At 59.8% G+C, this 113,759-nt stretch carries 105 protein-coding genes and 5 pseudogenes (1 of these 110 only partly in view); 68 read left to right on the top strand and 42 right to left on the bottom strand.

Annotated features, from left to right (window positions below):
- On the top strand, positions 1-376 hold the 3' portion of the coding sequence (locus AB4P97_RS07545) for an ABC transporter substrate-binding protein (RefSeq protein ID WP_395602337.1). The gene continues 551 nt to the left of window position 1, outside the view; 376 of the gene's 927 nt are visible here — the last part of the coding sequence; its start codon lies beyond the left edge, outside the window; it ends in the stop codon at positions 374-376.
- Positions 377-424: 48 nt separating this feature from the next.
- Positions 425-640, top strand: coding sequence for a PLDc N-terminal domain-containing protein (locus AB4P97_RS07540; protein ID WP_042558859.1), 216 nt, complete (start codon positions 425-427; stop codon positions 638-640).
- Here the strand turns inward: AB4P97_RS07540 and AB4P97_RS07535 are convergent.
- Positions 637-778: pseudogene (locus AB4P97_RS07535) on the bottom strand (DNA methylase); the annotation flags it as partial. The gene AB4P97_RS07540 and the pseudogene AB4P97_RS07535 overlap by 4 nt on opposite strands.
- Before the next feature lie 45 nt (positions 779-823).
- Here AB4P97_RS07535 and AB4P97_RS07530 point away from each other — a divergent pair.
- The 7 genes from AB4P97_RS07530 (at position 824) to AB4P97_RS07500 (ending at position 4,286) form a co-directional block, all read left to right on the top strand.
- A complete protein-coding gene (locus tag AB4P97_RS07530; protein ID WP_115146884.1) occupies positions 824-1,201 on the top strand; it encodes a low affinity iron permease family protein in 378 nt (125 codons plus the stop codon).
- Positions 1,202-1,547: 346 nt separating this feature from the next.
- Positions 1,548-2,114, top strand: coding sequence for an AAA family ATPase (locus tag AB4P97_RS07525; RefSeq protein ID WP_395602336.1), 567 nt, complete (start codon positions 1,548-1,550; stop codon positions 2,112-2,114).
- Positions 2,114-2,401, top strand: a complete 288-nt coding sequence (locus tag AB4P97_RS07520) for a barstar family protein (RefSeq protein ID WP_042562038.1) — start codon at positions 2,114-2,116, stop codon at positions 2,399-2,401. The genes AB4P97_RS07525 and AB4P97_RS07520 overlap by 1 nt, the downstream gene beginning before the upstream one ends.
- Positions 2,402-2,443: 42 nt before the next feature.
- The gene (locus AB4P97_RS07515; RefSeq protein ID WP_042558856.1) at positions 2,444-2,875 is read left to right on the top strand and encodes a VOC family protein; all 432 of its coding nucleotides are present in this window, start codon (positions 2,444-2,446) and stop codon (positions 2,873-2,875) included.
- 67 nt (positions 2,876-2,942) lie between these two features.
- Positions 2,943-3,428: a GNAT family N-acetyltransferase gene (locus AB4P97_RS07510; RefSeq protein ID WP_395602335.1), complete on the top strand. Its 486-nt coding sequence runs from the start codon at positions 2,943-2,945 to the stop codon at positions 3,426-3,428.
- Positions 3,425-3,853 (top strand): hypothetical protein, encoded by a 429-nt coding sequence (locus AB4P97_RS07505; protein WP_395602334.1) that lies wholly within the window; start codon positions 3,425-3,427, stop codon positions 3,851-3,853. The genes AB4P97_RS07510 and AB4P97_RS07505 overlap by 4 nt, the downstream gene beginning before the upstream one ends.
- Before the next feature lie 274 nt (positions 3,854-4,127).
- Positions 4,128-4,286: a DUF2986 domain-containing protein gene (locus tag AB4P97_RS07500; RefSeq protein ID WP_080896012.1), complete on the top strand. Its 159-nt coding sequence runs from the start codon at positions 4,128-4,130 to the stop codon at positions 4,284-4,286.
- 18 nt (positions 4,287-4,304) lie between these two features.
- Here the strand turns inward: AB4P97_RS07500 and AB4P97_RS07495 are convergent.
- From AB4P97_RS07495 to AB4P97_RS07475, 5 genes and pseudogenes are all read right to left on the bottom strand, one after another.
- Positions 4,305-4,421, bottom strand: a pseudogene (locus tag AB4P97_RS07495) (zinc-binding dehydrogenase); the annotation flags it as partial.
- A gap of 48 nt (positions 4,422-4,469) precedes the next feature.
- Positions 4,470-4,631 (bottom strand): annotated as a pseudogene (locus AB4P97_RS07490) (TetR/AcrR family transcriptional regulator); the annotation flags it as partial.
- A 165-nt stretch (positions 4,632-4,796) separates the two neighbouring features.
- Entirely contained in the window at positions 4,797-5,825 is a 1,029-nt protein-coding gene (locus AB4P97_RS07485; RefSeq protein WP_042558853.1) for an alpha/beta hydrolase, read from the bottom strand.
- Positions 5,826-5,850: 25 nt separating this feature from the next.
- Complete coding sequence (locus AB4P97_RS07480; RefSeq protein WP_042558852.1) at positions 5,851-6,300, bottom strand: cyclophilin-like fold protein; 450 nt, start codon at positions 6,298-6,300, stop codon at positions 5,851-5,853.
- A 27-nt stretch (positions 6,301-6,327) separates the two neighbouring features.
- Positions 6,328-7,515, bottom strand: coding sequence for an MFS transporter (locus AB4P97_RS07475; protein WP_047300804.1), 1,188 nt, complete (start codon positions 7,513-7,515; stop codon positions 6,328-6,330).
- Positions 7,516-7,642: 127 nt separating this feature from the next.
- Between AB4P97_RS07475 and AB4P97_RS07470 the strand changes: the two genes are divergently transcribed.
- From AB4P97_RS07470 to AB4P97_RS07445, 6 genes are all read left to right on the top strand, one after another.
- Positions 7,643-8,536 (top strand): LysR family transcriptional regulator, encoded by an 894-nt coding sequence (locus tag AB4P97_RS07470; protein WP_042558850.1) that lies wholly within the window; start codon positions 7,643-7,645, stop codon positions 8,534-8,536.
- Between the two features lie 404 nt (positions 8,537-8,940).
- Complete coding sequence (locus tag AB4P97_RS07465) at positions 8,941-9,303, top strand: DUF6124 family protein (RefSeq protein ID WP_042558849.1); 363 nt, start codon at positions 8,941-8,943, stop codon at positions 9,301-9,303.
- Positions 9,304-9,521: 218 nt separating this feature from the next.
- The gene (locus AB4P97_RS07460; protein WP_042558848.1) at positions 9,522-10,286 is read left to right on the top strand and encodes a hypothetical protein; all 765 of its coding nucleotides are present in this window, start codon (positions 9,522-9,524) and stop codon (positions 10,284-10,286) included.
- A gap of 258 nt (positions 10,287-10,544) precedes the next feature.
- Positions 10,545-11,003 (top strand): metallophosphoesterase family protein, encoded by a 459-nt coding sequence (locus tag AB4P97_RS07455; RefSeq protein ID WP_395602333.1) that lies wholly within the window; start codon positions 10,545-10,547, stop codon positions 11,001-11,003.
- A 72-nt stretch (positions 11,004-11,075) separates the two neighbouring features.
- The gene (locus tag AB4P97_RS07450) at positions 11,076-13,457 is read left to right on the top strand and encodes a DUF3772 domain-containing protein (RefSeq protein WP_395602332.1); all 2,382 of its coding nucleotides are present in this window, start codon (positions 11,076-11,078) and stop codon (positions 13,455-13,457) included.
- A 236-nt stretch (positions 13,458-13,693) separates the two neighbouring features.
- Positions 13,694-15,238: a class I SAM-dependent methyltransferase gene (locus AB4P97_RS07445; RefSeq protein WP_395602331.1), complete on the top strand. Its 1,545-nt coding sequence runs from the start codon at positions 13,694-13,696 to the stop codon at positions 15,236-15,238.
- 118 nt (positions 15,239-15,356) lie between these two features.
- Here AB4P97_RS07445 and AB4P97_RS07440 read toward each other — a convergent pair whose 3' ends face one another.
- Together AB4P97_RS07440 and AB4P97_RS07435 are read right to left on the bottom strand one after the other, a co-directional pair.
- Entirely contained in the window at positions 15,357-15,644 is a 288-nt protein-coding gene (locus AB4P97_RS07440) for a hypothetical protein (RefSeq protein WP_042558844.1), read from the bottom strand.
- 121 nt (positions 15,645-15,765) lie between these two features.
- Positions 15,766-16,539, bottom strand: a complete 774-nt coding sequence (locus AB4P97_RS07435) for a helix-turn-helix domain-containing protein (RefSeq protein ID WP_395602330.1) — start codon at positions 16,537-16,539, stop codon at positions 15,766-15,768.
- A gap of 220 nt (positions 16,540-16,759) precedes the next feature.
- On the opposite strand from AB4P97_RS07435, the gene AB4P97_RS07430 reads away from it, so the two are divergent.
- The 6 genes from AB4P97_RS07430 (at position 16,760) to AB4P97_RS07405 (ending at position 23,993) form a co-directional block, all read left to right on the top strand.
- Positions 16,760-18,385 carry an APC family permease gene (locus tag AB4P97_RS07430; protein ID WP_042558842.1) on the top strand — a complete coding sequence of 542 codons (1,626 nt, stop codon included), beginning with the start codon at positions 16,760-16,762 and terminating at the stop codon, positions 18,383-18,385.
- A 23-nt stretch (positions 18,386-18,408) separates the two neighbouring features.
- Complete coding sequence (locus AB4P97_RS07425; RefSeq protein ID WP_395602329.1) at positions 18,409-19,335, top strand: 4-hydroxyproline epimerase; 927 nt, start codon at positions 18,409-18,411, stop codon at positions 19,333-19,335.
- 55 nt (positions 19,336-19,390) lie between these two features.
- On the top strand, positions 19,391-20,338 hold the full coding sequence (locus AB4P97_RS07420) for a dihydrodipicolinate synthase family protein (RefSeq protein ID WP_042558840.1): 948 nt from the start codon (positions 19,391-19,393) through the stop codon (positions 20,336-20,338).
- Positions 20,339-20,404: 66 nt separating this feature from the next.
- Positions 20,405-21,997, top strand: a complete 1,593-nt coding sequence (locus AB4P97_RS07415) for an aldehyde dehydrogenase (NADP(+)) (RefSeq protein ID WP_395602328.1) — start codon at positions 20,405-20,407, stop codon at positions 21,995-21,997.
- On the top strand, positions 21,987-23,252 hold the full coding sequence (locus AB4P97_RS07410; protein WP_395602327.1) for an NAD(P)/FAD-dependent oxidoreductase: 1,266 nt from the start codon (positions 21,987-21,989) through the stop codon (positions 23,250-23,252). Before AB4P97_RS07415 ends, AB4P97_RS07410 begins: the two co-directional genes overlap by 11 nt.
- 381 nt (positions 23,253-23,633) lie before the next feature.
- A complete protein-coding gene (locus AB4P97_RS07405; protein ID WP_395602326.1) occupies positions 23,634-23,993 on the top strand; it encodes a DUF6124 family protein in 360 nt (119 codons plus the stop codon).
- Between the two features lie 202 nt (positions 23,994-24,195).
- On the opposite strand, the gene AB4P97_RS07400 is transcribed toward AB4P97_RS07405, so the two are convergent.
- The gene (locus tag AB4P97_RS07400) at positions 24,196-25,125 is read right to left on the bottom strand and encodes a Gfo/Idh/MocA family protein (RefSeq protein WP_047300783.1); all 930 of its coding nucleotides are present in this window, start codon (positions 25,123-25,125) and stop codon (positions 24,196-24,198) included.
- A 189-nt stretch (positions 25,126-25,314) separates the two neighbouring features.
- Between AB4P97_RS07400 and AB4P97_RS07395 the strand changes: the two genes are divergently transcribed.
- From AB4P97_RS07395 to AB4P97_RS07370, 6 genes are all read left to right on the top strand, one after another.
- The gene (locus AB4P97_RS07395) at positions 25,315-26,364 is read left to right on the top strand and encodes an NAD(P)-dependent alcohol dehydrogenase (RefSeq protein ID WP_047300781.1); all 1,050 of its coding nucleotides are present in this window, start codon (positions 25,315-25,317) and stop codon (positions 26,362-26,364) included.
- 158 nt (positions 26,365-26,522) lie between these two features.
- A complete protein-coding gene (locus AB4P97_RS07390; protein ID WP_047300850.1) occupies positions 26,523-27,218 on the top strand; it encodes a class I SAM-dependent methyltransferase in 696 nt (231 codons plus the stop codon).
- Between the two features lie 253 nt (positions 27,219-27,471).
- Positions 27,472-27,687 (top strand): 4-oxalocrotonate tautomerase family protein, encoded by a 216-nt coding sequence (locus tag AB4P97_RS07385; RefSeq protein ID WP_042558834.1) that lies wholly within the window; start codon positions 27,472-27,474, stop codon positions 27,685-27,687.
- The gene (locus AB4P97_RS07380) at positions 27,684-28,340 is read left to right on the top strand and encodes a DsbA family oxidoreductase (protein ID WP_047300779.1); all 657 of its coding nucleotides are present in this window, start codon (positions 27,684-27,686) and stop codon (positions 28,338-28,340) included. The genes AB4P97_RS07385 and AB4P97_RS07380 overlap by 4 nt, the downstream gene beginning before the upstream one ends.
- Positions 28,341-28,389: 49 nt before the next feature.
- Positions 28,390-29,100 carry an SDR family NAD(P)-dependent oxidoreductase gene (locus AB4P97_RS07375; RefSeq protein ID WP_047300848.1) on the top strand — a complete coding sequence of 237 codons (711 nt, stop codon included), beginning with the start codon at positions 28,390-28,392 and terminating at the stop codon, positions 29,098-29,100.
- A gap of 112 nt (positions 29,101-29,212) precedes the next feature.
- Positions 29,213-30,136, top strand: coding sequence for a LysR family transcriptional regulator (locus tag AB4P97_RS07370; protein ID WP_047300777.1), 924 nt, complete (start codon positions 29,213-29,215; stop codon positions 30,134-30,136).
- Positions 30,137-30,149: 13 nt separating this feature from the next.
- Here AB4P97_RS07370 and AB4P97_RS07365 read toward each other — a convergent pair whose 3' ends face one another.
- A complete protein-coding gene (locus tag AB4P97_RS07365) occupies positions 30,150-30,734 on the bottom strand; it encodes a TetR/AcrR family transcriptional regulator (RefSeq protein ID WP_047300775.1) in 585 nt (194 codons plus the stop codon).
- A 209-nt stretch (positions 30,735-30,943) separates the two neighbouring features.
- Here AB4P97_RS07365 and AB4P97_RS07360 point away from each other — a divergent pair, with 209 nt between their 5' ends.
- The 5 genes from AB4P97_RS07360 (at position 30,944) to AB4P97_RS07340 (ending at position 38,038) form a co-directional block, all read left to right on the top strand.
- The gene (locus AB4P97_RS07360; RefSeq protein ID WP_042558830.1) at positions 30,944-31,621 is read left to right on the top strand and encodes a type 1 glutamine amidotransferase domain-containing protein; all 678 of its coding nucleotides are present in this window, start codon (positions 30,944-30,946) and stop codon (positions 31,619-31,621) included.
- Between the two features lie 121 nt (positions 31,622-31,742).
- Positions 31,743-32,867: an alkene reductase gene (locus tag AB4P97_RS07355; RefSeq protein ID WP_395602325.1), complete on the top strand. Its 1,125-nt coding sequence runs from the start codon at positions 31,743-31,745 to the stop codon at positions 32,865-32,867.
- 103 nt (positions 32,868-32,970) lie between these two features.
- Positions 32,971-34,509 carry a cryptochrome/photolyase family protein gene (locus tag AB4P97_RS07350; RefSeq protein ID WP_395602324.1) on the top strand — a complete coding sequence of 513 codons (1,539 nt, stop codon included), beginning with the start codon at positions 32,971-32,973 and terminating at the stop codon, positions 34,507-34,509.
- Between the two features lie 174 nt (positions 34,510-34,683).
- On the top strand, positions 34,684-37,599 hold the full coding sequence (locus AB4P97_RS07345) for a PAS domain S-box protein (protein ID WP_395602915.1): 2,916 nt from the start codon (positions 34,684-34,686) through the stop codon (positions 37,597-37,599).
- 115 nt (positions 37,600-37,714) lie between these two features.
- Positions 37,715-38,038 (top strand): hypothetical protein, encoded by a 324-nt coding sequence (locus AB4P97_RS07340; RefSeq protein ID WP_395602323.1) that lies wholly within the window; start codon positions 37,715-37,717, stop codon positions 38,036-38,038.
- 133 nt (positions 38,039-38,171) lie between these two features.
- Here AB4P97_RS07340 and ycaC read toward each other — a convergent pair whose 3' ends face one another.
- Entirely contained in the window at positions 38,172-38,804 is a 633-nt protein-coding gene (gene ycaC, locus AB4P97_RS07335) for an isochorismate family cysteine hydrolase YcaC (protein WP_042558826.1), read from the bottom strand.
- Between the two features lie 265 nt (positions 38,805-39,069).
- On the opposite strand from ycaC, the pseudogene AB4P97_RS07330 reads away from it, so the two are divergent.
- The 3 genes and pseudogenes from AB4P97_RS07330 to AB4P97_RS07320 form a co-directional block, all read left to right on the top strand.
- Positions 39,070-39,872, top strand: a pseudogene (locus AB4P97_RS07330) (GGDEF domain-containing protein); the annotation flags it as partial.
- A 180-nt stretch (positions 39,873-40,052) separates the two neighbouring features.
- On the top strand, positions 40,053-40,658 hold the full coding sequence (locus tag AB4P97_RS07325) for an SCO family protein (RefSeq protein WP_042558825.1): 606 nt from the start codon (positions 40,053-40,055) through the stop codon (positions 40,656-40,658).
- Positions 40,658-41,137: a copper chaperone PCu(A)C gene (locus AB4P97_RS07320; protein WP_042558824.1), complete on the top strand. Its 480-nt coding sequence runs from the start codon at positions 40,658-40,660 to the stop codon at positions 41,135-41,137. Before AB4P97_RS07325 ends, AB4P97_RS07320 begins: the two co-directional genes overlap by 1 nt.
- Before the next feature lie 80 nt (positions 41,138-41,217).
- On the opposite strand, the gene AB4P97_RS07315 is transcribed toward AB4P97_RS07320, so the two are convergent.
- On the bottom strand, positions 41,218-41,709 hold the full coding sequence (locus AB4P97_RS07315; RefSeq protein ID WP_042558823.1) for a hypothetical protein: 492 nt from the start codon (positions 41,707-41,709) through the stop codon (positions 41,218-41,220).
- Between the two features lie 590 nt (positions 41,710-42,299).
- Between AB4P97_RS07315 and AB4P97_RS07310 the strand changes: the two genes are divergently transcribed.
- Positions 42,300-44,510, top strand: coding sequence for an LTA synthase family protein (locus AB4P97_RS07310; protein WP_395602322.1), 2,211 nt, complete (start codon positions 42,300-42,302; stop codon positions 44,508-44,510).
- A 270-nt stretch (positions 44,511-44,780) separates the two neighbouring features.
- On the top strand, positions 44,781-47,051 hold the full coding sequence (katG, locus tag AB4P97_RS07305; RefSeq protein WP_047300763.1) for a catalase/peroxidase HPI: 2,271 nt from the start codon (positions 44,781-44,783) through the stop codon (positions 47,049-47,051).
- Positions 47,052-47,192: 141 nt separating this feature from the next.
- Here the strand turns inward: katG and pepN are convergent, their stop codons facing one another.
- The 6 genes from pepN to AB4P97_RS07275 are packed head-to-tail and all read right to left on the bottom strand — an operon-like array spanning position 47,193 to position 53,710.
- A complete protein-coding gene (gene pepN / locus AB4P97_RS07300) occupies positions 47,193-49,850 on the bottom strand; it encodes an aminopeptidase N (RefSeq protein WP_395602321.1) in 2,658 nt (885 codons plus the stop codon).
- Between the two features lie 10 nt (positions 49,851-49,860).
- Positions 49,861-50,691: a DUF2797 domain-containing protein gene (locus AB4P97_RS07295; RefSeq protein ID WP_395602320.1), complete on the bottom strand. Its 831-nt coding sequence runs from the start codon at positions 50,689-50,691 to the stop codon at positions 49,861-49,863.
- A complete protein-coding gene (locus tag AB4P97_RS07290; protein ID WP_003224178.1) occupies positions 50,688-50,948 on the bottom strand; it encodes a YeaC family protein in 261 nt (86 codons plus the stop codon). Before AB4P97_RS07290 ends, AB4P97_RS07295 begins: the two co-directional genes overlap by 4 nt.
- A 34-nt stretch (positions 50,949-50,982) precedes the next feature.
- Complete coding sequence (locus AB4P97_RS07285) at positions 50,983-51,852, bottom strand: rhomboid family intramembrane serine protease (protein ID WP_200615902.1); 870 nt, start codon at positions 51,850-51,852, stop codon at positions 50,983-50,985.
- Positions 51,849-52,823: a metallophosphoesterase gene (locus AB4P97_RS07280; RefSeq protein ID WP_390896401.1), complete on the bottom strand. Its 975-nt coding sequence runs from the start codon at positions 52,821-52,823 to the stop codon at positions 51,849-51,851. The genes AB4P97_RS07285 and AB4P97_RS07280 overlap by 4 nt, the downstream gene beginning before the upstream one ends.
- The gene (locus AB4P97_RS07275) at positions 52,820-53,710 is read right to left on the bottom strand and encodes an NAD(+) kinase (protein WP_042558815.1); all 891 of its coding nucleotides are present in this window, start codon (positions 53,708-53,710) and stop codon (positions 52,820-52,822) included. The genes AB4P97_RS07280 and AB4P97_RS07275 overlap by 4 nt, the downstream gene beginning before the upstream one ends.
- 115 nt (positions 53,711-53,825) lie before the next feature.
- On the opposite strand from AB4P97_RS07275, the gene AB4P97_RS07270 reads away from it, so the two are divergent.
- Positions 53,826-54,776, top strand: coding sequence for a DUF1853 family protein (locus AB4P97_RS07270; protein WP_395598863.1), 951 nt, complete (start codon positions 53,826-53,828; stop codon positions 54,774-54,776).
- Positions 54,777-54,883: 107 nt separating this feature from the next.
- Here the strand turns inward: AB4P97_RS07270 and AB4P97_RS07265 are convergent, their stop codons facing one another.
- A complete protein-coding gene (locus tag AB4P97_RS07265; protein ID WP_042558813.1) occupies positions 54,884-56,167 on the bottom strand; it encodes an arsenic transporter in 1,284 nt (427 codons plus the stop codon).
- A 153-nt stretch (positions 56,168-56,320) separates the two neighbouring features.
- Complete coding sequence (locus AB4P97_RS07260) at positions 56,321-56,878, bottom strand: NADPH-dependent FMN reductase (RefSeq protein ID WP_042558812.1); 558 nt, start codon at positions 56,876-56,878, stop codon at positions 56,321-56,323.
- A gap of 181 nt (positions 56,879-57,059) precedes the next feature.
- On the opposite strand from AB4P97_RS07260, the gene AB4P97_RS07255 reads away from it, so the two are divergent.
- Both AB4P97_RS07255 and AB4P97_RS07250 read left to right on the top strand, forming a co-directional pair.
- Positions 57,060-57,296 (top strand): hypothetical protein, encoded by a 237-nt coding sequence (locus AB4P97_RS07255; RefSeq protein WP_042558811.1) that lies wholly within the window; start codon positions 57,060-57,062, stop codon positions 57,294-57,296.
- An 85-nt stretch (positions 57,297-57,381) separates the two neighbouring features.
- Entirely contained in the window at positions 57,382-58,275 is an 894-nt protein-coding gene (locus tag AB4P97_RS07250; protein WP_395602319.1) for a LysR family transcriptional regulator, read from the top strand.
- Here AB4P97_RS07250 and AB4P97_RS07245 read toward each other — a convergent pair.
- The 5 genes from AB4P97_RS07245 to AB4P97_RS07225 form a co-directional block, all read right to left on the bottom strand.
- Positions 58,241-58,855: a GNAT family N-acetyltransferase gene (locus tag AB4P97_RS07245; RefSeq protein WP_042558809.1), complete on the bottom strand. Its 615-nt coding sequence runs from the start codon at positions 58,853-58,855 to the stop codon at positions 58,241-58,243. The genes AB4P97_RS07250 and AB4P97_RS07245 overlap by 35 nt on opposite strands.
- Positions 58,856-58,869: 14 nt before the next feature.
- Positions 58,870-61,125, bottom strand: a complete 2,256-nt coding sequence (locus tag AB4P97_RS07240) for an Orn/Lys/Arg decarboxylase N-terminal domain-containing protein (RefSeq protein WP_047300752.1) — start codon at positions 61,123-61,125, stop codon at positions 58,870-58,872.
- Positions 61,126-61,237: 112 nt separating this feature from the next.
- Entirely contained in the window at positions 61,238-61,996 is a 759-nt protein-coding gene (dnaQ, locus tag AB4P97_RS07235) for a DNA polymerase III subunit epsilon (RefSeq protein WP_047300751.1), read from the bottom strand.
- 191 nt (positions 61,997-62,187) lie between these two features.
- Positions 62,188-62,649, bottom strand: a complete 462-nt coding sequence (gene rnhA, locus AB4P97_RS07230; RefSeq protein ID WP_042558800.1) for a ribonuclease HI — start codon at positions 62,647-62,649, stop codon at positions 62,188-62,190.
- Positions 62,650-62,741: 92 nt separating this feature from the next.
- Complete coding sequence (locus AB4P97_RS07225; RefSeq protein ID WP_042558799.1) at positions 62,742-63,500, bottom strand: class I SAM-dependent methyltransferase; 759 nt, start codon at positions 63,498-63,500, stop codon at positions 62,742-62,744.
- Between the two features lie 66 nt (positions 63,501-63,566).
- On the opposite strand from AB4P97_RS07225, the gene gloB reads away from it, so the two are divergent.
- The 10 genes from gloB (at position 63,567) to AB4P97_RS07175 (ending at position 77,593) form a co-directional block, all read left to right on the top strand.
- The gene (gene gloB, locus AB4P97_RS07220) at positions 63,567-64,334 is read left to right on the top strand and encodes a hydroxyacylglutathione hydrolase (protein WP_042562028.1); all 768 of its coding nucleotides are present in this window, start codon (positions 63,567-63,569) and stop codon (positions 64,332-64,334) included.
- A 99-nt stretch (positions 64,335-64,433) separates the two neighbouring features.
- Positions 64,434-65,897, top strand: a complete 1,464-nt coding sequence (locus AB4P97_RS07215) for a transglycosylase SLT domain-containing protein (protein WP_395602318.1) — start codon at positions 64,434-64,436, stop codon at positions 65,895-65,897.
- Between the two features lie 224 nt (positions 65,898-66,121).
- A complete protein-coding gene (locus AB4P97_RS07210) occupies positions 66,122-67,954 on the top strand; it encodes an extracellular solute-binding protein (protein WP_395602317.1) in 1,833 nt (610 codons plus the stop codon).
- Entirely contained in the window at positions 67,951-69,792 is a 1,842-nt protein-coding gene (locus tag AB4P97_RS07205; protein WP_042558796.1) for an extracellular solute-binding protein, read from the top strand. Before AB4P97_RS07210 ends, AB4P97_RS07205 begins: the two co-directional genes overlap by 4 nt.
- Before the next feature lie 4 nt (positions 69,793-69,796).
- The gene (locus AB4P97_RS07200) at positions 69,797-70,870 is read left to right on the top strand and encodes a microcin C ABC transporter permease YejB (protein ID WP_042558795.1); all 1,074 of its coding nucleotides are present in this window, start codon (positions 69,797-69,799) and stop codon (positions 70,868-70,870) included.
- Between the two features lies 1 nt (position 70,871).
- Positions 70,872-71,891 carry an ABC transporter permease gene (locus AB4P97_RS07195; protein WP_042558794.1) on the top strand — a complete coding sequence of 340 codons (1,020 nt, stop codon included), beginning with the start codon at positions 70,872-70,874 and terminating at the stop codon, positions 71,889-71,891.
- Between the two features lies 1 nt (position 71,892).
- Complete coding sequence (locus AB4P97_RS07190) at positions 71,893-73,503, top strand: ABC transporter ATP-binding protein (RefSeq protein WP_047300747.1); 1,611 nt, start codon at positions 71,893-71,895, stop codon at positions 73,501-73,503.
- Positions 73,504-73,522: 19 nt separating this feature from the next.
- Positions 73,523-74,317 carry an enoyl-ACP reductase FabI gene (fabI, locus tag AB4P97_RS07185; RefSeq protein ID WP_007910591.1) on the top strand — a complete coding sequence of 265 codons (795 nt, stop codon included), beginning with the start codon at positions 73,523-73,525 and terminating at the stop codon, positions 74,315-74,317.
- Positions 74,318-74,467: 150 nt separating this feature from the next.
- Positions 74,468-76,918, top strand: a complete 2,451-nt coding sequence (locus tag AB4P97_RS07180; protein WP_395602316.1) for a hypothetical protein — start codon at positions 74,468-74,470, stop codon at positions 76,916-76,918.
- 18 nt (positions 76,919-76,936) lie between these two features.
- Positions 76,937-77,593 (top strand): hypothetical protein, encoded by a 657-nt coding sequence (locus AB4P97_RS07175; RefSeq protein ID WP_395602315.1) that lies wholly within the window; start codon positions 76,937-76,939, stop codon positions 77,591-77,593.
- Positions 77,594-77,702: 109 nt separating this feature from the next.
- Here AB4P97_RS07175 and AB4P97_RS07170 read toward each other — a convergent pair whose 3' ends face one another.
- From AB4P97_RS07170 to AB4P97_RS07155, 4 genes are all read right to left on the bottom strand, one after another.
- The gene (locus AB4P97_RS07170; protein WP_395602314.1) at positions 77,703-78,671 is read right to left on the bottom strand and encodes a diguanylate cyclase domain-containing protein; all 969 of its coding nucleotides are present in this window, start codon (positions 78,669-78,671) and stop codon (positions 77,703-77,705) included.
- Positions 78,672-78,733: 62 nt separating this feature from the next.
- Complete coding sequence (locus tag AB4P97_RS07165) at positions 78,734-79,312, bottom strand: hypothetical protein (protein ID WP_395602313.1); 579 nt, start codon at positions 79,310-79,312, stop codon at positions 78,734-78,736.
- A 1-nt stretch (position 79,313) separates the two neighbouring features.
- Positions 79,314-81,476: a molybdopterin cofactor-binding domain-containing protein gene (locus AB4P97_RS07160; protein WP_395602312.1), complete on the bottom strand. Its 2,163-nt coding sequence runs from the start codon at positions 81,474-81,476 to the stop codon at positions 79,314-79,316.
- 20 nt (positions 81,477-81,496) lie between these two features.
- Complete coding sequence (locus AB4P97_RS07155) at positions 81,497-81,952, bottom strand: (2Fe-2S)-binding protein (RefSeq protein WP_007965305.1); 456 nt, start codon at positions 81,950-81,952, stop codon at positions 81,497-81,499.
- A 261-nt stretch (positions 81,953-82,213) separates the two neighbouring features.
- Between AB4P97_RS07155 and AB4P97_RS07150 the strand changes: the two genes are divergently transcribed.
- Positions 82,214-83,044 (top strand): alpha/beta fold hydrolase, encoded by an 831-nt coding sequence (locus AB4P97_RS07150; protein WP_042558788.1) that lies wholly within the window; start codon positions 82,214-82,216, stop codon positions 83,042-83,044.
- Between the two features lie 409 nt (positions 83,045-83,453).
- On the opposite strand, the gene AB4P97_RS07145 is transcribed toward AB4P97_RS07150, so the two are convergent.
- Positions 83,454-83,846, bottom strand: coding sequence for a GFA family protein (locus AB4P97_RS07145; protein WP_395602311.1), 393 nt, complete (start codon positions 83,844-83,846; stop codon positions 83,454-83,456).
- A gap of 110 nt (positions 83,847-83,956) precedes the next feature.
- Here AB4P97_RS07145 and AB4P97_RS07140 point away from each other — a divergent pair.
- A pseudogene (locus AB4P97_RS07140) lies at positions 83,957-84,100 on the top strand (VOC family protein); the annotation flags it as partial.
- 70 nt (positions 84,101-84,170) lie between these two features.
- Positions 84,171-85,004: a helix-turn-helix domain-containing protein gene (locus AB4P97_RS07135; RefSeq protein ID WP_395602914.1), complete on the top strand. Its 834-nt coding sequence runs from the start codon at positions 84,171-84,173 to the stop codon at positions 85,002-85,004.
- Between the two features lie 98 nt (positions 85,005-85,102).
- Here the strand turns inward: AB4P97_RS07135 and AB4P97_RS07130 are convergent, their stop codons facing one another.
- The 4 genes from AB4P97_RS07130 to AB4P97_RS07115 form a co-directional block, all read right to left on the bottom strand.
- Entirely contained in the window at positions 85,103-85,690 is a 588-nt protein-coding gene (locus AB4P97_RS07130) for a LysE family translocator (RefSeq protein WP_395602310.1), read from the bottom strand.
- Between the two features lie 208 nt (positions 85,691-85,898).
- Positions 85,899-88,136, bottom strand: coding sequence for an ATP-binding protein (locus tag AB4P97_RS07125; protein ID WP_395602309.1), 2,238 nt, complete (start codon positions 88,134-88,136; stop codon positions 85,899-85,901).
- The gene (locus AB4P97_RS07120; protein WP_042558784.1) at positions 88,133-88,747 is read right to left on the bottom strand and encodes a biliverdin-producing heme oxygenase; all 615 of its coding nucleotides are present in this window, start codon (positions 88,745-88,747) and stop codon (positions 88,133-88,135) included. Before AB4P97_RS07120 ends, AB4P97_RS07125 begins: the two co-directional genes overlap by 4 nt.
- A gap of 232 nt (positions 88,748-88,979) precedes the next feature.
- The gene (locus AB4P97_RS07115) at positions 88,980-89,393 is read right to left on the bottom strand and encodes a VOC family protein (protein WP_042558783.1); all 414 of its coding nucleotides are present in this window, start codon (positions 89,391-89,393) and stop codon (positions 88,980-88,982) included.
- A 180-nt stretch (positions 89,394-89,573) separates the two neighbouring features.
- On the opposite strand from AB4P97_RS07115, the gene AB4P97_RS07110 reads away from it, so the two are divergent.
- From AB4P97_RS07110 to AB4P97_RS07100, 3 genes are all read left to right on the top strand, one after another.
- Positions 89,574-90,656 carry a bifunctional transcriptional activator/DNA repair enzyme AdaA gene (locus AB4P97_RS07110; RefSeq protein ID WP_395602308.1) on the top strand — a complete coding sequence of 361 codons (1,083 nt, stop codon included), beginning with the start codon at positions 89,574-89,576 and terminating at the stop codon, positions 90,654-90,656.
- A 93-nt stretch (positions 90,657-90,749) separates the two neighbouring features.
- A complete protein-coding gene (locus AB4P97_RS07105; protein WP_395602307.1) occupies positions 90,750-91,367 on the top strand; it encodes a DNA-3-methyladenine glycosylase family protein in 618 nt (205 codons plus the stop codon).
- A gap of 388 nt (positions 91,368-91,755) precedes the next feature.
- Positions 91,756-92,271, top strand: coding sequence for a DoxX family protein (locus AB4P97_RS07100; protein WP_395602306.1), 516 nt, complete (start codon positions 91,756-91,758; stop codon positions 92,269-92,271).
- 3 nt (positions 92,272-92,274) lie between these two features.
- Here the strand turns inward: AB4P97_RS07100 and AB4P97_RS07095 are convergent, their stop codons facing one another.
- A complete protein-coding gene (locus tag AB4P97_RS07095; protein WP_395602305.1) occupies positions 92,275-93,891 on the bottom strand; it encodes a murein L,D-transpeptidase in 1,617 nt (538 codons plus the stop codon).
- Between the two features lie 150 nt (positions 93,892-94,041).
- Between AB4P97_RS07095 and AB4P97_RS07090 the strand changes: the two genes are divergently transcribed.
- Complete coding sequence (locus AB4P97_RS07090) at positions 94,042-94,755, top strand: murein L,D-transpeptidase catalytic domain family protein (protein ID WP_261736852.1); 714 nt, start codon at positions 94,042-94,044, stop codon at positions 94,753-94,755.
- Between the two features lie 186 nt (positions 94,756-94,941).
- Here the strand turns inward: AB4P97_RS07090 and AB4P97_RS07085 are convergent, their stop codons facing one another.
- Positions 94,942-96,354 carry an MFS transporter gene (locus AB4P97_RS07085; RefSeq protein ID WP_395602304.1) on the bottom strand — a complete coding sequence of 471 codons (1,413 nt, stop codon included), beginning with the start codon at positions 96,352-96,354 and terminating at the stop codon, positions 94,942-94,944.
- A gap of 103 nt (positions 96,355-96,457) precedes the next feature.
- Here AB4P97_RS07085 and AB4P97_RS07080 point away from each other — a divergent pair, with 103 nt between their 5' ends.
- Positions 96,458-97,345, top strand: a complete 888-nt coding sequence (locus tag AB4P97_RS07080; RefSeq protein ID WP_395602303.1) for a LysR family transcriptional regulator — start codon at positions 96,458-96,460, stop codon at positions 97,343-97,345.
- Here AB4P97_RS07080 and AB4P97_RS07075 read toward each other — a convergent pair.
- The gene (locus AB4P97_RS07075) at positions 97,342-97,962 is read right to left on the bottom strand and encodes a cell wall hydrolase (protein ID WP_395602302.1); all 621 of its coding nucleotides are present in this window, start codon (positions 97,960-97,962) and stop codon (positions 97,342-97,344) included. The genes AB4P97_RS07080 and AB4P97_RS07075 overlap by 4 nt on opposite strands.
- A 198-nt stretch (positions 97,963-98,160) precedes the next feature.
- Between AB4P97_RS07075 and AB4P97_RS07070 the strand changes: the two genes are divergently transcribed.
- The 5 genes from AB4P97_RS07070 to AB4P97_RS07050 all read left to right on the top strand — a co-directional run bounded on the left by AB4P97_RS07070 (position 98,161) and on the right by AB4P97_RS07050 (position 104,497).
- Positions 98,161-99,012: a CAP domain-containing protein gene (locus tag AB4P97_RS07070; RefSeq protein WP_042558774.1), complete on the top strand. Its 852-nt coding sequence runs from the start codon at positions 98,161-98,163 to the stop codon at positions 99,010-99,012.
- 316 nt (positions 99,013-99,328) lie between these two features.
- Positions 99,329-100,327 (top strand): GTP 3',8-cyclase MoaA, encoded by a 999-nt coding sequence (gene moaA / locus AB4P97_RS07065; protein WP_047300730.1) that lies wholly within the window; start codon positions 99,329-99,331, stop codon positions 100,325-100,327.
- A 35-nt stretch (positions 100,328-100,362) separates the two neighbouring features.
- Positions 100,363-101,262, top strand: a complete 900-nt coding sequence (locus tag AB4P97_RS07060) for a bestrophin family protein (protein ID WP_047300729.1) — start codon at positions 100,363-100,365, stop codon at positions 101,260-101,262.
- Positions 101,263-101,763: 501 nt separating this feature from the next.
- Positions 101,764-103,128 carry a glutamine synthetase family protein gene (locus AB4P97_RS07055; RefSeq protein ID WP_047300728.1) on the top strand — a complete coding sequence of 455 codons (1,365 nt, stop codon included), beginning with the start codon at positions 101,764-101,766 and terminating at the stop codon, positions 103,126-103,128.
- Between the two features lie 85 nt (positions 103,129-103,213).
- Positions 103,214-104,497 carry an NAD(P)/FAD-dependent oxidoreductase gene (locus tag AB4P97_RS07050; RefSeq protein ID WP_395602301.1) on the top strand — a complete coding sequence of 428 codons (1,284 nt, stop codon included), beginning with the start codon at positions 103,214-103,216 and terminating at the stop codon, positions 104,495-104,497.
- A gap of 130 nt (positions 104,498-104,627) precedes the next feature.
- On the opposite strand, the gene AB4P97_RS07045 is transcribed toward AB4P97_RS07050, so the two are convergent.
- Positions 104,628-105,413, bottom strand: a complete 786-nt coding sequence (locus AB4P97_RS07045; RefSeq protein WP_042558769.1) for a DeoR/GlpR family DNA-binding transcription regulator — start codon at positions 105,411-105,413, stop codon at positions 104,628-104,630.
- 327 nt (positions 105,414-105,740) lie between these two features.
- On the bottom strand, positions 105,741-106,259 hold the full coding sequence (locus AB4P97_RS07040; RefSeq protein ID WP_042558768.1) for a transporter suffix domain-containing protein: 519 nt from the start codon (positions 106,257-106,259) through the stop codon (positions 105,741-105,743).
- Between the two features lie 119 nt (positions 106,260-106,378).
- On the opposite strand from AB4P97_RS07040, the gene AB4P97_RS07035 reads away from it, so the two are divergent.
- Genes AB4P97_RS07035 through AB4P97_RS07025 form a run of 3 tightly spaced genes read left to right on the top strand, consistent with a single transcriptional unit; the run spans position 106,379 to position 110,064 of the window.
- On the top strand, positions 106,379-107,932 hold the full coding sequence (locus AB4P97_RS07035) for an efflux transporter outer membrane subunit (RefSeq protein ID WP_395602300.1): 1,554 nt from the start codon (positions 106,379-106,381) through the stop codon (positions 107,930-107,932).
- Entirely contained in the window at positions 107,925-109,049 is a 1,125-nt protein-coding gene (locus AB4P97_RS07030) for an HlyD family secretion protein (protein ID WP_395602299.1), read from the top strand. Before AB4P97_RS07035 ends, AB4P97_RS07030 begins: the two co-directional genes overlap by 8 nt.
- Positions 109,039-110,064 carry a DUF2955 domain-containing protein gene (locus AB4P97_RS07025; RefSeq protein ID WP_047300725.1) on the top strand — a complete coding sequence of 342 codons (1,026 nt, stop codon included), beginning with the start codon at positions 109,039-109,041 and terminating at the stop codon, positions 110,062-110,064. Before AB4P97_RS07030 ends, AB4P97_RS07025 begins: the two co-directional genes overlap by 11 nt.
- Here AB4P97_RS07025 and AB4P97_RS07020 read toward each other — a convergent pair.
- The 3 genes from AB4P97_RS07020 to AB4P97_RS07010 all read right to left on the bottom strand — a co-directional run bounded on the left by AB4P97_RS07020 (position 110,049) and on the right by AB4P97_RS07010 (position 112,161).
- Complete coding sequence (locus AB4P97_RS07020; RefSeq protein ID WP_047300724.1) at positions 110,049-110,495, bottom strand: YMGG-like glycine zipper-containing protein; 447 nt, start codon at positions 110,493-110,495, stop codon at positions 110,049-110,051. The genes AB4P97_RS07025 and AB4P97_RS07020 overlap by 16 nt on opposite strands.
- 86 nt (positions 110,496-110,581) lie before the next feature.
- Positions 110,582-111,598 (bottom strand): AbrB family transcriptional regulator, encoded by a 1,017-nt coding sequence (locus AB4P97_RS07015; RefSeq protein WP_395602298.1) that lies wholly within the window; start codon positions 111,596-111,598, stop codon positions 110,582-110,584.
- A gap of 140 nt (positions 111,599-111,738) precedes the next feature.
- Positions 111,739-112,161, bottom strand: coding sequence for an HD domain-containing protein (locus AB4P97_RS07010; RefSeq protein WP_200615814.1), 423 nt, complete (start codon positions 112,159-112,161; stop codon positions 111,739-111,741).
- A 222-nt stretch (positions 112,162-112,383) separates the two neighbouring features.
- On the opposite strand from AB4P97_RS07010, the gene AB4P97_RS07005 reads away from it, so the two are divergent.
- Complete coding sequence (locus tag AB4P97_RS07005) at positions 112,384-112,815, top strand: hypothetical protein (RefSeq protein ID WP_042558760.1); 432 nt, start codon at positions 112,384-112,386, stop codon at positions 112,813-112,815.
- A gap of 507 nt (positions 112,816-113,322) precedes the next feature.
- Positions 113,323-113,613 carry a hypothetical protein gene (locus AB4P97_RS07000; protein ID WP_047300721.1) on the top strand — a complete coding sequence of 97 codons (291 nt, stop codon included), beginning with the start codon at positions 113,323-113,325 and terminating at the stop codon, positions 113,611-113,613.
- Positions 113,614-113,759: the final 146 nt, after the last annotated feature.

Below are 113,759 nucleotides of genomic sequence, written 5' to 3'. Positions count from 1 at the left end.
GCTGTCGGTGTTCTATCTGGACAGCGAGGTCAACGGTCTGGATTCAGAGGGCGGACGCGGTTTCGTGACCACCCTGCTCGCTGCTGCCGGGGGGCGCAATCTATTCGCCGACATCAACCAGTATCGCGTGACGATAGATCGCGAGACCCTGCTGATCAGCGATCCCGACGTCATCTTGCTGGCCGATGCCGAGTGGTCGCCGGCCTGGCGCAAACGTCAGCTGCTGGAGAATGATCCGGTGTTATCGCGCTTGCGCGCCGTGCGTGAGCATCGCCTGATCGACATCCCCTTCACTCACCTGCTGCCGACGGTGGGCAGCGGCCGTGTCGCACTTCATCTGGCGCAGCAACTCAAGGCGCTGCAGAAAAATAAATGAACCCGCCGAACCTCAAGCCACCTAAGAAAGACCATCAGGAGGTAGCCAATGCATATCGAAACCGTGTGGATCGTACTGGCGGCAGTTCTTCTATTGATAGAACTGTGGGCCATCAATCGGGTGCGCAAGAGTGAGGGGAAATCGAACAACAAGGGAGTCTGGATCGTGTTGATCGTGTTTGTGCCGTTGTTCGGGCTGATCGCCTGGGCAATCGCGGGTCCTAAACACATCAGCCCGAGCACGGCCGCGCGTCCTGGCCGTTAACCAAAAAGTACCGGCCCTGCTTCACGCCTGAAAATCTCGACGGTCTTGGGACCGATCCCGTCAAATTGCGCCAGGCGTTTCTCGAACGCCTGGCACGTCGGCACTGGCTGCCACTATACGGCAGACCTTCCCCGCAAAATGGCCGAGGCCTACGCCTTACCTTTCTCAAGAGCTTGCACAAATATGAAATTCGCGTCTTTCTGCCAAGCCCTGTCCAATTGGGCCGGCAGCTCCAAAACCTTTATCGCCGCCATTGTTCTGATCATCATCTGGGCGCTCACCGGCCCGTTCTTTCATTACAACGACACCTGGCAACTGATCATCAACACCTCGACCACGATCATCACGTTTCTGATGGTGTTCCTGATTCAAAACACGCAAAACCGCGACAACGATATCTTGCACCTGAAGATCGACGAACTGATTCGCGCCACCAAGGACGCGCAAAACGCCACGTTGGGGCTGGACAAAATGGGCACACGTGAACTGCGAAAATTGCGCAAGCACTACAGATCGCTCGGTGAAGCCGATGAGATTGATGTCGAGTCGACTGCACAGTAAACACAAGCGGTGATCTGCAATGCTTGCCCGACGCTGTTCATGTAGGGTGCACCAAGGCTTTTTTCCCCATTCCTCGCAGGCCATCGATCCAGCGTGGTCAAGGGTCGCGTCACGAGTTGGCACAGCTAATGCGAGCCTGGGCCAAGCCAAACTCGATGAACCCGGCGCGCAAATGGAACCCATGAGGGCCAGCTACAGGAAAGACATCGCGGCCGGCAGTATGGCTGCGTAATGCTCTGAAGCTGTTCCGGGCCCGGCATTTTACCGGGCTTTTTTTTGCGGTCGATGGCCTGCCCCAGGTCTTGGTGGCTTAGAATTGCCGACTTTTGCCGCAAGGGATTTGCATATGCAACGCATCGTCATTCTGGGCAACTCCGGCAGTGGAAAGTCCACCTTGGCCCGGAAAATCGGCCAGCGTCTGGACGTGCCCGTTGTTCACCTTGATCCGCTGTTCTGGGAACCCGGCTGGATCGAACCGGATGACGAGGCTTTCCGTGAGCGGGTACGACAAGCCATCGCCGGTGATGCCTGGGTATGCGAGGGCAATTATTCCCGACGCTCCTTCGATCTGCGCCTGCCCCGTGCAGACCTGATTATCTGGCTCGAAACACCGCGCCTGACCTGCTTGCGACGGGTCATCACGCGCAGCGCAATGAACCGGCCACGCCCGGATCTTCCGGCAGGATGCACCGAACGAATGGATAAAGCCTTTCTGGTCCTTCTTAAATATGTCTGGCACTTTGGCCGAGTCAATCGCCCAGCCAGCGAGGCCAGGCGAATGGCGATAGCACCGCAGATTCCGGTTGTTCACCTGAGCGGGACGCGGCAGATTTCGGTGTTTGTGGCGGGCCTGAACAAATCAGCACCTGGCCACAGGATCGACAGCGATATCGTTACTGGTGAGGCTGAATGATGTCGCGACTTGAGCTTGTGAGTATTGATCTAAGTGAAGTGCAAAGTAGCCAGGCACTCCATGGCATGTTGAAAGAAGCCCTCGGATTCCCCGACTGGTACGGCTGCAACTGGGATGCTTTTTGGGACGCCATCACAGGGCTCGTCGAAATGCCCATGCATTTGAACATTTGCGGGTGGGATACTTTTTCCAGCCGCCTGCCCAGAGAGGCGGCACTGCTGAAAAAATGTCTGGCAAACATGGCGAGCGAGTATCCAGAATCAGCGCCCGCTGTGGCATTCGACTGAAGATTCAATTCATGGGCTACAGCTCGAAAAGGAAGTCATCTCATGTTTGAACGCAACAAACTGGTTCCCGAGCTCATGGTTACCCACCTGGATAACAGCTTGGCTTTCTGGGTGTCATGCCTTGGTTTCAGCATTGCTTATCAGCGTGCGGAAGATGGCTTCGCTTATCTGGATCTGAACGGCGCTCAAGTCATGCTGGAGCAGATTGATCCGAACGCTCGTCAATGGCTGACCGCTGCGCTGAGCAAGCCATTTGGCAGAGGCATCAACCTGCAGATTGATGTCGAGGCTGTGGGGCCCGTCATCCGCAAACTTGGCGAAGCAGGCTTTGCACTTTATCGGGAATGCCGGGACACCTGGTATCGGGCTGATACGGTAGAAGTGGGTCAACGCGAATTCATCGTTCAGGATCCGGATGGTTATCTGGTAAGGCTGGTAGAGCGCCTGGGTGAACGGCGAATCAGTTCAGCCTGAAATCTCATCATTACTCCGTCTCGCGCACTCCTGCGCGCCCTTCAAAACTCAAGGAACGAGACTCACCATGGACGACACCATCACCTACCGCCTCGCAACCGCTGAAGACGCACTGACCATGTGCGAGTTGGGTCAGTTGCTCAACGCCGTACACCACGCTGCCCGTCCCGATATTTATGCTGCCGCCACCGAAGACTTCTCCCGCGACCTGCCGCACTGGTCGGGCATTTTCGAGAAGGCGGATCAGATAGCTTTTCTCGCGAACGTCGGCGATCAGGCCGCCGCATTCATTACGGCCAGCCTGTCGGCCAGTTCGCCACCGCTGATGCAGCCGCAAAAGGTTGTGCGCATCGGCTCGGTGTGTGTCGCCGAGCGGTTTTCCGGCAAAGGCATTGGTCGGGCGCTGATGCAACTCGTCAGGGATTGGGCGATTGAACATGACGCACAGGATTTGCGCCTGACAGTCTGGCCGTTCAATGAACGTGCGGCGCGCATGTATGCGGAGTTCGGTTTCGAGAAGCGCGCAGTCGAAATGGGCATGCGTCTGGTATGAGCAGGCAACGCCGACTCTTGATGATCGTCCTCGGTTTAGTGGTGTTTTACATTGGACTGTGGGCGGCGTCTCAGTGGTGGGAAAAAGCGTTGGCCACCCCTTACGGCGACGCTGACATCAGCCCCGATGGCTGCGTCCGGGTCCAGGCGTTCAGGCCTTATTGGTTGCTGCCAAACTCCTTTCATCCTCAGTTCCATCCTGACGACCCGCAAGATCTGTCCTGGTTCATCCGTTGGGAGAGCCCGGCGTTTTTCCGCTTATACGATAATCGTGACGGGCAATTGCTCGGTGAGAGCGAGATCTACGACCTGACGGCGCATGGCGCGCCAGTGTCCTGGGGCTCCAGAGGCCACCCTACCGTAATGGTCGGTCTGATCCAGATTGGTGATCTCCCGCCCGACTGCGCGCGTAACCGGCCGTATTGATCGACGCTCAAATGCAGATGCCAAAACGCGTCTACCCTCACTTGATTCCGGGCGCGGGGCATTCGTCCATGGAAGAAACGCCGGCCCGATGATCAAGGCTGTTCGGGACTTTATTGTGAGGTAAGGAATTGATGTTGCCTGCACCCCGGCCATGCGTCAGGATGCCTGCCCTTTCGGGCCAGAGACAGCGACACTTGCTTATGCGACTCTCTGGTCAATGCGCTCGAGAAGCCCTTCGATCGCCGATATCCAACAGACAAACCGAGTCGTCAACATGAACCGTCAGAAAAAACTGAAGCAGTTGTTCAGGGAAAAAGCCAAAAAGGCCAGCGCGAAACTGGCCCCGAAAAAGGAAAAGTACATCAGCAAGGCTGACCGCCTGAAGATGGCTGAGGAAACTGCCGCCGAGCCAGTCGTTTCTACCGATAGCTGAGGTATAGCCCCAACGGCCTCAATCGATCTTGATCACCACCTTGCCGAACGCCCCTTTCGCGAGATGCTCGTGCGCTTGGCGGGCTTGCTCGAACGGATACACCTGATCGATAACCGGGCGGATCTTGTGTTCGTTTGATCGCGGCAATCGGCAGCGTTGCCGCTTCTTCGTCGCTCATGTTGGCGGGCGCGCCGACGGCGCTGTCGGGTATTTTTCGCCCAGCGTCTGCAACGTACGCTCGATGCCTTCAGCGAAGGCCGACTTCAAATCGCCCGACTGACGCGCCGTATCACCGCATAACGCCGCCAGGGTGCAAGCCGTGGAGCGCCCATCGCGATGATCCCTGGGTTTTGCACACGATCTGCGCGATTTCGACGTGGTATTGAACAGCCTCGCAGATCAAAAGGCAAAGTCACCATTCAATAGGCGTACTGAAAAGAATGTCACTCGAACTCTCGCGAAAGCCTCAAGATTTTGAGGCTTTCGCGGCAGGCAATCCCTGCGTGTTGGTTACTTCAGATTGTTCTCAAAGAAGGCAGCCAACTTGTCGAAAGGAATTAGATTGACACGATCATAGAGGTCAACATGCCCGGCACCCGGGATGATAACCAGCTCCTTGGGTTGTCCGGCGAGCTTGTAGGCCTCCTCGCTGAACTCCCTTGAGTGCGCATCAGCGCCGGCAATGAACAACATCGGGCGCGGAGAAATCGTCTCGATATCATTGAACGGGTAGAAGTTCATGAACTTGATGTTGCTCGTCAGAGTCGGGTGCGTCGTCAACTCTTTAGAGGAACTGGACGGTGTGTACTCGCCGCGGGGTGTGCGGTAGAAGTCATAGAACTCGCGTTGAATGGGATGAGTGTTTTCATCCAGTTGATGTACCGTGCCGCTGGTGTAAGCGGTTTTACCGCCAGCGAACTCGACATCACGCTGCTGTGCCGCTTGCGCAATGATCGCCTTGCGTTGCTCAAGCGTTTGCGAGTGCTTCAAACCATTGCGATTGGCTGCGCCCATGTCATACATGCTGACCGTTGCGATAGCTTTCATACGCGGGTCGATCTTGGCCGCGCTGATGACGAAACTGCCGCTGCCACAGATGCCGATTGCGCCAATGCGCTCCTTGTTGACGAATGGCTGTGCACCGAGAAAGTCCACCGCCGCACTGAAGTCTTCGGCATAGATATCCGGCGAAACAGCATTGCGCGTACGCCCCTCGCTTTCACCCCAGAACGACAGATCCAGTGACAGAGTCACGAAGCCCTTCTCGGCCATTTTCGTGGCATAGAGGTTAGCGCTCTGCTCCTTGACCGCGCCCATCGGGTGGCCGATAACAATCGCCGGGGTCTTCGATTTTGCGTCGAGGTTTTTCGGGATGAACAGATTCCCCGCCACATTCATTTGATATTGGTTTTTGAAAGTAACCTTCTGCACCGTCACTTTTTCGCTGGTGTAAAAATTATCTGCGCCGTTGGACATATCGGCTCCTGTTGCTGAGAGTGAACTGACAAGAAGCGTTAATAGAACAATGAGCTTTTTCATTGGAATCCCTGTTGATTCGGATTGATCAGTCTTTAGAGAACATCACGCGCACATCCCCTCGCCCTAGCGTCTGAGCCAAGTCAGCGATGTCATCCACACGCCCGACCCGGGTGTAGGCGTACGTTGAGTTAAACGTTGAATAAAAAACCACCAGCGTATCCGCGCCATACAACATCAAGTCACCGCTGTGGATTGTTCCTGGTTTGCTCGCGTTGGCAGGTAAAGTTTCTGGAAGGCTGGCGTGCTTCTCATTGCCGTTGAGATCACTCATCTCGATTGTTAACGGCAGTAGCCTGGCAAACGCGCCAGCGGCGGCGTTGTCGGCCAAAGTGATGGCGAAGCGTTGTTCCCCAACTGTCATCCACATGCGAGATCTCTCCGGTTTTAAAGACGCCGACGCGGCATCACCTACAGCGACGTAACCGCCCAGCACGAGCATTGCAGACAGCAATCCAAGCCAGCGAAGTGCTCTCATTGCCCATCTCCCGTAAAGTTGTATGTCTCAAGCGGATTGCGATATTGGGGAGCGTGATGTCAGCAACGTCACGAATGCGGCAAGCAGCAGCACGCCTGCGCTAAACACGAAAGTGCTCTGATAGCCGCCATGATCGAAAAGCAGCCCGCCGATGTTTGAGCCCAGGGCGATGGCCAGTTGAATCACCGCCACCATCAAACCTCCCCCGGCCTCGGCATTGTTGGGTAAGGCCTGCGCGATCCAGCTCCACCATCCGACTGGCGCCGCGGTGGCCAACAACCCCCAAAAGCCAAGTAGTGCGGCAACGACTACGACCGAGGCGCCAAACGGAATCAGTGCCAAAGCAATCAACGCCATCAGCACCGGTATGGCTATCAATGTCCGGAAGAGGCCGCGTTTTAAAAACCGCCCAATGATCAGAGTGCCGATAAAGCCTGCTACTCCGATCACCAACAGGATCAGCGACAGTGTGGATACATCGACACGCGTCACCGTTTCGAGGAAAGGTCGCAGGTAGGTAAACAGGGCGAACTGCCCCATGAAAAAGGCGCCGCACCCGGCCATGCCGATTGCGACAGATCGATTCTTCAACAGCTTCAAGGCATTGCCCGTTCCCGACGTGCGCGGCGCTACCTTCATGGTCGGCAGGCTGATCCACAGCCAGATGAAGGCAATCGTCGCTACCGGCACCAGACAAAAAAACGCGCCGCGCCAACCGATGATCGAGCCCAGATAGCTGCCCAGCGGTGCGGCGATCACGGTAGCCAACGCATTGCCGCCATTGAAGATGGCCAAGGCTTGGGGCACCTGCGAGGCGGGTACCAGTCGCATCGCGGTCGCAGCGGACATCGACCAAAAACCACCAATGACCACACCGATCAAGGCACGACCGACCATGTAAGTCAGATAGTCAGGGGCCAGTGCGACGATCGCGCCGGAAGCGGCCATCAACGCTGCCAATGCCATCAGCAAAATCTTGCGGTTGAGGGTCCCGGCCATCCAGGAGAGGGTCAGGCTGCTTAAAACGGCAAATGCTCCGGAGATCGCAATGCCCTGCCCGACCATCCCTTGCGTCACCTGAAGATCATCGGCCATCGGCGTCAGCAGACTGACCGGCATGAACTCCGATGCGATCAGCGCAAAGACACAAAGCGTCATTGCAAAGACGCCGCTCCAATGAGCAGGCGCATTCTGGGGAGCGGAGACAGCGACCATTGGGGCCTCATTAGCATTCATATTCATGCCGACAATGGTGACGAGTGAACGCGAGCGCGACTAGCTAATGAATACTTAACAAGGTTATAAGCTCAGCTAATCAATCGACTGTGACGGCGTTTACAAAATGGTCAGAAGAAATCTCAACGATCTGCTGTCGTTCGTAACGGTGGCGCGCGAAGGCAGTTTTACGCGCGCGGCAGGCGTACTGGGCGTCACGCAGTCTGCCCTGAGTCAGGCCGTCAGCGGTCTGGAAGCACGTCTGCAAATCAGGTTGTTGACGCGAACCACACGCAGCGTTTCGCCGACCGCTGCCGGCGAAAGGCTGTTGCAGGCGATCGGCCACCGCTTCGATGAAATCGAAACGGAACTGGATATCCTGACGGACCTGCGCGACAAGCCGGCCGGCACGGTACGCATCACCTGCGGTGATCACGTTTTGCGGACAACACTCCTTCCAAAACTCACCGCATTGCTACACGAATACCCCGATATCAATGTCGAATTCGACGTCAATTACGGGTTCAGAGACATCGTGGCGGATCGTTTTGATGCGGGTGTGCGTCTTGGGGATACCATCGACAAAGACATGGTCGCCGTTCCGATAGGGCCGCCCTTACGCATGGCCGTCGTAGCCTCGCCAGCGTACTTCACCGCGCACGAGCGCCCGAAAAATCCACGAGATCTGATGAACCACAACTGCATCAATCAGCGTATGCAGACATCAGGCGGGCTCTATGTGTGGGATTTCGAGCGGCGCGGTAAACAAGTGAACGTGCGCGTAGACGGCCAGCTCATTTTCAACACGTCCACCCACATCGTCTATGCCGCTTTGGCCGGGCTAGGCATTGCCTACCTCCCCGAAGAGGAGTTTGAACCGCATCTTCAGGAAGGCCGGCTCGTGCGGGTTCTGGAAGACTGGTGCTTACCATTTTCTGGATATTACTTGTACTACCCCAACCGTCGGCAACCTTCGCCGGCATTTACATTGGTTGCGAATGCGCTGCGCGAAGGGGTTTAGTGGGGGGCAGGCTTGTTGTCTTAACCTGGATCAGGAGGTCGCGTTTAACAGCAATTGCACCATTGTTTAAAAGACACTCAACGTTACGCCATCAAGGCTACAACACCTTGCGCCGTTGCCTACGACTGCGCCAGAATCCGCCGGCTTGTGCGCCTGGAGGGCCAGCGGTAACTTGGTCCGCGTCACTGATTCCCAGTGATCGGGTTTAGTAGCCCGTGGTAAATGAAAGTGCACGAGCGTCCCTCAGACAGGTATTTACGTACCTGCATTTGACGGTGGCTGTGCGTAGGGCGCCCCCGGGCGCGCCGGCTTTCTTCTTTTCCCCGGTCTACTAACCTGCGTACAGCTGCCACCCCCTGTTTAGTAGCTCGGAGTGGCCGCCACATAACAGGAAAAAGAAGAACATGTGCAAAATAACGCCTAACCCGCCAGAAACAGATCCTGCCTCCCCCTACGAGTCAAACGATTCCAAGAAATTCCACCACGCCGCTGAACGCGCACTCGACCATTACCTCAAGCCTGCGACGGCGATCATGGCTGCGCCGTATAAACCCAGCACGATGTTTTTGATTAACCCAGAGACTGACTCTGAATCCCTATTGGCCAATGCCTGCGAATCATTAGCCTCGGCGAGTGTCATGCTGGGTGATGTTGCCGGGCTTGTAGATGGGCCGATTCGCAAGACTTTGCTCGGCATTGCACAGGTGGTAATGCTTGGGGAGTTGGCGGTGAATCGGGCTTTGGATAAGGTTGAGATAGCCGGATAGCCGCTGATAATCAGTGGTGACCGACACACTTGTCGCCACTGATTCGATCTGCTTATTCATTGTTTTACGGCCGGAAGCTTTCGGCCAAAATCGGACAGTGATAGAAAATAAATCTGTCGCCTTTCGATCGTCTTTTTTGGCCGTGGGCTGTGAGCAGTGGCAATTGCGGGCAACGTTGTACCGCTCGGTTATCACGACTTTAAAAATAAGGATGGGTCATGAAACTCAAGGAATGGGCTCAACTCGAGGCCCTTTATAAATTCAGTCGTAAACAACCCAATAAACACATATTCAAGCTCCACAATGCTCGCAAGTTGTGGCCAATGTGGTCAGCTGTAGGGTCAACCGCATTGCTTTTTGTGTTCGCAATGTTCGGCATCAAGAACCCTACGCTAATTCCTTACACCTACATGGCACTGGCTCCTTGGGCTCTTCTGCTCTATGTCACGCGCCTTAAGGCATTGCGCATGGTTTACCCGCAGCAGTTTGCAGATCACGCGATTGACCAGCAGCCGAGCCTGGAACGGGAAAACACCCTTTGTTATGCCTTCTTTCTGGAGGGATTGCGCAAGGAGGGCTACACGGTAGAGAAACTACGCGAGTTGTCAGCTTATGCGGGCCTGACCGGAAAACCCGCCAGGCCTGCTTTATCCCAGAACCTGAGTTTCGCCTCTCTGATCGCCCTGATGATCGCGTTGTGCACGGAAATTATTAAAGCCACGCCTTTGTTCACATGGGGCAAGGGCTCGGTGATCGTGGTGCTGGGTATGGGCGCACTGTTCTTGAACTGGCTGGTACTGGACGGTATTCGCAGCGTTTCCTATGAGCGGATGTGCATAAAACGCTATGTCGAAATGGCCGTTTTCGACTTGGGTGAACTTCTTGAGAAGACCGCCGAGGTACCTGTGGAGCAGCAGATACCGGTGGTGTTGAGCATCGCAGAACGAGACAGTAGCGTCAGCCCTGTCGCTGATTTGTCCTAGCTTTTTGGCTACGAGGTAGATGCAGCCCTTTCAAGGTATTTAGGTAGAACAGGCAATAAGTAACCTGTGGCGAGCGGGCTTGTCCCGCGTTGGGTTGCGAAGCAGCCCCAAAACCAGCAGTCGAAGAGTGCCTGACTCACCGCATTCTTTCTTTTGGGGTCGCTTCGCAACCCAACGAAAAGGGGACAGATTTATTTACGGCTCCTCAGTCCGCTTCTGGCCGAAACCACCCACCCATTCCCTGCTAATCTCCCCCCCATGAAAACCGCCATCATCTCCGACACCCACGGCCTCCTCCGTCCCGAAGCCCTGACCGCCATCCAAGGCTGCGACCTCATCCTCCACGCTGGCGACATCGGCAGTCCCGAAATCCTCGATCATCTATCCCAAATAGCCCCCGTCCAGGCCGTGCGCGGCAACAACGACCTCGACCTGCCATGGGCTGCCAACATCCCCGACCACCTCAGCCTCGATCTCAACGGCTGGCCAACCCTGTTGATTCACGACATCGCCGACGTCCCTGCCCACCTCGCCCCCCATACCCGGCTCATCATTACCGGCCATTCCCACAAGCCTTTAGTCGAATGGCGCGACAACCGCCTCTACCTGAACCCCGGCAGCGCCGGTCGCCGTCGTTTCAAACTCCCCGTGACGCTGGCCATGCTCAAGGTGCGTGCAGACGCACTGGAACCGCAGCTGATCCACCTACTGCCCTGAAACTTTTCCGCTCCATCCGGCTCGATCACCTAACCTCATAGACTGTGTGTTCCTTTCGAGCCCGTCCTACCCATGCGTAACACGATGAAGTCGTTGTTTCTGGTCGCTTTCATGCTGCTCGTTCCCGGCAGTTTTTCGCTGTGGGCTGCGGATCTGCCGGCGCCTTCCGCGACGGCTGAGGCGCCGTTGCCGGCGATTAATCAAATTGATCTGCAAGCGCTGCAACAACGTCTCGATGCGCTCAAGCAGCAGATCTCGTCGGCGAACAATTTCAATCAGCTCGAAGGGCCGCAGGATCGGGTTCAGGCTTTTATGCTGGATGTTGATCGGCTAACGACGTCGTTGTTGCCGCAGCAGGCACAGTTGGCGGTGCAGTTGGGGGTGTTGGGCGAGGCACCGGATGTCGAGGCGGCGGCGGAGCAGGCAGATATCGTCGCGCAGCGGGCGGCGCTGACGGAGCAGAAAAACAAAGTCGATGGCACGCTGAAGAGTCTGGCGGCACTGAAACAGAGTGCGGCGGATTTGATCACGCAGATCGCCGGTATCCGCCGCACGTTGCTTGAGAGCGAATTGACGCTGCGCACCCTGAGTGTGCTGAATCCGGATTTCTGGGCGCCGCTGGTCAATCCTTCGGGGAGTGATACCCAGCGTTTCAATTATTTCTCCGACCAGATCCGCAAAACCTGGGCGACGGTATGGGCGCCGGGTGAGTACTTTTTCACTCTGGTGCTGATGCTGATCGCATGGCTGGTGTGGACGCTCGGACGGCGGCTGGCCGAGCGAGGGCTGACGTGGGTGTGTATTCACCGCATGCCGGAGGGGCGCTTGCGGCGCAGTGCGCTGGCGTTTGCATCCGCGCTGGCGACCATCGTCACTACCGCCCTCGCCTTGCATTTGCTGTTCTATGCCCTGACTCGGCAAGCGCCGTTGACGCCAATGCTGACAACGTTCTCCGAAGAGTTCGAGAAAGTCGTCTATGCCTGCGTGCTGATCACAGGTTTGAGCCGCGCGCTGTTGGCGACGGAGCATCCGTCGTGGCGTTTGCCAGCGATTGCCGATGAAGTGGCGCTAGCCCTCAAGCCTTATCCGCGCATCTTGTCCTGCACATTGCTGGTGTTGGTGACACTGGTGCAGGTCAGCAATGCGACGGCAATGAGCAGCAAGATTGTGCTGGCCGGCCGTGGCGTGGTCGCCATGGTGGTCATGGCGATCATCGTGACGATGCTGTTGCGTGTTGGCAAAGTGCGCAAGGCGTTGGCTGCGACTCATGACCCGCAGACGAGCAGCACCTTCGCCGGAGTGATTTTCACCGTCGCCAGCATTTCAATGGTTGTTTCGACGGTCGCGCTGCTGACCGGTTACGTGTCGCTGGCACGCTTCGTCACGTATGAACTGGTGTGGGCGTACATCGTGCTTGCAGGGTTCTACCTGTTGATTCAGGTGGTCAAGGACGGTTGCGAGTTCGCGTTTTCGCCCAGGTATTCAAGCGGCAAGGCGCTTGAGCATCTGTTCGGGATTGGTGATCGACGGCTGGATCAGATCGCCATCCTGATATCCGGCATCAGCCGCGCCGTGCTGTTGCTGTGCGCGGTGATCACGCTGTTTGTCGGCGGCATCGGCACCACGCTCGGGCAGTTGACAAGCAACATCCTGGCGATCCTCGGCGGCGCCGGGTTACGCAAGCTGAACATTGTCCCCGCTCATCTGCTCAACGCGGTGTTGGCGCTGCTGATCGGCATCTGGTTGATCCGCGCCCTGCGCCGTTGGCTGGACAACGAGTTCCTGCCCAAGACCGACATGGACCCGGGCATGTGCGCGTCGCTGAGCACGCTGTTTTCCAATATCGGTTACGCGTTGGTGATCTTGCTGACACTGTCGTCGCTCGGCGTGCAGTGGACCAACCTGGCGTGGATCGTCAGTGCACTGTCGGTGGGCATCGGTTTCGGTTTGCAGGAGATTGTGAAGAACTTCGTCTCAGGCCTGATTCTGCTCACCGAGCGCCCGGTGAAGGTCGGCGATCTGATCAGCATCAGCGGCGTCGAGGGCGACATCCGCCGGATCAATGTGCGCGCCACGGAAATCCAGCTCAGCGACCGCTCGATCGTGATCGTGCCCAACTCGCAACTGATCTCGCAGAACCTGCGCAACGTCACCCTCGGCGGCAGTGCCCAGGGCGTGGCGTCGCTGGAGTTGATGTTCCCGCTGGATATCGATCCCGAGGAGGTCAAAGAGCTTCTCCTCAGCACCTACGGCGAGAACGAAAACATCCTCGACAAGCCGGCGCCGTTTGTGCGTTTCAGCCATTTGTCGCCGGACGGGATTACGTTGACGGTGACGGGGTATGTCGGCAGCCCGAGGATTGTCGGGGTGACCAAGAGTGATTTGCTGTTCGAGGTGCTCAAGCGGTTGGGCGCGGCAGGGATTGCTTTGGCGAAGCCGGCGTCGAGTGCTTGATCACAGATTCCCGGATGTTTAAAGAATCTGCGCCAGACGCCGATCACTGTAGGAGTGAGCCTGCTCGCGGTGAGGCCATTTAGCGGCTGGGGCCTGCTCCGCAGTCCATCGGGGGATGAATCCTCGCCACAACGCGGACACGAATAGAAATACTCACGCGCATTTTGACCTTGTGGCAGGTAATCACCACCCCTTATAAAACCAGCCTTTCAGTCACGAAATATTAGGACACGAACATGAGCGACACCTGGAACGAAGGGTATTTCACCGACGAAGGCTACACCTACAGCTATAGCCGGGAAATCAATCCTGTCTTCCAGCGTTATTGCTTGTTGCTGCGCGGCTTTGCCAGCCTGGAATCGAGCGAAAGCTATCATTGCGAACTGGGCTTCGGCCAAGGCGTATCGATCAATATCCATGCCGCCGCCAACCCCGGTTCCTATGTGGGTACAGACTTCACACCGTCCCAGGCCGCCTTTGCCAGTACGCTCGCCAGCGACTGGAACAGCGATGCCCGGCTGTATGACGACAGCTTCGCGCAACTGCTGGCCCGCAATGACTTGCCGCAATTCGACAGCATCAGCCTGCATGGTATCTGGACCTGGGTCAGTCGCGACAACCAGCAACTGATCGTCGAGTTTGCCCGTCGCCATCTGAAACCGGGTGGAATGCTGTACGTCAGCTACAACTGCTTCCCCGGCTGGTCGCCCGCAGCGCCACTGCGCAACCTGTTCAGCCTGCATGATCGCTTCACCAAATCGGCGTCTGCCGGCCCGGATCAGCGTATTGACGCTGCTCTGCAATTCTCTGAAGCGCTGTTGGCCGCTAATCCCAACTACGCCAGCTCAGTGCCGAACCTGGATGCCAAACTTCAGAGCATCAAGGGGCAGAATCGTCAGTACATCGCCCATGAATACTTCAATCGCAGCTGGGATTGCATGTATTTCACTGACGTGGTCGACGCCATGGCTCCCGCCAAACTCGACTACGTCACCACCGCTGTGCCGCTGGACTCGGTCGACCCGCTCAACCTCAGGCCCGAGGGCATGGATTTCCTGGAAGGGATCGAGCATCCGATCATGCGCGAACAAGCGCGTGACTATTTCGTCAATCAAAGTTTCCGACGTGACCTCTACGTGCGCGGCGCCACCCGGCTGTCGACCGCAGAGCAGCGCCAGGCATTGTTCAATACCCGTTTCATCCTGCTGCAAGCGCCAGAGAGCGTACCTGTCCACGTTCGCGGGCCTGCGGGTGAAGCCTCGCTGCAGACGGAGATTTACGGCCCGGTACTTGAAGCGCTGACCGCCAACAACTATGCACCGAAAACCCTGCGCCAGTTGTCAGCCGCCGCGTCCTCGCTGGCATCTGACGATGTGCTGCAGGCGCTCAACGTGCTGATCGGCATGAATGCCGTGGCACCGTGCCAGAGCGAAGCTGCTGAGAAAGGCGTGCAGGCGCGTTGCAACGACCTGAATCTGGAACTGTGCAAACGCTCTCTGCTGAACGACAAGATCCAGGTGTTGGCCAGCCCGGTGACGGGTGGCGGCATCACCGTCAGTCGTTTCGAACAGCTGTTCCTGATAGCGATCAAGCATGGCCAGGAACACCCCGCCGAATGGGCACAACTGGCGTGGGCCATCCTCGGCGAACAAGGCGAAGTCCTCGTTAGGGACGGCCAGCCGCTGGCGAGCGCCGAAGAGAACATCGCTGAGCTGACGCTGAGTGCCCAGGTATTTGCCAGTAACAAACTGGTGATTCTCAGAGCGTTGAACATCGTCTGACAGGCACACGCGCGCAAAAGTATCGCGCATGAAAAAACCGGCTGAAGAGGCCGGTTTTTTTTTCACTACAGGCTCGGTTTCATTCGCGGCAACCGCATTAGCTTCTTCGCAGCTCAAATCATTTGCACTTGGCCAACACCACCTGACAAGTATTCGGCGTGCCGCCTGAGCGACCGGCATAACGAATACAGTTGTTCATGGATTTCTGCCGCGCCATGTTCAGGCTGGAGCCCCAGGCCAGACCGCCCTCGCCGACCGTCGGCAACGCCTTGGCGTAGCAACTGTCGCCTACGCCGGAGGGCGGATAGTGTTTGCGGTTCGAGCAGCCGGCGCTCAGCGTCAGGCTGAAAACGATGAGCGCAGGCAAGAGCCACTGCGAGCATCGGTGCCAAGGTGTTCCGATCATCGCGTTGCTCCTGTCGCATGAGGTTTGTGACTCATTCAGTTTAGCTGCACTGAACACGCACCACTGTAGGAGCTGCCGAAGGCTGCAATCAAAATCTAAAGATCGCAGCCTTCGGCAGCTCCTACAGGGAGGTCGTGGCCTGGCGATACTGGCGCGGGGTGAAACCGGTCGAAGCCTTGAACTGGCGGGTGAAGGCGCTGTGATCGGTGTAGCCACATTGCAGTGCAACCTCGGTGATCGGCAGGTCGGTGTGCAACAGCCGATGCGCATGTTCCAGCCGTACTTTCTGGATCATCTGTCGTGGCGTCAGGTGGAATACCCGTTTGCAGTAGCGCTCCAGTTGCGCCACTGAAATGCCCGCAATGCGAGTGAGTTCGCCCAGCGTGACGCGCCGATTGAAGTGCTTGCGGATGTGCTCGTCGACTGCGGCAAGTCGCTGGAATGCCGGATGCGTTTCACTGGCCGACTGCAAATCGACCGAGATTCCGGCCAGCCCGATGATCGCGCCATCACCGTTGTACAACGGGTGTTTATGGGTCAGGCACCAACCCGGTTCGCGGCTGCCGTACAGATGCAGCTCGAGCTGATCCTCCAGCACGAAGCCCTCCTCCAGCACTTTGCGATCCTGTTCCGTGTAGCCCGGCCCCAGTTGCGCCGGGAAGACCTGCGCGCTGGTTTTCCCCAGCATTGGCCGCAGATCCTTCAAGCCACAACGCTGCACCAGCGTGCGGTTGGCCAGCACATACCGGGCCTTTACATCCTTGATGAAAATCGCCGCATTGGGAATCAGGTCGAGCATCGGTAACAGCGGCGCCGCGCCGGCCAGGAGCGCTTCCAGCGTTTGCGGGCGATTGCCTTGACCGTCCTGGCACAGGATTGAAAGCGCGTTGTACATCGAAGGTTTCTCCCTGTTCGCAGGTCGGCCGTGGGGCAGTCGCCTGCAGATAGCAGCAACGTCTGCGCCGTGTCGAGTGACGCCGTGCATCCGCGCAACTGTGCCGATTTCGTCATCAATCGCACCGCAAAACATCAATCGCGCCAATGCCGATGAGTTCAAAGTCTGCCCGTCCCAGCGACACAACTGCCTATCCAATAACTCACAAGAAGGCAACGCCATGTCTGGTCAAGGCAAGTTCAAAAAACAGCTATCACTGATTGATCTCACGTTTATCGGCCTCGGTGCGATTTTCGGCTCGGGCTGGTTGTTCGCCGCCAGTCATGTGTCCGCCATCGCCGGGCCGGCGGGGATTTTTTCCTGGCTGCTGGGCGGCTTCGCCGTGTTGCTGCTGGGCATCGTCTATTGCGAACTCGGCGCCGCACTGCCACGCGCCGGCGGCGTGGTGCGTTATCCGGTTTACTCCCACGGGCCGCTGCTCGGTTACCTGATGGGCTTCATCACCCTGATCGCGTTTTCCAGTCTGGTGGCAATCGAAGTGGTTGCCTCGCGCCAATACGCGGCGGCGTGGTTTCCCGGCCTGACCAAAAGCGGCAGCAGTGACCCGACCTTGCTCGGCTGGCTGGTGCAGTTTGGCCTGCTCTGCCTGTTCTTCGTGCTCAACTATCGCAGCGTGAAGACATTCGCCAAGGCCAATAATCTGGTGAGCGTTTTCAAGTTCATCGTGCCGCTGCTGGTGATCGGCGTGCTGTTCACTTTCTTCAAACCGGAGAACTTTCAGGTACAGGGTTTTGCGCCTTTCGGCCTGTCGGGTGTGGAGATGGCAGTCTCGGCAGGCGGGATCATCTTTGCCTATCTGGGGCTGACTCCGATCATCTCGGTGGCCAGTGAAGTGAAGAATCCACAGCGCACGATTCCCATCGCACTGATCCTTTCGGTGTTGCTGTCGACCCTGATTTACGTACTGCTGCAAATGGCCTTCCTGGGCAGCATTCCGACAGAAATGCTCGCCAACGGCTGGGCCGGTGTCAGCAAGGAATTTGCCCTGCCGTACCGCGACATCGCACTGGCACTGGGCGTTGGCTGGTTGGCCTACCTGGTGGTGGCCGACGCGGTGATCTCGCCGAGCGGCTGCGGCAACATCTACATGAACGCGACGCCACGGGTGATCTACGGCTGGGCGCAGACCGGCACATTTTTCAAGGTCTTCACCCACATCGATGAAAAGTCCGGTATTCCGCGCCCGGCGCTGTGGCTGACGTTTGCGCTGTCGGTGTTCTGGACCCTGCCGTTCCCGTCGTGGGAAGCGTTGATCAACGTGGTCTCCGCCGCATTGGTGTTGAGCTACGCCGTCGCGCCGGTGACGGTGGCGGCGCTGCGCCGCAATGCACCGGACATGCCACGACCGTTCCGGGTCAAGTACATGGGCGTGCTCGGGCCGGTGTCGTTCATCATTGCTGCGCTGATCGTCTACTGGTCGGGCTGGAACACCGTTTCGTGGCTGCTTGGCCTGCAAATCCTGATGTTTGTCGTGTATCTGCTGTGCGGCCGCTTCGTGCCAACCGCGCACCTGAGCCTGGCCCGCCAGGTCCGTTCTTCTGCGTGGTTGATCGCCTTTTACGCAGTCACCATCGTGCTATCGAAGCTCGGCACCTTCGGCGGCCTGGGCATTCTCGCCCACCCTTTCGACACAATCGTCGTGGCCGCGTGTGCCACCGGTATTTATTACTGGGGCGCCGCCACGGGCGTGCCGGCACACCTGCTGCGTCTTGAAGAAGACGATGAAGAAAGCGAAGTCGCCTCCCCCGCTACCACCGTGAACGCGCGCCCTGCCGGCGCCTACTGAACTCAGCCAACGGGACACCTCTCATGAAACGAGTACACGTCATCGATTCCCACACGGGTGGTGAACCCACGCGTCTGGTGATGAACGGCTTCCCCGAATTGCCCGGCAGCACCATGGTGCAAAAGCGCGATGCCCTGCGCAATCAGCATGATCAGTGGCGCCGCGCCTGCCTGCTGGAACCGCGCGGCAACGATGTGCTGGTCGGTGCGCTGTATTGCGCGCCGGTGTCGGCGGACGCCACCTGCGGCGTGATTTTCTTCAACAACGCCGGTTATCTCGGCATGTGCGGCCACGGCACCATTGGCCTGATCAACTCGTTGCAGTACCTGGGGCAGATCACTGCGGGCGTGCACAAGATCGACACACCCGTCGGTCCGGTCAGCGCGACGTTGCATGAAGACGGCATGGTCACGTTGGGCAACGTGCCGTCTTACCGCTACCGCCAACAGGTGCCGGTGGACGTGCCCGGTTTCGGCCGCGTGTCTGGCGACATCGCCTATGGCGGCAACTGGTTTTTCCTGGTGTCCGAGCACGGTCAAAACCTGTCGATGGACAACGTCGAGCACCTCACCGCCTACACCTGGGCGATGCTCAAGGCCCTCGAAGATCAGGGCATTTATGGTGAAGACGGTGCCGTGATCGACCACATCGAACTGTTCGCCGATGACCCCGACGCCGACAGCCGCAACTTCGTCATGTGCCCCGGCAAAGCCTATGACCGCTCCCCTTGCGGCACCGGCACCAGCGCCAAACTCGCGTGCCTGGCCGCCGACGACAAATTGCAGCCCGGCGAGCGCTGGGTGCAGGCGAGCATCACCGGCAGCCAGTTCGAAGGCCGCTTTGAATGGCAAGGCGAACGCATTCGCCCGTATATCACCGGCCGCGCCTACATGACCGCTGACAGCACACTGTTGATCGACGAAACAGACCCGTTCGCGTGGGGCATCTGAGCCACCGCGCCGACTTTTCAAACCCATCCGAATGATGTGCCAAGGAGTTAAAACAATGAGCGACAACATCTTCACCGGTTGCATGCCGGCCCTGATGACCCCGTGCACCGCCCAGCGCAAACCGGATTTCGACGCACTGGTGGCCAAGGGTCGCGAGCTGATCGATATCGGCATGAGCGCTGTCGTGTACTGCGGATCCATGGGCGACTGGCCGCTGCTGACCGAAGCCGAGCGCCAGGAAGGCGTGGCGCGGCTGGTGGCCGCGGGCATTCCGACGATTGTCGGCACCGGTGCGGTGAATACCCGAGAGGCCGTTGCCCATGCAGCCCACGCGGCAAAAGTCGGCGCGCAGGGCTTGATGGTGATTCCACGCGTGCTGTCGCGAGGCGCTTCGGCCGCCGCGCAAAAGGCTCACTTCGCCGCGATTCTGCAAGCCGCGCCGAACTTGCCGGCGGTGATCTACAACAGCCCTTACTACGGCTTTGCCACCCGTGCCGAGCTGTTCTTCGAACTGCGCCGCGAGTACCCGAACCTGATCGGCTTCAAGGAATTCGGTGGCGGCGCCGACTTGCGTTACGCCGCCGAGAACATCACCTCCAAGGATGACGACGTGACCCTTATGGTCGGCGTCGACACCCAGGTGGTGCATGGCTTCGTCAACTGCAACGCCACCGGCGCGATCACTGGCATCGGCAATGCTCTGCCCCGCGAAGTGCTGCAACTGGTGGCCCTGAGCAAGCAAGCAGCGAAGGGTGATGCCAAGGCGCGGCGTCAGGCGCGGGAGCTGGAATCGGCACTGGCAGTGCTGTCGTCGTTCGACGAGGGCTGCGATCTGGTGCTGTATTACAAACACCTGATGGTGCTCAACGGCGACAAGGAATACACCCTGCATTTCAACGAAACCGATGCGTTGAGCGACTCCCAGCGCCGCTATGCCGAAAACCAGTACGCGCTGTTCCGCCACTGGTACGAAAACTGGTCGGCGGAGCAGAACTTCGCCTGACCCCAGGCTTTGTTTTCTTGCCCGCCGGGTTTGCGGCGGGCGCTTTTTTCTCATCAGGAAGACACCATGACTCTGACGGGCAACATGCTGATCGGGCAGCAACGTATTGCGGGCAATCGTGAAGCCATTCGCGGGATCGACCCGGCCACCCATACCGTGCTGGAACCTGCCTATGCCGGTGGATCGGCCGCGCATGTCGAACAGGCCTGTGCCTTGGCGTGGGCGGCGCTGGACAGCTATCGCGAAACAACGCTGGATGCCCGCAGCGAATTTCTTGAAGCCATTGCCCATGAGATCGAAGCCCTTGGCGACGAACTGATCGACCGCGCCGCCGCAGAAACCGGTCTGCCCCGTGCGCGTCTGCTCGGCGAACGCGGGCGTACTTGTCAGCAACTGCGTCTGTTTGCGCGCACGGTGCGCAACGGTGAATGGCTGGACGTGCGCGTCGATACCGCACAACCGCAGCGTCAGCCGCTGCCGCGTTCGGATTTGCGGCAACGTCAGGTACCGCTGGGCCCGGTGGCAGTGTTTGGCGCGAGCAATTTTCCGCTGGCGTTCTCCGTCGCCGGGGGCGACACGGCATCGGCACTGGCCGCCGGTTGTCCGGTAATCGTCAAGGCGCACAGCGCGCATCCGGGCACCTGTGAGCTGATCGGCCATGCGCTGGCGCGGGCGGTAAAAGCCTGTGGTCTGCCGCCGGGCGTGTTCTCGTTGCTGTACGGTTCCGGGCGCGAAGTGGGCATTGCGCTGGTCACCGATCCACGCATCAAAGCCGTGGGTTTTACCGGTTCGCGCAGCGGTGGTCTGGCGCTGGTTCAAGCGGCGCAGGCAAGGCCGGAGCCGATTCCGGTGTATGCGGAAATGAGCTCGATCAATCCGGTATTGCCGTTTCCGGCGGCGTTGCACAATCGCGCGCAAGCGCTCGCTGAAGGGTTTGTTGCTTCGCTGACGCTAGGGGCCGGGCAATTCTGTACCAATCCCGGGCTGGTGATTGCGCGTAAGGGCCCCGCGCTGAACAGCTTTATCGCGGCCGCTGCCGAACGGTTACGACACAGCCCGGCGCAAACGATGCTGACGCCCGGGATCTTCAATGCCTATGAGGCTGGCGTGACTGCGTTGCTTGAAAACCCGCGCGCGCAACTGTGCGCTGAGGGCCTGAGGAGCACAGGGCCAAATCAGTGTCAGGCCCGGCTGTTCGTCACTCAAGCCGGGGATTTTCTCGCCGATCACAGCCTGCAGGCCGAAGTGTTTGGCGCCGCGTCGCTGATTGTGCAATGCAGCGATGACGATGAAATTCGTCAAGTAATCGAACGCCTGGAAGGCCAACTCACCACCACGTTGCACCTTGACGACGAAGACCTTGAGCAGGCCCGCGCATTGTTGCCGACACTGGAGCGCAAGGCCGGTCGCTTGCTGGTCAATGGCTGGCCTACCGGCGTCGAGGTGTGTGAGGCGATGGTTCACGGCGGACCGTTTCCGGCCACTTCCGACTCGCGCACCACGTCGGTCGGCACCGCAGCGATCCACCGGTTCCTGCGCCCGGTCTGTTATCAGGACTTCCCCGACAGCTTGCTGCCCGGCGCGCTGAAACAGGCAAATCCGCTGCGGTTACGGCGCTTGCTCGACGGGCAAAGGGAAGCGCACAACAATGCCCAATAACGCCTCGCACGATATCGCCGTGGTCGGCGCCGGCATCATCGGCGTTGCCTGCGCATTGCGTCTGGCTCGCCAGGGGTTGCGAGTTGTCGTCATCGACCAACAGGAACCGGGCCACGGCGCATCGTTCGGCAATGCCGGGCATCTGGCGACCGAACAAGTGTTTCCGATTGCCGATCTATCGATACTCAAGCGTCTGCCGGCCATGTTGATGGACCCGATGGGGCCGTTGCGCCTGGACTGGAAATACATGCCCCGCGCCCTGCCCTGGTTCACACGGCTGTTATTGAATCTGCGTTCGGAACCCTTTCAGAAAACCGTCGCCGGACTGCGGGCGCTCAACGAAGGCAGCCTCGAAGCCTGGCATCGCTTGCTCAGCGACATCGAGCGTCCTGACCTGCTGAAAGTCGACGGTTCATTGCTGGTGTTCGAACGTGCGGAATCACTTCAGGCCATCGAAGCGCTTCAGGCACGCTTGCATCAGCAGCAGGTCCCCGTCGATTTCTGGGAGGCAGATACGATTCGCGACACCGCACCGCAACTCAGCGAGCGGATTCGGGGCGGTTTGTTCTTTCCCCGCACCGGGCATTTCATCGATCCTTATCGCGTGGTTTGCGAGTTGGTCAGCGCAGCCAAGGCCAGCGGCGTGCGTTTTGTGAAGCAGCAGGTTCAGGGCGGATATGTTCAGGAGCACGGTGTTTCACTGATCACCGGAAACGGTGGTTTGACCGCGAGCCGCGTCTTGATCGCATGCGGCGCGCACTCGGCCAAACTCACGGCCGCGTTGACCGGTAAAACCGTGCCGCTGGACACCGAACGCGGCTATCACTTGATGCTGCCCCAGGAACACGGCCGCCTGCCCTTCCCCGTCACCTCCATGGAACGCAAGTTCATCATGACGCCGATGTCCGAGGGGCTGCGGCTGGCCGGTACCGTTGAGTTCGCAGGGCTTGAACAGCCGCCGAAGATGGAACGCGCGTGGCAGTTGCATCGGTTGAGCCAGGGGTTGTTCCGCAAAGATCTGAGTGCTGAAGCGGCGACACCGTGGATGGGGTTCAGGCCGTCATTGCCGGATTCACTGCCAGTGATTGATCAGGTGTGCGGTGGCAAGGTGCTGCTTGCGTTTGGGCATCAACATCTGGGACTGACGCAGGCGGCGGTCACCGCAGACATGATCGTGCAGATAGCGGGTACGGCAACCACAAACCCGCCCAAAGAGCTGCCAGGCAGCGAGGCGTATCGACTGGCGCGCTTCTGACCTGGCGTCAAATGCGCTGAAGCGCGTCGCCTTGGTGCAGCGATCTTCGCTTTTAAACCAAGGTGTTTAAATGACACCTGAGGACACGGATCCGAGGCTACGCATCCTTGCGCAATTGCCTACAGCTAAGCCAGAATCCGCCGGCTTGTACGCCTTGAGGGCGGGTTCTATTGTGGTGCGGTCGCTGACGAATCAGTGATCGGGTTTAGCAGCTCGCCAATTTTCAAGGCACGTAACTCCCGCCATTCCCCTATGGCGGCTTTGCGTGGGGCACTTCGGTGCGCCGGGATCCTTGAGCCTGGTCTGCTAACCCGCGCACAGCCGCCACCCTCTTCGTTTAGCAGCGAAGGCTGACGGCTCCATTTCTCAAGGAGCTTCACCATGATAAAACCAACACCAAACCCGCCCGAAACCGACCCCACCTCCCCCTACGAATCCCTCGATTCAAAAAAACTGAACGAAGCTGCCGACCGCGCCCTCGATCACTACCTCTGCCCGCCTGGCTCCACCCCTGCGCCACGCAAAACCCGCAGGATGTACGCCGTTAACGCGGATTTCAAAAACGAGGAACTGTTGGTCGATGCCTGCGAAACGCTCGCCTCGGCGAGAACCATCGCCAATGATTTCGTCGCCTTGGTGCCGGCATCGCAGCGTCGGACGCTGGTGGGGATTGCGCAGTTGATCATACTCGGGGAGCTGGCGGTGAATCGGGTGCTGGATAATCTGGAGTTGCCGGGCTGACAATCGCGGTCAATATCCGCAGCGTTATCCGGGGCCAATTCTGGCCCCTTCGCGAGCAGGCTCGCTCCCACAGTTGACCGCGTTCCAATGTGGGAGCGAGCCTGCTCGCGAAGGCTGACGAATAAGCAAAGCAGTGTCATCAGGCAAAAAAACCGCCGTCCCGATCAACCAGGACGGCGGTTTTTTTGTGACCACATTGGAATTATGCGTCGTAGAACGGGGCGACTGAGACGCGACTGCCGACGAAGAAACTATCCGCCACCAGCCGCAGTGGCTGAAGGTCGAGGTCGCTGGCCTTGTCACCAATCAACTGCTGAAAGTGCCGATAGACCGCCGCATATTCACCCTCCTGCGAAACGGTCTGGCGCACACCGTCGATGCTCAACAACGCGCCACCGTTGTCCAGTCGCAACACCCCTTCGGCGCAACGGATCTCGATGCTCCAGAGTTCGTCGTGGCCGTGGTCGAAGTCAAACTCGGCACGTACATCAAGGTGGCGTGCATCTGACATTTTGATCGACGCGGCAATCGGTGACTGGCAGTTTTCGGGAACGCGCAGTTCGGCGGACTCGACAAACAACGGCAGCGCCAGCAAGTGCGTAACGATCGACAAGGCATTGATGCCCGGATCGAAGACGCCGAGACCGCCCGGCTGCCAGATCCAGGTCTGGCCGGGGTGCCATTTGCGCACGTCTTCCTTCCAGTCGATCTGCACGCTTTGCAGGGTGCGCGTGGCGAGCCAGTCGCGGGCGGCGGCAATGCCGGGGGCGTAGCGCGAATGCCAGGCGAACAACGCGCTGACGCCTTGCTGCCCGGCCAGGCTGACCAACGCCATGGCCTCACCTAATGTGGCGCACGGCGGCTTTTCCACCAGCACATGTTTGCCGGCAGCCAGCGCCTCTTGCACCAAAGCAAAGCGCCCTTGCGGTGGTGTGCAGAACGCGATCGCATCAACCTGCGGGCCGTTGGCGAGCAGTTCGCTCAGGGACTGAAAGTTCTCAACGCCGGCGCAAGGCTTGCCCTGTGTGCCGACAGACACCAACTGGAATGCGGGATTGGCGTTGATCGCCGGGACGTGTTGATCCTGGGCAATCTTGCCGTAGCCCACCAGACCGAGACGGATCGGTTGCATCAATGACTCCTGTTTTTGTCTTGTTTTAGTCAGCGAGCCGGCAGATTACCCGCAATCACCGCGTTCGTCTGTCGGTGCAACGTCACAACGACGCACAGGATCAGGCAAGCATTGCACAGGATTGCACTACTTCACGGCAGCGCGGAGCAGCAAAAATGGAAGTCCGAAAAATTCATTGAGGACGTTCCCATGCTTGTACAAGCCTACGGTGCCCACGCTGGCGACAAACCCCTTGAGCCCATGCAGATCAACCGCCGTGCACCCGCGGCCCATGACATCCAGATTGATATCGCCTTCTGTGGCATCTGCCATTCGGATTTGCATCAGGTGCGCGCCGAGTGGGCAGGCACACAATTCCCTTGCGTGCCGGGCCACGAAATTGTCGGTCGGATTTCGGCGATCGGCGCGCATGTCGCGGATTTCAAGGTCGGTGATCTGGTCGGTGTCGGCTGCATCGTCGACAGCTGCAAACACTGCGACGACTGTGAAACCGGTCTGGAAAACTACTGCGACGGCATGATCGGCACCTACAACTTCCCGACGCCGGACGCACCGGGCTGGACGCTGGGCGGCTACTCGCAAAACATCGTCGTGCATGAACGCTATGTGCTGCGTATTCGTCATCCCGAAGCGCAACTCGCGGCCGTCGCGCCGTTGCTGTGCGCGGGGATCACCACCTACTCGCCGCTGCGTCACTGGAACGCCGGCCCGGGCAAGAAAGTCGGTGTGGTCGGCATCGGTGGCCTCGGTCACATGGGCATCAAACTGGCCCACGCGATGGGCGCGCATGTTGTCGCGTTCACCACCTCTGAATCGAAACGCGAAGCGGCGAAGCAGCTGGGTGCCGATGAGGTCGTGGTATCGCGTAACCCCGAAGAGATGGCGGCGCACGCGAAGAGCTTTGACTTCATCCTCAACACGGTTGCCGCACCCCATGATCTCGATGCTTTCCTGGTGCTGCTCAAGCGTGACGGTGCGTTAACGCTGGTCGGCGCGCCCGCCTCGCCGCATCCATCGCCCAACGTGTTCAACCTGATCATGAAGCGCCGCACAATTGCCGGTTCGATGATCGGCGGCATCCCCGAAACCCAGGAGATGCTGGACTTCTGTGCCGAGCACGGGATTGTTTCCGACATCGAACTGATCCGCGCGGACCAGATCAACGAATCCTACGAGCGCATGCTCAAGGGTGACGTGAAATATCGCTTCGTGATCGACAACGCGACGTTGGCCGGTTAGTGGTTTGACCCGATGGCGGCGCTGGCAAAACCGGCGCTGCCAGCGGATCGCAACGCGGCCCTTATCACCGGGATTTGACAGGCAACGCATAGCTCGACAAAGTCGCACCCCTTTTGCGGCCACCAGTGCCGCAAGTCAGTGTTGAACAGGGGTTGTCGTTGAACGAACACACATTGTCCATGCGCCTGGAGCGCGTGGCGGCGCACGTGCCCGCCGGCGCGCGACTGGCCGATATCGGCTCGGATCACGGCTATCTGCCGGTGGCGCTGATGCGCCGTGGCGTGATTGCAGCGGCAGTGGCTGGCGAAGTGGCGTTGACGCCGTTCCGCTCGGCTGAACGCACGGTGCGCGAAAACGATCTTGAACAGCACATCACCGTGCGTCATGCCAGCGGCCTGGCGGCAATCGAGCCTGGCGACGCAATCACCGCGATCAGCATCTGCGGCATGGGCGGCGAGACGATCCGCGACATTCTTGACAGCGGCAAAGCGCAGCTGAGCGGCGCCGAACGCCTGATCCTGCAGCCCAACGGCGGCGAGCAACCCCTGCGCCAATGGCTGATGGATAACGGCTACTGCATCCGCTGTGAAGAACTGCTGTGGGAGAACCGCTTCTACTACGAAATCATCGTCGCCGAGCGTGCAGATTCCGTCGCCTACACGGGTCCGGAGTTGTACTTCGGGCCACTGCAAATGCAGGCGCGCAGCCCCGCGTTTCTGAGCAAGTGGCAGCGCATCCTTCGCGAGAAACAAAAGACGCTTGGCCAGTTCGCCCGAGCGCGGCAGGCGCTACCCGAAGCCAAAGTGCGAGAGATCACGCAACAAGCGCAATGGATCACCGATTTATTGGCTTGAGCGGCGTACGCCTGATCGTAATGACCGCTTCGCTTCAATCCTCGGCGCATATCCGTTGCGACCTAGGCTCCTGAACAACTCCCCCGCCAGCACCCTCTGTGGAAGGATCCCGCAGGGTTCGCCCCTTTCGATTTGATACACCACATCACAAATGAAGTACCTCAAGGCGTATTTATCAATCGCGCGCCACTTCTTAAAGTTCACTCCAACAGCAGCCCATCATTCCGACAGGCTGGCTAGTGGAGTTACTCCAATGCCTTTCATCAGCGTACGCATCACCCGTGACGGCGTCACTCGCGAGCAAAAAGCCCAGGTGATCAAAGAGATCACCGAAACGATGGAGCGAGTACTCAACAAGGATCCAAAACTCACGCACATCGTGATTGAAGAAGTCGACACGGATAACTGGGGTTACGCCGGTATAACGACCACCGAGTACCGCCAGCAGCTAGCGGACGAACAGTCATGAGCCGCACGGTAAAAATCGACTTTGTCTCGGATGTGGTCTGCCCATGGTGCGCCTTGGGCGCTACGGCACTAGAGCAAGCGATTGCGAATCTGGCCGGTGAGATCGATGTTGAACTGACCTACAAACCGTTCGAGCTGAACCCGGATATGCCAGCCGCAGGTGAGCACGCCGTCGAGCACATGATGCGCAAATATGGCCGTAGCGCTCAGCAAGTGGCGGAACGAAACGCGATGATCATTCAACGCGGAAAAGACATCGGCTTTAGCTTCGACCTGGAAAAACGCAGTCACTTCTTCAACACGTTCAATGCACATCGCCTGTTGTTCTGGGCACACATGGAAGGCCGGCAACGTGAACTGAAGCAAGTCCTGTTACGTGCTTACTTCACCGATGGCAAGAACCCGGATGACGCGCAGACGCTGGTGAATCTGGCGGGCGAAGTCGGCCTCGACACCGGGCGTGCGCAAGAAGTGTTGGCGAACGGCGAGTTCAGTCAGGAGGTCCGCGAGCTTCAGCAGTTTTATCAGGCGCGAGGCATCAACTCGGTCCCGGCGATGGTGCTCAATGACCGAGAACTGATGTCCGGATCTCACTCGGTCGCCGAATACCAGCAAGCGCTTCGGCAGGCGGCACGAGAGACATCTCACGCCTGATTTGCAGATTTTTCTACTCAATCTCTATCGATTCAATGAGGAATTCATCATGAGCACTTCCAATAAAGTCGTAGTGGTCACCGGCGCCTCGCAAGGCATTGGCGCGGGCCTGGTCAAGAGTTTTCGCGATCGCGGGTATCAGGTTGTCGCGACGTCTCGCTCCGTCAAACCGTCGTCAGACCCGGATATTCTGACCGTCGCAGGCGACATCGCTGATCCGCAAACCGCCGAGCGGGTGATCCGTGAAGCCGTTGCACGCTTTGGTCGCATCGACACACTGGTCAACAACGCGGGCATCTTCGTCGCCAAGCCGTTCACCGATTACAGCAAAGAAGATTATGCCCAGGTCGTGGCGACCAACATGAGCGGCTTCTTCTACATCACCCAACTGGCCATTGCCGAGATGGAAAAAAACCGTAGCGGCCACGTCGTCAGCGTAACCACCAGCCTGGTCGACCACGCGATTGACGGCGTGCCTTCGGTGCTGGCTTCGTTGACCAAGGGTGGCATCAACGCGGCAACCAAATCGCTGGCCATCGAGTACGCCAAGCGCGGCATTCGGGTCAACGCGGTTTCGCCGGGCATCATCAAGACGCCAATGCACGGCGTGGAAACCCACGAAGCGCTGGGCAATCTCCACCCGGTTGGCCACATGGGCGAGATTGATGACATCGTGCAAGCGATCCTCTATCTGGATAACGCGAACTTTGTCACGGGCGAGATCCTGCACGTCGACGGTGGCCAGAGCGCGGGTCATTGATCCAGCCGCTGTCCTCGCCACAACAAACGGCACCGTCGGTCTATACCGGCGGTGCCGTTTGTTGTGGTAAATACCGGAATGAAAGATCCGTTGAGCCTCGGTGTAATCGATTATGAAGCGCCACTTTGAAGACTTGCAGCTGGGCAGTATCGAACTCTTTTGCCTCGCCGCCGAAGCGGGCAGCTTCACTGCGGCTGCGCAGCTCGCCGGAGTGACTCCGGCAGCGGTGAGCCGGTCGATTCTGCGTCTGGAACAACGGCTCGGTGCTCGGCTCTTCGCGCGAACCACGCGCAGCATTCGCTTGACCGAGGCCGGTAGCAACTTCTTCGTCCAGTGCAACCAGGCGCTGACCCAACTGGTTGAAGCTCAGCAAGAGGTCATGGGCGCACAGACAAGTGCGTCAGGAAGATTGCGCATCAGTCTGCCCACCACTTACGGGCATCACCGCATCCTGCCGCTGCTGCCAAAATTTCGCGCGCTGTACCCCGACGTCACCGTCGATATCCACTTGGGGAATCGCAACATCGACTTCGTCGCGGAGGGCTACGACCTGGCGATCCGCGTCCGCGCCCAACCGGACTCAACGATGATTGCGCGCCTGCTGGAGGACGCCAAACTGGTGGTGGTCGCCTCGCCCGAGTATCTGCACAAGGCCGGTACGCCGCAGACGCTGGAAGATCTGGTGGAACACGAGTGCATCCAGTTCGAACTGCCCAGCAGCGGACGGCGGATTTCATGGCTATTTCAGGAAAATGGCAGCGATCGAGAGATTATTTCGGACGGCGGTTATTCCTGCTCCGACGATGTGCTCGGTGGCGTGACCCTGGCCAAGCACGGTGCCGGGGTGTTCCAGACCTACAAATTCATTGTCGAACAGGAATTGGCGGACGGCCGCCTCGTCGAGGTCCTGCAGCCCTATAAAGGTCGTTCCCGGCCTTACACCTTGCTGTATCCGCACGGGCGCTACGTGCCGCAACACGTGCGGGCCTTCGTTGATTTTCTGCTGCAATACCGCGATCAATGGGCGGCGCTTTAGCCGACCGCCGAACTCAAACGCTGAGCAGTTGCCGGGTGGTCGCCATCGACGTGTTCAGCGACTGCCCGGTGCGCTGCAACTTGTTAAGAAGACTGGCGCCCAACCACATCTGGTACAGGGTTTCCGCCAATTGGCGAGCATCGCCGTCAGGAAGGCTGTTTTCAGCCTGGCCCTGCTCGATGCACAGGGTAATGCGCGACACCACTTGTTCGGCGCCATCACGCAAGGTGAGGCGCATCGACTCGGACAGGTCGGCGACTTCGGCGCTGAGTTTCACCACCAGACACTCATCGCCATGCCCTTCAAGGGTGCAGCGGTTCTGCCAGCCCAGCCAGTAATCCATCAACCGCTCATAGGCCGTAAGGCCCGGCAGCGTCAGGCGCCGCTCCATGTCGGCGAGATAACCGACAAAGTAATCCTCGAGCAAGGCCTGGCCGTAGAGCTCTTTGGATTTGAAATAGTGATAGAACGAGCCCTTGGGCACGCCAGCGGTTTGCAGGATTTCATTAAGGCCGACACTGGTGAAGCCCTTCTCGGCCATCATCCGGTGGCCGGTATCGAGCAAGTGTTGGCGGGTGTCGTCGTAGGTCGGTTTCATGGGGCGCAAATTACCAGACAATAGACCAGTCGTATATTTCCAGGGAACGGGAGTTTGCCATATCTGTCAGTGAAAAACCTGCGTAGAAAAAACTACTAGACGACTGGTCTAATTGGAATCTATGCTGCGCTCCGACAACTCATCTCCCGGTGTCGGCGTTTCGCAAATCCGTTGCGCAGCGACGCCACCTGATCAACCAAGGGTGCTTTATGAAAATCTTGATGGTTCTGACTTCGCACGATCAACTTGGCGACACCGGCAAGAAAACCGGCTTCTGGCTCGAAGAGTTCGCCGCTCCTTACTACGCCTTCAAGGACGCCGGCGCCGACGTCACGCTGGTGTCCCCGGCCGGTGGCCAGCCACCTCTGGATCCGAAAAGCGACGAGCCAGATGCACAGACCGCCGAGACCGATCGCTTTCGCAATGATCCGGCCGCCCAACAGGCACTGGCCAATACCGGGCGTCTGGCGGATGTTCGGGCGGATGATTTCGATGCGGTGTTCTACCCAGGTGGCCACGGCCCGTTGTGGGATCTGGCCGAAGACAAGCAGTCGATCGCTTTGATCGAAGCCTTCGACCGCAGCAACAAGCCGCACGGTTTCGTTTGCCACGCACCGGGCGTACTGCGCCACGTTTTGAATGCCGAGGGCAAACCGCTGATCCAGCATCGCCAGGTCACCGGTTTCACGAACGCAGAAGAGGCTGCGGTCGGTTTGACTGATGTCGTGCCGTTCCTGATCGAAGACGAGTTCCAGCGTCTTGGCGGTTACTACTCCAAGGTCGCCGACTGGCAAGTGCATGTGGTAGCAGATGGGCAATTGGTCACTGGCCAGAACCCTGCCAGCTCCGCAGCGGTCGCCGAAAAACTGCTGAAGATGCTCGGCTGATTTCTCACGCCAAGCCCCCTCGCGGGGAAAACCACCCGAACGCCGTGCGCGTCATGCACGGCGTTTTTTTACGCTCACTCAATAGTTGACTGGTCTAATAAACCAGTAAAAAAGGTCATTCATGAACAACAGCAGTTTCTTCACTCCCACCCAATTGGGCCTGCACACGCTGAAAAACCGCATCGTCCTGCCGCCTCTCACGCGCCAGCGCAGTACCCAACCGGGCAACATCGCCAATGAATTGATGGCCGAGTATTACCAGCAGCGCGCCGGCGCGGGTTTGCTGGTGACCGAAGGCACGCAGATCGAGCCGCGGGGCCAGGGTTATGCCTGGACGCCGGGCATTCACACCCCTGAGCAAATTGCCGGATGGCGCAAAGTCACCGATGCCGTGCATGCCGTCGACGGGGTGATTTTCGCCCAGCTCTGGCACGTCGGCCGTGTGTCGCACAGCGCGTTGCAACCTGGCGGTGCGGCGCCGGTATCGGCTTCCGCCGTGGCGACCGACCGCGTCAGTGTGTTCATCGAAACCGCGCCAGGCAAAGGTGAGTTGGTGCCGCCGTCCGCACCGCGCGCGTTGAGCACTGATGAAGTTCAGGAGCTGATCCAGCTCTATATCCAGGCAGCACGCAACGCGATGGAGGCCGGTTTCGACGGCATCGAACTGCACTGCGCCAATGGCTATCTGGTCAACCAGTTCATCTCCGCCCACAGCAATCTGCGCACCGATCAATACGGTGGTTCGCTGCACAATCGCCTGCGTTTTCTGCGCGAAGTGGTGGCGGGCGTCGCCGAGTGCATTGGCAAGGAGAAGGTCGGCGTGCGCTTCGCACCGCTGTTCACTACCACCGATGAGGCGCGCACGTACCTGGGCCTGGTCGAGGAAGATCCGCACACCACCTATATAGAAGCGATCAAGCTGCTGGAGGACGTCGGCATTGCTTACCTGTCCATCGCCGAAGCCGATTGGGACGACGCGCCAGCGATGCCGCAAACCTTCCGCCAAGCGGTGCGCGATACCTTCAGCGGCGCGATCATCTATGCCGGGCGCTACAACGCCGAATCCGGTGCGCAGTTGCTCGACTCCGGTCTCGCCGATTTAGTCGCTTTCGGTCGGCCGTTCATGGCCAACCCGGATCTGCCTGCGCGAATCGCCAACGGCTGGCCGCTGAATGCGCTGAACCCGGCCACGGTGTATGGCGGCAGCGCTGAAGGTTATATCGATTACCCGGTGTACCCCGGCTAGCAAAAAAACCTATACAAAACCAACTTTCCGTACAACTATCTGAGCAAGGACTTTCCCACCACTGGCTACCTCTATTGCCTCTCATCAGGCTGATTGCGTTCGAATGAAGACTGTTAACCGCTTGTGCCTGGTCCTCGGTGACCAGTTATCTTTCGATCTCGCCTCGTTGCAAGGGCTTGATCGCGAACGCGACACCGTCCTTTTGGTCGAGGTGATGGAGGAAGCCAGCCATGTTCCTCACCATCCGCAAAAAATCGTTCTGGTGTTCAGCGCCATGCGTCATTTTGCTCAGGCGTTGCAGGAGCAAGGCTTTCAGGTGCAGTACGTCAGGCTCGACGATCCGCAAAACACCGGCGCTGTGCCGAGTGAGTTGCAGCGCTGGCATGCGCTTCTAAAGCCGGACGAGTTGCACCTGACCGAATGCGGCGACTGGCGTTTGGAGCATTCGCTGCGCGATTGTGGTTTGCCCATCCATTGGCACAGTGACAGCCGTTTTCTATGCACCCGCGCCGAGTTCGCCGATTGGGCGGCCGGTAAAAAGCAGCTGCGCATGGAGTACTTCTACCGCGAGATGCGCCGCAAAAGCAGGATGTTGCTCAATGGAGATGGCACTCCGGTGGGTGGCGCTTGGAATTTTGACGCCGACAACCGCAAGTCGCTGCCCAAAGGCGTGAAGCCGCCCTACCCGCTCAACTTCAGCGCGGACCCTGTCACTCAGCAAGTCCTCGCTTTGGTGCGCGAGCGTTTCGCCAGTCACTACGGCGCTGTGGACGACTTCAACTACCCGGTGACCCACGCCGACGCCCAAGCGCTGTGGCAATACTTTCTGGATTTCGGCCTGGCCGGTTTTGGTGATTATCAGGACGCCATGGCCAGCGACGAGCCGTTTCTGTTCCATGCGCGCATCAGTGCCGCGCTCAACATCGGCTTGCTCGATCTGCGGCAACTGTACAACGACGTCGAGTCGGCCTATTGGGCGGGCAGCGTTGCCCTGAACGCCGCCGAAGGCTTCATTCGGCAACTGATCGGCTGGCGTGAATATGTGCGCGGGGTCTACTGGCTGAAAATGCCTGACTACGCCGAAGGCAATTCATTCGGTAACACCAGGCCATTGCCGGAGTTCTACTGGACCGGCGAAACACAGATGAACTGCATGCGCCAGGCCATCGGTCAAAGTCTCAAACATGCCTATGCACACCACATCCAGCGGCTCATGGTCACGGGCAATTTCGCCTTGCTGGCCGGCATCGCGCCGAGCGAGATCTGCGAGTGGTATCTGGCCATTTACATGGACGCGTTCGACTGGGTCGAGTTGCCCAACACCCTGGGCATGGTCATGCACGCCGATGGTGGATACCTGGGCTCCAAGCCTTACTGCGCCAGCGGCCAGTACATCAAGCGGATGTCCGATTACTGTCGCGATTGCGCCTACAAGGTGAGTGAAAGCACCACCGATAATGCCTGCCCGTTCAATTCGTTGTACTGGCATTTTCTGATGCGCCACGGCAACCTGCTGCGCAGCAATCAGCGCATGGGCATGCTCTACAAAAACCTCGACCGCATGCCTGAAGCCAAACAGCAGGCCCTTTGGCAACGCGGGCAAATGCTGCTCGACACGCTGGATAACGGGCAGTCGTTGTAGATCCGCAAGCGCCGTCCTTCAAGGCTGCAACTTATGTAGGTCGCGCCGTGTCAATGGGTGACCCGTAGTGTTCGTTTGCAGCACGCTGAACGAGTCCGGACCACAATAATCAATCAGGCGTGAGTGGTGAAAATCCTGAAACATCTTACCCGCGAAGCGCTTGAGTCAGAGGTCATGCGCCTGCGCCAGGCGCTGGAAACCAGCGCAGGACAAACACTCGTCAACGGCGCACAGCACGATATCGCCGCGCAACTGGCCGCCAGCCGTGCGGCACTCGCCGCCAGTGAAGCGCGCCAGCGGGCGATCTTCGAGTGCGCGATCGATTTCGCCATGGTCGCCACCGATCCGCGAGGCAACATTACCGAATGGAACGCCGGCGCCGTCAATGTCATGGGCTGGAGCGCCGAGGAAATACTCGGCCAAAGCGCCGCGATTTTTTTCACGCCGACGGATCGCGCTTCGGGTCGCGTTGAAATGGAAATGCAGCGCGCTCTGCTTGAAGGGCGCGCCTCCGATGAGCGCTGGCACCTGCGCAAGGACGGCCAATTGTTCTGGGCGTCGGGCGAACTGATGCCGCTCTATGCTGACGATCAATCCCATTTGGGCTTCGTGAAAATCCTTCGTGACCGCACTCAGGAGCATCTCGCTGGCCGTGCACTTTTCGAATCGCAAGAGCGCTATCGCCTGGCGCTCAAGGCCACACGCGATGCGGTCTGGGACTGGGATTTACAGACCCGGCAGATTGTCTGGAACGAAGCCCTGCAACAGGCTTATGGATTCCCGTGTGCGGCCATCGACTCGACGAGTGAATGGCGCTTTGCCCAGATCCATCCGCAGGATCGCGAACGCGTCGAGGAATCGATACGCTCGGCCATCGACGGCAGCGGATCGACCTGGAGCGCCGAGTACCGCTTCCGCTGCCAGGACGGTTCCTACGCCGAAGTGCTCGACCGCGGCCACTTGATCCGCGACGCCGACGGCCGCGCCGAACGCATAATCGGTGCGATGCTTGATCTGACGCGCTCGCGCAGTGCCGAAACGGCGCTGCGCCTGAGCGAAGAACGCTTCAGCACCATTCTGGAAACCATCGAAGCCGCATTCGCCATCGTCAAGGTCAAATTCGACGCCGACGATCGTCCGGTGGATTACTACTTCGTCGAGGCTAATCCGGCGTTCGAACGTCAATGCGGGGTCAATCTGCGGGGTAAATGGGTGACCGAGTTTGCACCCAACCTGGAAAAGTTCTGGTTCGAGACCTACGGGCACGTAGCCAAGACTGGCGAACCGGCGAACTTCGAAAGTTACGCCAACACCTTTGAGCGATGGTTCGACGTACGTGCCGTACGAGTCGGCGATCCTGCCGACCGGCAAATCGCGATCCTCTTTAATGACGTCACCGAACGACGCGACGCCGAAGAACGCCTGCGCGTCAGCGAAGCACTGGCGCGTGAAAACGTCGAGCGTGTACAACTTGCCCTCGCCGCCGGCGCCATTATCGGCACATGGCACTGGGACCTGCCGACCGATAGCTTTACCGTGGATGAAGCCTTCGCCAAGGTGTTCAATCTCGACCCGGCTCTGGGCCGCACCGGTCTGAGCCTGGAACAAGTGGTGACGACCGTTCACCCCGACGACCGGGACGGACTCATCGGTGCGATCAACGAAGCGATTGCCCGCGGCGGCGCCTATTCCCATCAGTATCGGGTGCGCGACGCCGATGGCAAATACAACTGGCTCGAGGCCAACGGGCGCGTCGAGTGCGCCGACGACGGTACGGCGCTGCGCTTCCCCGGCGTGCTGATCGATGTGGAAGAGCGGCGCAGTGTCGAGGCCGAGCGCGATCGGGCCAACGCGGCACTGCGCGCGCTCAACGACACCCTGGAACAACGTGTAATCGCGCGCACTGCCGATCTCATGCAAGCCGAGGAAAAGCTGCGGCAATCTCAGAAAATGGAAGCCGTCGGGCAACTGACCGGCGGCCTCGCCCATGACTTCAACAATCTGCTGGCCGGCATTTCCGCCGCCCTGGAACTGATGCAAAAACGCATCTCTCAGGGCCGCTTCAAGGACGTCGACAAGTATTTGGCCACCGCCCAGGGCGCGACCAAACGTGCGGCGGCGCTCACCCATCGATTGCTGGCGTTCTCCCGACGCCAGACTCTCGATCCGCGGCCAACGGACGTCAACACGCTGATTGTCGGCATGACCGAGTTGATCCAGCGCACCGTCGGCCCGAGCATTCGCCTGAAGACGTTGGTGGCACCCGATCTTTGGCCGGCGCTGGTCGATGCCAGCCAGTTGGAAAACGCTCTGCTGAATCTGTGCATCAACGCTCGCGATGCCATGCCGGATGGCGGCAGCATCACGGTGGAAACCGCCAATCGCGCCGTGGCCGTCGAGTCGGTTCGCACGCTGGACATTCCCGAGGGTGAGTACCTTTGCCTCTGCGTCACCGACACCGGCACCGGCATGAGCACTGAAGTTATCGCCAAGGCCTTCGACCCGTTTTTCACCACCAAACCGCTCGGTCAGGGCACAGGTCTGGGGCTGTCGATGATCTACGGCTTCACCAAACAATCCGGTGGCCATGTGCGTGTGCATTCACAAGTCGGCCAAGGCACCACGATGTGCATCTACCTGCCACGCTATCGCGGCGAAGCCAAACAAAATCACGACGCCACCCGCAGCACGGCAACACCGCTGGTAAAAGCAGGCGAGACCATCCTTATCGTCGACGACGAACCCACGGTGCGCATGCTGCTCAAAGACGTGCTCAGCGAACTCGGCTATACCGTGCTGGATGCGGCTGACAGCATCGAAGGCCTTGAGACGTTGCGCTCCAACGCGCAGATCGACCTGCTCATCACCGATGTCGGCTTACCGGGCGGCATGAACGGCCGGCAAATGGCCGATGCGGGCCGGGAAATCCGCCCGAAACTCAAAACCCTGTTCATCACCGGTTACGCCGAAAACGCCGTCATCGGCAGCGCTCAACTAGGGCCGGGGATGCAAGTGCTGACCAAGCCTTTTGCGGTCGATACCCTGGTGTCGCGAGTCAGTGATTTGCTGTACGAAGCGAAAATGCCGTAACCCTCAACCGACCCGTGCAGGCGCTGCGGCACGGGCTTTGATTCTGCCGTTGAGCGCCCCGTGATCTCGGCTATCAACATGCCAGAAGCGCCTGCATCTTCAGAGGGGTTAGCAGATGTATCCAACCACGCCTGACGGCCGTTATTTCGTGGTCAAAGAACGGCTTTGGCGATGCAGCAACCCGTCTTTGGACCCGCAACAACGCCAGCATCTGGTCGACGACTTGATGACTGCGCGACGCGAAGTCAAAGCGGCGAAGTCGCTGGATGACCCGCAAGAATTGAAAACAGCCAGGGCGCATGTGCAAGCCGCCAAAGTGGCACTGGGCGAACGTGGCCCGGTCTGGTGGGAGGACGGCAGTGCGGATTACAACCGATACAAAGTGAACAACACACCGTATGCCGAGTGGTATCAAACGCTGAAGCCGCAAAGCGATTAAAGCGTTCGGCACCTGCGCAATGCGTGCTGTTTGCCTTCGGCGAAAACAGTGATCAGGCGTTCATGCTGCTCATCGGTATCAGACGAACAAAAGCCTGCTGTTGAGGGCAGGCTTTTAGTCAGTCAGCGTCGACTTATTTTTGCTGCGCCGTCAGCGCCGCATAACCATTCATCAAGTTGCGATAGTTCGGAATCCGCTGCGACAGCAGATTACCCAGTCCTTCGATGTCGTTGCGCCAGTCGCGGTGCAGCTCACAGGCTACCGAGAACCAGTTCATCATTTGTGCGCCGGCTTGGGTCATGCGGCTCCATGCGGCTTGCTGCACAGTGGTGTTGAAGGTGCCGGAGGCATCGGTGACCACGAACACATCAAACCCTTCGGCCAGTGCCGACAATGTCGGGAACGCCACACAAACATCGGTCACCACGCCGGCAATGATGATCTGCTTGCGGCCTGTAGCTTTGATCGCCTTGACGAAGTCTTCGTTGTCCCAGGCGTTGATCTGGCCTGGGCGGGCAATGTACGGCGCGTCCGGAAACATCTCTTTCAGTTCCGGTACCAATGGGCCGTTCGGGCCTTGTTCGAAACTGGTGGTGAGGATGGTCGGCAGTTCGAAGAATTTCGCCAGATCAGCCAACGCCAGAACGTTGTTCTTGAACTCGTTCGGCGAGAAGTCCTGCACCAGAGAAATCAAACCGGTCTGGTGGTCAACCAGCAGTACTACGGCGTCGTCTTTGTTGAGGCGGTTGTAGGTTGGAGTGTTCATCTGTGCAGTCCTTTTGGGTTGGGGAAGTTCTTGTTGCGTTCAAGATGGGCCCAGATTACTGACACTCCAGCGCTGGATAAATCGGCTGAAAAGCGTTTCACCGTCAACCCAAAAAGGACAATCACGCGACACTGATCAAGGATTTCGCTGCGATCCCGACCTTCGCGGCGATCCTTGTCATACTGTTTCCCGCTTCACGTGTGCAATAAACCCAAGGAGATGTTCATGCTCGGACGCCACTCGCCAGAGCGGAACACAGACAACCCCGCATCTCTACTCAGGCATCGCGCAAGTGCGCGCCGTCGTCGACGACACCGAGCGTTTGTATGGCTATCGCGCCCTCACGACCTATCCACTGGTGGTCGAGGCAGGTCTGTCGCGTGATTCAATCATCGAACCCTGGCAGCAGGATTTGCTGAAGAACGGCTTCGTGCCGGTGTTTCTGATTCTGGTGCTGAGCTGTTTAGGGCTCATCGTCCTGCGCCAGTTGCGCCAGCGTATGGCGATGGAACGACAAATCCGCCACGCCCATCAGACCATGCGCGACATGGCATTGACTGACGCCCTGACCGGGCTTGGCAACCGTCGACGCCTGGACAATTCGCTGGCCGATGAAATTCGATTGGCCCGTCGCCAAGGCTCGGCGCTGTCGTTGATCATGCTCGATGTCGACCACTTCAAACGCTACAACGACCAATACGGGCATGCGGCGGGTGATGATTGCCTGAGCGTGGTCGGGCAGGCGATCCAGCAAGCGGTCAAACGTCCGGGTGACCTGGCCGTACGCTATGGCGGCGAAGAGTTCACCGTGTTATTGCCCAATACGATAGCGCTGGGGCGATTCAGGTCACCGAGGACATTTTGCAGAGTATTCGTGCGCTGAAGATGGAACATGCCGGACATCTTTTGGGGAATGTCACAGCCAGTGCCGGCATCACCACGCGTCATCCCGTCGACGACTCGGTCACGTCGGCCTCGTTGTTGAAAGCGGCCGACACTTGTCTCTACGAGGCCAAGCAACAGGGGCGCAACCGTTGGTGTTTGAGCGCAGCGGTTATGAGCCAATAACGCCTTCATCACGCCACCGCTCGCGCTGGTCACTTTTTCTTACACCTTTTGTCGCCCTGCGACACCCTGTCAGCCGATCGAAAACCGACTCGCCGGTTCAGTTTGTTATCATGCGCCGCTTTTACGGTTAACCCACCCCGCCGGTCCTGCCGACTGACGGGCTGCAAAAGGCGGTATTAGATGACGGCTTTGTTGACTCGCCGCAAGGTACTTGCGGGAATGGGCGTACTCGGGCTCGGCCTGCTCGCCGGCTGCGACACCCGCGGCCAACTGTCGTACAAGTACGGCAAGGATCTGAGTAACAAGATCATGGGCCGCACCTTCAAACTGAAGGACACCGACGGCGACACCATGACCCTGTCGAGCTTCCGCGGCCTGATGCCGATGGTGTTCTTCGGCTTCACCCAGTGCCCGGCGATCTGCCCGACCACCCTGGCCCGCGCGGCAAAAATCAAAAAACTGATGGGCAAGGACGGCGATCGCTTGCAGGTGATCTTCATCACCCTCGACCCCGAGCGCGACACGCCGCAAATCCTCGACGCCTACGTCAAAGCCTTCGACCCGACGTTCGTCGCGCTGTACGGCACGCTTGAGGAAACCAAGGCCACGGCCAAGGAATTCGACGTGTTTTTCGAGAAGGTGCCGGCCGGCGACACCTACACCATCTCGCACACTTCCACCAGTTACGTCTTCGACTCGCGCGGCGAGCTGCGCCTGGGTCTGTCCACCTCGCTTTCGGCAGAAGAATGCACGGAAGATTTGCTTACTGTTATGGAGGTTTGCTAATGCAACCGGTTCTGAACAACATCAAACGTGCGGTACTCGGTCTGTCCCTGCTGGGCCTGGCCTTTCAGGTTTCGGCGCAGACCAAGGTCGACGATGCGTGGGTGCGTGCAACCGTGCCGTCCCAGTCCGCCAGCGGCGCGTTCATGACTCTCACCGCCGACAGCGACAGCAAGCTGCTCAGCGTCGCGACCCCAGTGGCCAAGGACGTGCAGATCCACGAAATGAGCATGAAGAACGACGTCATGAGCATGGGCCCGGTCAAATCGGTCGACCTGCCGGCTGGTAAAGCCGTCAAGCTTGATCCGAACGGTTACCACGTCATGCTGATGGGCCTGACCGGTCAGTTGAAAGAAGGCGAATCCGTGCCGCTGACCCTGACCGTGGAAAACGCCAAAGGCGAAAAAGAAACCGTTGAAGTGAAGGCCAGCGTGCGTTCGCTGACCAACATGGAAGGTCACGATCACAGCAAAATGCATTGATCTGACTAAGCGGTAACAAAAAAGGGGCGGCCTGATCGTTGATCAGTCCGCCCCTTTTTTAGCTTTAGCTGTGCACCGCATCAACGCTTGCGGGCCAATGCGTTGCGCACGCTCTCTCGTGACATACCCGATCCGGAACGGGGCACGGCTGGAGCTGCGGTTACCTGAGCCAGCTGTTCCTTGCGCTTTGCCACCTGGCGCCACTGGTAACCGAAATATCCGGCTGCAACGAAAAACCCCAGCCAACCGAAAACCGAACCGACGAAGAACCACAGCCCGAGGGTGATCAGCACGGTTTTCCAGGTGAACAACTTCAAGCTGTCATCGGCAGGCACGGGTTCAACCGGCGTCTGGTGCGCCACCGGTATTTTTTGCACTTCGTTCAGATCAAAGCGCAGCGCGAAGTCCGCGCCGGGAACCTGGACGTCTAGTCGATCGCCGACAGCGGAATGCACACGCACCTCGCCATTGACGATCGACACCGAGCTGAAACTGATCTGGCTTTCGTAGTGAATCTCGCCGTTGACCAGCGTCACGACCGTCCGTTGTTCGGCCTTTGGGGTTTCGCGCATGTCGATTCCTTGAGAATTGCACGTCGAAGGATGTGCACAGGGAAAGTCCGTTGAGCGCAAATGCTACTGAGTGGCCCTTACCCTGTCCAGAAAGCAAGACGTTAAATGCCAGGGATGAAGGGCTGTTGCCAAGCTGATCGAAAGCGCTGGGCTTCGCGGTTGCCGCTTCAGCGCTGCTGACCTTCAGCAACGGCTTTTTGGAAAACGTCGGCGCGCCGCACATCGCGTGGACTTGCGTGTGGCCAGTTATGGGCTTGATGTGGATCCTCAGCCTTCCAGATTGCCCGGGCGTTCGAGATGCCGATTGAAAGCATTTTTGATGACGGCGTGAACTGAGCAAAAGTCGGTGCAGGCGGATCCCAGTTTCGGTTAAACAGCCTGAAACAAAAAAACGCCTGCACCGATTCGCCTGCCGTATTCCGGTTAAATGTCAGACACCCGCCCCTGACTGGGCTCCAGCTCGGTGCCCACGCTTACAAGTGCTCCCGACACCGGATCACCTTCAAGTTTTAAAAGGCGATCAGACAGCTCACCCTTGGTATCATCACCCACACTTTTTTGACGATTTAATGACTGGAAGGTCTTTTTTTGTGAGCGCTCTTTTTCGCTGGTTACGGCAGCCGCATGCCCGCCTGTTCTCTCTAATTCTGCTGGTACTGATCGTGCCAGTGTGCCTGCGCGCGACGCTGGGCTGGTCGACACCGCTTGGATATTTATCGGATTTGGCCATTGGCAGTCTGTTGGTGGTTCTGCTGCATCGCCGGGCATGGTGGCTGGCGATGCCGGTGCTGGTGTTCTGGGCGCTGCTGGCGGTGGCAACGGCCGAGTTGGTCAGCGCTGTTGGCCGTTTGCCGAATCCTTCCGATCTGCATTACCTGATTGATCCGCAATTTGTCGAAAACTCCACCGGCGGTGGTTTGGCGCATCCGGCGCTGGGCATCACATTGCTGCTGGCCTTGGCGTTCTGGCTGCTGACGCAGTTCACCGGTCGCGGCATTGTCCGCCCACCCCTGCCCCGCGCGGTCTGGAGCGCGCCGCTGGTATTGTTCGCCGCGCACTGGGGCGCGCAGAATCTGTGGCCGAGTGAGGACGATCCGTGGCGCGCGTACAACCTGCCGCATCAATTGCTCGCCACTCAGGTCGCCGATATTCAGATTCAGGCCGAGGAATGGCTTGACGGTGATGTCGAAGAAGCCACACCGGCGATGGCCGGGCTCACCGACGTCGACCTCAACGGTCAAAAACTGCTGGCCGCGCCGGGGCAAGCACGCAACGTCTTGATCATTGCACTGGAAGGCATTCCCGGGGCTTACATCCGCGCCAATCGCGAAGCCATCGGCAGCCATTATCAGGAAGACCTTATGCCCAACCTCAGCCGCTGGGCCGAGCGCGGCATGAACACTCCGGATTACGTTCTGCACACGCACCAGACCATTCGCGGTCTGTACGCGATGCTCTGTGGCGATTACGACAAACTCAACAACGGCACGCCCAAAGGCGTGGAAATGCTCACTCAGAAGGAACGCAATCAGGCCTGCCTGCCGGCGCAGCTGCGCGAACATGGCTTCAGCACTCACTACCTGCAAGGCGCCGGGCTGCGCTTCATGGCCAAAGACAAGATCATGCCGCACATCGGTTTCGATGCGACTCATGGCCTGGAATGGTTCACCAATGCCAACTACCTGGAGTTTCCGTGGGGCAAGGATGACAAAGCGTTCTTCGAGGGTGCGCTGGATTACGTCGGCCAACTGAACAAGCAGAAACAGCCGTGGATGCTGACGTTGTTGACGGTCGGCACGCATCAGCCCTACTCCGCGCCGGACGAATACCTGGAGCGCTACGAGACACCCAAGCAGGCCGCCGTCGGTTATCTGGACGATGCGCTGGACCAGTTCCTCGCAGGGCTTGAGCGCCAAGGTGTGCTCAAAGACACGCTGGTGGTGATCACCTCCGATGAATCCCACGGCATCGACGGCGTACGTCTGGCCTCGTCGTGGGGCTTCAATCTGACGCTGGCGCCGGAGCAACCACAACTGCCGCGACTAAATGCCGGGGTCTATGGTCATGTGGATCTGAGCACGTCGATCCTCGACTACTTCGACCTGCCCGTGCCCTCCGCGCTAAGTGGCCGTTCGCTGTTTCGCGACTACGATTCCGGTCGTGAAATCATGTCGTACACCAACGGCAAACTGCGCTATCACGACGGTCAGGGCATCTTTTCCGAATGTGACATGCCGCGCCGCTGCCGCTACTACGAAAGCGCCGGCTTCATCGCCGAGAGCGCCACGTTCAAGGGCAGCTACAGCGGCCAGCGCGCCCGGCAAGTCGCCGCCCGCGCCTCGGCACTCGACCTGTCGCTGCTGCGCACCCCACTCAACCATCGCTATCAGTTCGGCAGCACCAACGTCATTGCGCTGCAAGCACAAATCAACGACGACTGGGCCGACAACCTGATCGGCGCGCAATACCTGGAAATGCCCAAGGGCTCGCACACTCGCGTGCGCCTGACCGTGCGCTCTGTCGATCCGCAACAGGCGGCGTACATCCAGCTCAAGGCCAAGGAGTTCGAGCAGGACGTGCAACTGGGCTTGCCAGCAGAAATGGTCGCCACGGCGGATCAACCACTGGAGATGGATTTCAGCTTTGAGAACCCGCAGCAGCGCAAGGCGTTCTCGTTCCATTTGCTGGGTTATGGACTGGGCGCGGTGGAGGTTACGGATTTCAGTGTGATTACTGAAATACCGGGGCAAGAGGACATTCTCGACGACGTGCTTGAGGACGAGGCCGCGCAGTCGAGTTGACTGCGCAATCCCGTGTAGGAGCTGCCGCAGGCTGCGATCTTTTGATCTTGCTTTTTAAAGGCCTACGTCAAAAGATCGCAGCCTTCGGCAGCTCCTACAGGGGGGTATGCGCTATGCCGAGTGAGGGTTTTGCAGCAACATCTACGGTAAAAGACTCTGCCTATCAGCGTCCAATAGTCGGGCTATTAGCCGACTCGCCAACTCGGGTCTAGCCTTACAAGTCCGAAGTCGGCACGAGCCGGCCGTCGCAGACCTGATAAGGACCCGAACATGGCAAATGAATCGAAATGCCCGTTCAACCACGCCGCCGGTGGTGGTACGACGAACCGTGACTGGTGGCCGAATCAACTCAACCTGAAGATCCTGAGTCAGCACTCGCCCAAGTCCGATCCGCTGGGCAAGGACTTCGAATACGCCAAAGCCTTCAAAAGCCTGGACTTCCAGGCGCTGAAACAAGACCTGCGCGCACTGATGACCGACTCCCAGGACTGGTGGCCGGCAGACTTTGGCCACTATGGCCCGCTCTTCGTGCGCATGGCCTGGCACAGCGCCGGCACCTATCGCACCGCGGATGGCCGCGGTGGTGCCGGCTCCGGCCAGCAACGTTTTGCCCCGCTCAATAGCTGGCCGGACAACGTCAGTCTCGACAAGGCCCGCCGCCTGCTGTGGCCTATCAAACAGAAATATGGTCGCAATATTTCCTGGGCTGACCTGATTGTTCTCACCGGTAACGTCGCGCTGGAATCCATGGGCTTCAAGACCTTCGGCTTCTCCGGTGGTCGTGCGGATGTCTGGGAACCGGATGAAGACGTGTACTGGGGCTCGGAAAACGAATGGCTGGGCGGCGACAGCCGTTACGGCAAAAGCAAGGAGCCGATGCAGGAGCCCGGTGACGGTACGCTGGTCGCCGAGCCGGATTTGCATGGCAAAGAAGAAAGCCGCACCGACCAGGGTGAGCGCAATCTCGAAAACCCGCTGGCTGCGGTGCAGATGGGTCTGATTTATGTGAACCCGGAAGGCCCCGAGGGCAATCCGGACCCGGTAGCGTCGGCCCACGACATTCGCGAAACCTTCGGCCGCATGGCCATGAACGATGAGGAAACCGTGGCGCTGATCGCCGGCGGCCACGCTTTCGGCAAAACCCACGGCGCCGGCCCTGCCGATAACGTCGGTGCTGAACCGGAAGCCGCCGGGCTGGAAGAACAAGGTCTGGGCTGGAGAAACAGCTTTGGCACCGGTAAGGGCGCTGACACCATCACCAGTGGCCTCGAAGTGACCTGGACCACCACGCCAACCCAGTGGAGCAACAACTACCTGGAAAACCTGTTCGGCTTCGAGTGGGAGCTGACCAAAAGCCCGGCCGGCGCGCACCAATGGAAACCGAAAAATGGCGCGGGCGCCGGCACCATTCCCCATGCCCATGACCCGAACAAACGTGTCGACCCGACCATGCTGACGTCTGACCTGGCGCTGCGCTTCGATCCGGCTTACGAGCAGATCTCCCGGCGTTTCCTGGCCAATCCCGACCAGTTGGCCGATGCATTTGCCCGCGCCTGGTACAAGTTGATCCACCGCGACATGGGCCCGCTGTCACGCTACCTCGGCCCGGAACTGCCGAACGAGGAGCTGCTGTGGCAAGACCCGATTCCCGAGGTCACTCATCCGCTGATCGACGATAACGATGTGGCCACGCTGAAAAGCAAAGTGCTGGCATCGGGGCTTTCCGTCTCGCAACTGGTTTCGACCGCATGGGCGGCGGCGTCGACGTTCCGTGGTTCGGACAAACGCGGTGGCGCCAACGGTGGTCGCCTGCGTCTGGCACCGCAGAAGTTCTGGCAGGCCAACCAGCCTGAGCAATTGGCCAAGGTCCTGCAAACCCTCGAAGGGATTCAGAACGAGTTCAATGGCGGCGCAACCGGCAAGAAAGTTTCGCTGGCCGACCTGATCGTGCTGGCGGGCAATGCCGGGGTCGAGCAAGCGGCGAAAAATGCCGGCCACGCGGTCACTGTGCCATTTTCGCCGGGACGTACGGATGCGACTCAGGAGCAGACCGACGTCGAGTCATTCGGTTTTCTCGAGCCGATTGCCGATGGCTTCCGCAATTACAGCAAGGGGAAATACACCGTAGCGGCCGAGGCGCTGCTGATCGACAAGGCGCAATTGCTCACCCTGACCGCGCCGGAAATGACCGTGTTGCTCGGTGGTCTGCGGGTGCTGAACACTAACGTCGGGCAAACCCGCCATGGCGTGTTCACCAGTCAGACCGAAGCGCTGACCAACGACTTCTTCACCAACCTGCTGGACATGGGCGTGGAGTGGAAGCCGACCTCACCGGACGCGGACGAGTTTGAAGGCCGCGACCGTAAAAACGGTAGCGTGAAATGGACGGCGACGCGGGTTGATCTGGTGTTTGGTTCCAACGCGATATTGCGGGCGGTCGCGGAGGTGTATGCGAGTGCGGATGCGAAGGAACAGTTTGTTAAGGACTTCGTCGCAGCGTGGACGAAGGTGATGAATCTGGATCGGTTTGATTTGAAGTAACTGACAAAACGCAAACCCCCTGTAGGAGCTGCGGCACGCTGCGATCTTTTGATGTTGATTTAAAGATCATATCAAAAGATCGCAGCGTGCCGCAGCTCCTACAGGGTTTTGTGTTTGCCGAAGATATTGATTAGGCGAGCATTACGCCAGGCTCTTGCTCACCACCTCATACACATCACTCGACAGCTCACCCGAAGCCAGAATCCGCTCCAGTTCGCCTTTCATCAACGCCTGACGGGCGCTGTCGTATTTGCGCCAGCGCGTTAGCGGTGCCAGTTGGCGCGAAGCGATTTGTGGGTTGAAGCCATTCAACTCGATCACCAGATCCGCGAGGAAGCGATAACCGGAGCCATCCGCCGCGTGGAAGTTGATCAGGTTCTGCCCGGCAAAAGCCCCCACCAGCGCACGCACCTTGTTCGGGTTCTTGATGTTGAACGCCGGGTGCTGCATCAGCGCTTTTACCCGCGCAAGACCGCCCGGCAACGTGCTGCCGGCCTGCACGCTGAACCACTGATCCATGACCAGCGGATTGTCCTTGAAGTGCTCGGCGAAACTCGCCAGCGCCAGGTCCTTCTGCTCATCAAACGGCGAGTTGACCAACACTGCCAGCGCGGTCAGGCGCTCGGTCATGTTGTCGGCCGTTTCGAACTGCTCCAGCGCCGCTGCCAGCACTTCCGGCTTGCCGCTGAGCATCAGGTACGACAGCGCGATGTTCTGCAGCGCACGACGGGCAAAGTGTTCGGCCTCGGCCACGTACGGGGTTTTCTTCGACAGGTCGCGGTTGGCCTGATAACGCAGCCACAGCGCCTCGAACAACCCTTCAGCCAGTTGCTTACGGGCAAACTCACGCGCGATATGGATGGCATCAACGTCTGCGACTTCGCTGATTTCGGTGAGGTACGCCTCACCCGGCAGCGAGAGCATCTCGGCAACCATCGCCTGATCCAGCGATTCATCGGACAGCACCGTGCGCAGTGCCGACACCAGACGCGGGTCGAGCTTCAGGCTTTCGCCCTTCTGCTGCTGGCCGATCAGTTCTTGCAGCACCTGTACCGACAGTTGCTGACCGGCATCCCAGCGGTTGAAACCGTCGCTGTCGTGCTGCATCAGGAACATCAGTTGATCGCGGTTGTACGGGAAGCTCAGTTTCACCGGCGCCGAGAAACCGCGCAGCAAGGATGGCAGCGGCTGTTCAGCGATATCGACGAAGGTGAACGTCTGCTCAGCCTCGGTCACCGAGATCACGCGGGTGGTGCCTTGGGCCGACGCTTCGCCGCTCAGACGCAGGGCAATCTCATTGCCTTTGCTGTCGAGCAGGCCCAATTCAACCGGGATCACGAACGGCAGTTTTTCCACCTTGTCCGGGGTTTCCGGGCAGCTTTGGCGGAAGGTCAGGCTGTAGGTTTTCGCCGCAGCATCGTAAGACTCGCTCACTGCCAGACGCGGCGTGCCGGCCTGGCTGTACCAGCGTTTGAACTGGGTAAGATCAACACCGTTGGCGTCCTCCATGGCCTTGATGAAGTCATCGCAGGTCACGGCTTGGCCATCGTGACGGTCGAAGTACAGATCGCTGCCTTTGCGGAAGCCTTCGGCACCCAACAGGGTGTGGATCATGCCGACCACTTCCGAACCTTTTTCGTACACGGTCAGGGTGTAGAAGTTGGAAATCTCGATGAAGCTGTCCGGGCGCACGGCGTGGGCCATCGGGCCGGCGTCTTCGGCAAACTGGTGGGTGCGCAGGTAGGCGACATCCTGAATGCGCTTGACCGTGGCCGAGTTCATGTCGGCGGAGAAGCCCGAATCGCGGAATACGGTGAAGCCTTCCTTGAGCGACAGCTGGAACCAGTCGCGGCAGGTCACGCGGTTGCCCGACCAGTTGTGGAAGTATTCGTGGGCGACGATCGCTTCGACCCGCTGGTGTGCGGCATCGGTGGCGGTTTCGGCGCGGGCCAGCACGGCGCTGGAGTTGAAGATGTTGAGACCCTTGTTCTCCATGGCGCCCATGTTGAAGTCATTCACGGCAACGATCATGAAGATGTCCAGATCGTACTCGCGACCGTAGACCTCTTCGTCCCAGCGCATCGACTTCTTCAGGCTGTTCATGGCGTGCTGGCACTTGTCGATGTTTTCCGGTTCGACGTAGATGCGCAGCGCGACTTCGCGCTCGGTCATGGTGGTGAAGGTGTCTTCAACGCACCACAAGTCACCGGCCACCAGCGCGAACAGGTACGCCGGTTTCATGAACGGATCTTCCCACGTTGCCCAGTGCCGGCCGTCTTCGCCTGGCCCCGAGGCAATCGGGTTGCCGTTGGACAGCAGCACCGGATAGCTGTGCTGTTCGGCCACCACGGTGGTGGTGAACTTGCTCATCACGTCCGGGCGGTCGAGGTAATAGGTGATTTTGCGGAAGCCTTCGGCCTCGCATTGGGTGCAGAACATCGTGCCGGACTTGTACAGGCCTTCCAGCGCAGTGTTGGTTTCCGGGTGGATCCTGACGCTGGTGTCGACCGTGAAGGTTTCGCTGGTCGGCTGCAGGATCAGGTTGTTTTCGCTGAGCTGATAAGCGTCGGCACTCAGTTCCTGATCGGACAGCGTCACCGACAGCAGTTCCAGTTGCTGGCCATCAAGCACCAGCGGCGGCAGGCCCGCGCCACGCGCCGGGTTGCGGCGCATCACCAGTTGCGCATGGACCAGGCTGTGGTCCTCGAACAACTCGAAGGTCAGGTGCGTTTCGTCGATCAGGTACTCGGGCGCCTGATAGTCCTTGAGGTAAATCATCTTCGGTTGTTCGGTGCGCATGCTGGAATCCTTATTGATGCACGGCGAGCTGATAAGCCGTGTACTTGCGAATATTGATCACGCCGGTGTCGAAGATCAGGTACTGGCCCTTGATTCCCAGCAGCGTGCCTTCGGCAATGGGGTTCTTGTCCAGGTTGAAGCTGACGATTTTGGCCGGGTATTGCTCGACCGGATAGCGGATTTCGAGAGGTTCTACATCGGCAATCGTCTGAATGGCTTGTAGGCCGAATCGCTCTTGCAAGCCTTGCAGACCTTCGGCGCAGCTTTCAAACAACTGATCACGCACCTGCGCCAGATCCACAGACACCGCATCGCCCTTGAGCAGCGCACGCCAGTTGGTTTTGTCCGCCACCTGACTGCGGAACAAGTCTTCAACGAAGCCCGACTGCTGCCGCGTGGACACACGCATGATGGGCAATGCCTGACTGGCGCCCTGATCAAGCCAGCGCGTCGGCAATTGGGTTGCACGGGTAATGCCGACCTTGATGCCCGAGGAATTGGCCAGATAGACCACGTGGTCGGTCATGCAAAACTGCTGGCCCCACACCGGATCACGGCAGGTGCCCGCATCAAAGTGGCAACGCTCCGGGCTCATGATGCACAGATCGCACTGCGCCAGTTTGGTCATGCACGGGTAGCAATACCCCTGGCTGAAACTGGTTTTGGTCTTGCGCCCGCAATGGGTGCAGTGGATCGCCCCCAGATACTCCAGACGCAGCGTCGTGCCGATCAACGGATTGACCGGCACCTCTACGTCATCCAGACGAAACGCATATTGCACGTTCGGCCCGTCAAGGCGCGCCGACATTTTGCTGATTGCACCGCGGCCAATCTCGATCAATGGATGGCATCCGACTTGAACAGGATGTTCGGCACTTCGATCGACTTCGACGCACATTCTTGCGGGCCCATGTAACCGGTGCGCTGATCTTCAGGCAGGTTCTGGATTTCCCAGGCGATCATTGCCTGCAACGACAACTCGCGCTGTTCGGCGGTGAGCTTGCCACCGTCCGACCACTTACCGATTTCCACGGCCAGTTTCAGGCTCTCGTAGATGTCCGGGGTGATGTTCTTGATCATGTCGTTAAAAGAGGACATCTGGGTCTCCGTGCTCTTTATCTACAAACTAAAATTAGATGGCCAGTTTACGGCGGTTATACAAACCACCCAACAAACCGGTGAAGCATCCGATGAGTAACCCGCTGACATGCGCGGCGTTGGCGATTTCGCCGAAACCGATCATCGAGATCAGCCCGGACATGCACACCACCAGCCACACCAGCATCATCACCAACACGCCGCGCGGCAGGCGATAAGCCGGGTTCGGCGCCAGCAACTGAAAGATCCAGCAATGCCCGAGCAAGCCGTAAAGCACGCCGGACAGGCCGCCGAACAGGGTCGCGCCGCTCCAGACAAATTGCGCGTAGTTGGAAACGAGGCTGAACAATAAGGTCAGGCCGATCAGGTTGATGCTGCCCTGACGCGACTCAATGCGCCGCCCCAGCTCCCAGTACCACATGCCATTCATGGCCAGGTGCAGGATGCCAAAGTGAATCAGCATCGGCGTGACCAGACGCCACCACTGCCCCGCCGCGAGGCTGTCGGCCAATGGTGTGAAGTGGATGTACTCGCCTATCACGCGAAAATCGAGAAAGGTCAGCCAGCGAAGGGTTTCAAGATTTTCGCCGAGGAAGGTCAGGCCGCCGACGATCAGGCTCAGCAGCAGGATGAACCCGGTAGCCTTGGCATGCTTCAGTTGCTCGACAAACCCGGGGCGCTTGAAAGTCTGCGCAACCGGGATATCCATCTGCTGATCGGGATCGCCCGCCGGAAAACGCTCGTACAGCGAACGCACGTCGTCGCTGATCTCCGCAGGCGCCCACAGCACCTGCTCGCCCGCCTCTTCACTGACTCGATGGGGCACTTGCATGCGTTGCAACAGCGTGACGAAACCGCTCAGATCCACCGCCAGGGGCAGACGCAATACCGCTACCGAACTCATTGCAGCACCTCCGGCCGCTCGACATCGACCCAGACAAATTTATGCGGATCCAGACGCGTTTCCTGATCCAGACGATAGGCGACGAGTTTGCCGTAGAGCACCGCGCTGTAATCCAGACACGCGAGGTTCGGGCGGATCGGCGCCGGTTTGCCGCTGCGCCAGTAGTGGCCGACGAACAGCAATGGCTCATCGACACCGTAGCGCAGCAGGGAATTCTTTTCGGTTGATGTCAGCGGGGTTTGCGCCACCGGCTCCGGCAGTGCATCGGGCTGGAAGACAATGTCGCCGTAGGTTTTCGGATCGTCTTCCCAGAACTTGGTGCGGAAGAACGAACGCACCAGACCATCGCCACTGGTCATGGTCTGGCCGTCGGGCAGGCGCATGTCGGTACCCCGCAGCAAGCGGTCGAACACGGTGCAGGCGAAACTGCCCGGCACTGCCGAAGCCTGGAGGAAGTGTTCATCGATGCAGCCGTCGGGGAACAACGCGCGCAACGGCTCGATCAGGCCGGCATCCCAACAGGCATGCACCACGCGAAAACGTCCGGCATCGACGAACAGCGGCAGTTGATAGAACCACTGCTGGAAGTCATGCCAGTCGCCCGGATGATCTTCGAATTGCGTCAGGGTTTCATGCAGCAGGCGCGCATGGCGCGGCGTGTGTTCGCGCACAAACTGCTTGCCGCTGCCCGGTGGCGCCGGGGTGCTCCAGCCCAGAGCGTTGAATTCGTGGTTGCCCATGATGCACAAGGCCTGACCGGCCTCGACCATGTCGTGGACGATGTGCAGCGCCTCGCGAATCCGCGGGCCACGGTCGATGATGTCGCCGACGAACACGGCCATGCGCGATGGATGCCGCCAGACCCCGCCCTGCTTGTGATAGCCGAGGCGATCAAGCAAGTGTTCGAGGGTCAGCGCGCATCCGTGCACGTCACCAATCAAGTCATAACTGCGCGCGGGATCGAGCATCAGTCGCCTCCACCACCCAACTTGCTGCCCCAGCCGAGCTTGGTCCGGCAGACTTCGTAGTAGTTGTGGTCGAGCGGGTGAATCAGCCGCAGCTTTTGCGCTTTTTTGCTGACGGTGATGGTGTCGCCCGGCGCGCAGGTGAAGTGGTTCTGCCCGTCGCAGGAGACTTGCGGGTAGATCTGCATATCTTTGGACACGACGATTTTCAGCTCACTGTTGCCATCGACCACAATTGGCCTGCTGGACAACATATGGGGATACATCGGCACGATCACAATGGCGTCGAGCTTGGGATGCATGATCGGGCCACCGGCAGACAGCGCATACGCGGTGGAGCCGGTCGGTGTGGCGACGATCAGGCCGTCGGCCTTCTGGCTGCAGACGAACTGGCCATCGATGTACAGCTCGAACTCGATCATTCGCGTCGACTTGCCGGGGTGCAGCACCACATCGTTGAGCGCGTCGCCCTGTCCGATGGCCTCGCCGTGGCGGCGAACTTCGGCTTGCAGCAGAAACCGGTTTTCCACCAGGTAATGGCCGTCGAGTACTTTGGCGACTTCGACTTCCAGCTCATCCGGGCGAATGTCAGTGAGAAACCCGAGGCTGCCACGGTTGATCCCGAGCACCGGCGTATTGTGTTTGGCCAGCGCTCGGGCGGCGCCGAGCAGGCTGCCGTCGCCGCCGACAACGATGACCATGTCGCAGACTTCACCGAGCATCTTGCGCGACGAGGTTTGCAGGCCATGCCCTGGCAGGACTTCGGCGATGGTGTCTTCGAGGATCACATGCAGGTGACGATCGAGCAGAAACCGTTTCAGTCGGCGGACGGTATCCAGCACCTGAGAACTGCCCAGGCGACCGATGATGCCGATATTACGAAATTGCTCCATGGGACCTCTGCGGACAATCGAAAACGCGAAAAACCCGATTATGGGCGAAAGCCGCCGTTAGACAAAATCCTTTCAGCCTCAAGGGCGGGCGCGTGTTTAAGGCTATGCTCGCAAGATGATCCTATTTCCCGACCTGCTGCAGCTACCCCACCGATTACGCCATCCGCACGTGCGCGATCTGGCGTGGGTGATCCTCGCCCCGCCGATGCTCGCGACCACGCCGTGGCCGCAGCGCCATCCGCTGGCGGGCAGCGACTGGGTCAGCGATCCTGGGCGACTGGAGCAATGGCTGCGTCAGCTCGATCACGACAGCAGCGGTTTGCTGCACTGGTTGTCCCAGGCACGCACGCGGCGCCTGGGTTTGTATTACGAGCGACTGTGGCAGTTTGCCGTGCAGCACGCGCCAGGCATTGAGTTGATCGCGGCCAATCTGCCGATCCGCCGCCAGGGGCACACCCTTGGCGAGCTGGACATGCTGCTGCGTGATCGCGACGGCGTGCATCACCTGGAACTGGCGATCAAACTCTACCTCGGCCCGCAAAACGGCGACGGCCAGGATCCGGCGCAGTGGCTGGGGCCGGGGTGCCATGATCGACTGGATCGTAAACTGGCGCATCTGGCCGAACATCAACTGCCCATTTCGGCGCGCCCGGAAAGTCGTGAAACCCTGGCGGCACTGGATATCGAGGCCTTCAGTGCACAACTGTGGCTGGGCGGATATCTGCTGTACCCGTGGCCCGGCAAGTCGCAATCACCGAATGGCGCGCATCCGCAGCATTTGCGTGGCAGTTGGTTGCATCAGAAAGACTGGCCGGCATTCCTGGCGCAGCGTCCGCCGGGACGTTGGCAACCCCTGCCCCGCCATGCCTGGCTGGCGCCAGCGCATTACCCGGCGGATCAGACCTGGAGCCGTGAGCATTTGCAGATGTGGCTCGAGGCGCTGGAACCCTTGGCGCCAGCGCAACTGATGGTGCGCCTGACCGAGAATGCGGGAGGGGAATGGGAAGAGGCGGAGCGGCTGTTTCTGGTGTCCGACCTTTGGCCGAATGTCCCCGGGCAACCCTGAGATCTGTGGTGTTCATACCGGCCCGTCGCTGGCAAGCCAGCCCCCTCGGGTTCTTTGTGCACCGCGAATCCTGTGGGAGCCGGCTTGACAGCGATCGGGTCAACCGGTCAAAGGGATAAGCGCAATGCCAACGCCGCCAACGTCACCAACAACACCGGCACTGTCAGCACAATCCCCACCCGGAAGTAATACCCCCAGCCAATCCGGATCCCCTTGCGCTCCAGCACATGCAGCCACAGCAAAGTGGCCAGACTGCCAATCGGCGTGATCTTCGGCCCCAGGTCGCTGCCGATCACGTTGGCGTAGATCATCGCCTCCTTGACCACCCCGCTCGCCTGACTGGCATCAATCGACAAGAGCCCGATCAGCACCGTCGGCAGGTTGTTCATGATCGATGACAACAGCGCCGTCAGCACGCCGGTTCCGAACGCCGCGCCCCACACGCCATATCCGGCGAAACCATCGAGCCAGCCGGCCAGATACCCGGTCAACCCGGCATTGCGCAGGCCGTAGACCACCAGATACATGCCCAGCGAGAAAATTACGATCTGCCACGGCGCCTCTTTCATCACTTTGCGCGTGGAAATCTTGTGGCCACGGGCGGCGATCGCCAGCAGCAGCGCCGCGCAGACAGCGGAAATCGCACTGATCGGAATGCCCAGCGGTTCCAGCGCGAAACAGCCGATCAGCAAAATCACCAACACCGCCCAACCGGCATAGAACGTGGCTTTGTCGTGGATCGCGGTTTCTGGACGCTCGAGCTGTTCGGGGTCGTAAGCCGCCGGAATATCGCGACGGAAAAACCACATCAGCATGCCCAGCGTCGCGGCCACACTGACGAAGTTCACCGGCACCATCACCGCCGCATAGCGGTTGAAGCCGATGTTGAAGAAGTCCGCCGAGACGATGTTGACCAGGTTCGACACCACCAGCGGCAGGCTTGCGGTGTCGGCGATAAACCCTGCACCCATGACGAACGCCAGGGTCGCTGCGGGCGAAAAACGCAGCGCCAGCAGCATGGAAATGACAATCGGCGTAAGAATCAACGCCGCTCCATCATTGGCGAACAGCGCCGACACCAGCGCACCGAGCAGCACCATGAAGGCAAACAGCTTGCGCCCGCTGCCCCGCCCCCAGCGCGCCACGTGCAATGCGGCCCAATTGAAAAAACCGGCTTCGTCGAGCAGCAGACTGATAATGATCAGCGCGACAAAAGTGCCGGTGGCGTTCCAGATGATTTGCCACACCAGCGGGATATCACTGAGGTGCACCACCCCAAAGATCAGCGCCAGCACCGCGCCCAACGTCGCACTCCAGCCGACACCTAGGCCTTTGGGTTGCCAGATCACAAGGGTAATGGTCAGTAAAAAAATCAGTGACGCAAAGAGCATTCGTAACAACCTTCAATGGGGGAAATAAGCCAATCCACAAAACCTGTGGGAGCGAGCATGCTCGCGAAGAGGCCTTCAGCCACACATTATTGGTGATTGAAGGTCAGCCTTCGCGAGCAAGCTCGCTCCCACAGGGCTTCGGTTAAGAGGTCTTTACTTTTTGTGTTGCTCGACGAACTGGCCGTAGGCATCAATAAACTTTTGCAAGAACGGCTTCACCGACTCGCTTAATTTACCCGCTTCATCAAATGCCGAGCCCGCGCCACCCAAATAGGCTTCCGGTTGCTGCATGCAGTGAACATCAAGAAACACAAACGACTGGCGCAGATGCTGGTTCGCGCCAAAACCACCGATTGCCCCCGGCGATACGCTCATCACCGCGCCCGGTTTGCCGCTCCAGGCGCTCTTGCCGTAAGGCCGCGAGCCGACATCGATGGCGTTCTTCAGCGGTGCCGGCACGGAACGGTTGTACTCCGGCGTCACAAACAACAACGCGTCGGATGAACCCACTTTTTCACGGAAAGTGCTGTAGGCTGCGGGCGGTGAATCACCGTCGATGTCTTCGTTGTACAGAGGCAGGTCGCCAATCTCGACAATCTCAAGCTTCAGGTTCGCTGGCGCCAGCTCAGCCAGTGCCAAAGCGACCTTGCGATTGATCGAAGCTTTACGCAGGCTACCAACCACTACTGCGACGTTGTAGACATTGCTCATGGAAACTCTCGACTGTCAGTGGGGGAGCCACTAGTTATAGATGATCCGATGACGATTTCACCAGCAGAGGAGGGAAATTCCCGCCTGCTGATTATTTTTTTCCTGTAGGAAAACTTACAGCACTTGATGACGGTCTACCAAGCCGCAAATCAAGCGTTTTATCTCCAGAGGTTCTAAGCAGATGGCAGCAGTACTCGTCGGTCAGTTCCATGCAAGAGATGCGGAAGGCCGCGTTTATTCCGTGCATGAGTTCCAGGAATCCACTCCGTCGGCGGACGGAATCACCGGCAAGGAGCCCGTCACCACTTACAAACTGGCGATTGGCGATCGCATCGAGAAACTTGATGACGCTGAATTCAAGCTGGTTCAGTCAGGCATTATCCTGACGCGCGAACCTGAGCCAATCGTCGCTTCATAAGCGTGCGTTATGAGCAGAAGTCATATGCGCAGACTTGGGGTAGGATTCGGCCTCTGACCCCACCTGCTGAACATGGACTTCACGCATGCGTTTACGCCATATCGAAGTGATTCAGGCGCTCTTGCAGACTGGTCACATGGGCACCGCCGCCGAATGGCTGCAGTTGCCGGTGACCGAAGTCGAAGAGCGTTTGCGTGAAGCCGAGAGTCAGTTGGGGTTCATGCTGTTCGCCAGCGTTCGCGGGCGCCTGCAATCGACACCCGAGGCGCGGGCGTTGCAGGTGGAAATCGCGCACGTTTACGAAGCGCTGGAGCCGGTGCAACGCCTGGCCAGCAGCCTCAAGCAATACCTCGCACCGCCGCTGCGCATCATCGGCACACCGCCGCTGGCGCAACAATTACTCCCGCACAGCCTCGCCGCCCTGCGTCGACGCCTGCCAGATGCACCGTGCAGCCTGCTCAGCGCGCCGACCCGCGACATCGTCCGCAGCTTGCTGCTGCGCGAAAGCGATCTCGGCTTGAGCCTGCATGATCCCGAACACCCCGACATTCATTGCCAGCCACTGGCCCAGAGCAAGTTGCAACTGCTCGCGCCGCATGGCTGGCTGCAACCCAGACAAAAGTACATTTCCCTACAGGATCTGGCGGGCCAGGCGATGGTCGGACTCGAGGGTCAGGACCCGCTGAGCCCGGCGCTGGATAACAAACTCCAGGCCGTGCGTCCGGCGCCGAGTATCCAGACCCGCGTGCAAACCCACCAGATGATGCGCAGCATGGTCGAGGCTGGTGAAGGGCTGGCCATCGTCGACCCGTTTACCGCGCTCGGAGCGCGTGCGGCCGGGCTGGATGTCTGCCCGCTGTCGCCCGCCGTGCCGATCAGCCTCTACGCCCTGACCTTCAAACACGCCGCACCCTCATCGGCGATTCAGACGTTACTGGCGATTATCACGGAACAAGCCGAGGCGATGTTGTCGAACTGAGCGGATTTTCCAGCGGGTTATCGAACAATCGATACCAGAACAGCGCCTCTTCGGCGGTGTTCGGATCAATACCGCGATAACGCAACTTGTCGACGCCGCCAATCACATACCCGCATCGCTCATACAGCCGACAGGCACCGAGGTTGTTGTTCTGGGTTTCGAGCATGATGCCCGGCAGTTTCTTCTTGCGACTCCAGAACTGCGCCACATCCAGCAATGCCTTGGCCACGCCATGGCGACGGGCCGGCGCGTGCACCGCCAGTTCATCGATATGGGCAAAGCCGTTCCAGTTGGTGCTGATCACCAGATGGCCCACTGGCTCATCATCGAGGTAGGCCATAAATATCGCGCTATCGGCAGCTTTGTGAAAGCTGCTGAATTCCTCGGGATCAATGCCATAGCACTTGCGGTACGGCACGATGGGCGTCACCCGCCACTGGTCGACGGGTTTGCCGATAACAGCGACACCATATGCCGCGACTTCAAAACTGAAGTCACTGCCCCAGATATAAGGCGCAAAACCTTCATCGGCAACCCGCACCGACAGCCCTGGGTATTTTGGATTCATGACCGGTTGCATGCTCGCAAAGCTCCTCATTCCTTGACGCAATCGACGGTGTAATGCCGCCCATTGCCTTCGTCTTCATGTTGCAGTCCATGTACATCGGCAACGAAACCCTGGAAGCTGCTATCGAACGTGCGGGCAAATTTCAGGTAATCGATGATCGAGCGAGTCGACTCGGTAAAGCGCTCACCCGGCATGATCAACGGAATGCCCGGCGGGTACGGCACCAGCATCACGGCGGCAATCCGCCCTTCCAGCTCGTCGATCGGCACCGCCTCGACTTCACCGCGCACCAGATGATCGTATGCGTGGGCCGGCTTCATGGCGATTTCCGGCAGCACCGTGTACATGCGCTTGAGATGCCTGGCGGTGGCATTGCTGCGATAACAGGCGTGCAATTGATCGCACAAATCCCGCAGGCCCATGCCGCGATAGCGTGCGGCATCTTGCTGGGCGACACACGGCAGACACGTCGCCAGACTTACATTAGCGTCGTAACTGCGCTTGAACTCCAGCAACTCGGTGAGCAACGTGCTCCATTTGCCTTTGGTGATGCCCATGGAGAACAACACCAGAAACGAATACAGCCCGGTCTTCTCCACCACCAGCCCACGCTCCCAGAGGAACTTGCTGACCACCGCCGCCGGGATGCCCTTCTCGCTCAACGCGCCACCGGCGTTCAGGCCCGGCATCACCAGCGTGACCTTGATCGGATCGAGCAGAACGTAATCGTCGCTGACCTCGCCGAAACCATGCCAGTCGGCGTCGGGCTTTAGCAACCAGTCCTCGGTGTGGACGCGGTCGATGCCTTCGACACCCGGCGGCTGCCAGATCGAAAACCACCAGTCATCCGCCGCGATGTGCTGACGCAGATTGGCCAGCGCACGGCGAAAACTCAGGGCTTCGTCGAAGGTTTCCTGCAACAGCGAGCGCCCCGCCGGGCCTTCCATCATCGCCGAAGCCACGTCCAGCGAGGCGATGATGCTGTACTGCGGCGAGGTCGAGATGTGCATCATGAATGCTTCATTGAAACGATCACGATCCAGTTGCCGCGCGCCGCCGTCCTGCACATGAATCATCGAGGCCTGACTGAACGCCGCCAGCATCTTGTGAGTGGAATGGGTGGTAAACACCAGAGGGCTGTCTTCGCTGCGCGAAGTGTCCATGCCATAGCGCCCGGCGAAGAACTCGTGAAACGCCGCATAGGCGTACCAGGCCTCGTCGAAATGCAGTACTTCGACGCTATTGCCCAGGCTTTGTTTGATCAGTTCGGCGTTGTAACAGAGCCCGTCGTAGGTCGAGTTGGTGACCACCGCCAGTTTCACTTTCGGCGCGCGCCCCTTGGTCAGCGGACTGGCGTCGATCTTGGCCTGGATCGATTCGCGGCTGAATTCGCTCAGCGGTATCGGGCCGATAATCCCCAGTTCATTACGCTCCGGGCACAGGTACAGCGGGATCGCGCCGGTCATGATGATCGCGTGCAACACCGACTTGTGGCAGTTGCGATCCACCAACACCAGATCATCGCGAGCGACCATCGAATGCCAGACGATCTTGTTGGCGGTCGAAGTGCCGTTGATCACGAAAAAAGTGTGGTCGGCTCCGAAGTTGCGTGCTGCACGGGCTTCCGCCTCGGCGAGCGGGCCGGTGTGATCGAGCAGCGAACCGAGTTCGGGCACCGACACTGACAAGTCGGAGCGCAGAGTGTTTTCACCGAAAAACTGATGAAACGCCTGCCCCACCGGACTCTTGTGATACGCCACGCCGCCGCCATGGCCGGGGGTGTGCCAGGAATAATTGGAGTCGGCGGTGTGTTGCACCAGCGCCTTGAAAAACGGCGGCAGCAAACCGTCGAGATACTTGCGCGCCGCCCGCGCCACTTGCCGGGCGAGAAACGGTACGGTGTCTTCGAACAGGTAAAGGATGCCGCGCAGTTGATTGAGCTCGGCCATGGCGTCGGCGGGGGCATTTTCCAGGGTGACTTGCTCGCCCAAGGCGAAGATCGGCAGATCCGGCGCCCGCACCCGTGCGAGGCTGATCAGTTCGGCCATGTTCTGCAAAAGATGCGAGTCGGTGCTGGCGTCCTCGGCGGCAATCAACACGCATGCCAGACCATGATGGGTCGAAGCCACCAGACGCCCTTCCGCGTAGTCGGTGGCCGAAACGATACTGAAACCTTCCTGCTCCAACTCCCGGGCAATGCCTCGGACACGATCGCCGGCGACCGTGTCGGCCCTGATATCACGATGGACAATCAACACCGGAAATTTCAAGTCTTTGTACATGAGGCTCAGTGTCCTGAGGCGGCGGATTCGAATCCGCCAATGCATTCAGGGTAGAGGGTTGCAGCGAAAGTGGCGAGGGTGGCCAGTTGTCAGCAACGCGATCTTTTGATCTTCAAGCCTGCGCGTCAGCCTCGGCAATCTGCGTCCACAATGCCGGTCCACCGGCCGACTTGGCAATGATCTCCAGCCGCACCAGATGCGCAGCCAGTTCATCTTCAGTTGCACGAATGATCCGTGCTGGCTGGCGATCAGCCGGCAAGCGACGAATCTCGGTAGCGGAGTTGTCCGAACCATCGCCGGTGCCATTGCCGTCGGAGGCGTTGCCGGCCAGCGACAGACTGGTCTGGCCACCGGTCATGGTCAGGTAGACGTCGGCGAGGATCTCGGAGTCGAGCAAGGCGCCGTGCAGTTCACGGCCGGAGTTGTCGACGCCATAACGTTTGCACAATGCATCGAGGCTGTTGCGCTGACCCGGGTGACGTTCCCGGGCCATCATCAGGGTGTCGAGGATCGAGCAGTGTTGCGTGATGTCTGCGAGATCCTGTCGCCCCATCAAGGCGAATTCGTTGTTGATGAAGCCAACGTCGAACGCCGCGTTGTGGATGATCAGCTGCGCGCCTTTGATGAACTCGAAGAACTCATCGGCGACTTCGGCAAAGCGCGGCTTGCCGACGAGGAATTCGTTGGTGATGCCGTGGACGCCGATGGCGCCTTCGTCACTCTCGCGATCCGGTTGCAGGTAGACGTGGAAATGCCGGCCCGTGAGGCGCCGACCGATCAGTTCGACACAACCGATTTCGATAATCCGGTGACCATCGGTCACCGGCATGCCGGTGGTTTCGGTATCGAGTACAACGGATCTGGTGGCCATCAGTGCTCAGCTCTCAACGGGTCAATCGGGCAAAAACGCGGATCTTAACACGCTCACGGGGTGTATCTGCCTTGGCGCGTTATCGTTCTTCGCCAGCAGGCTCACTCCTGCAGGGGGATTTGTGAACTGCACAAATCCAATGTGGGAGCGAGCCTGCTCGCGAATGGGCGCCACGGTGGAACTGGAAAAAATCAGCTCTGCTTGTAACCGCGCACTTCATCAACGCCACGGTTCGCCAACTGGTCAGCGCGCTCGTTACCGTGATGACCAATGTGCCCGCGCACCCACTTCCAGGTGACCTTGTGGCGGTTGACCTGCTCGTCCAGCTCTTTCCACAGATCAGCGTTCTTCACTGGCTCTTTGGCAGCTGTCTTCCAGCCGCGCTTCTTCCAGTTGACCATCCACTCGTTGATGCCCTTCATCACGTATTGCGAGTCGGTCACCAGCAGCACTTCACACGGGCGCTTCAAGGCTTCGAGGCCGCGGATCGCGCCGAGCAGTTCCATGCGATTGTTGGTGGTGTTGGCCTCGCCGCCCCACAGTTCCTTTTCGACGCCCTTGCACACCAGCAAGGCGCCCCAGCCGCCCGGGCCGGGATTGCCCTTGCAGGCGCCATCGGTGAACAGTTCTACGCTTTCGACGGTTTCGCTCATGCCAATCTATCCAGAAAAAATGCGTGCCTCGCCAATCGCGGATCGACGATGACCGCGGCCGAAGCAAGTCCGGCCACTATAAAAAGAAGGGTTTACGGTTCGATGCGGCGGCGGTTGACCTTGGCCATCGGCAGCGGAATCAGCTTGCCCATCGGCTCGCGTCGCTCCTGGCGCAGTGGGCGTAGCCCGACAACAATCTTGCGCGCCACCAATAAGTAGAAGCCGCCTCCCGACAGTTGCCAGTCACCGGCCTTGCGTTCCCAGCCGGCCAGACGGGCCTGCCACTTGGGCGACGCGAGCGGCGGACGATAGCACCCGAAGCGGCGTTTCTCCAGCGCAAAGCCCAGCAGATTGAGCCAGTCGGCAACCCGCGATGGCGAGATGCAGCGTGCCTTGCGCAAGGCGTCGTGAGCAAATGCATGGCGCAGGCCCCAGGTGCTCCAGGGGTTGATGCCGATAATCAGTAAATGCCCGCCAGGGCGCACGCTGCTCGCCGCTTCGCGCAACAGACCGTGAGGTGACAGACAGAAATCCAGACCATGCTGCATCACCACCACGTCGGCGGCGTGCTCGCTCAATGGCCAGGCCTGCTCTTCGCAGACAATCTCGACCCCCGGCAACGGCGCACCGAGTCGCACGTTGCGCTGCACTTGCGGCGCTGACGGCGGGGTTTCGGCCGAGGGGCCGTAGTGCACCAGATAGCCACCGAAGAACCGGGCCAGCTCGTCTTCGAGCATGCGCCGCTCTTCATCCAGCAGAAATTGCCCGAGCGGGCCCGACAGCCATTCACGGGCGGCGCTGATCAAAGCCAGCCAGTCGGGATCTGCCTGAGCGAACGCTTTATCGGTCATGTCATTCTCCAACGCGCCAGGAACTACTAAGATGCGCCAATGTTTTCCGCTTGGCGAATTCCGACGATGATACAGATCAGTGCCCTGCCCGCGTTCACCGATAACTACATCTGGTTGTTACAGGATCACCGTACCCAACGCTGCGTGGTGGTCGATCCAGGCGATGCAGCGCCCGTGCTGGCGTGGCTCGACGCCCATCCTGGCTGGGTGCTGAGCGATATCCTGATCACCCACCATCATCACGATCATGTCGGCGGCGTCGAGCGCCTGAAGCAGCTCAGCGGCGCCACCGTGTACGGCCCGGCCAGCGAAAACATTCCGGCACGAGACGTGGCGCTCAAGGACAACGACAGCGTCAGCGTGCTCGGCTGGGACTTCGATGTCTACGCGGTGCCCGGTCACACATTGGGACACATTGCCTATTATCACCACGGCTTGCTGTTTTGCGGCGATACGCTGTTTGCCGCCGGTTGTGGCCGCTTGTTCGAGGGCACGCCTGAGCAGATGCACCACTCGCTCAGCCGGCTCGCCGCGCTGCCTGAAGATACGCTGGTCTATTGCACCCACGAATACACCCTGAGCAACCTCAAGTTTGCCGCAGCGGTTGAACCGGGCAACCCGGACATTGCCGCCCGTCTGGAAAAAGTCACCCGCCAACGGCAAAACGGTGTCATGACCCTGCCCTCGACCCTGGCGCTTGAAAAGCTCACAAATCCGTTTTTGCGCACCACTGAAACATTGGTTACACAAAAAGTGGACGAACGGGACGGCGCTCAAAACCGGGCCCCGAGTGAGGTTTTTGCGGCTCTGCGGGCATGGAAAGATACGTTCTAAGTGCCCCATGGCCTGATACAAAAATTCTGAATGGTTGACCGCGAGGGGTGCACTTTCTAGAATCGCCCGACATTTTTGCCCGGAACTTACTTCCAGCCAATGTCGTCATCCATACGTAAGTCCGTCAATTCAGATGCGTTGACCCGCCTGGCGCAAGCCATCGCGGTGGCGGTGTCTGCCACGCTGGCGGGCTGTTCCAGCCATGCCCCGCAGCCTGAAGCGACCCATACGCCGAACATTGCTGCGCGAGCGAAGCAGAAGCCGATCTGGCTGACCGAGAAGCCCAGCCCACAGGTTCCCCAGGATGTCTGGGAGCGCATGCGCCAGGGTTTCCAGTTGCAGGAAGGCCTGGGCGTGAACCCGCGCATCGAGCAGCAGCGCCTGTGGTTTGCCAGCAACCCCTCTTTTCTCGAGAACGCCGGCGAACGCGGCAGTCTCTATATTCATTACATCGTCGAACGCCTCGAAGAACGCAACATGCCGCTGGAACTGGCCCTGCTGCCAGTTATTGAAAGCTCCTACAACCCTATGGCCTATTCCCGGGCCAATGCGGTAGGTCTCTGGCAATTCATTCCTTCCACCGGTCGTTACTTCAACCTGCGTCAGACCCGTTTCTACGATGGCCGTCGCGATATCACTGCCTCGACCACCGCAGCAATGGATTACCTGACCCGTCTGCACGATATGTTCAACGGTGACTGGCTGCTGGCGCTGGCGGCCTACAACGCCGGTGAAGGCACAGTGAGCCGCGCGATCGAGCGTAACGAAAGGCTCGGCCTGCCAACCGACTACTGGAACCTGCCACTGCCAGCGGAAACCCAGGCCTATGTGCCAAAGTTGCTGGCCCTGTCACAAGTGGTCCTGGCGCCGGAAGCCTACGGCGTCAATCTCAATCCGATCGCCAACGAACCGTACTTCCAGGTCGTCGAAATCAACCAGCGCATGGACTTGTCGAAAGTCGCTGCGGTGGCCAACATCGACGAAGACGAACTGTTCCAGCTCAACCCGGCGTTCAAGCAGCGCACGACCATCGACGGGCCTCAGCATTTGCTGGTGCCGACGTCCAAGGCGCAACTGCTGACCGCCAGCCTGCAAACCATACGCCCTGACGAGTTGATCAGCCCGCGCTCACTGAAACCGGTGTTCGAAGGTGCCGATCCTGCCGAAGTGGCGCAGCTCAAGCGCGCCTACCGCGTGAAACGCGGCGACAACCTTGGCACCATCGCCAAGGCCAACAAGGTTGAAGTCAAGGATCTGCAACGCTGGAACAAACTGACCGGCAAGAACCTCAAGGTCGGTCAGACCCTGGTGATGCAGGACAACACCAAGCGCAGCCCTTCGCGCAAGAGTGGCCGGGTCAACACTGTAATTGCGGCCAACAGCAAGACCAAAGGCAAGGCCGAGAGCGCCCAGCAGACCCAGTACAAGGTCAAGCGCGGCGACACCTTGTATGTAGTGGCCAAGCGTTTCAACGTTGAGATGCAACATCTCAAGCGCTGGAATCCGGGCGCAGGCAAGGCATTGAAGCCAGGGCAGATGCTCACGGTTTATTCGCCGCATTGATTGATAAAACAGCCCCTGAAATTCAGGGGCTTTTTTTTCGACGGTTGTCTGGCTTGAACGCGGGGTGACTGGTAGATCCATCCCCTCTTCCTTCTGGAAAGGGTCAGGGTGAGGGGTTCTTCGGCAAGAGGATTAACAGCCCATTAACCCGCTATCTTTTTCCTGTCCAGACAAGCTGTTACTGTACGGCCCACAAAGCCCAAGCCGCCTGGATCAGATCTGACTTGAAGCGTCCCCTCCTCCTGCTCCTGATCAGCCTGGCCTTGAGCTCATCCGCAAGTGCGACGATTACCGAAAGTCACGGTTATGCGCAATTCGGCACGCTCAAGTACCCGGCCAGATTTACCCACTTCGACTGGGTCAACCCGCAAGCGCCCAAGGGCGGTACGTTGCGGGTAATGGCGTTCGGCACTTTCGATACGGTCAATCCGTATACCTTCAAGGGCACCAGCCCGGTTTCCACAGGGAATTTCCTTCAGTACGGCATCAACGAGCTGAACGAACCACTGATGGTCGGCACCGGCCAGTATTCGCCGTCCGGTGACGAACCGGCATCCAGCTACGGCTTGATCGCGCAATCGGTGGAGTACAGCGAAGATCGCAGCTGGGTGGTGTTCAATCTGCGCCCGGAAGCACGCTTCCACGACGGAACCCCCATCACCGCCTACGACGTGGCGTTCTCCTACCGATTGCTGCTCAAGGAAGGTCACCCGCTGTATCGCACCGCGCTGCAGGAAGTGCTGCGGGTCGACATCCTCAACAAGCAGCGCATTCGTTTCGTGATGAAGCGCTCAGGTAACCCGCTGTTGATTCTGCGCCTGGGCGAATTACCCGTGCTGCCGCAACACTACTGGAAAGACCGCGACTTCAAGGCCACCACCTTCGAACCGCCGCTGGGCAGCGGCCCGTACCGCATCACTTCGGTGACGCCGGGGCGCCAGTTGATCTTCGAGCGGGTCAAGGATTACTGGGGCAAGGACCTGGCGGTCAATCGCGGCAAGTACAATTTCGATCGCATGGAAGTCGAGTTCTACCGCGACAGCGACGTCGCTTTCGAAGCCTTCAAGGCCGGCGAGTTCGACATCTACATCGAGCATCAGGCGAAGAACTGGGCCAACGGCTACAACTTCCCGGCCGTGCGCCGTGGCGAGGTGATCAAGGCGCAGATTGCGCATCAGATCCCGACCCAGAGTCAGGGCCTGTTCATGAACACCCGGCGAGCGACCTTCGCTGACACCAGAGTTCGCGAAGCGCTGGGCCTGATGTTCGACTTCGAATGGACCAACCGCGCGCTGTTCAGCAATGCGTACAAGCGCACCACCAGTTACTACCCCAACAGCGAATTTTCCGCCAGCGGCCTGCCGGTCGGGCACGAATGGCTGATGCTCAAGCCGTACAGGGAGCAACTGCCGGCGAAGCTGTTTACCGAGCCGTTCACCCTGCCGCAGACCGACGGGCGCGGCGTTCCTCGGGACACCATGCGCAAGGCGCTGGCGTTGCTTGCCGAGGCTGGCTGGAAACTTAATGGCCAACGCCTGCAGAACGCCGCTGGCCAGCCATTTCGCTTCGAGCTGTTGCTGGTCAATCCGAACCTGGAACGCCTCCTCCAGCCGTATATCGAGAATCTCAAAAGTATCGGCATCGACGCGCACCTGCGCACCGTGGATCGCGCCCAGTACAAACAACGCCTCGATCAATTCGACTTCGACATGATCCTGATGACGCTCAGCCAGACCCTCAGCCCGGGCCTTGAGCAATGGCAGTACTTCCATTCCAGCCAGGTCGGGATCAAGGGCAGCAAGAATTACGCGGGCATCGCCAATCCGGTGGTCGATCACCTGCTCGAACAATTGCTCGCCGCGCGCACCCGCGACGAGCAGGTTGCCGCCGGCAAGGCCCTCGACCGCGTACTGCTCTGGCAGCACTACAGCATTCCCAACTGGTACCTCAATTATCATCGCCTGGCCTACCGCAACCGGTTGGCCTTTGTCACCACGCCGCCCTACACCCTGGGCCTGAGCGCATGGTGGCTGAAGTCTTCGGAGAAAGATCAATGAAACCGATCCGCGCCCTGCTCGTGCAGGCCAGCGGCCTGCTGTTCGCCGGGCTGGCGTTTGCCGCCCCGCAGCATGCCTTGACCCTATACAACGAGCCGCCGAAATACCCGGCCGACTTCAAGCATTTCGACTATGTGAACCCCGACGCGCCCAAAGGCGGGACTTTTCGCCAGGCCGGGTCCGGCGGCTTCGACAGCCTCAACCCGTTCATCAGCAAGGGCGTACCTGCAGAAGACATCAGCCAGATCTACGACACCCTGACCAAGCACAGCCTTGACGAGCCCTTCACCGAATACGGCCTGATCGCCGGCAAGATCGAAAAGGCCCCGGACAACAGTTGGGTGCGTTTTTACCTGCGCCCCGAAGCGCGTTTCAACGACGGCCACCCGGTACGCGCCGACGACGTCGTGTTCAGTTTCGAGACGCTGACCAAGGAAGGCTCACCGCTGTTTCGCGGCTACTACAATGACGTTGCCGAAGTCATCGCAGAAGATCCGTTGAAAGTACTGTTCAAATTCAAGCACGCCAACAACCGCGAACTGCCGCTGATCCTCGGCCAACTGCCGGTACTGCCGAAACACTGGTGGGCCAGCCGTGACTTCAACAAGGGCAACCTGGAAATTCCGCTCGGCAGCGGCCCCTATAAGGTCACCGAAGTGAAAGCCGGGCGTTCGGTGCGCTACGAGCGGGTCAGGGATTACTGGGGCAAGGACCTTCCGGTCAATCGCGGTTTCTACAACTTCGACACGATGACCACCGATTACTACCGCGACAACACCGTCGCCCTCGAAGCACTGAAGGCCGGCCAATTCGATTTCTGGCTGGAAATGACCGCCAAGAGTTGGGCCAACGCCTACAACATCCCGGCCGTCACCGAAGGTCGGTTGATCAAGGAACAGATCGCCAACGGCAACCCGACCGGCATGCAGGGCTTCATTTACAACTTGCGTCGCCCGGTGTTCCAGGACATGCGCGTGCGACGGGCCTTGAGCCTGCTGTTCGATTTCGAATGGACCAACAAGCAACTGTTCAACGGCGCCTATGTGCGCACCCGCAGTTATTTCGAAAACTCGGAAATGGCCGCCACCGGCCTGCCCGACGCCGATGAGCGGGCCATTCTCGAACCCTTTCGCAGCAAACTGCCGGCGCAGGTGTTCAGCGAAGCCTTCGAGAATCCGAAGACCGACGCCAGCGGCATGATTCGCACCCAGCAACGCGAAGCCTATCAACTGCTGCAAGAGGCCGGCTGGAAGATCGTCGACGACAAAATGGTCGACGCCAGCGGTAAACCGGTGGTCATCGAGTTTCTGCTGACGCAGACCGATTTCGAACGCGTGCTGCTGCCGCTCAAGCGCAACCTCAGCGACCTCGGCATCGATCTGGTGATCCGCCGTGTCGATGTCTCGCAGTACATCAACCGCGTGCGTTCGCGGGATTTCGACATGATTGTCGGCAGTTTCCCGCAGTCCAATTCGCCGGGTAACGAGCAGCGCGAATTCTGGATGAGTGCCGCCGCCGACAAGCCGAGCAGCCGCAATACCATGGGTTTGAAAGATCCGATCGTCGATCAACTGGTCGAGAGCCTGATCAACGCTGATACGCGCAAAAGTCTCGTGGCCCATGCCCGCGCGCTCGACCGCGTGTTGCAGTGGGGCTATTACGTCATCCCCAACTGGCACATCAAGACCTGGCGCGTCGCCTACTGGAACCACATCGGCCACCCGAAAGTCTCGCCCAAGTACGACATCGGGATTAATACCTGGTGGGTCAAACCCGACGCGAAACCGGCGATAGAAGTCGAAACCAAACTGCAAGCCGACCCTGCGGGCACGGAGTAATCAGATGCTGGCGTATATTTTTCGGCGACTGTTGCTGATCATCCCGACCCTGTTCGGCATTTTGCTGATCAACTTCGTGATCATTCAGGCTGCGCCCGGCGGGCCGGTCGAGCAGATGATCGCCAAGCTCGAAGGCTTCGAAGGCGCCACCAGCCGCATTGCCGGCGGCGGTGCCGAAGTGTCGGTGGCCGGTTCCGCCTATCGCGGTGCGCAGGGCCTCGACCCGGCGCTGATCAAGGAAATCGAGCACATGTACGGGTTCGACAAATCGGCCCCGGAACGTCTGTGGATCATGGTCAAGAACTACGCGTCGCTGGATTTTGGCGACAGCTTCTTTCGCGACGCCAAGGTCATCGACCTGATCAAGGAAAAGCTGCCGGTATCGATTTCGCTGGGGCTGTGGAGCACGCTGATCATGTACCTGGTGTCGATCCCGCTGGGGATCGCCAAAGCCACGCGGCACGGCAGTCACTTCGATGTCTGGACCAGTTCGGCGATCATCGTCGGCTACGCGATCCCGGCGTTCCTCTTCGCGATCCTGCTGATCGTGGTGTTTGCCGGCGGCAGTTATCTGGACTGGTTTCCGTTACGCGGCCTGACCTCGAACAACTTTGACGAATTAAGCCTTGGCGGCAAGGTCCTTGATTACTTCTGGCACCTGGCGCTGCCGGTGACGGCATTGGTGATCGGCAATTTCGCGACGATGACCCTGCTGACCAAAAACAGCTTCCTCGACGAGATCAACAAGCAGTACGTGGTCACCGCCAAGGCCAAGGGCCTGACCCGTCACCGCGTGCTCTACGGTCATGTCTTCCGCAACGCCATGCTGCTGGTGATCGCCGGGTTTCCGTCAGCGTTCATCGGTATCTTCTTCACCGGCTCGTTGCTGGTGGAAGTGATTTTCTCGCTCGACGGCCTCGGTCTGATGAGTTTCGAAGCGGCGATCAACCGCGATTACCCGGTGGTGTTCGGCACCCTGTTCATTTTCACCCTCCTGGGACTGGTAGTGAAACTGATTGGCGACCTCACCTACACACTGGTCGATCCGCGCATCGACTTCGAAAGCCGGGAGCATTGAGATGAATCTGTCCCCTCTCAACCGCCGCCGCTTCGAACTGTTCAAGGCCAACAAGCGCGGCTGGTGGTCGCTGTGGCTGTTTCTGATCCTGTTCGGGCTGAGCCTGGGCGCCGAATTGATCGCCAACGACAAACCGCTGGTGGTGCACTACGACAACAACTGGTACTTCCCGGCGATCAAGCGCTACCCGGAAACCACCTTCGGCGGTGAGTTTCCGCTGGAAGCCAACTACAAGAGCCCGTACATCCGTGAACTGCTCAAGGCCAAGGATGCGTGGGTGCTGTGGGCGCCGATTCCGTACAACTATCAAAGCATCAACTACGACCTGAAGGTCCCGGCCCCTGCCCCTCCGTCGGCGGACAACCTGCTGGGCACCGATGATCAAGGTCGCGATGTGCTGGCACGGGTGATTTACGGCTTCCGCATTTCGGTACTGTTTGCCCTGACGCTGACCATTCTGAGTTCGATCATCGGCGTGATCGCCGGGGCCCTGCAGGGCTTCTATGGTGGTTGGGTGGACTTGGCCGGACAGCGTTTTCTGGAGATCTGGTCAGGGTTGCCGGTCCTGTACCTGCTGATCATTCTGGCCAGTTTCGTCCAGCCGAATTTCTGGTGGCTGCTGGGGATCATGTTGCTGTTTTCGTGGATGAGTCTGGTTGATGTGGTGCGCGCCGAGTTCCTCCGTGGCCGTAACCTCGAGTACGTACGCGCAGCGCGGGCGCTGGGCATGCAGAACGGGGCGATCATGTTCCGCCACATTCTGCCCAACGCCATGGTCTCGACCATGACCTTCATGCCGTTCATCCTCACCGGCGCCATCGGTACGCTCACCGCGCTGGACTTCCTCGGTTTCGGCTTGCCGGCCGGCAGTCCGTCGCTGGGCGAGCTGGTGGCCCAGGGCAAATCCAACCTGCAAGCGCCATGGTTGGGCATGAGTGCGTTTGCGGTGCTGGCGCTGATGCTGAGTTTGCTGGTGTTTATCGGCGAGTCCGCTCGCGATGCCTTCGACCCGAGGAAGTGAAATGAATCAGGACAATCTGATCGAAGTGCGCGACCTCGCCGTCGAATTCGGTGTCGGCGAGCGCCTGCACCGGGTGGTAGAGGGCGTGAGCTTCGACATCAAACGCGGCGAAACCCTGGCGCTGGTCGGCGAATCCGGCTCGGGCAAATCGGTGACCGCCCACTCCATCCTGCGTTTGCTGCCGTACCCGATGGCGCGGCATCCGGCCGGCAGCATCAATTACGGCGGGCAAAACCTGTTGGGCCTGAGCGAGAAAACCATCCGTCACATCCGCGGCAACCGCATCGCGATGATTTTTCAGGAGCCGATGACCTCGCTCAACCCGCTGCACTCGATCGAGAAGCAGATCAACGAGGTGCTCGGCATCCACAAGGGGCTGACCGGCAAAGTCGCGACCAGGCGCACGCTGGAGCTTTTGGAGATGGTGGGCATCCCCGAGCCGCACAAGCGCCTCAAGGCTCTGCCCCACGAATTGTCCGGCGGCCAGCGCCAGCGGGTGATGATCGCCATGGCCCTGGCCAACGAGCCGGAATTGCTGATTGCCGATGAACCAACCACGGCGCTGGACGTGACCGTTCAGCTGAAAATCCTCGATTTGCTCAAGGAACTTCAGGCCCGATTGGGCATGTCGCTGCTACTGATCAGTCACGATTTGAACCTGGTGCGAAGAATTGCGCATCGCGTATGTGTCATGCAGCGCGGTTGCATCGTCGAACAGGCATCGTGCGCAGAGCTGTTCCGTTCGCCGCAGCATCCGTACACTCGGGAATTGCTCGGCGCGGAGCCCAGCGGAGGCCCGGCGACCAATAAAATCGGGGCGCCGCTGCTTGAGGTCGAGGACTTGAAAGTCTGGTTCCCGATCAAGAAAGGCTTGCTCAAGCGCACGGTGGATTACGTCAAGGCAGTGGACGGCATCAATTTCAGCCTGCCTCAAGGTCAGACTTTGGGCATTGTGGGCGAAAGCGGTTCCGGTAAATCCACGCTGGGTCTGGCGATTTTGCGGCTGATCGCCAGCAAAGGCGCGATCCGTTTTGAAGGCAAGCAGCTAGACTGCCTGACGCAGAACGAGATTCGCCCGTTGCGACGGGAGATGCAGGTGGTGTTTCAGGACCCGTTCGGCAGCCTGAGCCCGCGGATGTGCGTCAGCGACATCGTTGGTGAAGGCCTGCGGATTCACAAGATGGGTACCGCCGCCGAACAGGAAGCGGCAATTATTGCGGCATTGAAGGAGGTAGGTCTGGATCCGGAAACCCGGCACCGCTACCCCCACGAATTTTCCGGTGGGCAACGGCAACGCATCGCCATTGCTCGAGCGTTAGTGCTCAAACCGGCGCTGATCCTGCTGGACGAGCCGACTTCAGCGCTCGACCGGACGGTGCAGCGGCAAGTGGTGGAGCTGTTGCGTTCACTGCAAGCCAAGTACAACCTGACGTATTTGTTCATCAGCCATGATCTGGCTGTCGTCAAAGCGCTGAGCCACCAGTTGATGGTGGTCAAGCATGGCCAAGTGGTCGAACAGGGAGACGCGCAAGAAATCTTTGCAGCCCCTGAACATCCGTATACACAGCAGTTGCTGGAAGCCGCTTTTTTGGCACCAGCCACTGCGCAATAACCTGAAAGAGGAGCAACACATGGGTTTTCTCGCCGGTAAGCGCGTACTGATCGTCGGTGTCGCCAGCAAGCTGTCCATCGCATCCGGCATCGCTGCCGCCATGCATCGCGAGGGCGCTGAGCTTGCCTTCACTTATCAGAACGACAAACTGAAAGGTCGTGTTGAAGAATTCGCCCAAGGCTGGGGTTCGAGCCCTGAGCTGTGCTTCCCGTGCGACGTGGCCAGCGATGAAGAAATCGCCAAGGTCTTCGAAGCACTGAGCAAGAAGTGGGACGGCCTGGACTGCATCGTGCACTCCGTTGGCTTCGCCCCGGGCGACCAACTGGACGGCGACTTCACCGAAGCCACCACCCGTGACGGTTTCCGCATCGCTCACGACATCAGCGCCTACAGCTTCGTGGCCCTGGCCAAAGCCGGCCGCGAAATGATGAAAGGCCGCAACGGCAGCCTGCTGACCCTGTCGTACCTGGGCGCCGAGCGCACCATGCCTAACTACAACGTAATGGGCATGGCCAAGGCTTCGCTGGAAGCTGGCGTACGTTACCTGGCCGGTTCCCTGGGCCCGGACGGCACCCGCGTCAACTGCGTATCGGCTGGCCCGATCCGTACGCTGGCCGCTTCCGGCATCAAGAACTTCCGCAAGATGCTGGCCGCCAACGAAGCGCAGACCCCACTGCGTCGCAACGTCACCATCGACGAAGTCGGCAACGCCGGCGCGTTCCTGTGCTCTGACCTGGCGTCGGGCATCAGCGGTGAAATCATGTACGTGGACGGCGGCTTCAACACCACCGCCATGGGCAACATCGAAGAGTGATCTCGATGTAGAAAAAACCGCCTTTCGAGGCGGTTTTTTTTCGCCTGCGCAAAACTCGCGTACGAGCGATAACTATGTACCACCGGAGGTTCTCCCCGTCGTTCGACAATCGACGCTCAGCGGTTTTCAACCGCCTACAGGAGAACACTGATGGACGAAACCGAACAGCAACCGCAACGCGACCGGCGCGAACAGGCGCTGATCCGATGCCTCATCGATGAATTGACCGCCGTGCCGGTCGCCAGCCCCGACGCCCCGCTGCGCACCCTCGAGATTCCGCGCGAGTGCCTGCTGCATGAGTGGACAGAGCTTTATTGGTCTGCACTGGAGCGCCCGGAATTTCTCGACTGGGCCAGCCGGTTCCACATCGACCTCGACACCCTCAATCTCAAGGACGACACGTTACAGGTCCTGACTGCCCCGAACGGCACGCGCACCCTGCGCACATTCACCCTGGAGGACGACTCCGGCTGGTGGCAAATGGCACCGATCCTGTGGTCGATCTCCCAACGCATCGATACGGCCGGATTCGGCCTGCCGTATGTCGGCGGCAAGTCAGCCAACCCGCGGCATCGCTTTCCGCGCCGCGTGGTGCTGGCGTTTTACGGTTATCCGGAACCACAAAACGTGCAGCAGGCTCGCGCATTGATCAATGAGCTGAAACACAGCGGCCTCGCACGCATCAACGCCGACGGCCACACGACGTCCGCGCTGGTCGTAGAGCGCAGCACTCAGCTCCAGGATCTTCGCGACATTGCGACGACACTCGAACAGGCCCTTGCGGACGACGAGCAACGGCAGCGGCCGTTTGACCGTGCGAGCATTGCCGGCCTGCCGATTACCCTCACGTCAGGCTCGCTGCTGTCCAACGCCGCTTTGGTCCTCGACCTCGACCACGTTTTGAGCCGGTACGGCTACCCATTGCCGCAAAACAGCCAGCAAGCCCGCACGCTGGTCTCGCGTTTACGCCAGCAGACCTGGCCGCCCCTGCCCTACGTCAGTGAGTATGTTCAGACCGCGCTGCCCATTCTGCGTTACCAACAGGCGTTCGGCGACGTCGAGAACTGCCAGCACATCATTCGGCGGCTGGAGGCGTTGAGCCGTAACAAAGACGCCACGGCGCCAATTGATCTGACGGAACAGAGCCAACCGATGCCGGTTTCTTCATTGGGGTACCGGGTAGCCGCCGACAAGGTGACCCTGGCGGCGTTCAGGGCCAATGCTGCGTTTCAAGCGATTCTCAGGCGCGAAAACCTGCGGGCGAACAGCCCATTGTTGGTAAGCGAAAGGGGTCACGTGGGGACGCCAGGCAGTAACGACAGCTGGGTCAACCTGACGGCACAGGTGAAAAAAAACAGAGAGCTGAATGCCATGCTCGAGCGGCTTAAATCACTGGCAGCCGAGGCCGGTGGCGCCATGCGCAGCAACGGCAAGGTCAGCCTGAGGCAAATGATGCGTTTCTATGAAATGAATCTGCCCGACAACGTCGAATCGGCGCGACGCATCGCGCAGTGGGAAAAAAATCTGCTGGCCCTGCATCCCTCTTACATGGATCACTGGTACCTGTTAGGCCACCCCGGCAAAAACGCCGAGCGATTTACCGTGGAGCAACGCCGACTGATCATCGACACCACCCAGGCATTCGTCCCCCCTGACAGCGCCCCCCTGATCGACTACCTGAGCGAAGGCGTCGACACCGACCTGCCCCGCGCAACACTGCTGGCCAAAGCGGATTACCGGATCAGCCAGATCCTCATCACGCCCCGTTCGCATGCGCTGGGCAACCAATTGTTGAGTGCGTTCAAGCAGGCGTACAAAGAGAAGGCATTGATTGCCGTCAACCGCGAACGTCTGATAATGGCGGCGCTGATCCTCAGTCTTGATGCGAACATCGGCGAGCAGCTCGACCGGGTCGTGGGCCAACCGTTGAACGACCGCTTTTTCTGGGGTGAAAGTCTGAGCGAGGTGCGTCGCTTCATCGAGCATCAATCCGGTCTGGCCGCGATCACAAACAAAACCCTGGCCACCCACTTGCTGTTGTCGGGCATTGCGCCGGAGTTTCTGATTCGCGGCATCCCGGACTCCGTCACGTACATCAGCTCCATTGACTGGGTCAAACTGAAACAGACGGTGTTGCATGTCGAGCATCTCAAGTCAGGCCTGAGCCGACTGATGTCGTTCGACCAACTGATGACCCTGGCCAGCATCCCGATCGCGCTGACTGCACAGACGTACGAGAGCAAGTACGCGAGCGCTGCGCTGGTCGCCGACTGGGCCATCGCCCGAGGCCTGATCCAGCGTGATCCCGAGCTTGCCGGCAACACCTATGACGCAGCAACGCTGGGACAGGCTGCCGCCCGGTTCAGCGCGCACACGCAAGCGTTGGACCGGCTGCGCCAGGAAGCTTTCGACTCAGGGTTCGCCACGCCTTACACCGTGGCACTGGCCGATCTGCAGACTGTCTTCGGCCATCACCTGCACCTGGAAGACAGGGTTCTGGTCGCGAGCGACGCCAGCGCCAATGCGCACAACCAGGCGCCTTTTTACTCCCTCGTCGAGCTGCACATGGCCGACAGGTTGAAGCCCGACATGACGCACTAGCGCTCGACGCTGGCAGCGTTGAATCTGCATACGATGGCGCCGCAGTTTTCCCGACTTAGAAAGGTATCGGGGCAATTTCAGTCTGCACTGGCCAGCCGCCTGACGCGTTTGAAAAACGCCTACGTCGCGCTGATCAAGGAAGCGTTCTGCGAGCTGCCGTTGCAGCAAAGGCTAGATATCGAAGACGGTACGCTGCAACTGTTTGCGCTGCACCCGGTAGCAGAGCCGCAGCAGCCTGCCGGTGCGGGGTCGTTCGCCATCATCGCGTTGCTCGAGGGTTTTACCTCGCGGATTTTCGAAATTTTCGTGCGCCACTCGCAGGTGCGGTTGCGCAGGGACATTCCCCCCTCACTGTTGACGTCAGCCGCTCAGCGCGAGCTGCCATTCGATGACGAGGCCTACCGGCGCGGCACGCGTCCTCGTGAGCAGGCGATCTGTCAGGGCATCATTGAGCGTCTCGACGTACCGGGGGCGCCGTTCACGCGGCAGTCGGCCGCGATTCCCGACACCTACGCCTCACCCGCAATCAACGCCATCGCCCAGGCCGCCGTCGATCACTTGTTCAAGGAACGCGAAGCATCAGCCCTGGAGCGTGCCGGGGCTACCCTCGACCTGAAAGATGCCGAGACCTGCCATGCGGCCTGGTTGGCGTTCTATCAATCCTTGAGTCCGTAAGAACGATGACAACGCGCCGAACGTCACCGGCGCCATTATGTTTTGAGCGGTTTGCTGGAGTTCAGGCATGCCGCCGCCCGTGTGGGCGCGGGCACTGCGCTTCAGGTCCTTACTGGATACGCTTCAACGCCTGTTTGTGCGCATACATCGCCCCGTCCGCATCGGCCAGCAGGCGGTCGACGTTGTCGTGGCGTTGCGCGTCGTATTCGATCTGGCCGACGCTGAAGCGGATGGCGTAACCACGGTGGAGCGTGGCGTTGCGTTCTTCGAGAATTTCCTTGAGGCGTGCCATGACCGCTGTGGTCTCGATGTGGCTGGAGCCAGTCAGCAGTGCGACGAATTCATCGCCGCCCAGGCGTCCGACCACATCGCTCTCACGAAAGGCGATGCGCAGCACATCGGCGAAAGTCTTGAGCGCACTGTCACCCTCGGCGTGACCGTAAAGGTCGTTAATCTGTTTGAAGTCGTTGAGGTCGAAAAACAGCAGCGTCGCCGGCCGGTGCAACCGCGCGCAAGCGTCCAGCGCATGCTGAGCCAGTTGCTTGAAGCCGCGACGGTTGGACAGCAGCGTCAGCTCGTCCATGCTCGCCATCTGCACCGCCGTCAGCTCTTGCTCGGCCATCTCGGCCAAGTCACGCAGCAGCGCACGCTCCTCTTCGTCGAGATCACGGGGCTTGGTGTCGATCAGGCACAACGTCCCAAGTTTGTTGCCAGTGGGCACGGTCAGCGGATAGCCGGCGTAGAAACGAATGTTCGGCTCGCCGGTCACCAACGGATTGTCATGGAAGCGCTCATCCTCGCGGGCATCGCGCACCAACAGGAGGTCATCCTTGAGAATCGCGTGGCCGCAGAAGGAAACGTCCCTCGACGTCTCGGTAGCATCGAGCCCGACACAGGATTTAAACCACTGACGGTCCTTGTCCACCAGCGTCACCAATGCAATGGGCACATTGAACAGGCGTTTGGCCAGCCGCGTGAGTCGGTCGAAACGCTCTTCGGGAGCCGAATCCAGAAGATTGAGGCCATGCAGCGCCTGAATGCGCGCCTCTTCGTTGGCAGGTTTTCGGGGAACCAGCATCACACACTCCATTGGCATCAATGTTCCTAAGAGTAGCGCTAATTCTCCTCGGCCTCACCCCATCAACCACCCACTACAGGACAAGGCCCCCCAGCATCGGCCCAGAGCTTGAACTGGTTCACGAATATGTCGTGCGGCACCGGCACTGGCGCGCGGCCGGTGCCGGGATTCCAGCCCCAAAGCACCAGTTTGTCCTCGCTGACATGTTTGATCAGCGCGGCGAAATCACGGTCGCCATTGCTCGCGCGGTCTTTGATCATCGCGCACAGCTTGTCCGGCGGCAGGCCGATCCAGGCCATTTTGTGCGCCGCTGGCGGCAGGCTCCAGTGCGGCGCCCCCGGAGGGGCATGGGGGCCGTAACTGGCCGGTGGATTGTTTTCAGCATGACATGTGGCACAAGGCAAACCGGCGGCGCCCTTGCCGTCCATACCGCGCACCACGCTCATCGCATGAGGAATGCCGGCGTCGAATTGCAGCGGCGAATCGCCGGGAATGTGGCAGTTCTGGCAGCGCGGACTCTGGAACACTTTCTGCACCGTGGCGAAGGCTTTCAAGGCCTCCTGCTCGTCGGCGAACAAATCCGCGGCATAGCCGCCCAGACCGACCAACACCACCGCTCCCAAGACCAGATGTCGTTTCATCTCATACCCCCGACAGTTGCAGCGGCAGTTCGCGCAGGCGTTGCCCGGTCAGGGCGTACACCGCGTTGGCCACCGCCGGTGCGGTCGGCGGCACACCGGCCTCGCCGATGCCGCCAGGTTTGTCGCTGCTGGGTACGATGTGCACCTCGACCACCGGCATTTCGTTAAGCCGCAGCACCTGATAATCGTGATAGTTGGACTGCACGACCGCACCGTCCTTGAGCGTGAGCTTGCTGTGCAGCGCCATGCCCAGACCGAAGGTGATGCACGATTCCATCTGCGCCGCGATGCTCTGCGGGTTGACCGCAATCCCACAGTCCACCGCGCACACCACCCGATGCACGCGAATCGCCAGATTGTCCTGGGACACCTGCGCGACCTGCGCCACATAACTGCCAAACGATTCGTGCACCGCGACACCCAGTGCATGGCCCTCCGGCAGCGGCGCTGTCCAGTTGGCCTTCTCAACCGCCAGATTGAGCACGCCGAGATGACGCGGATGCTCCTTGAGCAATGTTCGCCGGTATTCGACCGGGTCCTTGCCCGCCGCCGTGGCCATTTCGTCGATCAGCGACTCCATGACAAACGCCGTGTGGCTATGCCCCACCGAACGCAGCCACAGCACGTTGATTCCGGTCTGCGGTGAATGCAGATCGACCTGATGATGGGCCAGACCTTTGACGTACGGACTGTCGCTGACACCTTCGACGGACGTCGGGTCGATGCCGTTCTTGACCATGGTCGCTTCCAGCAACGTGCCGGTCATGATCGACTGCCCGACCAGCACATGCTGCCAGCTCAGGGGCAGCCCATCCGCGCCAAGGCCGATTCGCGCCTGATGCAGGAACATCGAGCGGTAATAACCGCCGCGGATATCGTCCTCCCGCGACCACACGGTTTTCACCGGCAGACCCGCCGCTTTCGCCACTTGCACGGCTTCAGCGACAAAATCCGAAGTCGGATTGGCCCGGCGGCCAAACCCGCCGCCGAGGAATTCCGTGTGGATTTCCACCTGCTCGGGCTTCAACCCGGTGATTTTTCCGGCAACCATTTGATCGAGCGTCTGAAACTGCGTACCCGTCCAGATTTCACATTTCTGCTCGCTGATTTTCACCGTACAGTTCAACGGTTCCATCGGCGCATGCGCCAGGTAAGGCACGCTGTATTCAACGTCGATCTTCTTCGCCGCTTTGCTGAAGTTGCCCTTGGCATCGCCGGCCTGACTGGCTGATGTGCCCGGTGTGGTGGCCAGTTTGCGAAAGCTCTCCAGTAGCTTTTCGCTGCTCAGATCCGCGTTAGGCCCCAGGTCCCAATCGACTTTCAGCGCATCGCGGCCCAGTTTCGCCGCCCAGTAATGCTCCGCAATCACCGCGACGCCACTCGGCACCTGCAGCACTTTATGTACGCCCGGGATCGCCAATGCTTGAGCGCCTTCGAAGGACTTGACCGTCGCCCCGAAAGCCGGCGCACGGGCGACCATGGCGGTCATCAAACCCTCGAATTGCACGTCCATGCCGAACTTGGCGCGGCCGGTGATTTTCTCCGGGGTATCGAGGCGTTTGGTCGGTTTGCCGATGACTTTCCAGTCCTTGGCCTCCTTGAACGTGATGGATTTCGGATCCGGTGCCGGCAGTTGCCCGGCGGCGTCCGCCAGTTCGCCGTAGGTTGCGCGTTTATCGCCAGCAATCACCACACCCGATTCGGTGCGAATCGTCGAAGGCGCGACGTCGAAGCGCTTGGCCGCCGCCTCGACCAGCATCTGCCGGGCCGTTGCACCGGCCAACCGATAGCGGTCGAACTCCATCCAGGTTGACGTCGAGCCGCCAGTAATCTGCATGCCGCCAAAAGCGGGCATGCCGTAATCCGCCGCCGACGCGGGCGAATGTTCGACGCGGATGGTCGACCAGTCAGCGTCCAGTTCTTCAGCGATCAGCATGGTCAGGCCGGTCCAGATGCCCTGGCCCATTTCCGAATGCCCGAGCAGTACGGTGACGCTGTTGTCGGCGCCGATGCGCAGAAAGGCATTCGGCGCAAAGACTTTGCCCTCACCCTCCGCCGCCATGGCAAACCGGTGGCCGCCAGGCACGGCAAACGCCACCACCAGACCGCCGCCCAACAGGGCACTGCCTTTGAGAAAACCCCGACGCGATACGGGACTGTTCATCGTTTATCTCCCCGTCAGGTTCAACCGATCTCGGCCGCACGTTTGACCGCTGCACGAATTCTTGGGTAAGTGCCGCAGCGGCAGATGTTGCCGGAGAGCGCCTGATCGATATCGCTGTCGGTAGGTTTGGGGATTTTCGCCAGCAAGGCAGCGGCCGACATGATCTGCCCGGACTGGCAATAACCGCACTGCACCACATCGAGTTCGGCCCAGGCCTGCTGCACAGGGTGCGAGCCATCCGTGGACAAACCTTCGATGGTGAGGATTTTCTGCCCATGGGCGACGGCCGTGGCCGGGGTGATACAGGCACGCAACGGCGCGCCATCGACATGCACGGTGCACGCGCCGCACTGCGCCATGCCGCAACCGAATTTGGTGCCGGTCAGGTGCGCGACATCACGCAGGACCCAGAGCAACGGCATGTCCGCGGGGACGTCGAGCTCTTGATCCTTGCCATTGATATTCAAAGTCAGCATCGGGTTTTTCCTCAGACTCACGGTGTTCTGAAGGGACGTCACTGCGGCTGTAAAGCCTGCGCGCGCCTCGGCTTATCCCTTTCAGCAAAGCCTAATTTGCGCCTCAAGCCAGACGTGGCGACCACCGGTCATGCACATGTCGACTTTAATCCTACAGTTGATAACGGCTCGCACTGCGCCGCCAGAGGAACACTTCGTACCAGCGAACCGATTCGCGAACATCTCGCGGGTTGCCCTCCATATGTGTCAGGAGTAGCGAACATGGGATTTGTCACCACCCAAGATGGCGTCGAAATTTTCTACAAGGACTGGGGACCGAAGGACGCCCCGGTCATCCACTTTCACCATGGCTGGCCGCTCAGCTCCGACGACTGGGATGCACAAATGCTGTTCTTTCTGGGGCAAGGCTTTCGGGTGATTGCCCATGATCGCCGTGGTCATGGACGTTCGAGCCAGGTCTGGGACGGTCACGACATGGATCACTACGCCGATGATGTCCTTGCGGTGGTCAACCATCTGGGCGTGAAAAAAGCCGTGCACGTCGGCCACTCCACCGGCGGCGGTGAAGTCATCCACTACATCGCCCGCCATGGCCAGGACAAAGTCCTCAAAGCCGCGATCATCAGCGCGGTGCCACCGCTGATGGTCAAGACCGAAAGCAACCCGGGTGGTTTGCCGAAATCGGTGTTCGATGACTTGCAGGCACAACTTGCGGCCAATCGTGCGCAGTTCTATCGCGATGTGCCGAGCGGTCCGTTCTACGGCTATAACCGACCGGGTGCCGAGGCGCAGGAAGGTGTTATCGCCAACTGGTGGCGCCAGGGCATGATTGGCGGCGCGAAGGCGCATTACGACGGCATCGTGGCGTTCTCGCAGACCGATTTCACTGAGGATCTAAAGCGCGTGACGGTGCCGGTGCTGGTGATGCATGGCGAAGATGACCAGATTGTTCCCTATGAGAACTCGGCGCCTTTGTCGGCGAAATTGCTGCCAAATGGCACGTTGAAGTCGTATCCGGGATTTCCGCACGGGATGCCGACGACTGAGGCGGCGACGATTAATGCGGATTTGTTGGCGTTTATTCGCGGGTGATCATTTCTGGAGTCAGAGACTTGGCCCTGTAGAAGCGAGCTTGCTCGCGAAAGCGGTTTGTCAGTGAATATCATGCTGACTGACCCACCGCTTTCGCGAGCAGGCTCGCTCCCACGGGTTCTGAGTGCATACAGTGAAATATGGCAACTTGAGTGGTGAGAAGCTCAGGCGGTCGGCTTTGGGTCTCTTGGTGTGCTCGCCCCTCACCCCAGCCCTCTCCCGAGGGAGAGGGAGCCGATATCTGGGCTTTTCAACACTTGAGTTCGACTCGATATCCCACGTCGGTGTACTTCTCGCCAACACCTCGGTCAGTTCCCTTTCCCTTTGGGAGAGGGTCTGCTTTTGGCTGTTTAAAAACGTGCCGACGGTGCACACCGCTTTTGATCTTGTCCTGCGGCCCCGTCACGCACTAGTCATCGGAACGCCCACGACCCTCGCGATCCCGTTCGTAATGGTGAGCAAGAGGAAGCGCCGGCAGCCAGGACTCACGCCGAATCGTCCAGAGCTCATAAGTGGGCTTGAATTGATCAGGCTGATCGAGCGACCCCACGTTCACCTCAACTTCATCAGCCGAACGCGTAAACACGGGAGAACCACAGCGTGGGCAAAAAAACCGCCCATTGTAGTCACGCGTTTCGCCAGTAACCGTCACTGCGCTCGCAGGAAAAATCGCCGAGGCATGAAACAACGCGCCATGGCGTTTGCGGCAGTCGAGACAATGGCAAAGTCCCACGCGGTAGGGTTGCCCCGAGGCTTCGAAGCGAATGTCGCCGCATAGGCAGCCACCCGTGAATCGGTCCATGGTGGATCTCCTCTGTTCACCCATGTGTACCGTGCGTAAACACATTCCCGCACGCCAGTTTAAATCGATCTACGGCACCACTAATCGACGAAGGACTGACTACGCTGTTAATCCAGCACGTCTTACCTGCCGAGGACGACTGCCAGGCAACGCTTTCAAAAACTCACCCGTGCCTGTGGTTCGACAATCAGGCTGGAGCCGCCGCGAGGTTCTACTGCTCGATCTTCGATGACGCGAAAATTACCGGTCTGACTACAGACTGCAACGAGCCTTTGCCGGCCAGAGCTAATACACTCGGGCGCTGGCCTGCCGGGAAGGACGATGATGAAACACGCTGCCGCCAAAAACCCTGAAAAAGCCCCGCGCTTCTGGCGTGATGAGGCCCTGCCGTTCATTGAGGCGCGGGCCATCGCCGATGGTCGCGAGGTGTGTTACGCGCGGCATTCCCACGCGCATTTTTCCATTGGTGCGATCACAGCCGGGCGCAGCACGTATGTGCATGAGCAAGCACATTTCGAGGTCGCCACCGGCACTGTGGTGTTGATGAATCCTGGCGATGTGCACGCGTGTAATCCGATTGATGATCAGCCGTGGTCGTACCTGATGCTGTATGTCGAGACACCTTGGCTGACCGATCTGCAACACCAACTGGGTTTCGGTGTGGAGCTTGAGTTTCGCCGGTTTGCGACCACCCATGTCAACGATGCCAGCCTGTTCGGCGACCTCAACGATTTGTATGAAATCCTCGTCGACCCCCAGCAGGATGCCCTCTGCAAACAGAGCGCAGCGGTGGAGTTTTTCACCGATTTGCAATTGCGCCTGAACCCGGCGCAACAGCCGGTGCGCGAGCCGAATTTCAAGCTCGAACGTGCCGCCGACTACATCCGTGAACACTGCACCGATCTGCTGAGCCTGGATGACATTTGCCGCGCGGCGCAGCTGTCACCGTCCTACCTGATCCGCGCCTTCAAGCAACATTTCGGCATGACGCCGCATGCTTTTCTGGTCAACCAACGCATCCAGTTCGCTCGCGAGCGATTACGCAGCGGGCAGTTGATTGCCGATGTGGCGCTGGAGGCGGGGTTTGCCGATCAGGCGCATTTTCAACGGGCATTCAAACAGCATCTGGCGGCGACGCCCGGCCAGTATCGCGGCTGACCGGGTCGTTCAGAATCAACAGATCGCAGCCTTCGGCAGCTCCTACAAGGATCGGTGCAGGAGCTGCCGAAGGCTGCGATCTTTTGATCTTCAAGCAACTACGGTAGCAACAGATAAACCGCACTCACGACCAACAACCCCGCCATCAGCCGATTGAACAGGCGCATCCCCGCCGGATTGCCCAACCATCCGCGCAAAAACGTCCCGGCATACGCCCAGCAGCCCACCGACAAATAGCAGATCACCAGATACACCGCCGCAAACTGCCAAACCAACCGTGCCTCGCCATCAGCAACAAACGCGCCCATGCCGGCGACGCAAGCCAGCCAGGCCTTCGGATTGAGCCATTGCATGACGGCGCCATAGAGCATGGATGGGGCACGCCCCGAGTCGCCGGCATTCAGTTGCCCGTCATCGGTCGCGAGCTTCCAGGCCATGAACAGCAGAAACGCCACCCCGGCCAGTTGCACCACGCGGGTCATGAATGGCCAGAGCTTGAGGATTTCGTGCAGGCCCAATCCCATCAGCACCAGCAACAGCACAAACCCCAACGTCGCCCCGGCGACATGTCGCTGACTGGCGCGAAAGCCGAACTGCGCACCGGAGCTCAGCGCCACGATGTTGACCGGGCCGGGGGTAATGGACGCTGCCAGAGCAAACGCCGCCATCGAAAGAACAAGACTCATCGCACACCTGCTTCAAAACGAGGAACAAGGTGCTCACGGTAACCAGCGACTGGTCACCGGTATTGAAGAAAATCACCCTGAACCTGAAACGACTAACCCCTGTAGGAGCTGCCGCAGGCTGCGATCTTTTGACTTTGTTTTTTAAAATCAAGATCAAAAGATCGCAGCCTGCGGCAGCTCCTACAGGGGCGAAGTGCAGGCAATTGGATCAGTCGAGGCGCGGCACAGTAAAACGGAACTCGCTGCCCTGCCCCGGCTCACTGTCGGCGAAGATCTGGCCGCCATGCGCTTCGACGATGCCTTGGCTGATGTACAAACCCAGGCCGGTGCCAGTCGGATTACCTTCTTTCACCGTCCAGTAACGGTCGAACACGTGAGGCAGGTGTTCCTTGGGAATGCCTTCGCCGCTGTCGCGCACGATGAAGACGATTTCATTGCCGACTGATTTCGCGTGCACGCCAACCGAACCCAGGCGCGGGGTGAATTTGATGGCGTTGCCCACCAGATTCGACAACACCTGAAACAGCCGCTCCGGGTCGGCATGAATGCGCAGATCCGGATCAGCCGCGAAAGAAATGCTGATGTCCTTGTCCAGTGCCAGCGGCGCGAGCAAGGCTTGCGCCTCTTCGAACATCTGGCTGACGTCGAGTTTCTGCGGCGTGATGCTGTATCGCCCGGCGTCGATCTTGGAGGTATCGAGCAAGTCTTCGAGCAGCGTATTCATACGCCCGGCCGCCTGTTGCATGGTGTCGATGGCCGTCGAGATTCGCCGCGAGGTGTGCGGGCCGTCGGAGCTGAACGCTTTCTGCATCATGCCGCAGAGCATCGAAATGACGGTCATTGGATTGCGCAGGTCGTGGGAGACCACCGCCACCAGTTCATCGCGGGCACGCACGGCTTCCTGCTCGCGTCGTACCTGACGGGCCAGATCGTTTTCCAGCGCCGACCGGCGCAAATCGTTGGCCGCAAACAGGTCGCCATGGCTCCACTTGGCGGAAATACCGGCCATCTCGACCTTCCAGATTTCAAACGAGGTGCGCGGGCGCAGGCGCATGCCCGAATCAGAATTTTCCAGATCCAGCGGCTTGCGCGGATCGCCACTCCAGTTGATGTTTTCTTTCACTTCCGCTCGGAACCACAGCACGCCGTTGTCCACCGGTTTTGGCAGGCTCATGGCAAGTACGCCGCTGGCCACGTGGGGATACTGCGCGGCGGGTGGATAAACGCTGGCCAGATGGTGACTGGCGAACACCGGCTCGGCGCTTTCCTGCAACCATTTGTGCAGGGCGCGGATGTCTTCCGGTTCAGGGCAGTTGCCGTAACGATGCAATTGCTTGTCTTCAATGATTGCGACACCGCCGGCATCGGCCAGCGCCATCAGAACCTGTGGCTGATTGGCCAAGCCGTCGAAGACATTTTGCGGCGAATCGATCATGGCCTGATTGAGCAGCGCCAGCGCTTCGACCTTCTCTTCACGCTGGCGACTGACCTCCAGCGCCTCCATCGCGCTGATCTGCAGCGACAGCACCTGGCCGATGGTCTGGCAAGCGGTGCGCAATTCATGCGGTACATGCAGTGGCTGACGGTTGCCGCAACTGATCAGCCCCCAGAGCTTGTCACCCTTGAGCAGGGAAATGCTCATCGACGACAGCACGCCCATGTTCTTCATGTACTGGCAGTGAATCGGCGACACGCTGCGCAGCGTCGCAAAACTCAAATCCAGCGGCGTCTGCGTATCCGGACGCAACTTCGGTACAAGTGGCACCGGTTGATAGTCGGCGTTGGGGATGATGCGCAGCCAATTTGTCCGGTACAGCTCCCGCGCCTGCTCGGGAATATCCGAGGCCGGGAAGAACAGTCCGTTGAAGACTTCCATTGACGGATCGGACGCTTCGGCGATGACCTGGCCGTGCCCCTCTTCTTCGAAACGATAGATCAGCACCCGGTCATACCCGGTGATCGCCTGGATTTCCTTGACGCTGATGTCGTACAGCGCCTGCAGCGTCGTGGCCGCTTGCAGACGCTGGAGCATGCGCCCCAGATTTGTCTGGCTGCCGGCAACATTGCGCGGCTGGAAGTTTTCGACGTGAATCTCCAGCTCAAGAATCAATACGCCCTGATGTCGATGCAGCAACCCCTCGAACGCGGTGCCATTGAGGTGGAGGTACAACCGCGGCGCGTCGAAGAACGCCGCTTGCTGCAAGGCCTCACGCACCTGTGCTGTGTGCACTTCACCCAGCAAATCCACCAATGGCTGGCCAATCAACGCCTCTGGCGCACGGCCCAGCAAGGTTTCGACGTTGGCGCTGACCTGAATGATCTCAAGCGCCGGTTCGCTCAACGTCAGCAGCAACCCGTGAGGCTGGATTGCGCCGGGGAAGCGGATCGGCTCGTCAGCACAGTTGGCCAGCAGTTCTTCAAAGTCTTTCTTGTCTTGCGGATTCATGCCAATACCTCCTGGCATTCGAGCCAGCGCTCGAAGCAACTGAATGTGGTTTGCGCGGCCAGCACGACCGCTTTGCGCTGATCAGCGTCCATCGGGCGATTGCCCAGGTATTCGATGAAATCGCGCCAGCGACGGCCGGTGGCAGCGCCGTAGACATCGAGGAAGGCAGCGCCGTTGTCTGCTTCAAGGCCCAACCGTGCGGAGATTTCTCGACGCAGGATCTGTCCGCCGAGGGTTGCGCCCTCGAGCACGTACAGCACACCCAGGCACGCAGCGCTCGAATCAATTACAGGCAACTGATCGCAGATCGGCAGGTTTTCCAGCGAAGCGGGCGCTAACCCCAACGCTTGCAGATCGCCGCGCAATGTATGGGTTTTGAGGCGTGGCGTCAGGTCGAAATCGTCGGGGACTGAACCACTGCGCTGCAATGCGTTTTCCAGCGGGAAATAGAAGCCGTAATAGGCCGCTATCAAGCGCTTGAAAGCAGGTAAATCGAGCGTATCGGAGAAAAAAGGAAGGCGTTTTTCCAGTGCGATGTGCAGTTCGGCAGTGCCGGCCCGCAAATCTTGCAGCACCGGTGGCACATAAACCTCACGGGCCTTTGCTTGCATGTATGTCGCTCTTGGTGAGGCCGCCTGGGGCCATTCGGGGTGTAAAAACGTCGCGTGAAATTTTACACGTCAAACGACATTTCTGACCGCGCAAATCGTTTTTTCAGACGAAACCACGGCCCTCGGACATTTCAGAGTTCCCTCTGACGCGAAAAGTTCGACCCGATTTGATGCGCCTGGGGTTGCTGTACCGCGACGGCACCGCCTGACTGTATGGTCCTGCGAAGCGGGCTTAAGTCTGCGACGGACCTTTGAGTTCGACCTGATTGCCATCCGGGTCGAAACAGTACAGCGACAAGCCGTTGCCCTCGGCACCGAAGCGGGTAGCGGCTTTTTCCACGCTGAGGCCATGTGCCCGCAAGTGCTCGATCAGCGCCGCTTCATCGAATGGCTCGATTCGCAGGCAGAAGTGATCGACGTTGCGCCCCTCCGCACCCGCCGCTCCACCACCCTGGCGGCCGATGTCGCCCGCAAGGTCAACGAGATCGATCATCGACGTCCCGGCGCGCAAATGCACCAGCCCCAGCGGTTCGTTGAATTTGACCACTTCGGCGCCGAACACCTGGCCGTAGAAATCGATGCTGCGTTGCAAGTCGGCGACGCGCAGGACGATGTGATCAATGTGCTGAATTACAAACGGATGCATTGGGCAGACCTCAACAAACTGTAGGAGCTGCCGCAGGCTGCGATCTTTTGATCTTGTTTGTTCAGGACCAACATCAAAAGATCGCAGCCTGCGGCAGCCCCTACAATAGTTCAGCGTTAGCCGGAATTCATTGTCGATTTTTCGGTGGAGCCATCGAGAATCTGGTTTTACTCTCACCCCATGAACATACAAACCGCTGCCCTGCCGCCCCATGCCGAGATGGTTCGCGCCATGCTCGAACGCGACACTGCCTATGAAGGCGTGTTCTTCACGGCCGTAAAAACCACCGGGATTTTCTGCCGTCCCAGTTGCACCGCACGCAAACCGAAACCGGAAAACGTCGAGTTCTTCGCCCATGCCGACGAATGCATGAGCGCCGGTTACCGCGCTTGCTTGCGCTGCAAACCGCTGGACGCTGCGGCCATTGCACCGGACTGGATACAGCGTTTGCTCGCGGCCGTCGACGCTGACCCCGAGCTGCGCTGGAGCGATGCGCAATTGCTCGCCGAAGGCATTGAGCCGCTGAAGCTGCGGCGCTGGTTCAAGCAGCATTTCGGCATGACGTTCCATGCCTGGCTGCGTACCCGGCGCCTGGGCATGGCACTGGGCGGGATCAAGCAAGGCACCTCGATCGACCACGCAGCGTTCGATTCCGGGTATGAATCGCTGAGCGGGTTTCGCGATGCTTTCCAGAAATCATTCCACATCACCCCGGGCCGCACCGCCCACAGTGAACCGCTGTTGTTTACCCGATTGACCACGCCGCTGGGCCCGATGATTGCCATGGCTGAGCAACGCGGCCTGGTGTTGCTGGAGTTCCTCGACCGGCCGGCATTGACCCGGGAAGTCGAGGAATTGCAAAACCACTATGGCTACGTGGTCGCACCGGGGCATAACGCGCATCTACAGCAGATCGAGCATGAGCTGGCGCAGTATTTCACCGGCCGCTTGACCACTTTCACCGTCGCCTTGCACCTGCCCGGCAGTGAGTTCGCCCGGCAAGTCTGGTCAGCCCTGCAACAAATCCCCTACGGCCAAACCAGCACCTACGGCGCCGTTGCCGCCAGCCTGGGCAAACCCGGCGCCAGTCGCGCGGTGGGCCTGGCCAACGGTCAAAATCGGCTATCGATTGTGGTGCCCTGCCATCGGGTGATCGGCGCGGACGGCTCGCTCACCGGTTATGGTGGAGGTCAGCCGCGCAAGGCGTTCCTGTTGAGGCTGGAAAACGCCGCCGTTCAGCTCACACAACAACTGGCTTTCTGACGACTTGAATCGACTCATAAAAAGGGATTTCGATGGACGCATGCAGCACACGGATTGATTTCGACAGGTCAATCAACAGCCCGGGCTGTCAGCGTGGCTGACGCTTATAAGACGGCCAGCTCATTCCTCGCCACGCTCGATGCCGACTGGCAACGACACATCGCCGCGGTCGGCGCTTGCCTGCATCAACCGCATCCGGCGCGCGATCCATACGAATCGCTGGTGCGTGCGATTGCCTATCAGCAACTGCATGCAAAGGCTGGAGATGCGATTGTCGGTCGGTTGGTCGGGTTGTTTCCCGGGCAATCGTTTCCGCGACCGGAGCAAATCCTCGCAACCGGGTTTGATCAACTGCGCAGCTGTGGGTTTTCGGCGGGCAAGATTGCGACGATTCAGGGGATTGCCCAGGCGACGCTGGATGGCGTGGTGCCGGATTACGCCACGGCGTTGGCAATGGATGATGAAGCGCTGATCGAGCGACTGGTCAGCCTGCGCGGGGTCGGGCGCTGGACGGTGGAGATGCTGTTGATTTACAGCCTTGAGCGGATGGACATCTTGCCGGCGGATGATTTTGGCGTACGCGAGGGGTATCGGCGGTTGAAGGGGTTGCAGGTGCAACCGACCCGTAAGCAAATGGTTGAGATTGGTTTGGGCTGGAGTCCGTATCGGACGGTGGCAGCTTGGTATTTGTGGCGGGTGGCCAAGCCGTAGACCGCATCATCGTTCATCGCTGGCAAGCCAACTCCCACGGGTTTTGTGGCGGATGGAAAACTTGTGTTCGCCGCTAGACTCTGTGGGAGCTGGCTTGCCAGCGATGGCGTCTACACGTTCCGCACATGTTCCAAGACCAGACACTATCCCAATGTAGGAGCTGCCGAAGGCTGCGATCTTTTGATTTGGTTTTTTAAAGACAAAATCAAAAGATCGCAGCCTTCGGCAGCTCCTACAGGGGAATGCAGTGGACTGTATCGCACTGTGTACCGCCAGGCGGCAGACACATCCAATGCACAAATTCGCACAGTGGCGACACACCAACGATACACCCCAACGCTCAAATCACCCGGTCGATCCCACTCACCCGATCCACCGGAGATTCCCCATGACCACCACCCTTTCGAGCGCCGTCAAAGGCTTGCACCTGAACCTTGACCGCGCCGGTGCCTGGCTGGCGCCGCTGACCCTGCGCGTGTTTATCGCCTGGGAATTTTTCGAGTCGGGGCTCGAGAAGTTCAACGGGCAGAACTGGTTTGAAGACATTCAGGACAAATTCCCGTTTCCCTTCGATCACCTGCCGTCGACGCTGAACTGGGAACTGTCGATGTGGGCCGAGCTGATCTGCGCCTTGGCGATCCTTATCGGTTTCGGCACGCGAATCTCGGCCATGTCGCTGATCGTGGTGACCGTCGTCGCCACCGCCGCCGTGCACTGGCCTGCCGACTGGTCGTCATTGAGCGAACTGGCCCAGGGTTACGCGATCACCAACAAGGGCTTCGGCAACTTCAAGCTGCCGGCGATTTACCTGGCAGCTTTGGTGCCGCTGGTGTTCGCCGGCGCCGGCAAGTTGAGCATCGATGCATGGCTGGCGCGGGTGTTGTGGAATCGCCGCGACCGCTGAAGCTCAATGCGCGCGATCCAGGCCTACCAGCAAGGCACTGTCACGGCTGTAGATGTCTGGCGAGTAACGCACGTGACCGGCGCTGTCGACCTGCGCCGTCCAGTAGGTCATCAGGATCGGCACCGGCGCCGACAAGCGAAACTCATGGGTGGCGCCGGTGGCGAGCAAGGTGTCGGTGCGCGCCCTTTCCGCAGGGCTGAGCAGCAGATCGCGCAGTTGCATCGGGTGCTCGACCCTGACGCAGCCTGAGCTGAACGCCCGCGGCCCTTTGTCGAACAATGCCTTGCTCGGCGTGTCATGCAGGTACACCGAAAACGGATTGGGGAAGCGAATGACCATCTGTCCCAACGGATTACGTGGCCCCGCGTCCTGGCGCAAAAGGATGTTGCCGGGGTGGTCCCAGTCGATGTCTGCGGCCGCCAACGGCTGACCGTTGGCATCCAGCACTTGCAGATTATGCCGACTGAGGAAGGTCTGGTCCTTGCGGATCTCCGGCAGTTTGTCTTCCTTCCAGATGGTTGGCGGCACGGTCCAGGTCGGGTTCAGCGTCAGGCGCGTGACACGGGATTTGAGCAGCGGGGTCTGGCGCTCGGCACGGCCGACCTGGGTGCGCGTCTGCCACACCGGTTCCCCGCCCTTATACAAGGTCAGTTCCGCCGCTGCGACGTTGACCAGCAAACCATCGGGCTCCATGTCCTGGGCCAGCCAACGGAAACGCTCAAGGTTGACCCGCAGTTGCTCACGGCGGGTCAGCGGGCTGATGTTGAGTTCGGCAATCGTCCCCGGCCCGACCACACCGTCAGCCTGCAACGAATGATTGGCCTGGAAGCTTTTCACCGCGTCCACCAACGCGCCTTCGTAAACAATGTCGGTAGTGCCGACCGCGTGGCTCAGATAGCCTTCGCTGTACAAGCGCTGGGCCAGTTCCGGCACGCGCTTGTCTTCCATGGAGGGGCGCAACAGCGGCCCGCTGCCCACCGACTGCCATTTCGGCAAGGCTGTGAGCCGTTGCGCGGCGTAGAGCTGGCGCAGTTTCTGATATTGCGCCAAGTGCGGACGGGCCAGGTCGAATGCTGCAGGAATGTCATGCATACCCGGCACGGCTATCGCCAGCAGTTCGGCCTGACGGTCACGCTGTGTGTCATCGGCATGCCACAACGGCTCGAAGTGTGATTGCAGCAGACGGCCGTAATGCAGATCCTGCAGGGCTTGCAGGTAATAGCGGCTGATATCGATATCGGCGCACAACTCGCCATCCTGCGGCGCGGCCAACGCGACCGGATAGCGTTGCGGGCTGAGCCCATCGTCGGCCAACAGCGGCAGTTGCGTCTGCAAAGCCTGCAATCGTCCCGACTCGCTGGTCCAGACCGGCATCCAGTCTTGCTGCTGATAGAAGGCTTGCAGCTGTTGCAACGACGGGCCGCTGAGCTGCTTTGCGAGCGCCGGGCAGGTCTGTGGCAGACCGATCAATACGGCATGCAATGGACTTTGCAACTCGACCGGCATTTCGGCAGGAGGTGTCGGCAGCGTCTGCAATGGCGGCAGTGATTCATCGGCACAAGCGACAAACGGCGCTGCGAGCAAACAAATGCTCAAGTAGGATGCGTACTTTTTGAACAACTGCTTTACTCCAATCCATGGCCACCTTGATGATGGCCACCTTACATCAGGTGCGCTGAACAGTCAGGCTCGAACTTCGGGCTTGCAGGTTACGACTGGACGTCAGGAGCCAAAGTGCCAAATAAGTAGCAAGTTGAGGACACTTTATAAATGTTGACGTATTTGCGCCGACTTCTGCTGACCACCGCGACCCTTGTCGCCGTGAGCAGTCCAGCTTTTGCCGCCGGCAAACCATCGCCGGTTCTCTTCACCAGCCTCGCGCACGCCGCGCCAGAACTCAATCCCCAGGCGCTGAAAGGTGCCTTGAGCGCCATGCAATGTGCGGTCAACAGCGGAGCCAAGCCGTCCCGCCACCTGGCGATCATCGACTATTCGCAACCGTCCACCGAACGCCGACTGTGGATCTTTGACCTCAACCGGAAAAAACTGGTGCTGCGCGATCTGGTCGCCCACGGTTCCAACTCCGGGGAAAACTTCGCCACCCAGTTTTCCAATGTCGAAGGCAGCTTTCAATCCAGCCTCGGCTTGTTCCGCACCCAGGAAAGCTACAGCGGCACTCATGGTTACTCGCTGCGCATGGATGGTCTGGAACCCGGCTTCAATGATCTGGCGCGTGATCGCGCTATCGTCATTCACGCCGCCGATTACGTGAATCCGTTGTGGAGCAAGCGTCAGGGCCGCATCGGTCGCAGCCAGGGCTGCCCGGCCGTCCGCCCGCAGATTGCGAAACAGGTGATCGACAAACTGAAGAACGGCCAGTTCATGTTCTCGTGGTACCCGGATCAGCGCTGGCTGAGGAAGTCGCCGTATCTCAACTGCCAGCCGCAGCAGGTGGCGAGCATCATCAGTACCCACGCCAGCTAAGAGAAACACCACAAAACCCTTTAGGGGTGGTGTGCCCCCCGCACTGCGACAACCACCTGTGGGAGCTGGCTTGCCAGCGATGGCGGTGGGTCAGTCAACATCACAGTCGACTGTGCCGACCCCATCGCTGGCAAGCCAGCTCCCACAGGGATTTGTGGTGTCCATAATTTTTCGGCCCAGGCAGTCTCAGTCACCGGTTGTTTTGGCTGTGCCGACGCCATCGCGAGCAGGCTCGCCCCTGTCGTTGATCTGCATTCGGCTGATGATCAGGGCCATGACCATCAATGCCGTGCCCACACCGAAAGTGATGTGCATGCCACTGCCGATGACGGCGGCGGGCGCTTGCGTCGGGTTACCGGTGGCCACGGCAAACACCGCGCCCATCGCCGCCGCGCCTGTGATCAACCCCAGATTGCGGGCCAGCCCGAGCAGCGCCGACACCACGCCGCGCTGGTCCTGACTGACCGCCGCCATCAGCCCGGTATTGTTGGCCGCCTGGAACAGCGCGTAACTGCCGGCGATCACCGTCATCGGCAACACGTAAGCAGGTAATCCGAAACTCATCGGCAGCAGCGCCAATAACCCGCAACCGCAAACCATCCCGAGCAAGGCGCCCGGCACCACCCGCTGTGCGCCGAAACGATCGACCAGCCGTCCGGCAGGAACGCCACCGAGCGCAGCCAGCAACGGCCCGACCGACAACACCAGCCCGACCACGGTGGGGCTCAGACTCAAACCGCGACTCAGGTAAAACGGCCCGACCACCAGCGTGGTCATCATCACGGTCGTCACCAGCAACGTCAGCGCCAGACTGCCACTCAGGCGTAGATCGGCGAACAGTGACAGGCGAATCAGCGGTGCCCTGGCTTTCATCTCGATCACGATGAACAAACCCACGCCGCACAGGCTGATCAACAGCAACCTCAGCGTGAAACCTTCAAGCGTCATCGCCAGCGCATAGGTCGCCAGCGTCAACACCAGCACCCCGCTGCCAAGGTAATCAAACGCAACTCGCGGCCCTGCGGCCCGATCTGCGGGCAGATAGCGGTACACCAGCCATGCGTTGAGCAGTCCCAATGGCACGTTGAGTAAAAATATCGATTGCCAGCCAACATGCGCCATCAACAACCCACCCAGCGACGGGCCGAGGGTGGTGCCGGTGGCCGACATCGTTGCCAGCAACCCCATCGCACTGCCCGCTCGCGTTTTGGGCACCGCATCGGCCACCAGCGCGACCGTCAATGCAAACATGATCGCTGCGCCAATGCCTTGCACCGCCCGCGCGCCGATCAGCCAGCCAAGCCCCGGGGCCAGCGCGCAAAACAATGAAGCACTGGTGAAAATGCCTATCCCGATCAACAGCAATCGCCGCCGACCAAAGCCATCGGCCAGACGTCCGACGCTGACAATCAACGTGGTGATTGCCAGCAGGTACGCCAGAACAATCCACTGCACCTGTTGGAACGTTGCATCAAACGCCGCCGCCAGCGTCGGCAACCCGGCGTTGGCAATGCTGGTGTCCAGCGACGGCATCAACATCGACAGCGCCAGACTGGTCAGCGCCCAGCGGGCTTGGGTATCGAGGGGTTGTCTGGGCATGGCGTGCTCACTGTACAAAGGACATGCGCCATAGCCTGAGCCTCGACAATACAAGGCGCAAGACGCATGCTTTGCACTCAATACCTGCATGGAACGCCATGTCATGACTACGCCGGATCTGAACCTGCTGATCACCCTCGACGTGCTGCTGCGTGAAGGCAGCGTCGCTCGCGCCGCCAAATGCCTGCGGTTGAGCCCTTCTGCCATGAGTCGCGCCTTGGCCCGTCTGCGCGAAACCACCGCAGATCCGTTGCTGGTGCGCGCCGGTCGAGGCCTGGTGCCAACCCCGCGTGCGCTGGAATTGCGCGAACGGGTCAGCCATCTGGTGCAGGAAGCCGAGGCGGTTTTGCGCCCCGCGCAAGTGCTGGATCCCGCGCAGCTACAACGCACCTTCACCTTGCGCAATACCGACGGGTTTGTTGAAACCTTCGCCGCCGCCCTGCTTGCCCGCGTTGCCGCCGAGGCGCCCGACGTGCGTCTGCGTTTTGTGCAGAAAGCCGACAAGGACAGCACGCTGCTGCGCGAAGGCCGGGTGGATCTGGAGACTGGTGTAGTCGACGACAGCACCGACCCGACGCTGCACAGCCGCATCCTGTTTCACGATCACTGGATCGGTGTGGTACGTGAGGGCCATCCCTTGAGCGCAGGCAAGGTCAGCGCCAAACGCTTCGCCTCAGGCCAGCATATTCTGGTGTCACGGCGCGGGCGCAGCAGCGGTCCGATAGATGAAGCGCTACTCGAGTGCGGACTGACGCGAGACATCGTCACGTCGTTCGGCGGGTTTTCGGCGGCACTGACGCTGGTTCGTGAATCCGACCTGATTGCCACCGTCCCGGAACGTCACACCAGCAAACTGCGCACGGGCCTGCACAGTTTCGACCTGCCATTGAAGATGCCGCAGATCAGCGTGTCGATGCTCTGGCATCCGCGCATGGATTCCGATCCGGCGCATCGCTGGTTGCGCGATTGTGTGCGGGAAGTCTGCGCCTAGCGCGCGTCGCCGCCAGCGGGTTTATAAAAGAGGAATTTTTTCGTCTCGGCGGTTTTCCGGTATTCCCTGGCCCAACTCGGGTGGACATTGCGGTCGTGGAAATACAACGCGCCGTTGGTGCGATCCTTGAGTTGACGGTTCAGCGCCTTGCCGGCAACTTCCTTGGCGAGCGCGTATTCGGCGTCTTCCTTGACCTGATCCGGACGCCCGTCACACCACCAGGAAAACTGGCAGCTCCTGGTTTCGGAACCTTGCTTGACCACGGCACACACCGTGTCTGGAAAACCTTCGTGGCCGAGGCGATTCATCACCACACTGGCCACGGCCTCCATTTCCGGCGTGTCCTTGCCTTTGGCTTCCCAGTAGATGCTGCGCGCCAGACAAGTGATCGGATCATCCAGCGGCGCGGCGCCGGCAGGGTCGACCGCCTGCACTTCCTTCGGGGTAATCGCCTCGGATTTCGGCGCCGGTGCCGCGCTGACTTTATCGGCGGCTTTTTCTTCCAGCACCTGGGCTTTCTCTTCGGCCTTGGCTTTGATCGGCGCTTGATCGGCGGCCCACGCAGCGCTGGCCAACAGGGTTATTGCGAAGCAGCCAGCCAACCATTTCAATCCCATGTGAATTCTTCCGGCAGGGCCCGGTTCGGGCAAGGTGTTACGTCGGGGAGACGCCCGGATCCCGGGGTCTTGGCTGAGTGTAGACGGCTAAATCAACCGCAGCGTTCCGTAGAAAAACTGTCGACGGAAGAAAAAGACATTGCACCCACCGGGGGCGTTTCGCGCATCATGGGCGCATTCAGCTCAAGGGAGAATTCCATGCGCTTCATGCCGTCCGTTTTGCGATTTGCCGCGCTGTCCGCAGGCCTGATGTTTGCCGCCTCGGCCATGGCCACCGACGAGTTGCAACTGATCGAGTCGATCAACAGCTATCGCAGCCAGCCGCAACGTTGTGGCACGCAGGCGTCCAGTGAGTTGCCGCCCCTGTCGGCTGATCCACGCCTGAGGTTGCCGGCCAGCGGCGCCGTCAATCTGCAGCAAGCCATGGCCAGCGCCAGTTACCCGATGGTCAACGTACAGGCGATTACCCTCAACGGCCCACGCGATGCGGCGTCGGCGATGAAGGCGATTCAGGAGAGCTTCTGTCAGGTCGTGCTGGATCCGCAGTTTGTCGATGTCGGCGTCAGCCGCGCCGATCGCGACTGGCGCATTGTGCTGGCGCGGCCGCTGCTGTCAGCCAAACTTGGCGACGCGCAGAGTGAAGGGCAAAAATTGCTCGAACAACTCAACACCGCACGCAGCCAGCCACGCCAGTGTGGCGGCCAGGCCTTCGCCGCCGCCGCACCGCTGGCGTGGAATGCGACCTTGGGCACTGTCGCTCAGGATCACAGCCGCGACATGGCCAACAAAAACTACCTCGACCACAAAGACCGCGACGGCCGCACCCCCGGCGATCGCGCTGAGCTGTCGGGCTACAGCGGGCAACTGGTTGGCGAAAACATCGCCGCCGGCCAAGACACCGTGGGCAAAGTCGTCGACGGCTGGCTCGCCAGCCCCGGCCACTGCGCCAACCTGATGAACCCGCAATATAAGGAACTGGGGGCCGCTTATGCGACCGATCCGAAAAGCGATGCGGGGATTTACTGGACCGCGATGTTTGGTGCGCAATAACCCTCAGGCTCACGCCGGCAATGTTCGGTGATGTGTACTGATTCTGTGCACACCACAAAATGTGTGGGAGCTGGCTTGCCAGCGATGGCGGTGGGTCAGCCAACATCAATGTCGACTGTGCGGCCCTCATCGCTGGCAAGCCAGCTCCCACAGGGTCTTGCGGTGTTCACGGATTTTCGACCAACACAGCTCCCACACTTGATCATCGACGCGATCAATCAGCCGTTAACTTTCACTGATTGGACGCCCATGGCAGTTACGCCTACCCTGCCCGTCCAAACCCGTTCATCAGCGGTTTCAATACTGCGAGGCTGTCATGACAGAGCGCGTCCTGATCGATGCTCACAACCGCCGCGTCGACTATCTGCGCATGTCAGTGACCGACCGTTGCGACTTCCGCTGTGTCTATTGCATGGCTGAAGACATGCAGTTTCTGCCGCGCCAGCAAGTGCTGACGCTGGAAGAAATCTTTCAACTGGCGCAGAGCTTCGTCGCGCTGGGCACCCGCAAGATTCGCCTCACCGGCGGCGAGCCGCTGATCCGTCGCGGCGTGGTGCAGTTGTGCGAACAGATCGCCGCGTTGCCCGGCCTGCGTGAACTGTGCCTGACCACCAACGGCTCGCAACTGGGCAAACTCGCCGCGCCGCTGTTCGACGCCGGGGTCAAACGCCTGAACATCAGCCTCGACAGCCTCGATCCCGAGCGCTTCAAGCAGATGACCCGCACCGGCGATCTGGCGCAAGTGATCGACGGCATCGATGCCGCGCGCCAGGCCGGTTTCACCCGCACCAAGCTCAACTGCGTGGTGATGCAGGGCCGCAACGATCACGAGATCAATGATCTGGTGAGTTTTGCCATCGACCGTCAGCTCGATATTTCTTTCATCGAGGAAATGCCACTGGGGATCATCAGCGACCACAGCCGCGCGGAGTCGTTTTTTTCCAGCGTGCAGGTCCGCGAGAAAATCGCCGAGCGCTACACGCTGATCGACTCTACGGAATCGACTCAAGGCCCGTCGCGCTATTGGCGTCTGGCCGAGGCCCCGCAGATTCGCCTGGGGTTTATCTCGCCGCACAGCCACAACTTCTGCGGCACCTGCAATCGGGTGCGGCTCACCGTCGAAGGTCGTCTGCTACTGTGTCTGGGTAACGAACATTCGGTGGATTTGAAAGCAGTGCTGCGCGCTCATCCGGGGCATCCGCAACGTCTGGAGAACGCCATCATCGAGGCGATGAAAATCAAACCGTATCGGCATAACTTCGAAATCAACGACGACGTCCAGGTCGTACGCTTCATGAACATGACCGGCGGCTGATCCGCCGCTTTCCTGCGTTATCGGGACCGCTCTGCATGATCATCAGACCCAAGGTCAGCCAGTTCGCCATTCTCTTCACCCTCAAGGGCTCGATTGCCAAGCGCATCGCGTTGCGCACCTTGATGGTCACGCTGCTGGCCTCGGCCATCGTGCTGGTCGAAATCCTTCATCCGAGCAGTTTCACCAAGGTCAACGCCACGCCGTTCACTTTGCTCGGCTTGTCGCTGTCGATCTTCATGAGCTTTCGCAACAACGCCTGTTACGACCGCTGGTACGAGGCACGCAAGGCTTGGGGCGAGGTGATCGTGCACATTCGGTCGGTCATCCGCGAAACCCATGTCATCCGCGAATCCGCAGAACGCAAACCGCTGCTGCTCAACCTGTGCGGTTTTGCCCATGCGCTCAATGCGCGGTTGCGCAAGGAGAGTGAAGCCGACGCCAGCCGTCAGTGGATCACCCCAAAACACGATGCGGGGGTGCCGGATTACAGCGCGCGGATCCTGCAACAGGTCGGCCAGCAGTGTTCCGACCTGCATCAAAACGGTGAGCTGAGCGAGTGGCGCTACATGCTGCTGGCCAATCACCTGACCAGCCTGACGCAAGCGCAAGCCGTGTGCGAGCGGATCAAAACCACGCCACTGCCGTTTCCCTACACGCTGCTGTTGCACCGCACGATCTACCTGTTCTGCATTCTGCTGCCGTTCGCCATGGCCGAACCGCTGGGCTGGCTGACGCCCTTGTTTACCGCGATTGTCAGCTACACCTTTTTTGGTCTGGACGCGATTGCCGATGAACTGGAAGACCCGTTTGGCCGCGATGAGAATGATCTGCCGACCGACGCGCTGGTGCGCACGATCGAGCGCGACATTCTCGCCGAACTCGGCGTGGCGGATCTTCCGCCGCCGCTGAAGCCGGTCGATTATGTCCTGAGCTGATCACCCCGTTTCCAAGCGCGGGAGCCATGTCATGTTGATCGTTTGCGTCTCCGTGAGACCGGGCGTTCGTCTGCTGCGCTGAGTAACCGGTCACAGCGCATCCCGGAAACAGTCGTTTACACGCCCGCGGATTCCCCCTTACTATCCGGGCACACCGGTCGACGGGTCAGTCCCGCCGCCGACGTTTTCCGCCAACGGAAACATGCGTTATGAGCACGTCACTACAACAACCAGAATCGTTGACCGTCTCTACTCAGCGCGCCCTCTCTCACAGGGGCGGCGTATGAATCGTATCGTCAATCTCCCCATGGCCCTGCGCCGTTCCAAGCTGCGTCACTCCGCACGCCCGCCGGATATCGCCCGGACGCTCTGATCGCGCGCGTTTAAAGCCGCGACAGCCCCCTGCTCCCTGATATTCCCTGCCAGGACGCCCGCGCCTATTCTCGCGCCGCGTCCGGCCTGAACCTGCGCGCCTGTGCGGCGCCAACGTGAGTGTTTGCCATGAAATTCGCAGCCATTGAAGACGCACGCCTGTTCCTTGAACAAAACCCCGACATCGACATGATCGAGCTGTTCATCCTCGACGCCAACGGCGTGCCGCGCGGCAAGTTGTTGCACCGCGAAGAATTGCTCGCCGTGTATGAAAGCGGTCGCCCGCTACCCAGCACTATCCTCGGTCTGACCGTGCAGGGTGAGGACGTCGAGAACTCCGGTCTGGTCTGGGATGTCGGCGATATCGACTGCCGCGCCTATCCGCTGGAAGGCAGTCTGGTGCGCCTGCCGTGGCGCAAGATTCCGACCGCTGCAGTGCAGGTCAGCATGCACCCGACCGAGGGCATGCCCGCCAGCATTGCCGACCCGCGACACCTGCTGATCAAGGTCATCGACGGCCTCAAGGCCGAGGGCTACAACCCGGTGATGGCCTGCGAACTGGAGTTTTATCTGCTCGACGCCAAACGCGATCACAACGGTCGTCCGCAACCGGCACTCGATGCTGATGGTGGTCGACCGCGACATACCCAAGTCTACGGTTTGCGCGAGCTGGAACAGATCGAACCGTTCCTCGCCGACCTTTACAGCGCCTGCAAACTGCACGGCATTCCGGCGCGCACGGCGATCTCGGAATACGCACCGGGTCAGGTGGAAATCACCCTCGAACACGGCGATGCGCTGGAGGCGATGGATCAGGCGGTGCGCTACAAGCGACTGGTCAAAGCCGTGGCGCACAAGCACGGCATGCAGGCGACATTCATGGCCAAGCCGTTCGATGATCTGGCCGGCACCGGCATGCACATGCATGTCAGCCTCGCCGATGGCGAGGGGCGCAACCTGTTCGCCTCCGAAGACCCGGCCGGCACACCGCTGCTGCGCACGGCGATTGGCGGCATGCTCGCCTCGTTGCTCGATTCGCTGCTGCTGTTCTGCCCGAACGCCAACTCCTACCGACGCTTTCAGGCCAACAGCTACGCGCCACTGGCGCCGACCTGGGGCGTCGACAACCGCACCGTCAGCCTGCGCGTACCGGGCGGCCCGGCCAACACCCGGCACATCGAGCACCGCATCTGCGGCGCCGACGCCAACCCGTATCTGGCGGCGGCGGCGATTCTTGCCGGCATACATCGGGGCATTAGGGAGAACCTTGATCCGGGCGCGCCGGTTGAGGGCAACGGCTATGCGCAAGCCAAGGAATTGCTGCCAACCGATTGGCTGACGTCGTTGCAGGCACTGGAAAACTCGGTGTGGGCACGCGATGCGCTGGGGCAGGAATTTCTCGGGGTGTATCTGGCGGTGAAGCGTGCCGAGTATCGGCAATTCATGGCTGAAGTGGGTGAGCAGGATTGGCGCTGGTATCTGACCGAGGCCTGATTACACCCCGCTAACCTGTGGGAGCTGGCAAGCCAGCTCCCACAGGGATCCCGATTAGCTTCCCGAATTTTGTGTGGACACTGACATGACTGAACGTTGCAATTCCTACTACACCGCCACCCTCAACCAAGAGACCGATTACCCGACCCTGCAGGGCCGGCACAAGGTTGATGTGGTGATCATCGGCGGCGGCTTCACCGGCGTCGCCACCGCTGTCGAACTCGCCGAAAAAGGCTTGAAGGTCGCCATCGTCGAAAGCAACAAGATCGGCTGGGGCGCCACCGGGCGCAATGGCGGGCAGGTCACCGGCAGCCTCTCCGGCGACGGCGCCATGCGCAAACAGATGCGCCCGACACTCGGTGACGAGGTCGACGATTTCATCTGGCATCTGCGCTGGCGCGGCCACGAAATCATCAAACAGCGCGTGGAAAAATACGCCATTGAGTGCGACCTCAAGCACGGCCACCTGCACGCCGCGTACAAGCCGAGCCACATGAGCGATCTGCGCAAGGATTACGAAGAAGCGGTGCGTCGCGGTCTGGGTGACGAGGTCAGCCTGCTCGACCGCAGTCAGGTGCGCGATCTGCTGCAAAGCGACCTTTACCACGGCGCGATCAAGAATACCCGCAACATGCACCTGCACCCGCTCAACCTGTGCATCGGTGAAGCGCGGGCGGCGGAAAGTCTCGGTGCGCTGATCTTCGAAAACAGCGAAGTGCTGGAGATCATTCACGGTGACACTCCAGGCGTGAGAACTGCCCACGGCCAGATCGACGCCAACCAGGTGATGCTGGCCGGCGACGTTTATCACAAGCTCGAACCTGGCCAGCTAAAGGGCAAGATTTTCCCGGCCATGGGCGGCATCGTCACCACCGCGCCGCTGGGCGATCTGGCCAGGCAGATCAACCCCGAAGACCTCGCGGTGTACGACTGCCGTTTCGTCCTCGACTACTACCGCCTCACTGCCGACGGCCGTCTGCTGTTTGGCGGCGGCGCCAACTACAGCGGCAAGGACTCACTCGACATCGCCGCCGAACTGCGCCCGTGCATCGAGCAGACTTTCCCGGCGCTAAAAGGCGTGCAGATCGACTTTCAGTGGAGTTGCGCGATGGGCATCGTCATCAACCGCATCCCGCAACTGGGCAAACTCTCGGACAACGTCTGGTACTGCCAGGGTTACTCGGGGCATGGCATCGCCACGACGCACATCATGGGCGAAATCATGAGCCGGGCGATTACCGGGCAGATGGAGCAGTACGATACGTTCGCGGCGTGTCAGCACATTCGCGTGCCGATGGGGGATTTGCTCGGCAATCCGTTGCTGGCGGCGGGGATGTGGTATTACCAGATGCTTGAAAAATTGCGTTGACGGCCCTGGCCCCATCGCTGGCAAGCCAGCTCCCACAGGTTTTTATTGGTGTACATGGACGCTGTGTACGACGCGGACACTGTGGGAGCTGGCTTGCCAGCGATGGGGGCATTAGCCTCAACACAAAATCTCAATCCGGCAACTGCTCCACCTCAATCCCCAACCGCCGATAATCCTCGACACTGCCCGATGCCAGATGCTGCTCGGTAATCAGCGTATGCACGCGATTGCACGGCGTCACCACAAACGGCTCGACCGCCCCCAGCTTGTCCGCCGTGGTGACTGCAATCACTTGGGCGGCGCTCTCGAACAATGCCTGCTTCACCGGCACCTCATCGAAATACAGCGAGCTCAGCCCCACCTCCGGGTGAATCGCGCAGACCCCGGTAAACAGCACGTCAGCCTTGATACTTTGCAGCAGCCGCACGGTTTCGTGGCCGCTGACTGACATCGTCGCCAGATTGAGTTGCCCGCCCGCAAGAATCACCTTGATGCCTTGGTATTCGGCGAGTGTGATCGCGGTCATTGGCGAGGTGGTAACGGCGGTAATCCGGATGTCCGCAGGCAATGAGCGCGCGATCTGCAAAGTGGTGGTGCCGGAATCGAACAGCACGATCTGGCCGTCCTTGACCCGTCCGGCAGCGAGCTGCGCCAGGCGGGTCTTCACTTCATCGGTTTCGCTGATGCGGGTGAAGTAATCCTTGCCGGTGTCTTTGGGCCGCGGCAACGCCCCGCCGTGTACTCGCTGCACCAGCCCGGCGTTGTCGAGTTCGGCGAGGTCGCGGCGGATCGTATCTTCAGACACCGCAAAATGCTGGCTCAGCTCGGAGGCCATGACCTTGCCGTCGCGTTCCAGGATCAAAAGGATTTTCTGTCGGCGCAGGGACGGCAGTTCGGTGACGGAATGATCGTGCATGGTTCTGCCTGTTTATGCTTGTAGTTGCAGGTTTTCGCGCAGATTAGCGAAAGCCTCAGGCAAACACAAACAGACAGGTATCGATGGCTTCGATCATTGGAATCGACAAGGCGAATTTTTCCTTTGCATTCAACCTGTTCAGAATGACGCCACTCTCAAAAGTCTCAGGATGGACACCGCATGAATCTCAATTTCGCCTTCGCTTGCATGATCGTTGTGTCTTTCGCGGTTGCCCTCGGGCACGCGTGATGCGGTCACATTCTCCACGCGCATATCAGGATCGTGGCGAGGGGATTTATCCCCTCACCGACATGATTTCACGCTCTCTCAAACGCTGACCACACGCGCCTTGCGCACGAACAGCGCTTGAGCCTTGTCCCAGAAATTCCCCCCCAGCACAAAAAAACTGCCAACAAACATCAAATCCCCAAGCAATTGCATTTGCCACAGGTTGGGCCGCAACCCTGGCCAGAAGTTATCGAAATACGGTTCCAGAAAAGACGACAGCAACGGCAGGCAAAACATCACCACGCCGATGCGATGGCGCGTCGGGCCAACCTCGTCCACCGGGGCTGGAATGATCCCCGAGACATAACGCCCGATCGTGTGCTTGAGTTCGGCAAATCCGGCCTTGCCCATCACCGCGATCACCACCAGCAACAACACCTTGTTGCTGATAAACAACACGCCAGTGAGTGCCGCGACTTTTGAGCCAGGCACATCAAGCGCGGCCGCCAGCGGCACCATCAACCACGAACCGAGCATCAGGCAAATGATCCCCACACCGACCTTGAAGCGCCAGGTTGCGGGTGCCGCCGGGGTCTGCGGATCTTGGGCAGTGTCCATGGTTTCTTACCTGTCTGGGTGGAGTTGCGATGCCTCAAAAGCGTAGCAGCAGATTCGCCCGAACAACTTGCAATTGGCCGTCTATGCTCCACTGATATTTACGGCCCGGGAAACAAGCAATGCCTGCAACAACAGCACTGCTGACGCGATCCGGTCATTTGTTATTGCTCGGCGTCTTGAGTTTGGGCGGTTGCGTGCGCCTGGGGCCGGATTTCCAGCCGCCCGCCGAAGCATGGAGCAAACAATGGAACAGCACGGCCTTGGAGCAGGCCAGTGAACGCGCCGCCCATCCCGATCTGCGCCAATGGTGGCAAGTCTTCGGTGACCCGGTGCTGGATCGCCTGATCAGCGAAGCCGATGCGCGCAACAGCAGCCTGAAAATCGCAGGCCTGCGAGTCCTCGAAGCCCGCGCACAACTGGGTATCGCCGAAAGCGGCCGCTACCCGCAATTGCAACAGCTCGGCGTCGACAGCCTTTACATCGACCGTCACCAGTCCGGCGGCAACAATCCGCAGGATCTGCACTTCTGGCAGCACAGCGCCGCGTTTGATGTCGGTTGGGAACTGGATTTCTGGGGCCGCTTCAGTCGCGCCATCGAGTCATCCGATGCGCAATATTTCGCCGCGCAAGCCAACTACGAAGACGCCCTCGTATTGCTGCGCGCACAAGTCGCCGACACCTATTTTTCCCTGCGCACCACTGAAGCGCGGCTGCGCGTCGCGCGGGAAAACGCTGTCCAGCAGAAGCGTAATTTCGAGATAACCGAAAAGCTCTTCAACAGCGGCCAGAGCGCTGAACTCGATCTGCAACAGGCGAAAACCCAATACCTTGGCACGCTGAGCAGCATCCCGGCATTTGAAGATCAGCTGCTGCGCACGCGCAATGCGCTGGCGGTGCTGGTTGGCCAGCCGCCCGGCGGCGCGGCGCTGCTCGCCGAACAACCGGGGCTGATTCCGTTGGTGGATCGCGCCGTGCTGCAAGACGTACCGGCCAACCTGCTGCTGCGCCGTCCGGATGTGCGCGCGGCGGAACTGAATGTCGCCGCGCAATCGGCGCTGGTCGGTGTCGCTGAAACCGATCTGTATCCATCGCTGACCTTGCTCGGCAGCATCGTCTGGTCTACCGACTCCCTCAGCGCCACGCCGCGCAGCCTCGACCTGATCGGCGGGCCGAGCCTGCGCTGGAACATCTTCGATTACGGGCGTATCCGCAACAACATACGGGTGCAGGACGCACGCTTGCAGCAACTGATCGAAGCCTATCGCGACAAGGTTCGGCAAGCCGCACGCGAGGCCGATGACGCCGCCAGTGGCTTGAGTAAAGCGCTGGAACGCGAGCGGATTTTGCGGGAGGCAGAAGGTGCCGCGCGGCGTTCACTGGTGCTGGCCAACACGCAATATCGCGAAGGCTATTCGGACTTCCAGCGCGTGCTCGACGCGCAACGCGCGCTGCTGGAATTGCAGGACAACTATCTGGTCAGTCGCAGCAACGCCGTGAGCAACCTGATCGCCCTCTACAAAGCCGTTGGCGGCGGTTGGCAAAGCACTTCGCCGCAGATCGACGAACCGACACGCGAACAGATGCGACAACGCACTAATTGGGGCGACTTGCTCACCGCGCCGCCCGCCCAACCGCTGTATCCACTCCCGTCGCAGGACCGCCGCCATGACTGACGCCGCACCTCCCCCTCCGGCGCCCACGCCAGCCCCGAGCGATCCGGCCAAAAAAGGCATCCGCTGGGTGCTGCTGTTGATTGTGCTGAGCCTGGCCTGGTACCTGCTCGCCGACCGCTACACGCCCTACACCCAGCAGGCGCGGGTCGGCGCATTCGTGATTCCGGTGGCGGCGGAAGTCGCCGGCCGGGTGATCCGGGTCAACGTGCGCAACAACCAAGACGTCAAGGCTGGCGACGTCCTCTTTGAGCTCGATCCGCAGCCGCTGCAAATCGCCGTGGATCGGGCGAAAGCCGATCTGGAATCGACCCGCCGGCAGGTCGGCGCCAGCACCGCCGGCATCGCTTCGGCCCAGGCCTCGCTGCGTGCCGCGCAAGCCAACGAGCTCAAGACGCGGCAAGACAATCAACGCCTCGAAGGTTTGTACAAACAGGATCCGGGCACCATCTCCGTGCGCTTGCTCGAAGTGTCGCGAGCCAACCGCGAACAGGCGGTCGCCCAGGTCGCCGCCGCCCGCGCCGAAGTGCAGCGCGCGCAGGAGCAGGAAGGCGGCAACACCGACACCAACGCGCAGCTGCGCAGCGCGGCCTCGGCACTGGCAAAAGCCGAACTGGATCTGGCCAACACTCGCATCGGCGCACGTTCGGCCGGGTTGATCACCGACCTGCGCACCGATGTCGGCCAGTTCGCCGCTGTCGGCAGCCCGGTGATGACCTTGATCGCCATCCATGATGTGTGGATCAGCGCCGATCTGACCGAAAACAACCTCGGCCGCGTGCAACCCGGAACACCGGTGGCCATCGTCCTCGACGCGCTGCCCGGCGAAGTCCTCGATGGCCGAGTGCGCAGCGTCGGCTATGGCGTCAGCGTCGGCCAGACGCCAGCGCCGGGCACCTTGCCGAGCATCCAGAACAGCCGCGACTGGCTGCGTCCGGCGCAGCGTTTTCCGGTGATTATCGAGTTCACTGAGGAGGCGAAAAAACGCCTGGTCGACAACCGCGCGATCCGTGCCGGTGGTCAGGCTGAAGTCATGGCCTTCCCCAGCGAAGGCAACCCGCTCAATCCGCTGGGGCGGCTGTTTGTCGGGCTGATGAGCTGGCTGTCGTATGCCTACTGAGCGCAGCGTCCCGGCGCAACGGGCGTTGCGCCTGGCGTTCGGCACCGCGCTGTGCACCGCCGTCAGTTATGCGCTGGCGCTGCCGCTGGCGTTTATTTCGCCGGTGCTGGCGGTGTTGTTGCTGGCCAGTCTGCCCCGGCCATTGCCGCTCAAAGGTGCGCTGGTGCTGGCGTTGGTCGCGGCGCTCACCACCAGCATCGGGCTGCTGCTGATGCCGCTGCTGCGTTACTACCCGGTGAGTGGCGTGTTGTTGATCGGCCTCGGTCTGTTTCTGGTGTTCCGCTTTGGCTTGCGCGGCGGCAACCCGTTGATCGTGACCTTTCTGGTGATCGGCATGACCATGATCTCCGCCGCCGGGTTCGCCGAATTCGATCTGGCGATGGCGGTGATTGGTGCGCTGGTCAAAGGCCTGTTGCTGGCGGTGGCGGTGGTCGGCGTCAGCCACGCGCTGTTTCCTGAGCGGCCTGATAGCCCGCTCCCACCCAAGCCGCCCGCCATGCCCGGCGACGAAGTCCCACGTGTGGCCCTGCGCGCCACGTTGATCGTGCTGCCAACCTTTTTGCTGGCCCTGAGCGACCCGGCCAGCTACATGCCGATCATCCTCAAAGCTGTCAGCCTCGGCCAACAAAGCTCCACGACCAACACCCATCACGCGGGGCGTGAACTGCTCGGCTCGACCCTGCTCGCCGGCGTTTTGGCGGTGCTGGTGTGGTGCGGATTAAGCCTTTTCGTGCACCTGTGGATGTTCTTTCTGTGGACGCTGCTGATCGGGCTATGGCTGGCGCGCAAACTCTATCGCCTCAGCCCGACGCAACTCAGCCCGGGGTTCTGGCTCAACACCCTGATAACAATGATCATCCTGCTCGGCCAATCAGTGCAGGACAGCGCAGCAGGCAAAGACGTCTACACAGCGTTTGCCGTGCGCATGGCCCTGTTTATTCTGGTTACGCTTTACGGCGTATTGATGATGCACCTGCTCCAAGGGCACAGAACCCGCCGTCAGGGCGTGACCTGATAGCCGCGTCCTTGCAAACACCCGGTGTAGGCACTGGAACTGGCCGCTGCATCGGTTTTGCTCTGCGCGCGACGTTCTTGCCGCTGTCGAGAGCCACCGACTACCGCACCGGCCGCAGCGGTTTGCTGGGCCCGGTTCTGTCGGTAATCCTGTTTGCGATCATCGTCGACGCGGTCGTAAACCTCGTCGTGTTGACGGCCGCGGACTTCAGAACCTACTGCTCCGGCAGCGGCACCGACAGCGGCCCCCTTCAGACGACCACCCGCTTGGGGTGTTGAAGTCGGCGAAGACGAAGCGATGGAGTGGCAGTCGTTGATGTCGATCTGGGTTTGTTGAGAAGACTGGCCTTTGAGCGGAACGATGGATTCGGCGCTGGCGTGAGTGGCGTACAGGGCAGCGATTATCAGCGTGATGGACGTTAGGCGATACATGATTACCTCCGGCGGGCCTGGGGTTGGCGGTGATGCGGGGTAATCAAGAAGTGTAGTTCAAGAGGCAGGATCAAGAGCCCCTCACCCTAGCCCTCCCGCACCCGCCGTACCTGCACCAACAACGCCGGCGCAAAATGCAGCAGCACCATCCGCGCCAAGTGGTGAGTGAGGATAAACACCACATTCAGTCCACCCGCGAACGCGACAATCGCAATCGTCTCGATCGCCCCCGGCATGTACGCCAGCCATAGCGACAGCGGATCACTGTCCAAAAATCGCGCCGCCACTTCCGCAAATCCCGCCGCGACCACGATCATCAACCCGACCGAGACCAGCGCCGTGCGGCCATGCCGGCCCAACTCCTTGACGCCCAGCCCCTGAAACCGCGAGCCGATTCGCACGCCAAGAATCAGTGCCGCCAGATTCAAACTCCACTCCGGCATGTGAAAGCCGTGCAGCCACCCTGCTTTGACGAAAACCGCCGTGATGATGATCGCCGTGAGCATGAACGGCGCCGGCACGCCGATCACCAGCAGCAAGCGTCCAAGCACGACGCTCAAACCGATCACTGCGAATACGGTCAGCGCCATCCCCGTCGTCAACGGAGCGCTTTCAACCACCGCCACCGATGCCTGTCCCGGAATCAAAAAGCTCACCAGCACCGTGATCAGCAACAGCCGCATCAGGTGCACGATGATGACTTTGCTTGAAGCCTTTTCCGACTCCAGCAAATCGAACACCGCCGCCAGTGCCCCCGGATACACCGCCAACAGCGCATCAGTGCGATTCCACCCTGCCCCTCGCGTCAGCCACCAACCCGCCAGCGCTATCTGCACGATCAGACACATCAGCAACACGCCAAGGCTCGGCAACATGGCCGATGCCGTCGCGCTGTCCCACGCCTCGAACATCAACCCCGTGGCGATGCCCAGCGTCACCTGTATGTAGCCCAAGCCATAAGGCGTCGCGGGTGCGAAACCCGATTTTGTCACGACCAATGCCGTGACAAGGATCGAGCCCAACAGCAAACCGTGAGGCACGCCGAGGGACTGCAACACCGCGCCAAACCCGGCAGCGATCAACAAACACAGAATGGATTTCATATTCGCCTTCCTGGCTATTCAACTGACCAACCTGATCCCCTGTAGGAGCTGCCGAAGGCTGCGATCTTTTGATCTGGCTTTTTAAAATCAAAGTCAAAAGATCGCAGCCTTCGGCAGCTCCTACACCAGGGCGTCGCAATTTATGAGCGCAACCGGCCAATCGCCCGCCGATACTTTTCGATCCGCTCCAGATCCTCCCAACTCGGCGAGGCGATCCGCGACAGGTCGCTGTTCTCTTCCAGATCCGCCAGTTTCACCACCCGGCCGATCGGGTTCTGCGCGGCGCGTTCGACGAAATCCTCGTATGACTCGCCGGGCACTTTGGTCACCGATTCGATAGCGCTCAGCACTACTTCGCTGAAGCCTTCCTTACGCAGATCATCGAGACTGATTTCGCAATCCTCGACCACATCGTGCAGCACAGCGACGATGCGCTCTTCCAGCGTGGTCATGCGCAGCATCACTTTCAGCGGATGCAGAATGTACGGCGCCCCACCCTTGTCCACCTGCCCGGCGTGTGCGGTGGCGGCGATGGCTATAGCGCGTTCGAGTGTTTGAGTCATGAGCATCTCCGTTGGCGCGAGGCGGGAGAGTCGTTGCGACTGTTGATTTCAATCATGGGCAACTTCCACTCCTTGGGTGCGTTGAATGTTTCCGATTGTTTCGCAGTCTACGCGAACCGCGCAAATGAAAAACCCGATTGAACCTCCGTCATCTACGCCCTCTCGAAACCCTATAGCGCCAACTGAATGCTCAGAACCGGCGCCCTTGAAGAGGAAAGCCCGATGAACATTCGATTCCTGCTTCTGCTCGCCACTTTCTGCGTCATCCCCACCTGCGTCATGGCCGAAGGCTGCGACGTCCAAACCCGTTCTTCCAGCTCCGCCGTGCCTGCCGTATCCGGCCACAGTTGCTATGAGTACGAAGGAACGCCGGTCAACGCCATCGATTGGTCGTGCAGCAACGAAAGCAAAGACATGGTCAACGCCGTCAAGAAAAAGGTCCAGCAGTGCGACGACCACTACCAGGCCACTTGCATCGCCACCCTCACGCAGGAATCCCTCGCCAACCCGCACTCCACCAGCAAGGATAAAAACGCCAAGGCGTTGAACATCCCGGATGGTGCGCAGGTGACTACGTATTACTACGGTGCGGAGGATTTGGGGCAGGCGAAGATTGATTGTGAAAGTGGTGGGGGGAATTGGAAGGCGAAGTAGTGTTTGTGGCCCGCGCACCAAACAAAAGCCATGCCTTGAGATCGAGCGAATTGGAGTCTGAAAAACGCGTAGGAAAACACCCCTTGTGGCGAGGGGATTCATACCCGATGGGTTGCGAAGCGGCCCCAAACCGGCGAGCTCATTTCTCCAGACACGCCGCAGGCCACGGATTACGACGAATGCGTCACCGAGTGGGAGCAAGCTCCCTCGCCACAGGGTCGGGTTTGCGTCCTACAGGTCGGTTGTGGCGGCAGGAATTGCTGCCTAGAGTGGGGCTGTCGCTGACCGCAGTTGGCGATGGGTTTCGCAGCCCTCAGAAGTGACACACACCGCTAGATGACAACTGTGGCAAAATCCGCCGCCGTTTCGTTATATGGCGGCTGTGTGTGGGAGACCTTCGGGTCTGCCGGTTTGACTCTTCTCCGGTCTGCGAACCCGCATACAGCTGCCACCCATTTGTTTCGCAGCAGAAAGGTGGCACTTCTTAATTATTTGAAGAGCAATCTTATGACGATCAAAAAACCGCTCCACCACTACGCCCACATGTCCCATCCCGCCACCGACAACCCCGTCCTCCTGATCGACGCCGACGCCCCACTGCGCGAACTCCACGCCTGCCTCGCCGAACGCCTCAACGCCGTCCTCAAATACCTCGACCTCATCGCCTGCACCAGCCTCCCCGACTACGCCGAACACGACATCAACACCGTGACCAATATCGCCAGAATCATGGTGCAAGACGTGAGTGACGTGTTTCGGGTAATCGAACAGCGAGGCTTTGACGCACCCACCTCATAACCAAAACGTTGCCAAAGTGCCAATTCCATAAACGCCCGGTCATCTAATCAGCGATAACGTCGTTGGCACTTCGGAATAATCACTTCCTGACTTCCGCGCCCCTTGTAAGACGCTTCTGAAAATCACCAACAGCGCACCGACGCCTC

It is taken from the genome of Pseudomonas sp. A1230 (assembly GCF_044218825.1).
Lineage (GTDB): Bacteria > Pseudomonadota > Gammaproteobacteria > Pseudomonadales > Pseudomonadaceae > Aquipseudomonas > Aquipseudomonas iridis.
This window is presented reverse-complemented; position numbering and strand designations above follow the sequence as displayed.

Excerpts from the sequence above, each read along its gene's own strand:
- AB4P97_RS07410 (WP_395602327.1), top strand. The coding sequence starts at position 21,987 with ATGCCCAATAACGCCTCGCACGATATCGCCGTGGTCGGCGCCGGCATC.
- AB4P97_RS07120 (WP_042558784.1), bottom strand. The coding sequence starts at position 88,747 with ATGCAAGCAAAGGCCCGTGAGGTTTATGTGCCACCGGTGCTGCAAGAT.
- AB4P97_RS07110 (WP_395602308.1), top strand. The coding sequence starts at position 89,574 with ATGAACATACAAACCGCTGCCCTGCCGCCCCATGCCGAGATGGTTCGC.
- AB4P97_RS07440 (WP_042558844.1), bottom strand. The coding sequence starts at position 15,644 with ATGATCGGAACACCTTGGCACCGATGCTCGCAGTGGCTCTTGCCTGCG.
- AB4P97_RS07040 (WP_042558768.1), bottom strand. The coding sequence starts at position 106,259 with ATGGACACTGCCCAAGATCCGCAGACCCCGGCGGCACCCGCAACCTGG.
- AB4P97_RS07180 (WP_395602316.1), top strand. The coding sequence starts at position 74,468 with ATGGACGAAACCGAACAGCAACCGCAACGCGACCGGCGCGAACAGGCG.
- AB4P97_RS07540 (WP_042558859.1), top strand. The coding sequence starts at position 425 with ATGCATATCGAAACCGTGTGGATCGTACTGGCGGCAGTTCTTCTATTG.
- AB4P97_RS07030 (WP_395602299.1), top strand. The coding sequence starts at position 107,925 with ATGACTGACGCCGCACCTCCCCCTCCGGCGCCCACGCCAGCCCCGAGC.
- AB4P97_RS07340 (WP_395602323.1), top strand. The coding sequence starts at position 37,715 with ATGTATCCAACCACGCCTGACGGCCGTTATTTCGTGGTCAAAGAACGG.
- AB4P97_RS07165 (WP_395602313.1), bottom strand. The coding sequence starts at position 79,312 with ATGAAACGACATCTGGTCTTGGGAGCGGTGGTGTTGGTCGGTCTGGGC.
- AB4P97_RS07225 (WP_042558799.1), bottom strand. The coding sequence starts at position 63,500 with ATGACCGATAAAGCGTTCGCTCAGGCAGATCCCGACTGGCTGGCTTTG.
- AB4P97_RS07485 (WP_042558853.1), bottom strand. The coding sequence starts at position 5,825 with ATGAAAAAGCTCATTGTTCTATTAACGCTTCTTGTCAGTTCACTCTCA.
- AB4P97_RS07070 (WP_042558774.1), top strand. The coding sequence starts at position 98,161 with ATGCGCTTCATGCCGTCCGTTTTGCGATTTGCCGCGCTGTCCGCAGGC.
- AB4P97_RS07010 (WP_200615814.1), bottom strand. The coding sequence starts at position 112,161 with ATGACTCAAACACTCGAACGCGCTATAGCCATCGCCGCCACCGCACAC.
- AB4P97_RS07275 (WP_042558815.1), bottom strand. The coding sequence starts at position 53,710 with ATGGAGCAATTTCGTAATATCGGCATCATCGGTCGCCTGGGCAGTTCT.
- rnhA (WP_042558800.1), bottom strand. The coding sequence starts at position 62,649 with ATGAGCGAAACCGTCGAAAGCGTAGAACTGTTCACCGATGGCGCCTGC.
- katG (WP_047300763.1), top strand. The coding sequence starts at position 44,781 with ATGGCAAATGAATCGAAATGCCCGTTCAACCACGCCGCCGGTGGTGGT.
- AB4P97_RS07365 (WP_047300775.1), bottom strand. The coding sequence starts at position 30,734 with ATGAAACCGACCTACGACGACACCCGCCAACACTTGCTCGATACCGGC.
- AB4P97_RS07515 (WP_042558856.1), top strand. The coding sequence starts at position 2,444 with ATGTTTGAACGCAACAAACTGGTTCCCGAGCTCATGGTTACCCACCTG.
- gloB (WP_042562028.1), top strand. The coding sequence starts at position 63,567 with ATGATACAGATCAGTGCCCTGCCCGCGTTCACCGATAACTACATCTGG.
- AB4P97_RS07405 (WP_395602326.1), top strand. The coding sequence starts at position 23,634 with ATGATAAAACCAACACCAAACCCGCCCGAAACCGACCCCACCTCCCCC.
- AB4P97_RS07045 (WP_042558769.1), bottom strand. The coding sequence starts at position 105,413 with ATGCACGATCATTCCGTCACCGAACTGCCGTCCCTGCGCCGACAGAAA.
- AB4P97_RS07325 (WP_042558825.1), top strand. The coding sequence starts at position 40,053 with ATGACGGCTTTGTTGACTCGCCGCAAGGTACTTGCGGGAATGGGCGTA.
- AB4P97_RS07505 (WP_395602334.1), top strand. The coding sequence starts at position 3,425 with ATGAGCAGGCAACGCCGACTCTTGATGATCGTCCTCGGTTTAGTGGTG.
- AB4P97_RS07370 (WP_047300777.1), top strand. The coding sequence starts at position 29,213 with ATGAAGCGCCACTTTGAAGACTTGCAGCTGGGCAGTATCGAACTCTTT.
- AB4P97_RS07125 (WP_395602309.1), bottom strand. The coding sequence starts at position 88,136 with ATGAATCCGCAAGACAAGAAAGACTTTGAAGAACTGCTGGCCAACTGT.
- AB4P97_RS07215 (WP_395602318.1), top strand. The coding sequence starts at position 64,434 with ATGTCGTCATCCATACGTAAGTCCGTCAATTCAGATGCGTTGACCCGC.
- AB4P97_RS07460 (WP_042558848.1), top strand. The coding sequence starts at position 9,522 with ATGAAACTCAAGGAATGGGCTCAACTCGAGGCCCTTTATAAATTCAGT.
- AB4P97_RS07000 (WP_047300721.1), top strand. The coding sequence starts at position 113,323 with ATGACGATCAAAAAACCGCTCCACCACTACGCCCACATGTCCCATCCC.
- AB4P97_RS07355 (WP_395602325.1), top strand. The coding sequence starts at position 31,743 with ATGAACAACAGCAGTTTCTTCACTCCCACCCAATTGGGCCTGCACACG.
- AB4P97_RS07380 (WP_047300779.1), top strand. The coding sequence starts at position 27,684 with ATGAGCCGCACGGTAAAAATCGACTTTGTCTCGGATGTGGTCTGCCCA.
- AB4P97_RS07395 (WP_047300781.1), top strand. The coding sequence starts at position 25,315 with ATGCTTGTACAAGCCTACGGTGCCCACGCTGGCGACAAACCCCTTGAG.
- AB4P97_RS07205 (WP_042558796.1), top strand. The coding sequence starts at position 67,951 with ATGAAACCGATCCGCGCCCTGCTCGTGCAGGCCAGCGGCCTGCTGTTC.
- pepN (WP_395602321.1), bottom strand. The coding sequence starts at position 49,850 with ATGCGCACCGAACAACCGAAGATGATTTACCTCAAGGACTATCAGGCG.
- AB4P97_RS07195 (WP_042558794.1), top strand. The coding sequence starts at position 70,872 with ATGAATCTGTCCCCTCTCAACCGCCGCCGCTTCGAACTGTTCAAGGCC.
- ycaC (WP_042558826.1), bottom strand. The coding sequence starts at position 38,804 with ATGAACACTCCAACCTACAACCGCCTCAACAAAGACGACGCCGTAGTA.
- AB4P97_RS07435 (WP_395602330.1), bottom strand. The coding sequence starts at position 16,539 with ATGTACAACGCGCTTTCAATCCTGTGCCAGGACGGTCAAGGCAATCGC.
- AB4P97_RS07115 (WP_042558783.1), bottom strand. The coding sequence starts at position 89,393 with ATGCATCCGTTTGTAATTCAGCACATTGATCACATCGTCCTGCGCGTC.
- AB4P97_RS07260 (WP_042558812.1), bottom strand. The coding sequence starts at position 56,878 with ATGAGCAATGTCTACAACGTCGCAGTAGTGGTTGGTAGCCTGCGTAAA.
- AB4P97_RS07350 (WP_395602324.1), top strand. The coding sequence starts at position 32,971 with ATGAAGACTGTTAACCGCTTGTGCCTGGTCCTCGGTGACCAGTTATCT.
- AB4P97_RS07255 (WP_042558811.1), top strand. The coding sequence starts at position 57,060 with ATGGCAGCAGTACTCGTCGGTCAGTTCCATGCAAGAGATGCGGAAGGC.
- AB4P97_RS07420 (WP_042558840.1), top strand. The coding sequence starts at position 19,391 with ATGAGCGACAACATCTTCACCGGTTGCATGCCGGCCCTGATGACCCCG.
- AB4P97_RS07025 (WP_047300725.1), top strand. The coding sequence starts at position 109,039 with ATGCCTACTGAGCGCAGCGTCCCGGCGCAACGGGCGTTGCGCCTGGCG.
- AB4P97_RS07245 (WP_042558809.1), bottom strand. The coding sequence starts at position 58,855 with ATGCAACCGGTCATGAATCCAAAATACCCAGGGCTGTCGGTGCGGGTT.
- AB4P97_RS07005 (WP_042558760.1), top strand. The coding sequence starts at position 112,384 with ATGAACATTCGATTCCTGCTTCTGCTCGCCACTTTCTGCGTCATCCCC.
- moaA (WP_047300730.1), top strand. The coding sequence starts at position 99,329 with ATGACAGAGCGCGTCCTGATCGATGCTCACAACCGCCGCGTCGACTAT.
- AB4P97_RS07500 (WP_080896012.1), top strand. The coding sequence starts at position 4,128 with ATGAACCGTCAGAAAAAACTGAAGCAGTTGTTCAGGGAAAAAGCCAAA.
- AB4P97_RS07455 (WP_395602333.1), top strand. The coding sequence starts at position 10,545 with ATGAAAACCGCCATCATCTCCGACACCCACGGCCTCCTCCGTCCCGAA.
- AB4P97_RS07450 (WP_395602332.1), top strand. The coding sequence starts at position 11,076 with ATGCGTAACACGATGAAGTCGTTGTTTCTGGTCGCTTTCATGCTGCTC.
- AB4P97_RS07200 (WP_042558795.1), top strand. The coding sequence starts at position 69,797 with ATGCTGGCGTATATTTTTCGGCGACTGTTGCTGATCATCCCGACCCTG.
- AB4P97_RS07090 (WP_261736852.1), top strand. The coding sequence starts at position 94,042 with ATGTTGACGTATTTGCGCCGACTTCTGCTGACCACCGCGACCCTTGTC.
- AB4P97_RS07385 (WP_042558834.1), top strand. The coding sequence starts at position 27,472 with ATGCCTTTCATCAGCGTACGCATCACCCGTGACGGCGTCACTCGCGAG.
- AB4P97_RS07345 (WP_395602915.1), top strand. The coding sequence starts at position 34,684 with ATGCGCCTGCGCCAGGCGCTGGAAACCAGCGCAGGACAAACACTCGTC.
- AB4P97_RS07430 (WP_042558842.1), top strand. The coding sequence starts at position 16,760 with ATGTCTGGTCAAGGCAAGTTCAAAAAACAGCTATCACTGATTGATCTC.
- AB4P97_RS07155 (WP_007965305.1), bottom strand. The coding sequence starts at position 81,952 with ATGCTGACTTTGAATATCAATGGCAAGGATCAAGAGCTCGACGTCCCC.
- AB4P97_RS07475 (WP_047300804.1), bottom strand. The coding sequence starts at position 7,515 with ATGGTCGCTGTCTCCGCTCCCCAGAATGCGCCTGCTCATTGGAGCGGC.
- AB4P97_RS07290 (WP_003224178.1), bottom strand. The coding sequence starts at position 50,948 with ATGTCCTCTTTTAACGACATGATCAAGAACATCACCCCGGACATCTAC.
- AB4P97_RS07470 (WP_042558850.1), top strand. The coding sequence starts at position 7,643 with ATGGTCAGAAGAAATCTCAACGATCTGCTGTCGTTCGTAACGGTGGCG.
- AB4P97_RS07285 (WP_200615902.1), bottom strand. The coding sequence starts at position 51,852 with ATGAGTTCGGTAGCGGTATTGCGTCTGCCCCTGGCGGTGGATCTGAGC.
- AB4P97_RS07520 (WP_042562038.1), top strand. The coding sequence starts at position 2,114 with ATGTCGCGACTTGAGCTTGTGAGTATTGATCTAAGTGAAGTGCAAAGT.
- AB4P97_RS07530 (WP_115146884.1), top strand. The coding sequence starts at position 824 with ATGAAATTCGCGTCTTTCTGCCAAGCCCTGTCCAATTGGGCCGGCAGC.
- AB4P97_RS07445 (WP_395602331.1), top strand. The coding sequence starts at position 13,694 with ATGAGCGACACCTGGAACGAAGGGTATTTCACCGACGAAGGCTACACC.
- AB4P97_RS07080 (WP_395602303.1), top strand. The coding sequence starts at position 96,458 with ATGACTACGCCGGATCTGAACCTGCTGATCACCCTCGACGTGCTGCTG.
- AB4P97_RS07315 (WP_042558823.1), bottom strand. The coding sequence starts at position 41,709 with ATGCGCGAAACCCCAAAGGCCGAACAACGGACGGTCGTGACGCTGGTC.
- AB4P97_RS07075 (WP_395602302.1), bottom strand. The coding sequence starts at position 97,962 with ATGGGATTGAAATGGTTGGCTGGCTGCTTCGCAATAACCCTGTTGGCC.
- fabI (WP_007910591.1), top strand. The coding sequence starts at position 73,523 with ATGGGTTTTCTCGCCGGTAAGCGCGTACTGATCGTCGGTGTCGCCAGC.
- AB4P97_RS07170 (WP_395602314.1), bottom strand. The coding sequence starts at position 78,671 with ATGCTGGTTCCCCGAAAACCTGCCAACGAAGAGGCGCGCATTCAGGCG.
- AB4P97_RS07480 (WP_042558852.1), bottom strand. The coding sequence starts at position 6,300 with ATGAGAGCACTTCGCTGGCTTGGATTGCTGTCTGCAATGCTCGTGCTG.
- AB4P97_RS07050 (WP_395602301.1), top strand. The coding sequence starts at position 103,214 with ATGACTGAACGTTGCAATTCCTACTACACCGCCACCCTCAACCAAGAG.
- AB4P97_RS07190 (WP_047300747.1), top strand. The coding sequence starts at position 71,893 with ATGAATCAGGACAATCTGATCGAAGTGCGCGACCTCGCCGTCGAATTC.
- AB4P97_RS07465 (WP_042558849.1), top strand. The coding sequence starts at position 8,941 with ATGTGCAAAATAACGCCTAACCCGCCAGAAACAGATCCTGCCTCCCCC.
- AB4P97_RS07250 (WP_395602319.1), top strand. The coding sequence starts at position 57,382 with ATGCGTTTACGCCATATCGAAGTGATTCAGGCGCTCTTGCAGACTGGT.
- AB4P97_RS07270 (WP_395598863.1), top strand. The coding sequence starts at position 53,826 with ATGATCCTATTTCCCGACCTGCTGCAGCTACCCCACCGATTACGCCAT.
- AB4P97_RS07055 (WP_047300728.1), top strand. The coding sequence starts at position 101,764 with ATGAAATTCGCAGCCATTGAAGACGCACGCCTGTTCCTTGAACAAAAC.
- AB4P97_RS07150 (WP_042558788.1), top strand. The coding sequence starts at position 82,214 with ATGGGATTTGTCACCACCCAAGATGGCGTCGAAATTTTCTACAAGGAC.
- AB4P97_RS07135 (WP_395602914.1), top strand. The coding sequence starts at position 84,171 with ATGAAACACGCTGCCGCCAAAAACCCTGAAAAAGCCCCGCGCTTCTGG.
- AB4P97_RS07085 (WP_395602304.1), bottom strand. The coding sequence starts at position 96,354 with ATGCCCAGACAACCCCTCGATACCCAAGCCCGCTGGGCGCTGACCAGT.
- AB4P97_RS07100 (WP_395602306.1), top strand. The coding sequence starts at position 91,756 with ATGACCACCACCCTTTCGAGCGCCGTCAAAGGCTTGCACCTGAACCTT.
- AB4P97_RS07145 (WP_395602311.1), bottom strand. The coding sequence starts at position 83,846 with ATGGACCGATTCACGGGTGGCTGCCTATGCGGCGACATTCGCTTCGAA.
- AB4P97_RS07415 (WP_395602328.1), top strand. The coding sequence starts at position 20,405 with ATGACTCTGACGGGCAACATGCTGATCGGGCAGCAACGTATTGCGGGC.
- AB4P97_RS07375 (WP_047300848.1), top strand. The coding sequence starts at position 28,390 with ATGAGCACTTCCAATAAAGTCGTAGTGGTCACCGGCGCCTCGCAAGGC.
- AB4P97_RS07360 (WP_042558830.1), top strand. The coding sequence starts at position 30,944 with ATGAAAATCTTGATGGTTCTGACTTCGCACGATCAACTTGGCGACACC.
- AB4P97_RS07265 (WP_042558813.1), bottom strand. The coding sequence starts at position 56,167 with ATGCTCTTTGCGTCACTGATTTTTTTACTGACCATTACCCTTGTGATC.
- AB4P97_RS07020 (WP_047300724.1), bottom strand. The coding sequence starts at position 110,495 with ATGTATCGCCTAACGTCCATCACGCTGATAATCGCTGCCCTGTACGCC.
- AB4P97_RS07320 (WP_042558824.1), top strand. The coding sequence starts at position 40,658 with ATGCAACCGGTTCTGAACAACATCAAACGTGCGGTACTCGGTCTGTCC.
- AB4P97_RS07130 (WP_395602310.1), bottom strand. The coding sequence starts at position 85,690 with ATGAGTCTTGTTCTTTCGATGGCGGCGTTTGCTCTGGCAGCGTCCATT.
- AB4P97_RS07400 (WP_047300783.1), bottom strand. The coding sequence starts at position 25,125 with ATGCAACCGATCCGTCTCGGTCTGGTGGGCTACGGCAAGATTGCCCAG.
- AB4P97_RS07510 (WP_395602335.1), top strand. The coding sequence starts at position 2,943 with ATGGACGACACCATCACCTACCGCCTCGCAACCGCTGAAGACGCACTG.
- dnaQ (WP_047300751.1), bottom strand. The coding sequence starts at position 61,996 with ATGGCCACCAGATCCGTTGTACTCGATACCGAAACCACCGGCATGCCG.
- AB4P97_RS07240 (WP_047300752.1), bottom strand. The coding sequence starts at position 61,125 with ATGTACAAAGACTTGAAATTTCCGGTGTTGATTGTCCATCGTGATATC.
- AB4P97_RS07035 (WP_395602300.1), top strand. The coding sequence starts at position 106,379 with ATGCCTGCAACAACAGCACTGCTGACGCGATCCGGTCATTTGTTATTG.
- AB4P97_RS07425 (WP_395602329.1), top strand. The coding sequence starts at position 18,409 with ATGAAACGAGTACACGTCATCGATTCCCACACGGGTGGTGAACCCACG.
- AB4P97_RS07015 (WP_395602298.1), bottom strand. The coding sequence starts at position 111,598 with ATGAAATCCATTCTGTGTTTGTTGATCGCTGCCGGGTTTGGCGCGGTG.
- AB4P97_RS07525 (WP_395602336.1), top strand. The coding sequence starts at position 1,548 with ATGCAACGCATCGTCATTCTGGGCAACTCCGGCAGTGGAAAGTCCACC.
- AB4P97_RS07060 (WP_047300729.1), top strand. The coding sequence starts at position 100,363 with ATGATCATCAGACCCAAGGTCAGCCAGTTCGCCATTCTCTTCACCCTC.
- AB4P97_RS07160 (WP_395602312.1), bottom strand. The coding sequence starts at position 81,476 with ATGAACAGTCCCGTATCGCGTCGGGGTTTTCTCAAAGGCAGTGCCCTG.